Here is a 115,343-nt window from a genome sequence, read left to right on the forward strand (position 1 = left end):
ATGAAAAAGATACAAGTACTTGCCCTCCTGTTTGCTGCTTCGCTTGCCAGCACCGCGTGCACCGATTTTCTGGAAGAAAAGCCGCTGGATTTTGTTACGCCCGACCAGGTAACCGACGTCAACTTTATTGCCAATGGGGCACTCAATACGCTGGCGTCTGGCTCCATGTTCCGCTACGGCCCGTTTCCGAACCTGTGGGACTACGACTCAGACGATGCGACGGGGCCTAGCTGGGCCTTCGGCGACGTGGGTGCCGGCAACTACCAGTCCTATTGGGGTATCGACTACGGCTGGAATGGCCCCTATACGTTGATTCACCGCTGCAACTTCGGTATCTCACGCGTTAACGCTATAGCGACAGAAGACGAGGCCGTGAAAAAGAACGCGCTCGGGCAACTGTATTTCCTGCGCGGTTGGGCGTATTTTATGCTCGTGCGTGGCTACGGTGCCGTGCCGTTATTTGAAAAGGCCGTGACCGAGGGCGCCGAGCCACAACAGCCTCGCACACCGGTGAAGGATGTATACGCCTTCATTATCGATAACCTGAAGCTGGCAGAAGCCAACCTAAAATCGACCAAGGATGCCGGCTACGAGCCAGGCCGCCCCAGCAAGGGTGCTGCCAGCAGCTTATTGGCAAAGGTATACCTCACCATGGCATCGGGTGCTCTACCCGGCGGCCAAGTCACGGTGATGGGCGGGAAAGCCTTTCAGCTAGTAGATGGTGAAAAAGTACTGCTGAATCCGCAGCCCATCACGCACAACAAAGCAGTTGTAGCGGGCTTAGAAGGCCTAAACGCAGCCGAGTACTTCAAGCTGGCCCGCGATAAAGCGCAGGAAGTGATGAACAGCGGCGAGTACTACCTGTTTCCGTCGCATGCCGAGGTGTGGACGGTGGGCAACCGTAACCGGGGCGAGCATATCTGGTCGGTGCAAAGCCTCTCCGAAAACCCAGATTTCGGCAACGAGATTTCCTTGTTCCGTCGCGGCCGCCTCGACCCCACGAAGGCCGACCAGCTGGAAGGCGGCTGGATTGGTACATCTTACCAATGGTACCACAACTTTGAGGAGAAAGACCAGCGCATCACCGACGGGGTGCTGCACCGCTGGAAAATGTGGAGCAACACGCAGTTTCACTATTACCCGCTAAGCGACAGCTCTGTAGTGGAGGGGGTGGACTCCAGCCCGGCTGCCGAGGCTAAACGCACCAAGTATGGCTACCAGCCCACCGACGTATCGGGTCTGGATGATGGCCGGATTGCCCGCCTGCGCAAGTTTGAGGCGGTGTCTAAAAACAACATCACCTTGGGTGACTTCCACTTCCCGCTGCTGCGCTACCCCGATGTGCTCTTAATTTTTGCAGAAGCCGACAACGAAGTGAACAGCGGCCCAACTGCCGCCGCAAGGGACGCCGTTAATCAGATTCGTCGGCGCAATAGTGCCACGGAGGTAGGCAGCCTTAATCAGCAGCAGTTCCGCTCGTTTGTGCTGGAAGAGCGCCGCCGTGAGCTAGCCTTGGAAGGCGACCGGCGCTGGGATTTGCTGCGCTGGGGCATCTACCTACCTGTGATGAATGCCATTGATATTGACGAGAACAACGTGATTAAGCGCCGGCAGCCGAAGCACTTGCTGTACCCGATTCCGATTTCGGAGGTCAACTCCAACAAGCTCATCGGCGGCAACAACCCCGGCTGGTAGGCATTGGGCAGGCGACTTCCGCAGCGCTGGTTGGTGCTGCGGAAGCTGCCTGCGGGTCACACTTCATCCTTCTCACACAACACAATGAACTCTTATACTTCTCTTAGCAAAGCAGGCTCTTTTGGTTTGCTGGCTGCTTTGCTAGCTTTTTCCTCCTGCGAAAAGGAGGACGACAATGTGTGCGGTGGCACGCCAACCGTTAGTCAGGTAAGTACGCCTACCGACCGCACCGCAACCCTGGCTTCAGGTAACCTGGCCGATTGGGTTATTATTCAGGGTAGTAACTTCTGCAACGTCCAGAAAGTGCTGTTCAACGATGTGGAAGCCGACCTGAAAGACGCCTACATTACCTCCTCAGAAATTACGCTACGCGTCCCGCGGGCAATACCCAAAGATGTCAGTAACAAAGTAACCGTCACAACGGGTGCGGGCTCTGCCGAAACCCAATACACGGTAGCTATTCCGGCACTGGTCATAACGGGCATGAGCAACGAGTACACGCCTGCGGGGCAACGGATGGCGATTGTCGGGAAAAACTTCGACCTCTATGGCGTAACGACTGAGCAAGGCAAGCTTACGTGGGCAGGTGCTCCCGTTGCCATCACCCGGGCCACCTCCGATTCGGTGTACTTTATGGTGCCTACCTCCGCCACCAAAGGCGCTACCGTGAAAGTGGTGGATGCCAACGGGATAGAACGCTCCGTACCCGGACAATATTTGGACGACCGCAACATCCTGTTTGGGTATGATACAGGCGGCAGCCTATGGGGCGGCGAAGATTACATTACGGATGCTGCTTCGCCGGGTCCTATCAACGGCAAATACCTGCGCGTTAATAAAGCAATTGGCGCCTGGGAATGGACCGAGTTTACGGCCAACAATCTCGTTGTTTCCAATGATATAGTAGCTAACCCAGGCAACTATGTGCTCAAGTTTGAGGTGAATACCTTAAAGCCTTTCAACAACAACGTTATCAAATTCCTGATTGACGGTAATGCTGGCGACGTGAATACTTACCAGTGGAAACCCGTGGTGCCATTTAATACCCGTGGCAAGTGGAGCACGATGTCTATCAAGCTGAGCGACATTATCAACACGCCCTTAGCGCCTTCTAAAGCGCAGCACGAATTCAAATTCCTGTTTCACGGCGATGGTGCGCTGAACGCGGATATATCCTTCGACAACTTCCGGATAGTACTGAAGGACTAAAGTCAGACGGCGTAAATCGACTTCCTACCCTCTTCATCTACCCAAAGCTGCACCATCGTTTTACAACTGTATACTGGTCTAGTAAAACCAGACGGCCTGAGGCCTGTAGCACGTTGGCTTTGCAGATAACACAATCGCATACAACCTTTTAATGAAAAAAACAGCACTCTTTCTCCTTGGCCTGGCTTTCTCTTTTCCAGGATTTGGTCAGGGCAACAACTACGTACAGAACTACACTAAATACGAAGGACTCGCTCTGACTCCGCCCATGGGCTGGAACAGTTGGAACAAGTTTGCCTGCAACGTAGACGAGAAAATGATCAAAGAAATGGCCGACGCTATGGTCTCTTCTGGTATGAAGGACGCCGGCTACACTTACATCAACATCGACGACTGCTGGCACGGCGAGCGGGATGCGCAGGGCTTCATCCACCCCAACAAAGACCGTTTCCCTTCCGGCATGAAGGCTCTGGCCGACTACGTGCACAGCAAGGGCTTAAAGCTAGGTATCTACTCCGATGCGGGCTCCCAGACCTGCGGAGGTAGGCCCGGCAGCCGGGGCTTCGAGTTTCAGGATGCCCAGCAGTACGCCAGTTGGGGAGTTGACTACCTGAAGTATGACTGGTGCAACACGGAGGGCCTAAAGGCTGAAGGCGCCTACAAAACCATTACGGCGGCGCTGCGCAAAGCTGGTCGGCCGATGGTGCTCAGCATCTGCGAGTGGGGCAACGACACGCCCTGGACCTGGGGCCAGACGGTAGGACACCTGTGGCGCACCACCGGCGACATCTACAACTGCTTCGACTGCATCGAGGACCATGGCACATGGAAATCGTTTGGCGTCATGGCTATTCTCGACAAGCAGGAGGGACTGCGGCAGTACGCTGGCCCCGGCCACTGGAACGACCCCGATATGCTGGAGGTAGGCAACGGCATGCCTGCAAACGAGGACCGGGCGCACTTTACGATGTGGTCGATGCTGGCCTCGCCGCTCATTACGGGCAACGATTTGCGCAAGATGAGCAAGGAAACCACCGACATCCTCACCAACCGGGAGGTGCTTGCCGTAAACCAAGACAAGCTAGGGATACAAGGTTTCAAGTATGCCAGCAAAGACAGCGTGGAAACCTGGCTGAAGCCTTTGGCAAATGGAAAGTGGGCTGTTACGTTTCTCAACCGCAGCCGCAAGCCTCAGCCCGTTCGCTTCGACTGGAAAGCCACGCCCGTCACCGACGACCTATCAAAGCAGGAACTGAATGCGGCGAAGACTACCTACAAAGTCCGCAACCTGTGGATGAAAAAGGATGTGGGTACCACCAAGAAAGCCTTTACCGCCACCGTGCCCGCCCACGACGTGGTATTGTTGATGCTAACGCAATAGTCAGTGCATGAGTGGATTGTAGAAAAAGCAGCCAGCGACTTCGCCGGGCTGCTTTTTCTGCTTCCATCCCTGCTCTTGACTACTTGACTCACGAATAATCAACCAAAACAACATAAAACAGATAGCATGGTGCGCAAGTATTTACCCGCTAGTCCGCGTATTTGGAAAGTATTACTGACAACCAACTTGCTACTACTAGGCACCGCCGCGCAAAAAGCGGCCGCCCAAGTGGAATTGGCTCCCTGGGGCAATCTTACCGGCATTCGTACCGATGGGCAGCTACTAGAGGTTGAGACGAGCCTACGCCTCGTGAAAACGGATGGCCACGTAACCGAAACCGGCAAGGAGCGCCAACGCCCCAAGTACACGCGGGATGGTACCCGGCAACTCGTCACCACCCAGCTAGACAGCCTCGATTTCGTGGAGACTGTGCAGGATGCTGGGCCGGGCAAGGCCCGCGTGCAGGTACAACTCACGGCCCGCAACAGCATGCCCAACAGCAGCGGTGTGTACTTTAGCGTGCAGCCTCCCGTTGCTGCCTACCCAGCCAGCAGCACGGTAGAGGTACGGGATGCCAATGGCACGGTGCTAACGAAGGGCACGCTCGGCAGCCTCAAGCTACCAAGCAGCCCCGCCAGCAGCATTCGCCTGACGGCTCCTACCCGGCAGCTCACCATTACCTTCGGCGAGCCAATGCCTGTAGAATTGAAGCAGGAACAAGACAAGGAAGGGCCGCACTATCGGTTCTACCTGCCCTTGCTAACGGGGAGCGTACAGCGGGGCCAAACGGCGCAAAAAACCTTCACCGTTCAAGCCACTGGCAGTATCGACCGGGCCCCTGTTAAGCTAACGCTGAACCCGGCGCAACCCGGCCGCCCGTTTGCCGGCTTCGGGGGAAATTTTCGCTTGCAGAACCCCAAAACCGACCCGCAGGTAATCGACTACTCGCTGCAAAACATGCGTGTGGCTTGGGGCCGGGTAGAGATGCCCTGGCAGCTGTGGCAGCCCGCCCAAGACCAAGACCCCACGGCCGCGGCCCGGCAGGGCAAGCTGGATCCGCACGTGCGCGAGTCGATGGAAATGGCACAGAAGCTCAGCAAGCGAAATATTCCTATTATTCTCTCGGCTTGGTCGGCGCCGGCTTGGGCTGTGGTGGGCACGCCGGCTAAGGGCAGTGGCCCTGGGCCAGATGGTAAGTGGGGCAACCCGCTCGACCCAAACCACTTGCAGGCCAGCTATAAGTCTATTGCCGACTACATTCAGTACCTCAAGGACCAGTACGGCGTGGACGTGGCGCTGTTTTCCTTCAACGAATCGGACCTCGGTATCAACATCCGCCAGACTGGTCAGGAACACGCCCAGCTCATCAAGGGGCTAGGTGCCTACTTTGCTAGCCGGGGCCTGAAAACCAAGCTGTTGCTAGGCGACAACTCCGACGCCAACAGCTACGAGTTTATGACGCCTGCCTTGCAGGACGCCAGCACGCACCCCTACATCGGGGCCGTGTCGTTTCACTCGTGGCGGGGCTGGGAAACCAAAACCCTGCAAAAGTGGTCGGCCGCTGCCGAGCAGCTCCGCCTCCCGCTGATTGTGGGCGAGGGTAGCATCGACGCGCAGGCCTGGGGCTACCCCGGCATCTTCCTGGAGCCGACCTACGCGCTGGAGGAAATTAGCCTGTATATGCGGCTGCTGAGCGTGTGCCAGCCGCTTACCATTTTACAGTGGCAGCTCACGGCTGATTACTCGCCCATGGCGGGGGGCGGCATCTTCGGTGACAACACGCCTCTGCGGCCTACCCAGCGGTTCTGGAACCTGAAGCAATTTGCGGCCACGCCCGAAAACGTAATGACCCTACCCATCACCGCCGACCGGCCCAATATAGCCGCTGCCGCACTAGGCAACAGCCAGAAAGGCACGTATGCGGTGCACCTCGTCAACAACGGCGCTACCCGCCGCGTGACGCTCACGGGCGTGCCCGCTACGGTGAAAAAGCTGCGTGTTTATACCACCGATAAAGCGCGCTCCATGCAGGAGGGCAAGCCCATCACCGTGAGTAAAGGCACGGCGCAGTTCACGCTGGATACTGGCTCTTACACTACCTTGATGACTGATTAGGTTCTGTGTAAATCAACTAAATAGAACATCATGCTGAGCTTGTCGAAGCATATCTACCGCGAGCGGACTGGTTACTCACGGTAGAGATGCTTCGACAAGCTTAGCATGACAGTACAAATACATGTTTATCAAAAAAGATATGCCCTTACTACCTAGGCTGCTGCTGTTGCTGAACATGATGCTTCTAACTCCGCCGTTGGTTGCGCAGCATCTCACCGATAGCATTCGGCTGAACCAAGTGGGGTTCTACCCAGCTGCGCCCAAAGTAGCCGTGGTAGTAGGGGCGGCGGCTGGTCCGTTTTACGTCACCACGCCCGACCGGGCCACTATAGTTTTTACCGGGCAGCTAGGCGAGCTGCGCACGGCAGAATCAGCCGAACAGCAAACGCGAGTCGCTGATTTTTCGGCGCTTACCCGGTCGGGTACGTTTGTGGTCTTGGTGCCGAAAGTTGGCTATTCCTACTCGTTTCGCATTCAGCCTAAGGTGCACGAAGGCGTAGCACAGGCTGCGCTGAAGGGTTACTACTACCAACGAACCGCGACGCCACTACCAACCGCCTATGCGGGCCAGTGGAACCGCCCCGCCGGCCATCCCGACACGCGGGTGCTGGTGCACACCTCGGCGGCCAGCGCCGCGCGTCCGGCTGGTACGGTGTTGTCATCGCCGCGCGGCTGGTACGATGCGGGGGATTACAACAAGTACATCGTGAACTCGGGCATTACGATGGGCACGCTGCTGTCGTTGTACGAGGAGTTTCCGGCCTATTGCACCCAGCTCAAAGCCAACATTCCTGAGAGCCGAAACGCCCTACCCGACGTGCTGGACGAAGCCCTTTGGAACCTACGCTGGATGCTGACCATGCAGGACCCCAACGACGGCGGCGTGTACCACAAGCTGACCAACGCCTCATTTGATGGCATGGTGATGCCCGACCAAGTGACTACCCCGCGCTATGTAGTGCAGAAAAGCACAGCCGCCACGCTCGACTTTGCCGCCGTGCTGGCCCAGGCTAGCCGCGTGCTGCGCCGGTTCGATCGGCAGCTGCCGGGGCTGGCCGACTCCTGTTTGCGGGCATCGCGACAGGCGTGGGACTGGGCGCAGGTGCATCCGGCCGTGCTCTACCAGCAGGACGAGATGAACAAGCAGTTTCAGCCGCCCATTGTGACGGGTGCCTACGGCGATGATTCTGTGAAGGACGAATTTATATGGGCGGCGGCCGAGCTATACATCACTACCAAAGAGGACCGCTACTACTCGGCTGTGCCGCTGTTTCCCGATGAGCACGTGCTCCTACCCACCTGGAATCAGGTACGGACGTTGGCCTACTACTCATTGGTGCGCAACAAGGCTACCCTTACGCCCGTTGCCCGCCCAGCTATGCCTAAGCTGGAAGCCCGCCTGCGTACCGCCGCTGATGCGTTGCAGCAGAACTACACGGCCCAGGCGTACCAAACGGTGATGGGCAAAACGGCTACCGATTACAGTTGGGGCGGGAGTGCCACAGCAGCTAATCAGGGAATCCTTCTTATCCAGGCGTACCGCGTCACCAACAACCCGCAGTACTTGCAAGCGGCGCTATCCAACCTCGACTACCTGTTGGGTCGCAATGCCACCGGTTACAGCTTTCTCACGGGCAGTGGGACTAAGTCGCCGCAGCACCCGCACCACCGGCCCTCGGAAGCCGATGGCATAGCCGCACCGGTGCCGGGCTTGTTGGTAGGCGGCCCCAACCCGGGCCGCCAGGACGGCTGCGCCTACCCCTCCGCGCTGCCTGCCCTAGCCTACTCCGATACCGTGTGCTCCTACGCTTCCAACGAAATTGCTATTAACTGGAATGCACCCCTGGTCTACCTGGCGGCGGCGTTGGAAGCGTTGCAAACTAAACTGAAGCCCCAGACGAAGTAATTCTTAGAGCTAATTGCAGTACTAAAAACGGTCCTGCTACGCTTGTCGTAGCAGGACCGTTTTTAGTACTGCAATTAGCTTCTTCGTTAGGCAGAGGCTTTCGGTTACAGCACTTCGGGGCGAGTGGGCGCTTTGTCCGTTTTCAGCTTTAGCGTGGCCGTTTTCAAGCCTTTTGCAGTGGCCGTGAGCGTAATTGCACCAGACTCTTTTGTCGTCTGAATCAGCACTTGGGCTAAGCCATTAAACGCCTTCCGTTTCCAGGGGGCCGCCGGCGTGAACACCTGAATGGTGCCGGGGTTGGTATTCACCACATCCCAGTCGTGTTCCTTGGTCAGGGGAGTTGCTACTATCTCAAGGGTGTTCCGGCCCGGCTTCAGTAGGGATAAGGGTAGGCGAAATACGTCACCTTCCGCGCTCTGCTTCAAGTCTTTCGCTATTTCCTGGCCATTGATATAAATGTGTTGCGATTGGCCAATGCTATTATAGAAGAACGTGACCTGCGCATCAGCAAAAGTGGTTGGCAACTCGAAGCTGCCTTGGTGACGGTAGGCGGGAGCCAGTTTTTTATAGTCGCGCTGCACGAAAGCGGGCTGCCAAGCAGCGGGCTGGTTGTGCATCCTGGCCGCTACGCCTTCTGCTACACTAGACACGGCCGCTTCTTGTAGTTTTTGGATAGCCACCATCTGGATGGTCTCCACAAATTTCTCCTTTTCCAGGGAGGTAGGATTGCCATTGCCAACACCGATAATTTTGGCTGGGCCAGTAACGGAAAAAGTCATTTCCTCGGCGGCGGTTGGCACGGTGAGGCCGTGTCGGTCGGCGAGGGCCACTGTGACTACAGCCAAGTCCTCGCCGTCGGCCTTAAGCGTCGTTTTGTGGGAAGTGAGCTGTATAGCAGCGGCTTGGCTTGTTGTTTTCACAACCTCCGTCAACGTTTGCCGGCCATTTTTGTAGCCGTGCGCTTCCAGCGTACCTGGCGCGTAGTTGACCTTCCAGGCTACATGGGAGTTCAGGGGAACAGCTTTTTTGCCCAGGCTTTTCTTGTTTAAGAATAGCTCCACTTCATCGCAATTGCTGTAGGCCCACACGTCTATAGGCTGCCCCTCGCGGCCTGGCCAATTCCAGTGTGGTAGCAGGTGCAGAGTGGGCTGCTGGCTCCACCACGACCGGAGGTAGTAAACGTTGTCTTTCGGAAAGCCGCACACGTCCATCATGCCAAAGTAGGACGTAACCGACGGCCACTGGTAGGGCGTAGATTCGCCCCGATAATCGAAGCCCGTCCAAATGAACATGCCGGCCAGGTAGGGCCGCTCGGCGTAGAAGCGCCATCCTTCCTCAATGCTGTAGAAGGAGGGCCGGGGCTTTTGGTCGTAGGCGGCTTGGTAGTGCTGCTGCGGGTCGGTTACATACACGCCGCGGGTGGCAAACGTAGAGCCTTCCTCTGTGCCCATGCCGGGCTGATTGGGAAACTGCCGGTGGTGCGCATCAATGTCGCCGTTGCCTAAGTAGTTGTAACCCATCACTTCCAGTACATCCGAAATGCCACTCCGAAAGCCCCCGCTGACACCAGCCGTACAAAGCCGCGTTGAGTCGAGGCTATGCACGTAGGCCTGCATGGTAGTGGCAATGCGCGCCCCCATGATGCTGTTTTCGATGCCCCACTCCTCGTTGCCAATTGACCAGCTGATGATGCTCGGGTGGTTGCGGTCGCGCACGATCATGTCGTGCAAGTCTTCCTGCATCTGGTAGTTGGTGCCCATCAGGCGGTTTTCGTCAATCACCAGCATGCCAAGCTGGTCGCACGCGGCCAGCAGCTCCGGGGTAGGGGGGTGGTGCGAGCAGCGGTAGGCGTTCGAGCCCATGGCTTTCAGGGCCCTAATGCGGAAGTACTGCAACTCATCGGGTAGGGCCGTGCCCACTCCGGCGTGGTCCTGGTGGTTGTTGGTGCCCTTCAGCTTCACTGGCTTGCCATTCAGGAAAAAGCCCTCCTTGGCATCAAACCGAATGGTTCGAATACCAAAGGGCGTGTCGTAGCGGTCTACCGCTTGGTTGCCCACGAGAATAGTTGTGCGCAGTGTATATAGGTAAGGCGATTCCAGGTTCCATAGGGTGGCATTGGCTACTGGCAACGTCAGCGTAATTTCTTGCTGCTGAAAGGGTAGTAAGGCTACCCTGTCTTGCTTTCCGGTGGCTACTACGCGTCCTTGGGCGTCGAGGATGGTTTGCGTAACAGCGCAGGTTTGGGTTTGCTTGCTCTCGTTTAGAAGGTTGGCGCGGGCCGTGACGGTGGCGGCCGTAGCGGCTACTTTGGTTGTTACCCACGTGCCGTTGGGGGCTACGTGCACGGGGTTGGTTTTCGTGAGCCATACGTGCCGGTAAATACCTGCCCCTTCGTAATACCACCCTTCGGGCATCGTGGCATCTACCCGCACCGCCACCACGTTGCTGCCGCCGTAGTTGAGGTAGTCCGTGATGTCGTACCGAAAGCTGTTGTAGCCGCTAGGCTCGTTGCCGAGGTAGTGGCCGTTCACCCATACCTTGAAGTTGCGGTACACGCCATCAAACTCCAGGCTAAGCTGGCGCCCTAGGTCCCCGGCCGGGATGCGAAACGTCTTGCGATACCACCCCACGCTGGTAGCAGGAAAGTTGCGGCCAATGGCCTTGTAGCCGTGGCTGGCCTGGGCGGTGCTATCGAACGGCAACTCCACGGCCCAATCGTGCGGTAAGTTGAGCTGGCGCCAGGCCCGATCGTCAAACGTCTGACTAGCTGCGCCGTCGCCGTAACCGGCCTTGGCGAAGTAGGAAAAGTAGCTAGTGCCGTTGGTGAAATCCTGGTTGGTATCGAAGGGATGTCCCAAAGCAAAGCGCCAGTTTGCATCCATCAAATACCGCTCTCTTCCCAGTTCAGAAGGTATTTGTGCGGAAGCGAAGTGCGCCCAGCACAGCAAGTACACAAAGAAGAGTTGCCGGGAAAGTATAGGATGAATTGTCATAGAAAACGGAGGATACAATTAAGTGAAGACGTTGCTAAAATGGCTTTGCCTAAGCAGGGCCATGCGACGTATCTGATCAGCAATAGCCTAGATTAGACTGCATCCACTGGGGCCGGCACAGGCTCCGCAACCAGGTAGGCAGCGCCAAACACACCCGCGCTGTCGCCGAGGAGCGGCTTAACTACCGGGGCCTCAAACTGATGGTCAAAAATGTGTTGCTGCACGTTGGCGATGCCGGCTTCGTAGAGGCAATCGATATTGCCTACCCCGCCGCCAATCACAATCACATCGGGGTCGAGCAGGTTGATGACGTTGCTGAGCGCGAGGCCGAAAAAATGGGCGAGGCGCTCCATGGTTTGGGTCGCCACGGCATCGTGGCCGTGGGCGGCGCGTTCAACTATTTCCGGGAGGGTGCGCGGCTGGTCGCTGTGGCGGGCGTAGTACCGCTCCAGGGCTGGGCCTGCCAAAATGCTCTCGTTGCAGCCCGTTTTGCCGCAGAAGCAAGGGTCGCCTTCCGCCGCATCTAGGTAGTTGTGGCCCCACTCGCCGGCAATGCCGTGGTAGCCCCCCAGGATTTGCCCGTTCACAACTAAGCCGCCGCCTACCCCCGTGCCGAGGATAATGCCGAACACTACCTTGGCGTCGGGGAATTGCTGCTTCACCACACCCAGCTGGGTTTCGGCCAGGGCAAAGCAGTTGGCATCGTTGGCCATAACTACGCGCATGCCCAGTAGCTGTTCCAGGTCGGCGCGCACGGGTTGGCCGTTGAGCACCGTCGCGTTACAGTTCTTCATCAACCCCGACTTCGGGATGGTGGTGCCCGGCGTGCCGATGCCTACTTGGTCGGCGCGGTAGCCGGCCGCGGCTTCCAGGTGGTCCACCAATTGGGCTACCTGGCCTAGGATATGGGCGTAGCCGTGGGCTACCCCAGTAGGCACGCGGTGCCGAAACAAGACCTCAGGTTCTTGGGCTGACTTCAGGATGACTCCTTCTATTTTGGTACCGCCCAGGTCGATACCCCATAGGTTGTGTTGTTGGTTGAACTGTGTCACGTAGGTAGTAAATGCTAGTTGTAGAGCCGCCGGAAAACCGCCGTTTCTTACAGTTGAAAAAAAGAAGAGACCCGTGCTGTTTACCAGCCTAAGCTGCTCTTTAGGTAGGCAGTGAGCTCAGCCGCAATTAATTGGTGCTCAGCTGTGCTAGGATGACTGTCGCAGCCGCTGGTATAGCTGCGCGAAAAGAAGAATTTATGCACGGCTGCATCGCCGCCCGCGTTAACTTGGGCAACCACGCTCGTCAGGTAGCGCTGCAACACGGCTGTGAGTCGAGCGTCGGCCATAGGGCTGGTGAGGCACACTACCTGCGCCTTTGGGTAATGCCGACGTAGCTTCTGAAGGAACGACAGGTAGTTGCGGCAGAACGCAGTCGAGTCCTGCACGCCGTCGTTCTGGCCCAGGCACACAGTCACCACGTCGGGCTGGTAGCGGCTGAAGTCCCACGGCAGCAGGTTCTCGCGCGTGTTGATTTTGTCGTATACCTGGGGCATGACGTAGGGCAGGTCGCAGCAGCTATGCATCAGACCAATGCCCGACACAGCCGTGAGTTGCCACTCGGCGCCCAAGGCGCGGGCAGTAGTAGGGCCATAGGCCTGGTAGGCGTTGTGCTGATCTTCCCAGTTCCCTTTGCCACACGGCACCGACGATTCATCACTACTAGCCCCGCAGGTAATGGAATTGCCAATGAATTCGATGCGCCGCGTGGGGCGGGCCACCGGAGGCAGCAGCTTGGCGCAACGCAACCCCACAAACTCCAGGTAGCCGATGTTCGATTCGGTGTTTTTGCACACGGTGAGCGTATGCACCTTGCCGGGCAGGTTTTCGGCTACCGTCACCGTGTTTTCCTTCCCCGTGAGGAGTAGGCGTTTCGGCTTGCCGTCCACCACCACCTCTAGGTAGTTGTGCTTGCCCCACAGCATTTCGTCGTTGACGACTACCGCGCAAGACGGTCCCGAAAACCGAGCCGTGAAATAGGTCCCTGGCGCCCAGCAACGAGGCTTTTTAACGTCGCTGAAATCGATGCGCCCGGTGTACTGAATATACTGGTTGTCGGCGGGGTAGAAGGTAGTAGGCTTCGGCTTCGCTACGACCAAAGTTGGCAGTGACAGCGCCAGAAGCAGCACGGAGGGGAAAGCGTATTTCATGCAAGAAGAAAGAGAAAACATAGTACTTAAGGCTTACTAGCCGTGCCCGTTGGCGCATCGGTCCGGAAAGGCACGGCGGGCAAGCCCTCGCGGTTGTAAAGGTTGCCAAGCGGGTTGTTGGCCCAGCTATAACGCACGGCCACCGGGGTAGGTACGGCAGCGCAGGTTAGCACCACCTCGTTCGAGCCAGCTAGGGTAGCCGCGGCCCAGTGAAACTGCCCATCGGCGCCGGCCACAGCAAAACCACTGAGCGTCGTCGTGCCACTTTTCAGCATCAGGCCCGAGCCCGTATTGCCAAACGTCAGGCGTACTTGGTTGCCATTCACGCGCATGCGTTGGAAGGTAGGGCCCGCGGCTACTACCTTCTTGTCGCCATAGGCAACCTGGCGCGCTACCAAGGCCAGGCGGTGGCCCACGTCCTGCTTGTTGGCGGGGTGGATGTCGTCGGGGTCGCCTAGGTCGATGGCCACGGCCATGCCCGTGCGGGGTAGGGCCAAGGCAAGCGCCTGGGCTTCGCGCACCTCGGCCCAATCAGAAGGGCCGGGGAGGGGTAGGGTCTTGGTGAAGTTGGCGAGCTGCACAAACAAGAAAGGCAGCTCGGCTCCCCAACGGGCGCGCCAATCGCGGATAAGGGCCGGAAACAGCGTGCGGTACTGCGCGCCCCGGCCGGTATTGCTTTCGCCCTGGTACCAGATAACGCCTTTCAGCGCGTAAGGCTGCAAGGGTGCAATCATGCCATTGTAGAGCACCGTAGACGTGTTCTGGGCGTCTTTTTCTAAGGTAGCAGGGCGAGCAGGACGCTGCGCTAAAGCAGCCACCGGGGCCTGAAAATCGGGCAATTGTTGCAGGGCTTCGGCGCTCACCCAGGCTTCGGCCGGTGTGCCACCCCAAGGGCTGCTGATTATCCCGATGGGCACGTGGTAGCGCTGGTACAAGTCGCGGGCAAAAAAGTACGCCACGGCCGAAAAGCTGCCGGCTGTGGCGGGGCTGCACACCTGCCAGTTGTAGCCTTCGTTCTCGGCTTGGGGTTGATAGGCCACCACTTTCTGCACCGTAAACTGCCGAATCTGCGGAAAGTCGGCCATGGCTACTTCCTGCTCAGCGTTCAGGATAAGCGGGTAGGCACCGGGCGCAGGCGCGTTTTTGTCGCGTAGCGGCAGCTCCATGTTCGACTGACCCGAGGCCAGCCACACGTCGCCTACCAGCACATCGTCTACCGTAAGGGTGTTCTGCCCTTTGATGGTAATTGTGTACGGCCCACCGGCCGGCGTGGCGGGTAGGGCCACCTGCCACCGCCCCGCCGCATTGGGGGTAGCTTGGTAGCTGCGCCCCCGGAACGTCACCGCCACCTGCTCGCCGGGCGCGGCCCACCCCCACACGGGCACCGGCACGTCGCGCTGTACCACCATGTGGTTGCCGACCAACGCCGGCAAGCGCACTGTGGCCTGGGCCACTAAACTAGTGCCCAGGCTAGCAGGTAGCAATAGCATCAATAGTTTTTTAGAGTTGCTGAGACACATAAAAAGGAAAGGCAAACAATTGGGCAATAACGTGATATAGCCGTGGTAGAAGCAGTCGAGGAGGCCGGCTGCTGGCCGGCTCCTAGCAGCGCGGCAATCATCATAAGTGGCGCCGCACGGCGGCTACATACGTTCAATAAGCGGCGCTGGTAGGACCAGCATCAGGAAAGAGCATTCAGAGGAGAAGAGGTTCGGGTTGGATGCACCGCGTGCGCGTCCCGCGTTCTTAGAAGGCGTCAGCTAAAGTGCGAACTATTAGTCGTTTGCGTAACTCAGCGAGCGAGGTAGCACCTTCACCCTTGAAAGTCAACGTCTTGGTTTGGCCGGGCAGCAAGTCGAAATAGTTGTCCTCGAAAAAGCCGTCGCCCTGGCTTAGCGACAACCACACTTCGCGGGCCAGCGCTTTGCTCCTGAGCGTTACCTGGTAGGTGCTGTCGGTGGTTTGCTTCCAAGTGGCGGCGATGTTGGCCTTGGGCAACGTCATTTCCTTGGGTAGGGCGAAGTAGTGCGTGTTGGTGGAGAGCGTCTGATTGCCGGCCGTCAACTCACAGCTTAGCACCACGCGCTTGGGGTCGTGGCCTTTCAGCAGTTTAGCTTTCGGAATATCGAGGTATACCTGGCTAGCCAGCGGGGCTACTTGCACGGAGGTGGCCTGCTTATACAGCACCTTGCCGTTAAGATCGAGTAGGCGCACTTGCAGGCTGGCTGGCGTTGCCGTCGTGCGGTCCGATACCACATATACACGCACGTTGTCGCCCTCTTCGTGGGGGCTCACTAGCACCGGCTCATAAAAACGCTTGGCGTAGTATTGCAGCGCTTTCCAGCGGCCGTAGTAGTCGATAGACGACCACGAGGCCACGCCCCAGCAGTCGTCGAGCTGCCAGTACATCGAGCCCATAGTGCGGGGGCGACTGCGACGCAGGTGTTCAGCGCTTAGTTTAATCGCCTGAGCTTGCAGTACTTGGCTTACATACAAAAAGGAGGCGAAGTCCTTCGGCTCTTTGTAGTCGCGCAGCAGGTACTCCTTCAGGCGCGGGTTGCCTACGGCGCTGCGCTGGTGCTCCTTCATCACGGGGGAGGCAATGTCGTGGTCGGCGGGCACAGTGAACTGCTCCACCGATTTCAGCTCCGGGAACGACTGGAAGCCGTACTCGCTCATAAAGCGCGGCACCTGCTTTTCGTAGTCCGAGATGGGGGCAGTGCCGCCCCACACGTCCCAGTAGTGCATGTCGCCGTTGGTTTGCGAACCAGCCATGTCCTCAAACTCGGCCGAGGGGCTCGACGATAGGTAGGGGCGGCTAGGGTCCTCGGTCTTCAGCACCGTCGGAATCAGGTCGCGGTAGAGCTTGAGGTAGTTGCTCCACACTTCCAGCTTGTGCGAACCCATTTTCTCGGGCACGCCCCACTGCTGCCAGGCCACTTCATTTTCGTTGTTGCCTACCCAGATGGCAATGCTCGGGTGGTCGCGCAGGCGGCGCACCTGGTAGGTGACTTCCTCGCGCACGTTGTTGTTAAACGCGTCGTCGCCGGGGTAGAAGGAGCAGGCAAATAGAAAATCCTGCCACACCAGCAAGCCCATCTCGTCGCAGGTGTCGTAGAAATACTGGTTCTCGTAGATGCCGCCGCCCCACACGCGCACCATGTTCATGTTGCTGTCTTTGGCAGCTTTCAGCAGCTTATGGTAGCGCTGGTTGGTCACGCGCGTCTGGAAAATGTCAGCCGGAATCCAGTTCACCCCTTTGGCGAAAATTGGAATGCCATTCACCACAAACTCAAAGGATTTGCCGTAGGCGTCCTTCTCGCGGCGCAGCTCCACGGTGCGTAAGCCAATGCGGGTGCGCGCGTCGTCGAGGGGCTTGCCGTTTTGCAGCAACAGCGCTTTAAAAGAATAAAGCGGCTGAGCGCCGTAGCCAGTTGGGTACCAGAGCTGTGGGCTAGGCAGGCGCAGGTCGGCCGTTACGTCGTGGCGGTTGGGCTGCAAGGTGACGGCCTGCTCTACCCGGGGGCCGGGCTTGCCGTCGGGGCCAGTCGTTTCGACCACCAAGGTAGCCGGACCGCTAGCAGCGGCGGCGCCCTCGTATGTCATAACCAAGTTAAGCTGTGCAGTCTGCGCACTCAACTGACGCTGCACCACGTGAAAATCGGTGATTTTAGCCGCGTCCCAGGCTTCGAGCTGCACCGGCTGCCAGATGCCGGAAGTAACAAACCGAGGGCCCCAGTCCCACCCGTAGTGGTAGGGAGCTTTGCGGGTATAGGGGCTCAGCACCGGGCCTTTCTCGCCCACAATGCCCATGGCTTGCTCGTCGTTGATGGCAAACAGGTTGTAACCGTATTTCTTGGGTAGGTCGGCTACTTCCTTCAGGGGGGAGCGGAGGTGCACCAGCAAGCGGTTGGCACCGGCCTTTAACTGGGGCTTAGCCTCAGCGCGCCACTCCCGAAACATGTTGTCGGTGTGCAGAATAGCCTGGCCGTTCAGCGTGACGTCGGCATAGGTGTCGAGGCCTTTGAACACCAGCTCCAGGTGCTGCCGCTGAAGCATGGCTGGTGTCACCTCAAACGTCGTTTCGTAGTCCCAGTCGGTATGGCCGATCCACTGGAGCTTCATTTCGTTGTCGCGGTACAGAGGGTCCTCTATCTGCTTGGTAGCCAGTAGGTCGGTGTGTACGCACCCGGGCACCGTGGCCGGTGCCCAGTTGTCTTTGCCTACTTGGCGAAAGCGCCAGCCCGTGAGAATGGGTTGAATGGTTTTGCTGCTTGCTGCACTAGCAGCAGCAGCGGTTTGCTGCGCTGCAACTGGGGTAGTAGGCAGCAGCGCAAGTAGGCCTGCAAGACCTAGAAAAAGGGTAGAAAAATGACGCACAAATGAAAAAAAAGAGAAGCTGGGTGGAAGGAGAACAGGCCGAACGCTCACTAGGCGTTGGGGCTTACAAACAGCCGCATTTCATAGCCACTGTAGATGTGACTATGAAATGCGGCCGGTTGCAAAACGGACAGCGTTCCGGCGCCTAGCTTAGTAGCCAGGATTTTGCGTTACGCCCCAGGTTTCAGAATCCTGCAACGGAATAGGCAGCAGGGGAATGGGATTCACCACATTCGTTGTGATGCTGCGGGTGCGGGCGCGGGCAGCCACTTCGTTTGGCAGCACAGAGAAATACCGGCCTGTGCGCACCAAATCCCAGAAACGCAACGACTCTTCGGCAAACTCTACTCGGCGCTCGTGCCAGATGGCGTTCAGCAGGGCTTGGCCTGATAAGCCAGCTGCCAGGTCGGGTAGGGCGCCAGCGGGGGTGTTGGCCGGCGCGTAGGTAGTGGTTCCTACGGTAGTACCGGGGGGCTGCGTAGCGGCGCGGGCGCGCTGCCGCACTTGGTTAACGAGTGCCACCGCTTCGCCACTTCTGCCGAGCTGAGCCGCAGCTTCAGCTTTCATCAGCAGGATGTCGGAGTAGCGCATCTTGCGAATGTTCTGCGGGCCCGACTGGTTCACGGCGGGTGGTAGGATAGCCACTTTGCGGCTCAGGTAGCCGGTAGCATTTTCCGAAAGGTCGATGCGGTTGAGCACGCCCAGCACCACGTCGCCATCTTTGATAATGGTGATGGGTAGGCGGGGGTCGTTGGTCTCAAACTCGTTCACCAAGTTCTGGGTCGGGTTGTTGAAGCCGTAGCCGAAGGTTTTGCGGTTGTTCTGGAATACGTTGTTGGTGGTACCCGTCATGATAGGCCCGTAGCCATCATTGGAAGTCGCAAACTGAATCTCGAAGAGCGACTCGCTGCTGTTCTCCCCAACCGTTTGATGAATGGCGGCATAGTTGGCCAACAAGCTATACTCGTTGGAAGTGATGATGCCGTTGGTCAGGTCGTATACCTGCTGCCACGTGTGGTTATTGCCGTTGTCCGTGCCAAGTTGGTACATGATGGCGCGCGCCAGGTAGCCGTTAGCGGCTCCTTTGGTTGCCCGCCCAACGTCGGCCGAGGAGTAGCCACTTTTCGCGGGGAGCAGGGCAGCAGCAGCCACCAGGTCTTTTTCCAGAAAAGCATAGGTTTCGGCAATCGTGCTGCGCCGAACGCTGCTCGTATTGGTAGGTAGCACGGCCTGCTCAAACAGGGGCACCCCTCCAAACGACTTCACGAGGTTGAAGTAGAAATACGCCCGCAGGAATAAGGCTTCCCCTTTCAAGCGTGCTTTCAGCGCCGGGTCAATCGTGCCCGCATCAATGTTGTTGATTACCGTATTAGCCCGCGCAATACCCGTAAAGCTATGCACCCACAGCGTGTTAATAGGGGAGTTGGCCGGCGTCATGGTCCAGGTCTTTAGCTCGGTTAGAGGCGTAAAGTCGCTGGGTGTGCTGCCTTTTTCCGCGTCATCGGTCATGATGTCGCCAAACATCCACTCGTAGGTTTGCCCCACGTATTCGCCTACCCCAAACTTGGGGCCCTGGTCCCAGGAGGCGACATCGTAGATGCCGTTCACGGCTTGTATGGCGTTGGTTGCGTCGTTGAACAGGTTGCCTTGGGTAAGCGTCCCTAGGGGTTCTTTATCCAGAAAGTTCTGGCAGCTAGGTGCCAATCCTAAGATGGCCACGAAGGCGAGGAGGCGGGCTGTAGAAGAAGTTCTCATTGGAAGTAGCGGATGGGAATAGCGTTAGAACTGCACGTTGAGGCCTAGGCGGTAAGTCCGCGGCTGCGGATAGTTGCCGTAGTCGACGCCGTACGCCAAGGGGTTGTTGTAGTAGCCGGTGGCCGAAATTTCGGGATCCAGCCCGCGGTACTTGGTGATGGTAAACACGTTGTCTACCGACGCAAACACCCGGAAGCCACTAATTTTGAATTGGTCTAGTACCGTTCTTGGCAGCGAGTAGCCCAGCTCCATATTGCGGGCACGCAGGAAACTGGCATTCTCCACGTGGCGGCTGCTGAATCGGTCGTTATAACCACCGCCGTTGTTGGTGTCGTTCGATGTCACGCGGGGCTGGTCGCTGTTGGGGTTGCTCGGGGTCCAGCGGTCCATGCGGTCAGCATAGAAGTTGGTCCAGATGCCGGAGAAGATGCTCGACTTGCTGAGGTTGAACGCGCCAGCATTCACGGCTTCGGCACCTTGCACACCGTACAGCAGAATCTTGAAATCGAAGTTGCTGTACGACAGGTTTAAGGAAGCACCATAGGTGAAGCTTGGCGTGGCACTGCCCAGATAGGTATTATCGGTGGCATCGATTTCACCATCGCCGTTGATGTCACGGTAGCGCACGTCGCCGGGCTGCGCGCCGGGTTGGATGGGGGCACCTGCCGCGTTCCGGTAGCTGTCCACTTCTTCCTGTGTGCGGAAAATACCATCGGCTTTCAGGCCGTAGAAGTAAGCAACTTCGCGCCCTACATCGGTGCGGGTGGTGTTACCGATTTGCGAAATCACGTTGCCGCTGGCAATGGGGTTGGCCCCGCCCAAGTCGGTAATCACGTTGTTGATCTTGGTGAAATTCACGCCCGCATTGTACTGGAGCTTCCCAATCTCATTGCGGTAGTTCAGAGCCAGCTCCAAGCCACGGTTGCGTAGCGTACCCACGTTGGCGGTAGCCGGGGCCTGACCTACGTAGTCGGGTACGGGTAGCAGAGCAATCATGTCCTTGGTCTTCCGCTCGAATATGTCACCTGTAAAGGTCAGTCGGTTGTCCAGGAAAGCAGCATCAACGCCCACGTCGAACGTAACAGCAGTTTCCCACTTCAAATCAGGGTTGTTGAGCGTGGCCACAGCCAAGCCTGGCGCCCGCGTCTGGTCTACCCCAAACACGTAGTTCTGGTTGTTAACGGCCGTGGAAGCATAACCGTAATTAGGGGCAGCGTTTTGGTTGCCCACAGCTCCGTAGCTGGCCCGCAGCTTAAGCTGCGAAATGGCGGTGGCATCCTTCAGGAAAGCCTCGTTCGAGATGTTCCAGGCAGCACCCAGCGACGGGAAAACGCCCGTACGTTGCGAGCCCAGGAAACGCGATGTTTGGTCGAAGCGCAGGGTACCGGTCAAGAGGTAACGGTCGCGGAAATTATAATTAGCGCGTCCAAAATACGAGAGCAGGCTCGCATCGGAAGGGTTAGGCGTGATCAGGGTGAAGTTGGCGCTACGAGCGGCCGTTAGGTATTGCAGCGAGGCACTGGCCGGCACATCAAAACCCCGGATGCCGATGCCTTCGAAGGTGTTGCGCTGAGACTCTTGGCCCAACGTGGCTGTAAAGCTGCTATTGTCAGCAAAAGTCTTCGTGTAGTTGAAGTAGTTCGACCACACCCAGCTTACACTGGCCAATCGTGTCTCCGACAACGCGCTTTGGTTGCGTTGGTCGTTGGGACCCAGGAAGTACTGGGGCTGATAGGCCTTTGCTTGGGTGTTATTGTACGTGATACCGAATGTAGACCGAAAGTTCAAGCCTTTCAAAAGGCTCACGTCGAGGTAAGCACTGGAAAACAGGGTGTTGTTCCTGGTTTTGTTGAACTTCTGCTCGTCCAGGTAACGCCCTAGGTTTGGCGTGAAGCTCGTGATGGTGTTGTAGGAATAGCTGCCATCCGCATTGTAGGGCGAGGTGATGGGGTTTGCCTGGATGGCGTTCTGCAGCACGGTGCTATAGAACGGGTTGCCAGTGCCATCGCCCGCGCCCGTCTGGTTGGCGTGCGTAAACGTTGCCGACACGCCCGCTTTCAGAAACTTGGTGAGCGTTGCGTCGTCATTAAACCGCACCACGTACTTCTTGAGCCCCGACTGCTTGACGATGCCATCCTGCTGGAAGTAGTTGCCGCTGATGAGGTAGCGGTTTTGCTCCGTACCGCCCGACGCCGATAGGCTGTAGTTGGCAATCAGCCCCTTCTGGGTCACAAAGTCTTGGTAGTCGAAGCTCGAGTTGCCCTGCAAGCCGCTATTCAGAATGGCCCGATAGTCGGCCGGGATAGGGGCGTTAGCGTTGGCGTATGCCTCTGTCACCAACGTGGCATACTCCTGGCCACTAGCCAATGGCAGCGTGCGCCGTATCTGCTGAAAGCCAGTGTAGGCAAACGCATTGAATTGAGTTTGGCCGGCCTTCCCGTGCTTGGTCGTGATAATCACCACACCGTTTGCCCCGCGTGAGCCATAAATAGCCGTCGCGGAGGCATCTTTCAGAATTTCTGTCGACTCGATATCCGTCGGCAGCAGGAAGCTGATGTCGCTGGTTTGCACGCCGTCTACCACGTACAGCGGGTCGCTGTTGTTGATAGTGCCTACCCCCCGTACCCGGATGCGAGTACCCGAGCCTGGCTGTCCGCTATTAGACGTAATATCTACGCCGGCTACGCGGCCCTGCAAGGCCTGCACGGGGTCAGAGGTGGCTACCTGCGTGAGTTGAGCCCCCGTTACGCTGGCTACCGAACCCGTCAGGTCGCTTTTGCGCGCCGTACCGTACCCTACTACCACTACATCATTCAGTGTCTGCGCATCAGCCGATAGCGTAATACGGAAGTTGGTTTGCGTGCCAATAGGTATTTCCTGGGTTTTAGACCCCACCGAGCTCACTACTAGCGTAGTAGCGCCGGTCGGTAGCCCTAGCTGAAAACTGCCATCGGCACCAGCCGTGACCCCAGTGGTAGTGCCTTTCACCAAGATGGTTGTTCCTGGCAAAGGCTCGCCCTGAGTGTCGGTCACAACGCCCTGCACAACTCGCTGTTGCGCAAAGGCTGCTGTGGTGCTGCAAAGCACTACAGCTATAGTCTGTAAAGAGGCCCTCATTAGGTGATAAATTAAGTGGGAAGTAGAGTGTCAAATGTGCAGTGATTTTTTACTTAATGTATAATGATATTTTATCATTTTTTTGTATTAAAAAACTAAACATTATGGTAACAAAGCTATTTAATAGCGTAAATTATTGATTTTAAGAGCTATATTGTTTATATTTGATTAGCGTTGGTTTGTATATATTTATGATGTTAGTTTTCATTTAGTAACCTACTGTTTTCTTTACAAGTAGGGAGTAGGCGTGCGTATTCATCTATGCGATATCTTTTTGCAAGCTCAATGTACAAGGGGGGTAGCTGAACCCTAGGCAGTGTTTAGCATTCTAGAATGTATAGTCCCAGGGAGCGATAGTGTATTTTCTGGGCTGGACTTTCGCACGCATCTATGGAACAAGTACTCACGGCAGCGCCCGCTTGAGCGGCGGCCATACAGCACGCTATCCAACACGGCCAGGAAAGCCTACAAAGTGTAGCCACGCGCTACAGCATCAACCCGAGAACGGTGGTCAAGTGGCGTAATCGCCCCACGGTCCAAGACGCGCAGATGGGCCCCGAACCGTCTTCGACGATGCTGAGCGCCGAACAGGAGACCATTGCCGGGCACACGCTGCGGCCGCTGGACGATTGCCTCTACGCGCTACAGGCTACAATTCCGCGCCTTTCCTGCTCAGCGTTGCACCGTTGTTTCCAACGCCACGGCATCAGCCGATTGCCTTTGAGCGAGGATGGATGTATCTCTTTGCGGCCATGGACCGCACTAGTAAGGTAGTCTTTGCCGCGTTGCATCCCCGCCAAACGCGTCGTGGCGGCTGACTGCGCTGGGTACTAGACAAGCTGCCGTACAAAGTGCATACGGTCCCGACCGATAACGGCGTGCAGTTCACGTCGCAAGCGCATCAGTTCCTGCCCAGCTGCCACAACTTTGACCGTGTCTGCCGCGAATATGGCCTGGAGCATCGCCTCCCGAAGCCAGTTCACCTCTGGAGCAATGGCCAAGTCGAGCGCATGAATCGCACAATTTAGGAAGCGGCTGTGCTGCACTACCACTACCAAACCACGGGCGAGCTCAACGAACACTTACAAGCCTTTTTACTATTTTTACTAGCCTACAACCACGCCTAGCGCCACAAGACTATGTGCGGGCTAACGGCGCACTAATTTGTCTGCGCCCAGTGGCAAAAGAACCCAACTATTTTTACCTGAGACCTGACCCACCTCACCCTGGGACTATACAACTAGGGCTACTCCTAGTTGCCGCTTAGGCGCATAACTCAGAATTTTCTCAGATTATAGGCAATCGCCGCCAGCAGCATGGACTTGTGTGCGCCCGCCTGACCCCGCACCTAGATGCGCCGCCAGCTATAGTGCTGGAGCAAGCTACCAAATACCGGTTCTAGTGTTCGTTATCGCACCTGACTCATGTATTGGCCTTAGCGGCTGCGCTGCTGGTGCCATGCTCGACGGTAAGCGGCATCAAAGGCTGAGCGGACCAACAGAGCAGGAGTACATCATTTTGGTCCTGCCCGGAAACAGTCTAGCGCCTAGCTACGCTAGCTGTAGGTCAGCTCTAGTTGAATAGGTTGAATTCGGTAACTTGGCCGCATGCGAAAACCTGAGAGCCTCCCCGAATTCTACCAACATCACTTCAAGGAGTTGCCCGTTTCCAGGCCCGTAGAAAGAGGGCAGGTGAATGTGTTCCGGCTGGAGGACGTGCTGGCCCCCAGCGCCGAGCCGGTGCCCTACAGCCGGCGAGATTTTTATAAGATCACGCTCATCCGGGGCCGCAACTTGTACCATTACGCCGACAAGAGCCTGGCCATAACGGGGCCGACACTGTTGTTTTTCAACCCTCAGGTGCCCTACACCTGGCAACCTTTGTCGGAGGAGACGACCGGCTTTTTCTGCATTTTCCGCGAAGAATTCTTCCAGGGCTGGGGCAACCCGACGCTCACCGAGCTGCCGCTGTTTCAGCCCGGCAGCACCCCCGCGTACCCGCTCACGCCCGCGCAGGACGAAGAGGTGAGTGCGCTCTACGGCAAGATGCTGACGGAACTCCACTCCGATTACCCCCTCAAATACGCGCTGTTACGCAGCTACGCGTCGGAGCTGATCCACTATGCGCTGAAGTTACGGCCTACTGACGCCCGCTACCAGCATCCCGATGCCAAGTCCCGCCTGGCAGCCGTGTTTCTGGAGCTCTTGGAGCGCCAGTTTCCCATCGAGTCACCTCGTCACCGCTTTGCCCTGCGCTCGGCCAGCGACTTTGCCCGGCACCTGGCCGTGCACGTCAACCACCTGAACCGCTGCGTGCGCGACACCACCGGCAAAACCACCACCGCGCACATCGCCGAGCGCCTGGCCGGCGAAGCCCAGGCCCTGCTGCGCCACACCGACTGGAACATTGCCGAAATCGGCTACAGCCTGGGCTTCGACGAACCGGCCAACTTCACCTACTTCTTCAAGAAGCAAACAGGCGTGGCTCCTTCTGCTGTGCGCTGGGTTTGAATTGCATAAGTATCGGCTTGATTTCCATAAGTGCTAGCCTGGGGGGGGGGCGACCTTTGTGGTCGTTACACACGCAACCCCCAGTCCCCTTATCACGCATGGAACATCAAGTAAACGCTCAACAAGTATGGTTTATTACCGGCGCCTCCAAAGGCTTTGGCTTAGAGCTGGTGAAGCAACTGCTCCAGCAGGGCCATCAAGTAGCCGCTACTTCCCGCGACGTAGCCCAGCTACGGGCCGTGGTGGGCACAGACGCGGCTAGCTTCCTGCCGCTGGCCGTCGACCTGACCACGGAAGCCAGCGTGCGCCACGCCATTGCAGCAGCAGTACAACAGTTCGGTCGCCTGGATGTAGTGGTCAACAATGCCGGCTATGGCCAACTAGGTAGCCTGGAGGAAGTAAGCGACGTCGAGGCGCGCGAAAACTTCGACGTCAACGTGTTCGGCACGCTCAACGTCATCCGCCAGGCCATGCCCTATTTGCGGCAGCAGCAACGCGGCCACCTCATCAACTTCTCCTCCATTGCCGGTATTCAGGGCGGCTTCCCCGGCTGGGGCGTATACTGCGCCACCAAGTTCGCCGTCGAAGGCTTGTCCGAAGCACTGGCCGCGGAGGTCGCCCCGTTCGGGGTGAAGGTGACGGTGGTAGCGCCGGGCTACTTCCGCACCAACTTCCTGCAGTCTGGCTCTTTGAAACTGGCTTCCGACCAACTAGTAGATTACCAGCTCGTGCGCGATAATGAGGCCTACCACAACCAGGTGCGGCAAGCCAACTCCCAACTTGGGGACCCGGCCAAAGGGGCCGCCGCCCTGATTCAGCTGGCGGCCGCGCCTAACCCGCCGCTGCACCTGCTGCTCGGAGCAGACGCGTATGACATGGCCGAGGCCAAAATCCAGCACCTGGAGGACGAGATGGCCCACTGGAAGGACCGGTCGCTGGCCACCGCCGCCGAGTCGGCCGACGCGTAACCCTTCCCAGCAACGCCCCCTGGACTGGCCCGGTACTGTGAGGCCAGTCCAGGAGGGCTTCTCGTCCGAGCGAGCCAGTGAGCAGTGGAGGAAATCGGGCGTGTATCATTACTTGAACGTCGGTTGGTAAAAGAGTACCCGTTTGGCCTTGGTTCAACGGCTGATCCGGCTCTTCGCTCAACCCGACGCGCGCGTTGCCAAACGCAAATCGCTGTGCTCAGTTGATCGGTTGCACCCCAGCCAGGCGGGCTCCCACCGGGCCCAGGTGCGTGTCGTGAAAGCCGGTGGCATATTTGAGGCCGTAGCCCAACAGCCGGTCGAAGGCGCTATGCAGGAGCAGCACGGTGCCCGCAAGCAGCAACAGGGAGGAGCCCAGCCACCAGCCGCTCACGCCCACCGCTATGGCCAGGGCTTTGTGATGGGCCAGGTTGTAGCAGCGGGCTCCTACCCGCGGTCCGGCTAGGTAGCCCAGCATGCTCAAGTCTGGCAGCAAAAAAGTAGCGGGCAGCACCCACCAAGCGTAGGGCAGGTGAGCAAAGACCAGTACGGCCAGCAGCAGTTGGGCCAGTTCTTCGAGTTTGAGTAATTTTTTCACGAGGCAGTGGGGAAGTAGAGGAGAAAAAGAATACTCAAAGGTCCGCCTTCCTACCCCCCGCCGACGATAACAATCGCTAAGAAAAACCGCCGCTCCCGTTAGTGCCCGCGCGCCACTCGCGCCCGAATTCGGCTCATGGAGACAGCGGTGATGCCCAGGTAGTTGGCCACCAGGTGCTGGGGGATGCGCTCCAGGATCTTCGTCTTGCCACTGGCCAGCAACGCTCGGTAGCGCTCCTCGGGGGAGAGCAGCAGGTGCTCGACCAGGCGTGCATCCGTACCCAGCAGATGATACTCGGCCAGCAAGCGGCCGAAGCGCTCATACACGGGGCGCTCCTCATAGAGCCGGTGCAAGACGGCATAGTCAAAGACGACGAGCTCGGTGTCGACCAGGGCCTGAATGCTGAGCTGACTCGGTTGCCCGGTCAGGCAGCCGGCATAGTCGCCGAGCAGGTGGTTTTCGAAGAAGAAGTAGGTGGTGCGCTCCTCCCCGTTGGGGCGGGGGTAGTAGAGGCGGCAGGTGCCGCGGAGCAGCAAGGCCAGCACGGGCCGGTGCTCGCCGGCCTGCAGGAAATGCTCGCCGCGGGCGAGGTGCTGTACGCGCAGCGCCTGGGCCAGCGGCTGCCAATCGTTATCGGTCAACTCGGGCACGAAGCGGAGCAGGTAGGCGCGGAGCGGGTGCATAGGAGCGAGGGGGTAACAGGCCGTTTCGTTCGCCCGTGAAGATACGAACACCCCATTAGGTCTCTTCTTCCACAAAAGTTACATACTAAGGACGCTGCTGCTTAGTACGTTACCGTGCAAGCGTTCTTTTTTATGTATAAGGGAGGCGTACAACGGCGATATGAAGGTCGAGCCATACGCTGTTGCCTAATGGCCTACTGTCTATAGGCTGTGGGTGGAGGAGTACTACAAATAAGCAGTTTCACCGATACTTCTAGCATAAACGCGCATTGATAATTGAACGCTCCATCGTTAGGAAAGGGCGAATACAGCACTAGGACGACTGGCGCGAACAAAGCCACCACTATAGAAAACACGATGGTTAGCTCACCAAATCCACCCCACCTAGTTTAGCACTAGTTGACTAACCGTGCCATATGCTGTTGGGCAAACCCACAAGCAGTTGTCATGCCTTTGCCACCAATGCCCGTTGCAATATGAATGCGCGGATCGGGGGAAACCTGAAAAATTTCGGCTGATTTACTCTGGGCGTAGTAGCCGTTCCAGACGCGCTGAATGCGCCAATCGGGTAGGGTGATGATACGTTGGGCTTCGCTGAGCATCAGTTGATTGAGCGAATCAGTATTATTAAAATCCAGCCTACTACCATCCGCCACAGGTGCATACTCGTGCGTGTCGCCGATGATGATGGAGCCGTCCACAGCTTGTTTGAATAGGATATGAATGCCCCATTGGCGCAGGTCAGCATCTATCTCCTCCGCTTGAAGCGCTGCGAACGATGGGCAGGAATGGAAAGCATGGTAGCGCCGAATGGATAACCCTGTGAGCACTGAGCCGGGCAATTGCACCTGCGGGAGCGGGTAGGTAGCTAGCATTTGCAGCTTGCATAGTTGCAGGTCGCTTTGGGCAAACAGGTCCGGAAACAGCCACTGAAAATCCCGACCGTTACAGACCAGCACCTGGGTTGCTTGGTAGCGCTGACCACGCGCATCTACTACCTCCGCGGCGGCGCTGCCCGCCGTTACGTCTTGCACGGGCGTACCGGGGCGGTAGTCGAGTTGCCACCGGGCTACTAGGTAGGCCAGCAGGCGGTGGATCATCTGGTCGGGCTCGGCAGTGACTTCCTGCTCGAACAGCAAGCCGCCTACACAGTAACTAGCCTGCACAGCAGGTAGGCGCTGTTGGCATTGCGCTGGCGTGAGCAACTGCGAAGGGTAGCCTATTTCTCGGTAGCGGGCGTGCTTTTCTTCCAGCACCTGCATTTCCAACGGGGTAGAGGCCAGGTAAAGCGCGCCTGAGGGTCGAATGGAAATGTCGTATTCTGCCTGAATGGCTTTGTACGTGTCCTGGCTCACGCGGGCGTAGTCGAACCATTCCCCCTCGGCCATACCTGAAGGGATAATCTGGCCGAAGTTGCGCACCGTTGCGGCCATAGGACGGTTATCCTTTTCCAATAGCAATACCCTCAGACCGCGTTGCAGGGCAAAATAGGCGTGAAATGCGCCTAGTACCCCTGCGCCTACCACAATCAGATCATACGACTTTTCCATAGTGCTTGCGCTCATAAGAGAGCAGGCACAAACGTAAGATTAGTTAACTAATATGAAACATATAAACCGTTATGAGTTTGTTATATTTCATAACAGCGAATGGGGCACTAGATCAATCCGTGTGGCGCAGCAGGTACACTTTGAATAGCCGGGCCGGCTGGTCAGAGGTATTGCGAACGGAATGAGCCAGTAGGCCGTCGAAGTACAACGTGTCGCCGGGCGACACGGCTACTTCACCTTCTTTAAACCCGTACTGTACGGTGCCCTCCAGTACATATATAAGCTCTAGCGCATTAGTAGATAGCGGCTTGCGATATGTATTTGGATTGATAATGACTTCGTTAACGCGCAAGCTATAGTTAGCCAAGTCCTGAGAAAGCAGGTAGCGGTAGAGCAATCCTTTGGAATCGTCGCGGGTTTCGGGTCGTCCTTCCCCGGCCCGCACGAGCAGGTAGGGCGCGGCGGTTTCGCCGTTGATATTTTTTACCAGTACCGATACGTCAACTTCCAGCGAGTTAGCAATTTCGATGAGCACGGAAAGAGAAGGTACCGTTCGGAAGTTTTCGATTTTGGACAGCAGGCCGGCCGACAGATTGCTACGCTTAGCCAGTTCGCGCAGACTCATCTTTTTCGCTTTGCGCAGTTCCAGAATCCGGACTCCAATCAAACTCAGTTTGTCATGCTTCATGCGGACAAGTTCGGAATTCAAAATATAATATACGCTTGATATTGCCAGAACCTCCTGCCCCTATAGAACGGTATATTTGTTTCATATTTGTAAACAATACTGTTGTTCTATGAAAACTGTACAACTTGTCGTGCTGGATATGGCTGGTACCACCGTCCGCGACCAACACGAGGTAGAAGCCTGCTTTGCCCAAGCTGCCACAGCTACCGGATTGCAGGCCTCCGCCGAGCGTATCTTGGCCGTGCAGGGTCAGGCCAAACGGTTTGTGTTCGAGCTACTGTGGCGGGAGCAACTAGGCGCACATGCCGATGCTGCCTTACACACGCAACGAGTAGACCACTCCTACCAGGTATTTCGGGAGCTGCTAGAGGCACACTACCGCACCGCCGAGGTAGTACCAACTGAAGGCTGCTTGGAACTGCTGGCGTTTCTGCGTAAAAGTGGTGTCCGAATTGCCCTCACCACCGGCTTCTACCGCGAGGTAACAAACCTCATCCTGCGCCGCTTGCGCTGGGACATTGGCCTTGATGCCCACTACCAGGGCAATGCCCAATCCCTCATCGACTTATCGATTGCCAGCGACGAGGTTGCCGAAGGCCGTCCCGCCCCGCTGATGATTCAACAAGCAATGCACACGTTCGGCATCACGGACCCGCAGCACGTGTACAACGTTGGCGACACCCCTTCGGACTTGGAATCGGGCCGGCGCGCTGGGTGCGCCGGGAGCTTCGGCCTCACGAATGGGACGCATACCCACGCCCAGTTAGCCGCTTGTCAGAATGACGGGTTGTTTGCGTCATTGGTGGAGTTTCAGCGACACTTGGAGACAGAACTGGCCAGAAGTTGACATAGCACGTGATACGAAGCGCCACCTCGCTACCGCTTGAAGGCGTTCTGCCGGTCACGAAGCGGCGCTTCGGGCTACTATCAATCTGCTTGTGCCTTTGGTCCTGGCTTCTCGTTGGTCAGCCAGCGGTTTACGGTGTTGTGCTCACCTTCCAGCACAATTTTATAGAATTCCGCTGGATACTGCTTGCGGCTGACACTCAACGACTGCCGAGCCAGTGGCACAGTACCGAGCAAGGTGTAACGGTCTTGGCCGCCCGTTTGGAAGTCGTTAGTGGCAGTCAGCCACACCTTCACCTTTTCCGTTTTCGGCCCCAATGCCTTCCACGTAATGCGCAGACTATCGCCCGCTATTTGCACTTGCGGCTGGGCCAGCGAAACGGGGCCAAGAAGCGGCACGCCGTCCAGCTCCCGTTGCGTAGTTTGGGGTAGGGACAACTGCATAAACCGGCTGATGGTAGGCAGAATATCTACGATGGCGACGGGCTCTGGCTGCTGGGCATAAGCATTGACGTTCTTCGTGCTAACGACCACCCAAGTGGCCCGCTCCCGCGCCGACTGCCCGCCGTGGTTGCGGCCGGTTTGGGGGTCGCGGCCATGGTCGGTAGTGAGTACCAGCAGCCAGTCTTCCTTGTACTTTTTCTGGCGGGTCTGCACGGCGTCCCACAGGCGCCCTACCTGCGCATCAAGGTAGGCAATGGCCTGCTGCTGTTGCTCACTGTCGCCGTGGCGGTGGCCCATATCATCCGTGTATTCTAAGTACACCCACGACAAATCGGGACCCTTGGCAGTCAAGGTTTTAACAGCTTCCTCCACTACCCGCTCGTCTATGGCGTGAATGTACTGGCTCTGCTTGTCGTGGGGGTAGGCGATGGTGTCCAGCTCGTAGCCGTCGGCGCGGTAGTCAACACGCAGGTTGCCGGTGGCTGGTAGGCCTTCGCCTACCAGCTTGGTGCGGTTGTCGAGCCAGGTGGAGAAGATGGCGGTTTTCTTCGTGGGCTGCTGGTCTTTCAGCAGACGAAAAATGGTTTTATACTGATAATTAGGCGCTTTAATGCTGTTGCCCCACACATTGTGCTTGTAGCCCCAGGTGCCCGTGAGCAGGTTGTTGTAGCCGGGCGCTGAAATGGTAGGCGTCTCGGTGTAGGTGCCTTGGTCGCCGCCCACGTGGGCGCGCAGGTAGGTGCCGGCGGCTATAACTTTGCGAATGTTCGGCACCGAGGCCTTTTCGATAACGTCGGCCGGAATGCCATCGGCAATGATGAACACTACTTTGGGGCTGCGCTGCTGGGCAGTTGCAACGTGTGTGAGTAGCGCAGCACACACAAATAGAAGACTCTTTTTCATGGTATTAGCAAGCGGTGCTTACAGCGTTACTTCCGAGAACCACTCCCCGCAACGCTTCCCACGGGCTTGCCCGTGGCGGGGGTAGGGGCGTAGTTCAGGCCTAGTAGCTGGGCCAAGGTAGCCGCTACTTGGTTTTGGTAAAGCTGCCCGGTGCGGGCTTCGCCCGAGGCTGGTGTGTCGGGGCCAAGAGCAGCCATCCAGATCTGATCGGCACCGGGGATGTCGGCTCCGTGGCTGCGCCACTTCTCGGCGGCGGCGGCGCCGCGGCCGTGGTCGGTGGTGATAAGCAGGGTGGTTTTGCCTTTATACTGCGGGTCGCTTTGCAAGTAGTCCCACAGTTGGCGCAGGAACTCATCAGTGTAGTGGGCAGCGTGCAGGTAGGCGCCGTATTCGCCGGCGTGGGCAAACTCGTCGGTGTCGCCGAAGCCGATGTAGAGCACCCGCGGCTTTTTGCGCTTCAGGTAGGCCTGAGCGTATTGGTCGGTGAACGAGTCGAGGCGCTCGGTACCGAACGGACTGGGCGTGGTCGGCAGCATCTCGTTCAGCAGCAGCTCCTGGGGCGAAAGGCCGGGGCCGGGCACAGGCTCCATGCCGGCATTCACGGGTAGGCCGCTGCGCTTGGCATTGAGGATGGCCGGGTACACGTCCCAAGACCCAAAGGCCGCTACCTGGCCGCGAAAGGCCGGCTGCTGGTTCAGCCACTCCAGCACCGACACATTGGGATTGGGCAGCGGGTCGTTGCTGTGGATGCGGGCGTTGTCGGCGGCACCGGTCAGGATTTCGTTGTAACCAGGGTAGGAAAACCACTGGTTGTTGGTCACATTCACCAGGCTGCCAGCGTCGCGGTTGCCGTGGAGCTGGCCCTGCTTGGCAACGGTTCCCCACAGAAAAGGCATCAGCGCTTGGCGTCGCTGCACGGCTGTACCTTGCCCAAACTCCTTGCGCAGAGCCGCCTGGTCGGCGTAATAGTGCTTGCTCTGGCGGAACAGGCTGGTATCAGCCCCACCGAAAACTTCCTGCCAGCGCATGCCGTCCAGGGTCACCAACACCACGTTTTCGGTGCGGTGCTTAGGTGTTTGGGCGTTGGCAGCGGTCAGGCTGAGGCTCAGTAGCAGCGGGAGAAAGAAGTGAGTGCGGTGCATGATAGGCAGGAGTAGGGTGTCGTGAAGAAAAAAAGCCCGCCATGCTGAACAAAGTCGACGCATGACGGGCTAGCTAGGTAGTAATTATTTCAGCAGGTACATCGCGCCGTTGATGTCGTCGTTGCCACCGTACTGGCTGGTTAGTGCTGCCTGGTAGTTGTCGGTATTGGCCGTTTGCTCGGAGGTAGGGTAGCGAAAGCGCAGCGCAATGCGGCCGCTGTTGCCGGTGCCAGGGCCGGTAGAGAAGGCCGGTACGCCGGTACGGCGGTAGGTGTAGTAGCCTTCCAGGCCCGAGTGGCGGAACAAAGCCAGGTACTTCTGCTGCAAAATCTTGGTGAGGCCGTCGACCCCGGCTGCGTACTGCACGCTGGGCTGGGCGTAGTAGGTGGCGTAGTTCACGGGCACCACGTAGGTGTCGTAGTTGCTAAGCACTTTCACGTCAGTGGCGCCGGGGCGATAGAAATAGGCCGTGTAGGTGCCGCTAGTAGGTAGGTCGTAGGAGGCCATGGATGCCTGAATGCCCGCCGTGTAGTAGCTCTCGGCGTTGCCACTGGCCCAACCCCGATTGATACCTTCGGCGATGTTGAAGCATAGCTCGGGGTAGCCCAATTGGATACTAGGCTCGCCGGTGAGGGTGCGGAAGTAGCGGTAGCGGTTCAGGAAAGAATAGCGCCCCTGGCCGGCGTTGTTGTACATCACACCCATATCAAGGCCAGGGTCAGCACCCACGAACGACGCAAAATCGGTTGGGCTCTGCTTGAGGTTATCGACGTAGTAGCGGGCGGGCTCGCAGGTGGCGTACACGCGCGGGTCGTGCAGTTGCGTGAGTAGGCCTACGTAGGTGGCAGCCATGTTCTTGCGCGAGCCATCCTGACCAAAGTTGCGGTTGTTGTTGGGGTAGAAGTTGTTGGTGGCCTCTACGTAGGTGTACTGCAAGTTGTCGGCGTTGCTGGCCATGAGCGGGTACTTGGCGGGGTTGCCCACAATGGCCGCAAACTGCCCGGCAATGTTAAGGTCAGCGTCGCCGTTTTTCTTGCTCAGCTCTACTAGCAAGCGCACCCGCAGGGTGTTCACGGTGCGCTGCCACTTGCGCAGGTCGCCGCCGTGGTAGATGTCGCCGCTCACTGTGGTGGTGCCACCCTCAATGAGTGCCCCGAGGTCGGTGTTAGCGGTTTCCAACCACTTGAAGGCCTGCACAAACACGGCTTTCTGCGGGTCGTAGGCGGGTGTCAGGTTTTCGCTGCCCAGCAGGGCCTGGCTCTGGGGCACGTCGCCCATTTGCAGGCTCATGCGGGTGAATAGGTAGGCCCGGAAGAAGTTACCCAGTGCGGCATAGGGGTTCACGGCCGGCGAACCCACCGCCAGGGCCTGCTGCTCCATCAGGTCCACGTTTTTGAGGGTAGTATAGTAGGCGGTGCCGCTACCAAAATCGTAGCGGTTGTTGCCGTAGTAGTCGTAGTTGTGCAGGTAGTACTGGCCCCACACCTCGTACTGGCTGTTGGGGGCTTCATACACGTTGTTGAGCACGCCCGTGAGCAGTAGCGCCGCGGGCACGGCGTTGGGCTTGTTCTCGTTGATAGTCAGCTCGTCGAGCGTCTTATCGCAGCTCGTAGCACCGAGAGTTAGCAGCCCCAGCAGCGCCGCAGTTTGGATGATCTTTTTCATGGTAGCAGAGCCGGGGATGTTAGAAGGTAGCGTTCAAGTTCAGGCCGTAGCTGCGCACGGTAGGCGACTGCAAGCCCGTGGAGCCAGTGGCGTAGTTGTACTGGTCGAGGTCGATGTCCTTGAAGCGCTTGTCGCCGTAGAAATACAGCAGATTGCGACCGATAAGCGACACCGAAACCCGCTGGATGAACGAATCACCGAGCAGCGTGCGCGGCAGGTCGTAGCTGACGGTGACTTCGCGCAGCTTGCCGAACGTCTTGCTCATCAGGCTCGCCTCATCCACGCCATAGTAGCGACTCACGTAGTCCTGCACGAAAACCTTGGTGGTGTTGGGAGCAAATTGCAGGGCTTCGCCGTTGAGGATGGCCCCCGTGCGCGAGTCGTAGTTGATGCGCGCTTCGTTGGCTATGACCACGCCTTCGCCCACGTAGCTGCCCGTGTAGCCTTGCACGCCATACTGCTGCCAGTCTTGGTAGCGGGCGTCGCCGAGGGCGCCTTCGGCGGTGAGGGCGTTGCGGCCGCCGCGCATCGTTTGGCGGAACATGTAGTCGGTGGTCACGCCGCCCACCGCGCCGTCAAATTGAAAGGCCAGGCTTAGCGACTTGTAATGCAGCTTGTTGTAGAGGCTCCAGTTAAACTTGTTGTTCATGTAGCCCAGTTGCTGGGCCACGGGGTTAGCCAGGGGCTTGCCGCCCGCATCGTTCACAATTTGCCCATCGGGCGAGCGCACAAATGCACTGGTGCGCAGGATGTCGGTACGGTCGCCTACCTGGTAAAAGGTGTTGTAGAACTCCTGGCCGGCCGGCAGCTCCAGGTAGGTTTCCCGGAAGGTCGACCAGTTGGCTAGCACGTCCCACCCGAAGTTGGTGGTTTGCACGGGCGTCCCAGTCACGCTCACTTCGTAGCCTGTTTTCTTGGTTTTCAGAGCGTTTACGTACTGCGTCGTAAAGCCCGTGGCTGTCGATACGGGGTTAGGTAGCACCCGCGGCCCGTCGATGTACTGAAACGCCGTGGCGCTCAATCCTAAGCGGTTGCCTAAGAATTTGATGTCAAAGCCCTGCTCGAAGTTCACACGGGTTGTGGTCTTCAGGTTCTGGGCCAGCAGGTTGTCGGTGCCGTAGCCCGCCGTTTGGTTGTTGTAAGGCTTGCTGGTCGAGTAGGGCGAGGTCAGGGAGTAGTCGGGGCCATTGTAGGGCGAAGTGTACACGTTGCCGTAGTCCAGCGGGTTGGCAAAGAGCGAGTTGCTGGCATCGCTGCCGAACACCGTGATGGAGTTGAACGGCGCCGGCCCGATGGTAGGCGACGTGGCATCGGCCCGCACGTTGGCAAAGGAGCCGCGCAGCTTCAGGAAGGAAATGGCATTTGGCAGCCCACCGATGTAGTCAGAAAGCACCGTGGCCACCGACACGCTGGGGTAGTAGTAGGTAGTAGGCGTCTGGAAAGCCGACGATTTATCGACGCGGCCCGTGGTCGAGATGGTAGCATAGCGGCCCAGCGAAGCATCGAGCGAGTAGTAGGCGCTCAGCACCCGCATCTGCGAGTTGAAGCTCGTGCTTTGCACCGGGTTCAGCGAGTTGCTGAACGCGTACACTTCCGGCACGTTGAGGTAGTCGGTCGACGCCCAGTTGGAGTTGTAGGTGAAATTGCGAACGTTGCCACCCAACAGACCGCTGATGTTGAAGAACTTCTGGTTTCCTAGGTCGTAGTTGAAGTTCAGGAAGCCCTCCGTGTTGTTGTCGAACAGGTTGCGGCGGTCTTCGCGGTAGTCGCCCTGGTTGCCCTCGCGGCCGTAGGGGTGCGCCGAAAACGGCATCTTTTCGGTGCGCAGCAAATTGTAGGTACTGATTTGAGTGCGCAGCGTGGCGCTCAGGTGCTCGTCAATTTTGAAGTTGCCGGTGAGGTAGGCGTAGGTATCGTTTTTATAGTGCCCGCGCGTCCATTTCTTCACCATCAGCCAGGGATTGTGGTAGCGCTGGTACTCGGCAAACACCGATTGCACGCCTACCTGCCCCGGCTGCCAAATGCCTCGGATGTCGGGCGCGTTCACGTCCCAGTCGGCCCCAGTCCAGATGCCCACGTTGTAGAGCAGGCTGTTAGGGCCGTAGTCTATGTCGGGGAAGTTGTCGGTAAACTGGCGGTTGAAGTTGACGTTGGCTTCCAGCTTGATGCGCGGGCTAGGGTTAAAACCACCGTACAAGTTGAAGTTGACGATGTTGAGCCCGTTGTTGGGGATGTAGCTGTTCTGCGTTTGCTGCGACACCGAAAAGCGTGTGGTGTACGTGTCGCCGGTGGCGCTTAGGGCCACGCTGTTGTTGGTTTGGAAGCCCGTGCGCAGAAAGTTCTTGAGGTTGTCTTTGCCCCGCGCTACCCAAGGCGTACCCTGCCGCACCCCGTTCACGATGGGTGAATCATACTGCGGAATCAGTTGCCCCGCAAAGTAGGGGCCCCACACGTCGTAGTCGCCATCCACGCCGCCAGGGGCGCCGCCCTTGCCATTCACAAACTCGTAGCGCGTGCCTCCACCCGGCCCGTAGGAGTCTTGCAGGCGCGGAAACGCCAGAAAGCCCGACTGGATAACGTTGCTGCTGTTCAGCTCTACTGTAAAGCCTTTCTTGTTTTTGTTGCCTTTTTTGGTGGTAATCAGAATAGCACCGTTCTGCGCGCGGTTGCCATACAGGGCCGCCGCCGCGGGGCCTTTCAGCACGGTATAGGTTTCAATATCGTCGGGGCTGATGTTCCAGGTATCGGTATTAATGGGAAAGCCATCGACCACGTACAGCGACACCGTATTACCCCGAATGGCTACGTTGGGCGCCCGCAGCAGCTCGGCCGACGGGCCTACTGATAAGCCTGCTACCTTGCCCACTAAACCCGAAATTGGGTTGGGGTCGCGGGCTCGCACGAGGTCCTCGCCGTTCACTTCCTGCACCGCATAGCCAATCTTGCGGGTTTCCTTCTTCACGCCCAAAGCCGTTACCACCACTTCGTCCAGCGCTTTGGTATCGGTAGGGAGCGTCACGGTAATGTTCTGCTCGGTGCCCACGGTCACGTCTTGCGGCACCGAGCCCACGAAGCGAAACTGGAGCACGTCGCCAGGGGCAGCGTCGAGGGTGAAACGGCCGTCGCTGCCGGTGGTGGTGCCGCGGGTAGTGCCTTTCAGCAGTACGCTCACGCCGGGTAGGGGCTCCTTGTGCTCATCGGTCACGGTGCCGCCAATGGTGCCCTGCGCCCGTAGCAGGGTAGGCACCAACAGCAAGAGCAGGACCACGAGGATCTGCTGGTAAAGAGTTTTCATAAGAGGGTTTTGGAGGTGAGGAGTCGGGTAGAAAGCAGCCTAGAGCGCTTAGGAAGACAGCATCTCGGACTGGTAGCGTAGGTGGCGCAAGGCCATGTCTTTCAAGCGATTCAGGTCGCCCACAGGTAGGTGTTCCTGCTTGGCTTGGTCGTCCCACTGCCGCATTCGGATGATGATATCCGCGTCGGCGTCCTGTTCGAAGGCTGCCGCCTCGGCGGCCGTCATGGGGCCACCCTGGAAGCCTAGCGTAGCTTGGCTGGCGGGAGAAAGCTGCCGCAGGTACTCGGGGTAGCGGTAAGTGAGGTAGCGCTTGGCCAGCACATGGCTTTCTACCAGCCGGGCCACACGCTCGGCAAAGCCGCAGCCCCGCAGATAATCGGCACCCAGCTTTTCGTGGTTCACAGCCCCGAAGCCATTCATGGACTCGGTGTGCTGCTCCTGCTGGGCGCATAGGTGGCCTAGGTCGTGGAAAAATGCGGCCAGCACTACCTCATCGTCGTAACCCTCGGCTTCGGCCAGTAGGGCGGCCTGCCACATGTGCTCCAGCTGCGACACCGGCTCACCGATGTAGTCATCGTCACCAAATTGATAGTACAGGGCAAACAGGTGTTCTACCGTTGCCGCCGGGTTTTCAGGAGCCATCATAGCAGGTAGGGAGAAGATGGGCAGTAAGTAGGTCTGCCAGGTAGCCTAATGAAAGCAGGCAGGAAAATACCGAGGCCACGCAAGCAAAGGCGCAGCAAGAGAAATACCCTCGTTACGAGCTGAAAATGAGGTAAATGAAAAGATGAAGCTCGTGCTAACAGCTCAGCCTAGTCCTATTTCTTGAAGGCAAAGTTCAACCTCGGCAGTCGGAAAAAAGTCACCAATTAGTCACTAAATTGTTAACTAATTGTGTGCAATAGTTTCTTATAAGGCAACACTTTTTCACTGACTAACTATGCCGCGTGGCGCTCCTGTGTGCGGTAAAAAACTAGGGCTGCTCCAGCGGAAGCCGCTGCCACTACTGCCAGCGCCAAGAAGGCGTAGCTCCAGCCATAATACTCGGCCAGTGCACCCGTAAGCCACAAGGCTCCTGTGCCTCCTACGTACCCCACTGCATCTACCAAACCCGACGCCGTTGCCGCGCCTTGGCGTCCGCCTACATCCAGCGACATAGCGCCAGCCAAGAAAGAGTAAGGACCTAGTAGTAATAGCCCTGCTAGTGAAAGCAGAACTAAGGGTAGCAAGCTGTTAGTAGTAGGCTGGGCCATGGCCAGCAACACGGGTAGGAGCAACACGCAGGCCCCGCCGATGAGAGGTCCCCGTTGGCCCCGTAGCCAGCGGTCAGAAGCGTAGCCGGCTCCTAGAATGGAGAGCATACCGCAAAGCGAATACAGCGCACTGTACTGCGAGGCAGCGCCCTCCGAAAAGTGTGCCGCCTCTACCAAGTACAGCGGCAACCAGAAGCTCAAGGATTCGCGCAGGGCCGTCAGGCCGAAGGATAGCACCAGCATGAGCAGGAAGGACTTGCTGCGAAAATAGGGCCGCAGCAAAGCAGCCAGGGAAGCCGGTTCAGTAGGGGTAGCACCAGAAGCCGTGAATACATTCACGGGGCTGGCTGGTGGCGCGGGTACGCCTACGCTTTCTGGGCTACTAGGCAGGCGATACCAATTGATGAGCGCCACCGCTGCCAAAATAGCAGCGGCCACCATAAATAATCCACGCCAACTCAACCCGGCTGCCAGCAGCTGACCCAACAGTAGCTTCGCTACGATGTCGCCTACTAAGTAGCTTAAGCTCAGCAGAGCCATGATTCGACCGTAGGAATGGTAAGAAAACCAATTGGCCGTAGTCTTCACCAACCCGGCCCACCCCATGGACTGTACCAACCGATTGACGGCCCACGCCCCGAAGAATACGGCCACGCCTTGCCCCAGACCAAATACCACCGTAGCCACCACGGCCCCAATCATGCCTAGTAAGAAGACCTTCTTGCCGCCCAAAAAGTCGCCCAGCACACCGTTTACTACCTTGCCTCCCGCATAAAACAGAACGCCTACCGACGCAATTTGGCCCAGTACTTCCTTGTCAAGCCCCTGCCCACCAAACTCTCGAATGAGCAGCGGGGCAACAATAGCCAGGTTGGAGCGGCACAGGTAGTACGCGCTGTAGCCCACAAACAGGTGAAGAGCCGTGCGACGTTGCCACTGCTGCAGGGAGGTATGAGGAAGGGTAGCAAGCATGGCCGAAGGAGAAGGTCAGGATGCAGCCAGCACCACCGCAGTTAACCCGGTGGCTCGTACACTTCCTTACCGTTACAGTCGGTAAACTTGCCAGTTTCAGCACAAAAGGGCGTTGCCTGTAAATTGCTTATTTGTTAACAAATTATGTTAAAAAGTATATTATAAGTAAACAGTGAAGCACTGTTTACAGGAGGTAAAAACAACTCATACAATTATTCGAAGGCTATTCCTCGTGGTTTACGATGTGCCTAAAACAAAATAAGCAGGACTTGCAGTAGACAACGAATCATATTTTACCACTACTAGAGCCCGGTTCGACACAGCTATTTCTGTCATCCTAATACGCTACTTACTGGTCTAAAGTAGCAAGCAAGCGCACGTCGTTTCAGACGAAACAAAGCCGTCAGAAACAAAAGCAACCCAAGCCAAAGAGCAAGCGCTCAAAAAACGATCTGTTGTCAGAAAACACACGCAACGCTATTCGAAGGGAGTTCCCGCTGCCGGTTCGATAAGCGTAGCTCAACTGCTTTCTTGCGCACCGTAGATCGCATGAAAGCGGAAAGTGGTGCAGCGCAATCCAGATAAAGGGCAATTAGTGTATGATAGATAGATTTTGAGGCGTCCCTGCGTTGCGTGGTTTCCCAGGGCTGCTTTCCTGACGTAACAATTTCTTGATGTGGACAGTACGGCCTCCACCCTCTGCGCTCCGTTGGATACGCGACTACCCCTCACCTCCCGTAGCTGCCCCCTATGCCTACATCTGTTCTATCCATTAGCCTACTGGCCGTCAGCGGGCTCGTCCTTTTCTTATATGCCGTGAGCCGCTTAGCGCTGGCCCTACGGCACGTGGCTGGTGAGCGGGTCAAGCACTACCTCGACCGCTTTACCAAGACGGTGCCCATGGCCATTCTAACCGGCACAGTGGTGACCACCCTGCTCGACTCCTCCTCCGTGGTCATCATCTTGGCCATTGCCCTGGTGAGCGCCGGGGCCCTTCCGTTCCGCAATTCGTTAGGCGTTGTGCTCGGGGCGAACATTGGCACAACCATTTCCAGCCAACTATTCGCCTTTGATTTGGGCCAGTATGCGGCGGTAGTCATGCTGCCCGGTTTACTGCTATTGTCGCTGAGCAAGAAACGTCAGGGCCGCACCATAGGCCGGGCCCTGTTCTGTTTCGGCTTGCTGTTTTTTAGCTTATTTCTGATTGGCGAAGCAGCCGCCCCGCTCAAGGAGTATGACGGGGTGCAGGCATGGCTGCTGAAATTGGAGCATCCTGTGCGCGGGGCGGGCGCAGGGGCGCTGGTAACACTCGTGATTCAGTCCTCATCGGCTACGTTGGGCATGGTCATTAAGCTAGCCGGCAAGGGCCTGCTTTCCTTGCCCGCGGGTATTGCCGTCATGCTTGGAGCCGAGCTAGGCACTTGCTCTGATACCCTGCTGGCTACCATTGGCCGGGGGCGGGCGGCGCTAAAAACCGGCCTGTTTCACCTGGGCTTCAATCTGCTCTCCATTGGTGCGGGGCTGTTGCTCATTGCGCCGTTTACAGCCCTGGTACTGCGGGTGGCGGGGCACGCCGATGTCGCCCGCCAGATTGCGCACGCGCACGTGTTGTTCAACGTAGCGGGCGTACTGGTATTTGCTCCGCTGGTGCCACTGTGCCAACGCTTGCTGGACGGATGGCTGCCTGACGAAACAGCATCACTGCCCACGGCGCTAGCCCCATCGGCGTAAGCTAGCGCTGTAAGTAGCATTGGGGCTGACCTAGCCGCGCATCGCAACGCGCTAGACGGTGGGCTATCAGCGGCGCCGTTCACGCGCAACGCTGGGAGCGCCTCGGCCCTGCTGGGGGCCACTCGCATGACCGGCGCGTTGGCCTCCGTGGGCGTGAGCGTGCTCAGTAACCACACCGCCGTGCCCATGGTCGGGATTATGGCGGGCACCTCGGCGCTGGCCCTACTGCTGCTACTCGTTGGCCGCCGACAGATTACCGAGCAGGTAGCAGTGCCGGTCGGCCAGCTCGCCGAGCCAGTCCACTAGCCATTGCTGTTCGTCCCCGTTTAGGCAATATGGGGGGACCATCCAGCTGTTAGTACTGCGGGCTGACCCGATTGGCTGCTTACTTATATACAACTTGCTGCGCATCAGACAAGGAGTTGATAAAATCAACTAGGGCTTGCCGCTCCGCTGGGCTGAGATTCAACCGGTCTTCGGCTAGGGTTTGGGTAGGCACGGATAGGCCCAGACCGGCCCCACCCCCCTGGTCATAGAAGTCGATTACCTGCTCCAGGGTCTGATACACGCCGTTGTGCATGTAGGGCGCGGTGAGGGCCGCATTGCGGACGGTAGGCGTTTTGAACGCGTGCTTCTGGTGCGCAATGCCATAGAGCAGAAACTTGCCGGGGTCGGCATCCAACATCGGAGACTGGGCATCGGCAGTGGCTGGTACACCCAGTACTTCGCTTTCCGTTTTTTCGTAGAGGGGCGGCACTGCCCCGTTGAACAGCGGCATATAGTGGCAGGTGCCGCACTGCGCTTTGCCCATAAAGAGGTTGAAGCCGAGCACCTCCGAAGCGTTGAGCGCAGTGGTGTCGCCCCGCATGTACTGGTCGAAGCGGCTGTTCAGGCGGACCAGCGACCGGACGTAGGCCGCTACGGCACGCCGGATGTTGCGCTCCGACACGGGTTGTTTTTCAGTGGCAAACGCCTGCGCGAACAGCTTTGCATACGCGCCTTTCTTGCGTAGCAAGGTAGGGGCCTCGCTTAGGTGGCCACCCATCTCGGCCTTGTTGGATATAACAGCGTGCACTTGATCTTCCAGGAAATGCACCCGGCTGTCGTAGAACTGATCGGGCTGCAAGGCTGCGTTGAGCAGCGTGGGCGTGTTGCGCTCTAACCCCGCATCTGCCAGCAACGAGCGGTTCACTTTCAGGCCATCGGTGTAGGCTCGCTCGGGTGCGTGGCAACTGACACACGAGCGGCCCGCACTACCCGAAAGCAGCGGTTCCTTGAACAGGGCTGCGCCTAATTTTAGGACGGCCGGCGTGGGCGTGGCCGCGTCTGCGGGGGCGAAAAAGGAAGCGTCGAATGCATCGGCCACGAAGTAGCCAGCCGCATCTGCCCGCACTGCGCGCTTCGCTGCCACAAATGGGATGTGCAGCTGCGCTTGTACTTGCCGAAGCGTTGCCAGCGCCGGGTTGAAATAGCGCACGAAGAACCGGGCGCGGTCGAAGCGGTTGAAATCCTGCGCAGGAGCGGCAACGGCGGCTTCACAATGGGCCAGTTGTGTGGTTAGCGCGGCCGGCACGTCGAACATGGCCAGTACGTCGCGGCTGGCTTTCAAAGTCGCGGCGGCTTCGGGTAGCGAGGCGTGCGCTACGGGAGAGTCGAAGCCGGATACGCCCTTGGCCGCCAGCCGGTAGAGGTTGAGCCGCACGGCATCAAACACCTCCGCATCGGTAAAGGCCAGGTAGGAAGCCTGCTGCTCTAAGTGGCGCACCTGGTAGAGCAGATTATCGATTTCCTGGTATACCAACTCGCGGTTGGCGCGGGTGTCGGGGGCTGCGTATATGTACTCTTCCAACACCTGAAACCCCGAGGGGGGAACGACCTCTCCCGGTTCGCCGGGTTCGGTTTCGGGTAGGGGCGCACCATTGATGCGCGAGGCGGCATGGGGGTAATAGTATTCGATGGCAAACTCCAGCTGTTTGTACTCCTGCCGGCAAGCGGCAAACTGGGCGCGCAACGTTACTGCATCTGCCTGTGGGGCCATTTGCTGAAAAGCGGTCAGGGCAGTATGTAGCTGACGCAGATGGGTGGTGTAGTGTTCCTTCACCTGCTCAGTCGGACTTTTGTGCAAGATGGCAAACGAGAACAACCCTGCCGCTACCAGCAGCAGCAGCGGACGGGCAACCGCCCGAAACCAAGAAAAACGAATACTCATTGAAAATAGAGGGTAGCATCCGGCAGCGCGGCTACGGCCTGCCGGCGGGCTTCCGGGGTGAAGGCGTTGTTCTTGACAATGACCGTTTTCAGCTTTTTGAGCTTGCGCACCGAGCGGGGTAGGGCCGTCAGCTGGTTGTCATTGGCAATCAGGATTTCCAGGTTCTGGAGCCGGCCCAGGTGTTTAGGAAGAGCGGTGAGCTGGTTACCGGAAACAATCAGCACTTTCAAGGCTTGGCAGCCTCCTAGGCTCGCTGGGAGCTGTTCCAGCTGGTTGTTCGACACGTTCAACTCCTCTAGCTTCCCCAGCGCCCCCAACTGGCTGGGCAGGCGCTGGAGCTTGTTGTCGTTCAGATACACGTAGCGAAGACTGCCCAGCTTGCGCATCGATTCCGGCAAGAAAAGCAGCTGGTTGTTGGACACGTCCACGTATTCCAACGCCGCCAGCTCGCCCAACTGGTCGGGCAGGGAGGTGAAGTTGTTGTAGCCACCCACGAGAAAACGCAGGCTGTCCAAGCCGCCAATGCTAGGTGGCAGTTCCGTGAGGTTGTTCTGGTCTATTTGCAGTTGTTGCAGCCGGTGCAGCTGACCAATGGTCGTCGGCAACGTCAGGAGACTGTTTTTATTCAAGAACAATACCCGCAAACTGTCGAGTTGGGTGAGGGCTTCGGGCAACTGGCGCAAGTGGTTTTCGTGCGCGTACAAGCGTTGCAAATGAGGAAGTTGGCCTACACTGGCCGGCAGGAGCTCCAGGCTCTGGCCACGCACATTCAGTTCCCGAACGCAGCCCGGACGGCTCAGCGCATCCGGAAGTGTAAAAGCGGTAGGGGTAACGCACTGCGCCAAACACGTGTTGCCCTGCAAGACTTGCAGGGCAACACTGAGTAGAAGCGAAACGAAAATATGGGCTACCCTCACTGCTTGATGAAGGGACGGGTAATGGTGGTAGTAGCCGTCTTGATAACTAGATAGTACTGTTCGCTGTCCAGCATACTAACCGGTAGCTTGAGGGTATTTACACCCTTCGTAAGCTCCACAGACTGCTCCAACACGGGCTTCCCTACCCGATTCATCACCTGGAGCGTGGCTGTCTCTTTTCGGGAGTTGGTTATTTGCACGTTTATTTCTGTGCCGCTAACCGGGTTCGGATACACATCCATCACTACCTCCTGCTCGAAAGCCTTCTGTTTCTTGGCTTTTCCAAGCACCTCTTTGCGCGCAATGACCAGGGCCGTGGACTTGTTGAATACTACCTCTTGACCAGCAGCGTCAACCATCACCTCCGTGTTGTTAGCGCTAGGGCGCTGCATAGAGATAAACATAAACTGCTCATCGGGTGACAAGGTCATGCCCGTGGGCTCGCAGCCGGCGGGGGTAACGGCAAACAGTTCAACGGCGGGAGTAGCCGGGGTGTGCGACGCCCGAATCAGCCACACGTGGTTGCGGCCGCCATCCTGCAGCACATACAGATTGCCCTTCGAGTCGAAGGTCAGGTTGTCGTTGCCGGTACGCCACAATTCCGACACCTCGCCGGAACCGTAGTTGATGGTGTAGGCTTGGTTGGGATTTGTAGGCGTGTTGCCCGCGAAAATCTCGAAATCACTAACGGTAGTGCCTTCGTTGCCTGAATCGGTGAAGCGGTAGATCGTACCGGGACCTTTCGCCGTGAAGTAAATTTGGTGAGTTACTGGGTTGATTTCGAGGTCTTCCACGCCGTTGAAGCTGGTGGCTCCCAATGCCCGCGCTAAGTCCGTAGTATTGCTGCACTCGGCAGGTGTGCTGTTCGGCACTTGCAACCACGTGCCGGTAGTAGCCGTCCCAATTTTACCACTAAGTTTCAGTACGTAAAGCGTACCATTAGCTAATTGGCCGGCTTGGTCGCTCACGTATTTGTACACGAAGCTATTTGTCGAGCCGTGGTCGGCGCCTTCGTATACCGTGCGCTGGTCGGGGGCTACCACGATGTTTTCGTGCTTAATCCGGCCCATGCGCCAGAGCTTATCGGGCGTACCGTCGCCGTCGTGGTCCTTTACCGAGTGGGTAGCCGGGTCTATTTCCACGTTCCAGCCAAAGTCGAGGTAGCCGTCGCCGTTGCTATCGGTAGGGGCAGTCGGCGTATTTTCTTCGCACGTAACCACGGTGCGCCACGGGGTAACACCCCCCGAACAGTTGTTGTAGGTGCCCACCACTGGGCCAAAGTCAACGGCATTTTTCGCCGTTACATCCCAAAGTTGCTTCCCTTGATTGAAGTCCAGGTTCAGCATGCTCACGCCCGAGGTAGCCGTCGAGGAACCTTCGTGGTTGATGGACAAGTAGCCTTGGGCGTTATGATCCTGGCCAAAAGCGCTGTTTCCTTTGTTGTCGGATTTACCGCTGTAGATAGGCACGTACCCCGTGAAGTCAAAGGCTTCCTTGATCACGCCATCGGCGGCTTGCGAGTAGGGAGAGCCCGCTTGTACCAGCATTTGGAAAGTATGCGTGGCCGGGATGCGCAGTATCTGCTGCTGCGTGGAGGGCTCAACGGATGTAAACTGACTGATATCGGTGCTGCCTTTTTTGGCAGCGTTGCCCTGGGCTACGGCTTGTCCGCTGCCAAGTAAGGCGGCCAAAAGAAAAGTAGATGTGTGTTTCATAGGTGCGTTCTAGGTCGTTGAATTGAGGCCGCAAATACAAAACGTACTGTTTCTTCTGGTTTATAGCTAGATTACCGTTGTGTGAATTAATGGAGTTGCCCGAGCTTGAGGTGGTTGGGTAAATCTAGACAGAATAGGGCCTTATCTTTCGAATGTCATGAAAGACAGCCCTCAACCAGCCAAACGCCGCTGCTACGATGCGGCCTTTCGCGCCGAAGCGTTGCGCTTGGCTAGCGAAAGCCGCTTGACGCAAGCTGCTGCGCGCGCCTTGAACCTTCACAACCTATAAATTGTCGTATGAGGTGGTCTAGTGAAAACAGACAGTGGCAAGTCTTACCTTCCAGTGCCTATGTCGACCAAAGTGCTTTCCAGCGGCCCGCCGCTGACCCGCAAAAAATATACGCCCGCTTTCAAAGCCGAGTGCGTGCGCCAAGTAGCCGCTGGCGCTCGGCAGACCGACGTGGCCCGGGCCCAAGGTCTGTCGCCCGCGCTCCTTGGCCGCTGGCAGCGTCAAGCGTTAGCCGAAGCTGTGCCTAGTAGCGCGGAGCGCGACGAGATTAGGCGCTTGCGCGCCGAACTCAAGCGCGTGGAGCAAGAGCGCGATATTTTAAAAAAGTCGTGACCATCTTTGCGCAACCGCCTCAACTATGAGCCGTTACCACTTTATCGAACAGGTGGCGGCTATCGAGCCGGTGCAGGTGCTTTGCCGCGTACTACACGTCAGCCCTGCCGGCTACTACCAGTGGCGGAGGCGAGCAGTGCGCCCAACGCCCGACTGGGAGCCGGCGGCCACCGCCGCCTTTTCGCGCCATGCCCAGCGCTATGGCACTCACCGCTTGCGGGCCGAATTGCGCGCCGAAGGGCACGCTGTCGGACGCTATGCCCTGCGCAGTTGGCTGCGTCGCCACGGCTTGCGGGCGCTGAGTACGCGGCCGCAACGCCCACGCACCACCGTGGCTGACCCCGCGGCAATCGTGGCCGAAAACCTGTTGCTCGGTCAACCCGCGCCCACCGCGCCCAATCAGGTGTGGGTCGGCGATATTACGTACCTGCCCCTAGTCGGTGGGCGCTGGTGTTATCTGGCCACGTGGCGCGATACCTGTTCGCGGCGTGTGGTCGGCTGGCACCTGGGCCAGCACATGCCCACCGAGCTGGTGCTCACGGCCCTGGAGCAAGCCCTGACGCTACGTCAGCCGGCTCCCGGCCTGATTGTCCACGCCGACCGCGGCAGCCAATACACCAGTTCGGCGTGCCGAGCGCGCATCGAAAAAGCCCACGCACTGGCCAGCTATAGCCGACCGGGCAACCCCTATGATAACGCGCAGGCCGAGCCGGGTGGAGCACGCTCAAAACGGAACTGCTGCCCCGTGGCGGCGCATTTGCCAGCCTCGAAGAGGCCCGTCTAGAGGTAGCCTACTACCTCGATACCTACTTCAACCTGGACCGGCGCCACTCCGCCCTGGGCTACCGCTCGCCCCATCAATTCGAACGCGACTTTCAAATCAGCCTATCTTAGCGCACTGTCCGTTTTTACTGGACCATCCCACGATATGGTGGTAGACTTTTTCCGCACCCAGGGCGCCGAGTACGAGTTGCGTGCGCAGCTCTGCACTGACCTGCAGGCCATGCCCGTGGAAGATGCTTCCATCGACTGGCCCCAGGACCAGAGCCCCTACCAGGCACTAGGCAAAATCGTGCTGCCGGCGCAGGATGCGTATAGCCCCGCCCGCCGTGTATTCGCCGATGATGTGCTGTCGTTCAACCCCTTCCACTGCCTGCCCGAGCACCTGCCGCTGGGCTCCATCAACCGCGTCCGCATCAAAGCCTACGAAAGCTCCGCCGCCTACCGCCACCACCTGAACGCCCAGCCTCGCCGCGAACCGCAGGATATTAATGAGCTGCCAGACTAAGCAGCTCGGCGAATCATCTAATGCTCTCTACACTATCGCAAAGACATCTACTTTTGTCTAAGACCTCATCCGCCGAATTATGAACGGCATGTACCTCACCCATATATCCTACACTTCATCAGCTATCACTCCATGTACAAAGCAGTCATCATTACAAGCACTTTATTAGCTAGCCTTGTCACCACCGCTACCGCCCAAACACAATCTGATGCAGCCACCGTCCCTATTGGGGTGAGTCGCCACCGCGTGCCAGTAGGTAGTGTGCCCCCTGAGAAGCGTGCCGAGGATATGACCTCTTTGTTACAAGGGCAGTTGAGCCTAAACCCAGAGGAGACGAAGAAGGTGTACGCCGTCACGCTTCGTTACGCTCAAGCGATCCAGGCAATCGGGTCAAAATATGAAAAGCAAGGATTGACTACCTACCAAACATCAAAGCAAGACGCAGCAGAGCTTAAAGCCAATTATGAAACGGAACTCAAAGCTGTCTTGACGTCCAAACAATACGAGCGGCATCAGATGATTGAGGAGCGCTTTCGCAAGGTCCTGGAGCAAAGCGGCCTCGATTAATGGTAAGTTGGAGTGCGTGAAGCAGAGATATAACTACACAAACACCATCATAACTATCATGCTACTATTCCTGGGTGACTTAGGCGGCGCAGAAGTGATGCTGCTGAGCCTGATTGTATTCGGCCTGCCCTTTGCGCTGCTATTCTGGTGGCTAGTGCGACCGAAGAAGCCACCCGTTCACGTCCATCAAAACGGCGGTTCGGTAGCAGACGAATTACAAAAGCTCCAGACACTACACGCGCAGGGCGTGTTGACCGAAGCGGAATTTCAAACGCAGAAACGCCGGCTATTGCACTAGCTGTCCTGACGAGAAGAATTGATACAAATAGTTATAGCGCAACAAGAAGCCGACCTACTCACGCCCGAAGAGGAAGAGCAATTGCGTGAGTTGCTCCCAGTACGCATCGCATCCGGCGTTCCTGCTACCTGATTCTTACCCCGCTGATTTTTTCAACAACGCTACAGTTACTCTTTCTAAACAATGAGCCGCCTTGCCCTACTAACGCCGATACTCTTCCTGGCTGCCTGCCAAGGCACACCCACTATGCCCGATACGGCCAGCACCGTTGTGCCCGCACCCACTCAGCCCGGGCAGGTCAACGAAGCGCCCACTACACCCGCACCAGCGCAGTCCGAGTATATAGAGGCGCATATGATCACGGTCAATGGAAAACCCCATCAGGAACTGACGACCCGGCAGCTAGAGCGGCAGTTCGGGCGCCCGGATAGCATCGCCACAGGTGCCGTGGAATGTGGTGGGGTGCTCGATAATCTGAACAAACCCGATAGTGAAGCTGGTGATATCTGGTACTATGGCAACACGATGTACGAAGTGAGCGGTGGCCAAGCGATTCTCCTCAGTTTCGATGTCACGACCGGCAAGTTCCACGGCAAGGTAGGGCAACTCAGACTCAATGAGAAGACAACCCTGGAGGATGTGCGGCGCTTCTTCCCCGAGTCCGCCAAAGAAGCGGATGTACCTAGCTCGGGGCGGCCAGGGGAAGAGATGAGCGTACCTTTCTTTTATAAGGGCACGCCCACAGATGCCTCCTTGAGCCTGCTATTCAAGAAGGGACGCTTGCAAAAAGTAGAGTTTTTCTTTCCCTGCTAATGATCAAGAACTCCTGCGTACCCCTGGTGGTATGGAGAAGTTTCTGAGTGAGAACTTGCATAACGTTAGTCGACCAACACCCCGCAAAAAAGGAAAACCAAAGTCCACAGATGATCCGACCTAGTTACTAGTAATTGTAGTCAGGAAGCGTCTTGCTAGCTTACCTTTGCCTTGCTATGCACCACCAGGAAGTTGCGCCGCCGCCCGCCTTACAGGATCTGATCCACTGCTTCTGGTATGACCGGTTCGACTTCGGCCCGCAACCAGTGCAGTTTGACGTCCCCCCGGATGGCTACGCGGAAATCATTTTCTATGTGGGCAGCCCCTGCCGCCTAGCTACGCCCACCGGCTGGCAGCCCCTGCCCTCCCCGTTTCTGCTGGGGCTGCTTCCGCACCCGGCGCAGCTGACCACGAAAGACCGGTTCGAGATCATTGGCATCCGGTGTTTCCCCTGGACCGTCTTTGACCTGCTGGGCTTGCCACCCGCCCCCGGCAATGTGCTCCTCGGGGAGCATCCGATTGCCCAGTTGCAAGTCCCGTTGACGCAGTACCTCCAGGCTGGAAACGTCGCGGCAGCCTTGGCCGAGGCCGCCCGGTATTTCGGACAGCCCCGGTCGCCGCTGGAAGGTGAGCGCCTGCTCGGCAAAGCGGGCCAGGCGATGCGGGACGCCACGGGTACGCTGCCCGTCCACCAGGTCGCGGCCGCGGCGCATGCCACGGTGCGGACCCTGGAACGAACCTTCAAGCAAGCCGCCGCCCACACGGTGAAAGACGTGTCCTCGTTGCTCCGCTTCGAGCAGGTACGGAATTGTTTACTCCTGTATCCCACGACGAATATTGCGCGCTTGGCGTACGCGCTGGGCTACACCGACCAATCCCACTTGAGCCGGGAGTTCAAACGCTATAGCGGCACCACCCCTGCCGCCTTCGCGCGAAAAGCCCTGAACAGAGGGGCAACAATTAGACCCGATTGCAGCGCGTTCATTGAACCCTAATCCCCGTGCAGCCCGTCACATACAGCCTGTTTTCTGTATGAAAGAAGTCGCGCGAGGGAGTGCGGGTGCCGGGTAGTGAGTTTACCGCTGGAAGCGTTGCTGGAAGGAAAAGGCCTCGTGGTGCATGGCCAGCTCATTCTGGCTTGTGACCCGTTGAGCCTCCCGGGCGTAGCAAAGCATCTGCTGCTCGTAGTCGTGGATGGCGTCCTGCAGGCTGCAGAAAGAGCCGCTGGTAAGATTAGCCGCTAACAGCCGCGCATCTTGCAGGCCACTGTTTACGCCGACACCGGCAAAGGGCGGCATCACGTGGGCCGCGTCGCCGATCAGGGTGAGGGGCAAGGGGCGTTGTGCGTGCCAGGCAAGATCCAAGGGGAGTTTGCGGGCGGGCAAGCCAACGAACGTGGTCGTGGCGTGAAACAACTGCTGATAAACGGCAGCCTGCCGGGCGAATAGTGCGGCCAAGAATGCACGACTCGTCGAGGGCGTTGAGAAATCCAAGCCGTTGTCCCGCAGCCAGCTCGCCGGCCGCCGGAAGCTAACGCCGTAGCTCAGCGCCCCGGCGTTGTCCGGGTTCGCCACGAGCGTAAGCCCGTTGCCGGCAAACATGAGGATGTTGTGCTGACAAAGGCGGTAGAAGTCGGGGCAGGTGCGGGCCGGCTCCGCTACTTCGCCCTGCAGGATGAACGTACCCGTGTAGGCGACTTCCGCATCGGTGACGTATTGCCGGGCCCGCGATCTGCCCCCATTGGCCCCGATCACCACATCGGCCGTGACCGGAGGGCGGCCAGCGAAGTGCAGGTGCCAGGCGCCCTGCGCCGGCTCCAGGTGGGTAAACTGGTGGTCCCACCGTACGGTGCCAGCCGCTAGACTGTCCAGTAGCAGGGTGCGCAGCGCGTTGCGGTTGATTTCTGGAGTGGTCGTGTTCGGCGGGGTCGTCAGCAGTACTTGGCCCTGGCCATCCACGAGCGTCCGGCCCATGGGCTTTGCCAGCTCGAAGAAGCGGGCCAGCAAGCCCGCTTCTTGTAGGGCACGCTGACCGGTGTCCTCATGCAAATCCAGCGTGCCGCCCCACACGCGGGCCTGGGGTGTGGCATCCCGTTCGTATACGGTGACGTGTACGCCCTGCTGTTGGAGCAGGCGGGCCATGGTGAGGCCCACCGGGCCAGCTCCGAGGATGGCTACTTGTCGGTTATGCAGCAACATAGCTTGTCTTGACGTGAGGTAATTTTCATGCTGCAAAGTTGCTGGGCTGCCACCGCCTAATCTTGTACAAATGCGACAAAATGGGGGTGCTTCCTTTCCCCGAATAGCTGCCTTTGAAGAGTCGGCGGTTTGGGCAAAGAAACAGCGGTGGCTGTTGCTATAATAAGGCCTTCTAATGCAAGAGGGAACGACCAACATGTTCGCCTTGATACGGGCTACGTTGAACAGGCAGAGCACGAGACGGCTAGTACAGTAGATACGACGGCAATGCGCCCCGTCACTTCCTCCTCAATTACCAAACATTCCCGTAAGCGTGGGCTGAAAGACGAAGTACCGAAGCCCACAGCTGATCTATCTTAGCTATACACTGGAAAGGTCTTCATGAAGGGGCCTTCTGGTTTGCAAAACACCTTCTCGCTGGCTCGTGAGCGAAATCAACCAAAACAGTATAATCGCCGCCTTCCCACCTTGTACTTCCGCTCATTTCTATTGAATACCAAGGAGCAGAATCATTGCCCTAGGCGGAGGAAAAAAGCAACTTTCTGCTGTTCAGCTACATATTTTTTTATGGCATTATTGGCAGATACTTTTGGCTTTTCTAGCACACTATTTGTCGAGCTTCCGCTTGTCCGCTAACGTCGGCGCGACGCTTCCCTTTTCTATGTTTTCCCTGTTCTGGGCCAGCTTGCTGACCCTGCCAACTACAGTTGGTCCCATCCCGCGTGCCCTACAACTGCCGCTCCCTGACCCCCGCTTCTACTACACGTTGGGTGCCCTCACTGGCCCAGCCACGGCCCCTACCCGCACACTGTGGGTCAAGCCGACGCAGGGTAATCATCCCACTCACTCGGTTACGCTGTCCGGGCCAGCCGCGCTGGACCCCGCCCAGGAGGTCGTCGTGCGCGACGTGAACTTTGACGGGCACCCGGACCTGATGCTGACGCGTGCGCGCGGCCTGGTTAATCAGCAGTACGACTATTGGCTTTACGAAGCCTCTACCCAGCGCTTTGTGCACAATACGCCCCTGAGCAACACGCTTGGCGGCTACCAGGTCACGTTTGACGCGGCCACGCAGCACGTGGTGACGGCCGCGCGCTTTTCGTGCTGCGAGCACCAAACCCGCACCTATGCGTTCAATCCCACGGGTACGTTGACCCTCGTGGCGACCCGGACGGAGAACGTAACGGCCCAACCCAAGTCCCCCCCCACACGCACGGCTTTTTTTCTCGTTGCCTTTCAACTGTATGTCCCCCCTCCGTTTCCTACCCGTACTGCTGCTGAGTGGTACCCTGCTGGGCTGCCACTCCCTGCCCACCACCGTCTCCGAGCCGCTGCTTACCCGTACCTGGCGCATGACCAGCCTGACCGAGCAGGTGGGCCAGGCCCCCGCCACTAACCTGTTCCAGGCGTCCGAGCCGTGTTGGAAAGACAACCTTTACCAGTTTCAGCCCCAAGGTGCCTATACCCTACTAGAAGGCGCGACGCCGTGCAACGCGCAGGACCCGGCCAGCCGTTCGGGCCGCTGGGAACTCACGCCTGGTACGCAGTACTTCCGGGCCACCATCGTGTACGGGCCGCCATCTGCAGGCGCTGAAACACGCCTGCAGGGGCGCATCGAATCGCTCACCGCTCATCAGCTCGTGCTGACCCAAATAGACACGCTACAGGGCGTTATCACGCGCACCCGCACGACCCTGCAGGCCCAGTAGCCAACTAGGCCGAGCCTCCTTTGTATTCCTTTGCCTCTCTTCTTTTTACCTCATTTCCTGCCTCCGCTTACGAAGCGCACTACCATGACAAGCAAACAGATTGTCTTCCTTTTAACCCTTGGTTTATTCACTGCGTCGAGCGCCACCAGCGTTGCCCAGACAGCATGCCAGACAACGCCTACTTCGGTACGTGTCGCTGCGGCCCCCTTGGCACAGGCGCTGACCGATCTTTCCCGCCAGACGGGTTGCCTCGTGCAGTACGATCCGCAACTGGTGCAGTCCTATCGTGGCCGGGCCGTAGAGGGTCGGTTGACCACGGCTGACGCCTTGGTGCAACTCGTGAAAGGCACGGGCCTGGAAGTGCACACCGACAAGGATAAATTCAGTGTGAATCAAGCCGATCAGCACGCTATTGGAGACAAAGCCGCTACGCTGCAGGCCCAACTGGGACAAGCCATGCAAACCAAGAAACTACCCCAGAATAAGACGACTGCCCTGCATATCGAGCTAGGCGCGGTCAGAACCTCGGTGGTTGAGTTTGCAAAAAAGCAGGGCTTTGTCAGCGCGGCGGAGAAAGCTAGCTATCAGCGCACCTTTACCAAGGTAGAACAGCTGCTCGCCAGCGTAAAATAGAAGTTAAGCCTACCTCAGAGATAATCACAGCCAACCAGAAAGCCCCTCATAGGAGGGGCTTTCTGGTTTTACACCACCGCAAGCTTCTGCGTATTATGCGCAGCCTTCCCTGCCCAAACAGTAGTCGACAGCAGCGCGAGTAGGAAAGGACAAGAGCCTCCGGTGACACACGTCATACACGAAAACCTAGTTAGCAGTCTAATTGAACTGGTTGCTTCTCAAGTCGCAAACGTTTCGTTCATCATTACAGACAAGTATTCGCCTATATTCGTGTACTCCGTATTTCGCGCTGCTGTTTATACGTATTTCGCTGCCTGATATAAGGTTTTTTTTGGCCGGCCTTCTCCGTACTCCTACCATGAGTATTCCCGCAGAGGAAGCGCAACGACGCCAGGCCCTTGCCTGGGCGACCACGCTGACAAGCAATACACCGCTCGAACCACAGGCCTATGAACGGCGCTTATTGGAGATGTACTGGATCATCACGCACCTGCAGACTCATCAGTACAATTTAGTAAGCCCGCGACTTCCGATTACCGATCCGCACCTACTCACCCTACTCGGTGCTTTCAGCCAACTATAGTGGCGCTGACAGCTGGTTACTCTCTCTCTCTTTATCCTTTTCAACTTATACCGGCAGTTACACGCGCCCTACGCTCATGCTACAGCTCATATTTGATACCTACCCGCTCTCGATGAGCTACGATTTTGATAATATGTGGCTATCGGTCGAGTGGCGTGGTCACCAGGAACCCGGAACGATACAAGCCGACTGCGAATTGATTCTACATTACCTCATGGAACATGACGGGCACAAGCTGCTCTGTGACGGCAGTGATGCGCGCGATGGCTGGGATGGCATCGAGCGGTGGGTCGGCCAGCAGTATTTTCCCCGGCTGGCGCAAGCCGGGGTGCAGGCCGTCGCGTGGATCAACCCCACCGACTTGGTGTCCAAGGCAGAAATCTTAACTATTGTCCGCTACGCGACCACGCCCTATGTTTCGGTGTTTGACTGCGGGGCCCAGGCCTGTGACTGGCTGCGCCAAACACACTTGGCAGCGTATGAGTAACGCATTACTACGTAAAGGCAGATATAGCAACCCCGAAGTTCCCGCGCTACGCGTCCGGATTCGCGGCTAGCGAGCTAGGCTATCGGATTGCCAAACGTTTTGATGCATAATTGCGTTTGTTGGTATACCTTTGCACCACAACAAAAAAATGGCAGGCAGCCACACGGGCCACCTGCCACCTTCTTTACGGCTCTAGCAAGTAGCTAACCACTGCCTTTGCCGCTCCTGTTACCGCTGCTTTACACAGCTCTAGCAGGACGCGAAACAAACCGAGCTTCTCGGTCTCTTTCGCTTTCGTACGCACCTTACGTTCCATTGCGATTGGATTTAGGTGTTACCGCACCTACTTCCTGAAACCCCGGTTGTTCCACCAGCCGGGGTTTCGTCTTTTCCAAGACTACCGTGTTGGCGAGGTGTTTACCGTACGTTGCCCCAAAGATAGCGACTGCGCCCCGTAGTGGGGTTAGGTACTCGTCGGCTGTTTCTGCGAACTTGACGCGCATGCCTGACCCTCGTAAACCACCTTTTGCTAATCCTGCTTTGCCAGTTCATTACGCGTTGGCGTTGGAAGCCACGGCTTGTGCCGAGCGCGTACTACTCTTGTTTGAGCAGGCGTACCCCGATGATCAGCGTCCCCGTGAGGCGTTAACTACGTTGCGGGCGTGGGTAGCAGGACAGTCCAGCATGCTGGACTGCCGAAAGGCCGCGTTTGGCGCGCACGCGGCGGCACGCGCCGCGGCGCAACCAGCCGCCGTCGCCGCTGCTTGCGCCGCGGGCCAAGCGGCAGCCGTCGCCCACATGTATACCCATGCGCCGCATGTGGTTGCTTATGCTGCCAAAGCTCTTGCAGTAGCAGCCTAGAATTTACTCGCGCTACTTTGACATGCTATTGTTCAGGCAACCAAACTATGGATGAACTGAAGAGCAAGTAAATAGAAAAGTCCACCCGCATACGGGGTTTTCCTTGTCCCCTTATGTCACAAACCTATTCTGTGACAACCAAAAGTAGCATGGGAACCACGGGAAGATGAATCATATAATGGAAATACAACTGAATATCTACAAGATATCATATTCATAGTATTCATTATAACATACTTGCCTTTATACGGCAAAACTACAGGATGGAGGGATAATACACGAGCAGTACGTGGAGCGAAGTCACAAAAACTAGTAGAAGTTCCTGGTTGAAGGTGCAGGATCAGTATACATTGAGATGTCCTTTCCATCCCTCCGATAAAGCGGAGAGACCCGATTCCGTTGAAGTGGTATCTACTACTGCCATGTAGTAGCCCTGACGTTGCGGCAACCGCTTCTAGCGCTTCGCGCAAACGAACCAACCCTGCGGCCTAATAAAGCGCAGGTCCACAAGGCTCTATTTACCCACCAAACTCCCATCCTATGCAACCGAACCATGCACCCTCCCTCCCCCAGCTTCAGGCCTCGCCGACCGGACTACAACAGATGCTGCGCCGGAGTATCCTGCCGGCCGTGCTCCTAAGCCTGCTCGCGGGCTGCCAAGAGAAGGCATTCACGGAAGATTCTGCCACCGGAATAGCCCCTACCCAGGTCAGTGCGCTGGCCGTCGTTCCCAAAAGCGAAGCCCTGCTGGCGTTAACCAGCTACGACAACAAGTACTATAACCAGTACGGCACGTATGGCCCTACCTTCAAGGCGAACTACTGGTTTGATCTGGCCAAGACCCGGCGGATGGACTTCTGGACCCAGGCCGAGGCCATCGAAACCGTCATCGACGCCTACAATGTCAACCCGACGACCGAGTACAAAAACAAAATCCAGTACCTCTACAACGGCATGCGCGATGCCCACGGCCTGCTGTGGAGCAGCAACGAGTTCAACGACGACATCATCTGGGGCTCTCTGATGTGCATCCGCGCCTACGAGATCTGGAACGACGGGGGCATGCTGGATATGGCCCGGCAGAACTTTGACCTGGTGTGGGCCCGCGGCTGGGACACCACGCTGGGCGGGGGCCTGTGGTGGAAAACCGACAAGCTCTCCAAAAACACCTGCGTGAATGCGCCGGCCGTGATTTGCGCCATGCGCCTCTACAAAGCCACCGGCGATGTGAGCTACCGCGATAAGGCGAAGATGATCATGGATTGGATGACACCACGGTTTTACGTGGCTGCCACAGGAGAAGTGAAAGGGGCGGTGAACAAAGCCGGACAAATCACGGAGGGCGCTTTGCTGTATACCCAAGGCACCTTCATTGGGGCCGCCAATGAATTGCGCCCTTACTATAGCAGCCCCGACTACCGGGGGATGGGATTACAAGCGATGAATTATGCCCGCACCAGCTTATCGAAATCACCCGGCGGCATTCTGCAGGATGAAGACGCCGTGCTGGACATTCAGGGGGGCAAGTCCATCTTCGCGCGGTGGGCCTGCATCTTCGTGAAAGACACCGGCACCGCCTCCACGTATGGCCCGTGGCTAGACCTAAATGCTAGCCAGGCGTGGTCGATCCGCAACTCAAACGGATTGATGTGGAATCTGTGGAGCACGCGCACCTCCGACACGGACAACCTGAACTCGTGGCGCACGAACGGCGGCGTGTCCATGATGCTCAATCTCTACCGCTTCCGCTAGGATGCGAAGCAGGGTCTAGCTAATTGAGACAAAGGTTATAGTCAAACAAAGGGAGCCGCATCACTTGGTGTGGCTCCCTTTGTTTGACTGTAACGACAACCTGCGCCACGCAACAAGAGAAGCGGTAACCCACAGGACTCTACTAGCCAGTGACACGGATCTTCCACTACCGATGCGCAACAATCGGCAGCTTGCCCTTCACCCAAAACACCCCGTCCAGCACCAGGTCCATCCCGGTTTCCTTTTGCACCTCGACGAGCTGATTGCGCAGCGCGACAGAGCGCAATCCAATGCGCTGGCGGCGCGCATCAGACAAGGCTACCTCCTTCGTGGTCAATGGATTAAGATAGCCGTAGGAGACTTGCTGCCCGTCGGACTTGATGACCACGTACCAGTCTTCAATGACGGCGTAATCCGCGGGTGCCAGTTCCCCGCGGCGTACAGCTTGCAACAGGTCGGGCTGCAAGTGGGGGTAGAGCGTGTCCCGCTGCGCGTAGGTAGTGGAGATAGAGTTGTGGTGACTTAGGATGCGCTGCATGCTCGTGCGGTTGCCAATGAGCTTCTCTCCTGGGTAGCCATACACTTGAAGGATTTGTGCTATGCGGGTTACTCGCCGTTCTGAATGAGGTACAAACTGCTGGGTAAGGAATCGTTCTTTTGCTCGCTTGCTGAGCTGTAAGAGGTTGCGGAACGCCAGCTGTTGGTCTCTCCTAGCCATAGCCAGTACCTCCGCGCGCAGGGGCTGCTGTAACGTGTGCTCGTAGCTACTCCGTAAAGTAGCATAGTCCCGCTGCACAGCATTCCACGCTGGCCCCGTGCGCAACGGTTTGAGAAAACGGTGTTTTCGGATGTCTGATAGTTTCCACCCGCCTAGAACGCCGCGGCGCAACCAGTGGTAAGCTTTGTGCTTATCCCCTACATACAGCGCGAGTTGAGTAGTGACCTGACAGTCGCGCAAGAACACGTAGTCGTAGGCGTTGAGCACCTGTTCAAACCCAGCTAAGGCCGCACGGTAGTGGTGCTGGGCTAAGAGTTCTTCAGCCTGAATCATTCGCTGGTGATACACCAAGTAATCTGGCGGCGGCTGTGCCTTCCCAACACGAAGTCCTACCAACAGCGCCAACATCACAAGGAGAATAGAAGACTTCATACCAAAAGAGAAGTGTAGCGTGCGTCACCACTTGTTAAACTACCTATCCGAGGCACACCTCACAGTAAACACCTAAGCGGTAATGAAGTGAGTTAAAAAAAGCCTGAATAGTTGCCTCGCCATTTGGCTATGTAGAATGATCGTATGAATCACCCGGCCACTACATGTGTAGCGTTATAGCGCATAATAGAAAGCCTCGCACACGCGGGTTTTCTTTGTCTATCATATCCAGAAGTAATGCATTCTGCTTACTATGCGCGGTCTTTTCGCCTCTACTGCTCTTACTTCTTTCTGCTTTTATCTTCTTCAGCATGTGGCAGCACCTCTTTGAAGTCCTGTGGTTTACGTTGGCTTACCCTGTGTCGCTGCTACTGGCCGTCTTTATTGGCTATGTAGTCGCGGAGTACAACTACCGCCGCCGCGGCTTCCAGTGGAAGCCTTCTGGCATTGAAAGCGCGCTAATTACCATCTTCGGCCTGCTGCTCTCTTTCACATTGCTCTCTTCCAACAACTCGCTTAAGGAACGTACCACGTTCATTCACCAATCGTCGGATGCCGTGACGGAACTCTACCGGGAGAGCCAACTGCTCCCCCCGGCTGAGCGCGTCGCCATTCGCTCGTTTTTGCTACAGTTTCTGTCGCTGGAACTGCGCGCGCACCGCCCAGGCCGGACACAGGTCCCCGAACACTCCCGTCAGCTTGCCGCGTTGTACCGCCAGTCGTGGCAACGGTTCCGGGGCTCCATGGCAGCTACTTCCACCGAGGCAGTGGCTGTACGCCGGCTACTGCCGGCCTTCAACAGTCTGAGTTCGGCTACCTCCCGGCTGCATTACGCCAATCAAGAGCGTACGCCGTATCCGATCATCGTGCTGCTGATCATTTCCTCCTGGGCCATCGGGGTTTTGGTTGGGTTCACGAACAACGCGCAGGAGAGTCGCCATTACTTTGTCCCGGTTCTTTTTGTCATCATCTCTTCGTTAACGATTCAAGCGATTCGAGATTTAGATAACCCCTCACTCGGCTTTATCCGTCCAAACTATACGAACTTAAGCGACTTGCACCAGCTGCTCCGACAGGAACAAGTGATGGATACAGTGTCTCCATGAAGCAACATCTCACCTCCTTTTCCTACCCAATACCCATCCCCGCTCAGGGCCGCGCCGGGCGTGCTCCTGGTCCCGCTCCAAGGTCCGCGCCGCGCCCGTGCGCGTGGTGTTGTTCGCGTAGCTTTCTTCCAGCTGCGCCCCCGGCGAGCGCCGCACCGCATCCAGCACGCGGCTGATGCCCTCAATGGTCTTCTAGGAAAAGAAATAGCTGACCTGCTGCTCGGACAGCGTTTCCCGGCTCCACACGTTGGCGCCGGCCTTTTCCAACACTTCTTCGATGCAGTCCGCCTGCCCAGCGTCGCGGGCCTGAATTACGGCGTGCAGCGCCGCAGGATTCTGGGCCAACTTCTCCCGGCGCTGCTGCTCCTGCTCCGCCTGGGTGCGCTCAATGGCTTGCTGCACTTGCGATAGGAGCTCCTGCCCGTTTGGTCGTAGCGCCGTTAGCGGGAATTCCACGGCCGTTGCCGGGTGACGCACCCCCAAGGTCTGATCTGGCTGCTGATAGAGCACATACCCGTCTTGCTGCAACGCTTTCTCCACCTGGCCGGCTTCCGTCACTGGCCCGCGCAGCACCTGCCCAGCCAGCTGCTCGGCGCGCTGACGCTGGCGCTCCTGCAACTGGTTGACCTGCTCCATAAGACCCGGCGATAACGCTTCCCCGCGGGCCATGCGCACGACCAGCTGCGTGAAGTGCGTACTCTTCTGCGCCAGCTGTTGCTGTTTGTCAGCCAGCTCTTTTTCTTTTTGCGCTAGTAGCATCTTGGTCTGCTCGTGCTGGGCCTTACTGGTGGCCAACTGTTTTTCCAGCACCCGCGCCCGATCCTGGCCAGCGTGTTGGCCGTAGCGATAGTCGCTACCTCCGCCAGCCTAGTATTGGCCTGCTCCAACTGCTGGGCGGCTTGGTGGTTGAGTCGCTCCAACTCGCGTTGCAGGTGCACCCCACTGTCGACGTACCATGCTTTCTTGGTTACCTCTAGTAGCGTATGCACGATGGGGATCAGCACGTGGGCCAACTCCCGCTGCGTGGTTTTCTGCGCCCCGTAGTAGCGGCGCACGTCCTCGTGAATAGCCGTGCTGTATATCACTCCTCGTTGCAACCCGTAGGGCGCCATGGCCTGCGCATACTCGGTTTGCAGCTGCCGTAGCGCCGTTGGATTGAACAGATCCCGAGCCGACAGGCGCACGGCGGCCCCGACCTTTTTGTACGCTTCCCCCGAATCGAGCGCCAGTTGTGAGTAGAGAAAGGCGTAACGTTCCCTACCTGACGACTGAGAAATGAAAAAAGGACGATTCAGCGAAGCCCAGATTGTGGCCATTCTGCAACAGCAAGCCAGTGGGCAGACCGTGGCCCAGATTGCGCGCGAGCACGGGTTGAGCGAGGCCACATTTTATGCCTGGAAAAGCAAATACGCCGGGGCCAGCGTCGCGGAACTCACCCGGCTCAAGCACCTGGAAGAGGAGAATCGCAAGCTCAAGCAGATGTTCGCCGACCTAAGTCTAGAGAATCAAGCTATTGAGATCCTGCGAAAAAAGTAAGTAGCCCTGCGGCGCGGCGCCAGGCAGCGCAGGGCTTAGTGAGCAAGGGCTGGAGCCAGCGGCGAGCGTGTGCGCTGCTGGGGCTTTCCCGTGGTAGCTATCACCCGGTGGCGCACGGACGCAACGACGAGTCGGTGCAGCAGGCCCTGCGAGCGTTAAGTGGGCGGTCAACCATAAACGCACGCTACGCATCTACCGGGTCCTAGCCCTCAACCTACCTCGGCGCCTGAACAAAGCGCGTGCCCGCCCGCGTGCAGCAACCCTTGGCGGTGCCCGAGGCAGCTAACGTGTGCTGGTCGCTCGACTTTACGAGTGATGTGTTGACCGATGGCCGTCGGTTCCGGACGCTAAGTGTGCTCGACGACTACAACCGCGAGCTGCTGGGTGTGGAAATTGACTTCTCTTTGCCCGCCAGTCGCGTCGTACAGGTGCTGACGCGCCTAGTTGAGTGCTATGGCCGCCCCGCGCGGCTGCGCACCGATAATGGTCCTGAATTTATTAGCGCCAAATTGAGCGAGTGGTGTGAGCAGCAGGGTATTACCCTGCACTGGATCCAGCCGGGCAAACCGACGCAGAATGCCTACATCGAACGCTTCAACGGCTCGTTCCGCCGCGAGTTGCTCGACGCCCACCTGTTTCGCTCGCTGGCTCACGTGCGCCAACTCGTGGACGAGTGGCGGCATGACTATAACACCCAACGGCCCCACCAGGCCCTGAATTTTATGACCCTACTCGAATTTAAACAAGCGGCTTAACCTCTACGAACCACTGGCTTATCGAACGGGAAAGCGTACAGGTATGCGTACACAAGCTTTTATGAACGAGTAATAGGCGTTCAGAACACATACAAAAAAGCGCCTCCAAAAACCGCGTTTTCGGGGGCGTTGAGGCAGTCGCTAAAACCGTTCAGAAAAGAACTGTGGCTGTTGCAGAACGCGTATCCCTACTCCTTACCTAGTTCGTAGAGAGTAGATGCAAGGCAAGAAGCTGTTTCTCGACAAAGAAGTTACTCGCTTTCGGCTCTCCGAGCGGGTGCCACAGCATAATCTGTGCCGCCGACTGGCCGAGCTCGTGGATTGGTCGTTCCTCTACGACGAAACCCAGGCACTCTACAGCCGCACCGGGCAGCCTTCGTTGTACCCGGTCGTGTTCTTCGAGTTGGTGTTAGTGAGCCGGCTGGAGAACCCAGTCAGTGACCGCCGCCTCGTCGAGCACTGTGCCTTGCGGCTCGATATCCTGTACTTTCTGGGCTACGAAGTGGACGAGGCGTTGCCGTAGCACTCGACCGTGAGCCGCACCCGGCAGATCTTCCCCGCGGCCGTGTTTGAGTGCCTGTTCGACCACGTCTTTGCCCAGTGCGTGGCCGCCAGGCTGGTCACGGGCCACACCCAAGCGGTGGACTCGGCGTTCGTTAAAGCCAATGCCTCCTTAGATGGCCTAGCGAAAAGCTGCCCGCTGAAGCCTCCTCGCCCACCTTACACGTGTCTGGTGAGCCGATACCTGACGTAGCGGTCGCTTAGCCCGCGGCCCTTATTTCCAGCCCCGCGCGTCAGCTGCAGCGCGTCGTCACCACGCATGCCCGCTACCTGCGCAAGGACAGCGGCCCTTTGGGGCGCAGTCGTCCCCAGGCGCGGCTGTTGAGCAACAAAACCCACTATAGCCCGGCCGACCCCGAGGCCCGCATCTCGACCAAACCGGGCAAGGCCCGCGCCCTGAACTACCTGTGCAGCATGGCCGTGGACGACGGCACCGGCGTGATTAGTCACATGCAAGCCGACTTCGCCGATTAACGAGACAGTGTGCTGCTGGAAAGCATCGTCGAGCCGTTGCACCAGCGCCTACTCACCCATCACATGCCGGTCCAAGAAGTAGTTGCGGACACCAATTACTCGAATGGCATCAACTACGCCCTACTCGAAGGCCGAGGCATCACGCCCTGAATTCCGGTTTTTGAGAAATACAAACCCGAAATCGCCGGCTTTACCTACCATGTGGAAGCGGACTGCTTCACTTGCTTAGCTGGCAAGGCGCTGTCATTCAATGGTTTTTACATGAGCCAGGAGGGTAGGTTATCCAAGGTATATCCAGCACTACGGCCTGCGACGCGTAAACACGCGGGGCCGCGGCAGTGCCCACAAAACGATGCTGCGGACTGCCATCGCCTTCAACCTAAAGAAGCTGCTCAAGCACCAGCCCCAGCGGCAGGCAAGCTTGGCCATGGCCCAACCTAAACCACCCGTTCGGCAGCAGATTTTGCTCTTTTGGCGGAAGCGCCGCCGGTAGTATCCACTGGAGACAGGAAGCAGAGGCAGGCCCGGAGTTCTACAACAGCCATAACTCTTTTCTGAACGAATAATAGGTATGTGCACAATGACAATGGGCAACTATTTCAGGACATGATGAGCGACCCAGTAGATAAGCTGCGCAAACTCTGCTACACTGGTTTACTTCCAGTCCGGCAAAAAGGCGTTAGCAAATAGGCGCACGCGATTCTGGCGTGACAGGTCTATAGTCCATATTTCGGGCGGACTCAGGTTGTCGTTGGCCCTATTCACGAAGATAACTTTGCTACCATCGGGCGAGAAGCGTGGGGCTACATCATTAGTGCCCGCTGGCTTGCCCACGAGTGTACTAGTCGTTGCACCAGAAAGGTCCACTATGCCCGTACCATCCAGATTTTGCAGGAAGAGGTGCGCATCTAGCTGCCGGCCGTTTACATCATTTAGGCCAGCTACATCATGCGAATACAACAGTTGCCGGCCGTCCAGGCTGAAGGAAGGAGAATCGACGCGGCCTGGCAGATTGCTGACCAGTAACGTGGGGTTTGAACCATCGGCGTTCAGTAGATAGATTTCAGAATCAAAAACGTTGGAACCAATCGTTTGTACCAGTAGCCGATTGCCTTGGGCGGTCCAGTCGCACTCGCGGAAGTGGCGGCCGGCGGGCGCCGTGGCCAGCAATGTCAGGCCGGTTCCATCGCGGTTGATACGGTAGAGCTGATCGTAGTGGGCGTACACAAGTTGCGCACCATCAGGCGACCAGCGGTAGCCGATGCCAGGATTGGAATAGCCCTCCACCGCGAGGGTTGTGATGCGCCGCGCATTGGTGCCATCCCGATCCATCGTGTACAGCTGAAACTGCCCAGTCGCATTCGACGTGTAGGCAATCCGGTCGCGGTTAGGACTCAGTTGGGGCGCCGTTTCGATAAATGGTGAGGTCGTCAGGCGGTAGCCAGCACCGGCCACATCTGCCGCGTAAATATCCGTATTGCCGTTCTCCTCCCGTACGTACAAGTAGCGGTGTTCGGGTAGGGCAGCGGTCTGAAAACTCCACACTGGGCCGCGTACGGTTGCGCCGGCTTGGTCGCGCACAGTCACTTGCCAGAAGTAAATGGTGTTGAATTTCAGGTTGGAGACCGTTACGCTCGTATCGCGGGAGTTACTCAGCAGCTGCCGCCGAGTGGTGGAAGTGCTTTCGTAGAGTATCACGTCGCTACGCAGCGAATCGCTCTGACCATCGGGGTCGGTTACCCGCCAACGCAATGTCAGTGTTATAGGAGCTACGTTGGTCGCCTCATCGGCCGGACTAGGAAGCGTAGGCGCATTGGGCGGACGATTAGCGCTGTTGGCGCGTTCCAGTACCACTGTGACAGCCGTTGGTGCCGCCTCTGCAATAGTCACGGCCAGGTCTTGCGGGCTGTACTCGGCTTTGCGAATCGAGAGCGTATACTTTCCCGTGGTCAGAGCAGGCAGTGTAAACTTGCCTTGCGCGTCGGTGAGGAAGGAAGAGGTAGCCGGATTCGTAGTCACCACCGCATTGACCACTGGCGTGTTGTTCCGACTTTCCAGGACTACTCCTTCTAAGGAGCCATAGCGCGCTGGCTCCACCGTGGTCGACTCACAGGCTATTAGCAGCTGACTAATGAAACCTATTACTAGCCATACGCCTACGGCCCGAAAGAAGCTAAACATAGAAAAGGTAAATCTGGGCAGAGACTACTCCACCGTACGAGGCGCACGGCCACAAAAAGTTAGAATGAAAGTTAGCAGGAGTAGTGTAAACCTGCTCATCAGGGACGATACGCAGCCTGGCCTTGCTGAATACTGATCTTCATTCCATTGCCCACCATCTGCACCTGATAGCCGGGCGGCGCCTGAGCCCCGCTTTCTACCTGCTTCAGTTGGTTGTCCAACCCCTGCTGTAGCACTGCATACCGACGCCCATCAACCGTAAGTTGTTGGTCTACCACGTTGCGCGCCCCCTGCTGTACGATTTCAGAACGCGTGTGCTGACCGGAGATGGTACTGTTCACCACGTTGTCAACTCCGACCTGGGAGATCAGGGTTACGTTGCTGCTTCCTACCTGCACAATGTGCGCCGCATTGCCGGCACCTTGTTGCGTGAGTTGGGTCACGTTGAGCAAGCTGGTGGGTGCGGCGGCTCTTTGGAACACGCTTCGCTCAGTAACCAGTTGCTCCAAAAGCTGCTGCTCGGCATTTAAGGACGTATTACGCACTTCCTGCGCCCAGCCTTGCTGCACGGTTGCCAACAGAACTAGTATCGTCAGTAAACCTACTGCACTTATTTTCATAGTCTTACAAAAATGTCGCCTCTGCCAACAGTTAAGTTGTGAGTTATCAGTAAATCAAGTAATCTGATGTTAACAACTTACAACTTAACTGTTGCATGGAAGCCGTGTTATCGTTTAGCGCTAGCAGTCAGTTGGCCTACCGGTTCTGGCGCACCACCGACACGTTGTTGGTGCCCGACTGATACACCTCGTTGCGGTTGCCCGACAAGCCCTGGTAGGTACTGGCGGAGTTGTTCTCCCCGCTCTGCTGTTGCCGGGCGTAGTTGGAAGCGCCGCTCTGCTGGATCAGGAACTGGTTGTCTACCCCACCCTCATCCAGCTGGATGGCCTGATGGCCCGTGCCCTCTTGCAGGATGCGCATGCGGGCCACATCGGCGCACCCAGCGCCCGCCTGCGTTTGCGTCGCTGTGTTGCCTGAGCCGATCTGCTCAATTATGGCCTCGTTCAAGCTATTGGTCTGGGTTTGGCTGGCTTTATTGCCATTGCCTTGCTGCGTGATCTGTGCCGTCAGGTCGCCGAAAGTACGTTCTTGTTTCTGCGCGGCTTGGTTGCTGTTGCCATTCTGAAGAATGGTAGCTGTAACCGTGGTATACACTATATTTTGTACCTGAGTAGCACTATTATCGTTGCCATTTTGGGTAGTGATGGCAGTTGAGTAGCCCGTGTTCTGCTGTTGAGTAGCGGTATTACGTTTGCCTGATTGAGTGATAGAAGCCTGGCTGCCGCCAACCTGCGTTTGCGTCGCCCGATTGTTGTTACCCGACTGGGTAGCAGCAGATCTGCCAGTACTGAGATAGAAGGCCTCTTGCGTCTGCTCCACTACATTACTATTCCCTGTCTGGGTGGCAGACACACTGCCGCCCTGACCATATTGCGTCTGCATGAGCATGTTGTCACTTCCATTTTGATTGGCAGTGGCTTCATTGTAGCCAAACGTTTGTATTTGGCTTGCCTGGTTCCGGGTGCCGGTTTGGCTGATGCCGCCAGTATTACCACCAAATTTGCCTTCGCTTTGCTCCTGAGTAGCGCGGTTGCTGCTACCTAGTTGCGTGATAGTACCCGTGTTACCACCCTCTTGCGTTTGGCTGGCATAGTTAAAATCCCCTCCGGCTTGCGTCACACTAGCCCTACCTTCACCATAGTAGGTTTGCTGATACTGGATAACCGTATTATAATTTCCAGTCTGCGTCGCCCCTACCGAAGAGCCAGGGAAGCCTGACTGTTGCTGCTTGGCGTTGTTGCCCGTTCCCGTCTGCGATAAGCTAACGAGGTTATTGAAGCTACCATTTTGCTGCTGCGTAGCTATGTTACTGGTTCCTACCTGGGTAAGCGTTACGCGGGACACATTAGTAGAATTCGTTTGTGCCTGCGTGGCTTGGTTATAGTGAGGTGGTCCAGTTACGCTGGACAGTTTAGGGCGTTAGCTTGAAGTAGTTGTTGGTGAGTAAGATAGGGCGTCTGGTAGTCGATGCTGGAGTGCAGGCGCTCGTGATTATAATAGTCAAAATAGTCGGCGACGCTGCGTTGGGCGTCCGACAGGTCGGCAAAAACGGGTCGTTCGCGCAGTTCGAGTACCTCCGTTTTGAGGCGGGACCACAGGCTTTCGGCCTGCGCATTATCGTAACAATCGCCACGGCGGCTCTGCGAGCGCACGGCTCCGTGGTCGTGCAGCAGTTGCCGGTAGGCGTTACCGCAGTACTGCCCACCCCGATCCGAGTGCACGAGCAGGCCCGGCGTCGGTGGCTGCGCCCATAAAGCCCGTTGCAAGGCGGTGGTAATCAGTTCTTCGGGCATGGTGGCTCCGACTTGCCAGCCGACCACCTGTTTGCTGGTCATATCCTGGTACGCGCACAAGTAGGCCCACTCGCCGTTAGCCAGCGGCAGATAGGTGATGTCACTGACCCACACGCGGTTCGCGTGGGTCGGCTTGGGCTGGTCGAGCAGGCGGTTGGGGGCGCAGCGCAGCCCGTGGGTCGAATCGGTCGTGCGCGGGGTGTAGGCCTTGGGCTGCAAGGCGTGGAGGCCCTGCCGACGCATCGCTGCGCGCAGGCGCTGACGACCTACGTGATGGCCCTTTTGGCGCAAGGCTACCTGCAGCCGACGGGTACCGTAGCGGCGTTTATGCACGCCAAACACTTTGACCAGCGCCGTTTCCCAAACGGGCGCTTCCTGCTTTACAGCTTGTCTTTGCGCGTGGTGCCAGGCGTAATACCCACTGACCACCACGCCCAACACGTGGCACAGCAGGCGCACGGGGTAATGCTCGCGTTGCGCCTCAATAAAGCGGTAGTGGCTCATTGGTCTGGGGTCTGCGAAAAGATGGCAATGGCTTTTTTTAAAATATCCAGCTCTTGCGCCTGCCGGCGCGCCAAGGCCCGCAGCTGGCGCAATTCGGCTGCCGTGGCCGGGTCTAGTTCTGCCCCGCGGGCGGCTGCTATGGGGGTGAGCGCCTCTTTCTGCCACTTGTAGAGCAGCTTGGGACTGATGTTCAAGGCGCGCGCGGCGGCCTGCGTCGAGCGGCTTTCGCCAGCTAAGCGCAAGGCTTCGGCACGGAAGGCGGCATCATAACGCCGACGTTTGGCAGGTTGGGGGCTGGCTTTCATGACATGGGAAAGATAAGACCCTATTCTGTCCAGATTTATCCGACCACCTCATAGCTACCTGCTTGCGACAGGGTAGCTTGATTCTCAATGCCATTCACACTTTGGCTACCCGTGTTATAGGTGCCGTTTTGTATAAAGCTCGCTTGGTTATTTTCACCATTCACACTTTGGCTACCCGTGTTATAGGTACCAGTTTGCGAGAGATTCGTCGGGTTGTTGGTACCATTCACGCCCTGGCTAATCGAATTATTGCTACCCATTTGCGCGAGGGTCGCTTGGTTGGCGACACCTGCTATCGTCTGCGTGCTGCGGTTGCTGGTGCCGTTCTGCGTGGCTCCTACTGTATTACCATCTCCCGTAACCGTGGCCTGCGCCGCGTTGTACTGGCCCGTCTGCACCAGGCTCACCGAGTTGTCGGCACCGGTGGTACTTGACTGGTGCGTGTTGTTCTGCGCCCTGGCTGTGCCCGCTGTCAGCAGCGCGGCGGCCAAAAAGGTAAGTTTTTGCATGGGAGTAGAAAGAATAAAAGGGTGAAAATGAAAAGGAAGTTTTCCGCCGAAGCAGCCCGCTTATCTTTTAGGAGGATGAAAATAGAAGGTCAGGGTAGCCCGCACGCCCCAGTAGAAATCATTGTAGCGTCCCAGCGGCAGCTGATCCAGCTGGTCGGAGAAGTAATAGTGCGTATCAATGCCCAAGCCCAGTCCAACCTGGTCGGTAAGCAGCGCTTCCACTCCCGCCCCGCCTACTACGTGCGGCAACAGGGCGGTGCTGCGTCGGGGGGTGCGCACGGTAAGGCCGCCGCCGCCGAACACGTAGGGAGTAAATTGCTCGCGGGGAAACAGCCGGTACTGCCCGCACAATTCGGCGTAGGTGAATCGTTGATGGAAGTAGTCGCCTGCTCCCAAAGCAAATTGCCCAACGTGCAGCGCCGCACCCCACCGACCCACCGAAGCTCCCTGGTAGAGCAGCGAAACCGCGCCGCCGCCTTGCACCTGCGGACGACTTAGGTCGCCGCTGTAACGCACCACGGCCCCGCTTCCTGCTACTCCCCACACGCCCCGCCGGTCGTGCTGCTCGCGTCCCAGCAAATCAATCTGCTGATTCGCCGCTTTTTCCTGGTAGTACTGCGTAATACCCGGCCCGGTGCTGTCGGCTGAAGAACGCGGACTCCATAGCCCGTCGTGTATGCCTTCATACACCAGCGCCTGCACCGATTTTTCAATGGCATCCTTCACCGCTATTTCAGTGGGCTCGTTGTACGAAAACCCCGTTTCCGCCTCCAGCAGCCGCTGAAACTTCACGAACCGGAACAGACTGGCGCCTACTTGCTGGGAAAGAATCGTGCGGGTAGTATACACAGTCTTGAGAATCTCCCCAGTGCTGGTGCTAATTGCCCGCAGGTAGACCGTAACCCGATCCTGCCGGTATTGCCCGGAGGCACCCGCCCCAAAGTAACGTAGGCCTGCCCCGCCGGTCAGCACGTTGGCATCGTAAGAGATGATGCCCCCTTCCAGAATCACGCCCGCAAACAGCAGCGAGGGTAGCACGGGCTGTGGTTTGCCTGTGAGCTGCGAATACTCGGCCCGGCTGGACCGGATAATCTTGCGCTCATTAAGCAGATTGCCCAGGTTTTCGCGCTCAATGGCGTTGAACCACCGTGACTCTTCTAGCGCCCGCAAGAGAATACTCGTGGCGCCTTGCGTAACGGCTGTCGAAAAGCCATTGCCGTTGTCTGTGGGCTTGTACTGCCCGGTCTGGTCCCGAAACTTGTAGACGGCTACCACCAGGCGCTCCTTGGGCGCGGGCAGCTGCTGCAACAGGCTGTTGCCTTGCAACTCCGCCCCGAGACGGGCCCGCTCTTCCCCCAGCGGTTGATGAAAGTACGCAGCACAACCACTCAGGGCGAGTAGCCATACAGCTGCAATACAACGATAAAACCCAGCAGCTACCCTCATTGTACAGCCACTAACTTATAAAGCTGGAATAGTAATCGTTGTCTGATTACCTGTACTCGTATCCAGAATGTTGATGGAAAAGCCACCTCCATTCGGGTTGATGCCAATCTGGTAGGTGCCCACGGTATAGTTGCCGGGTTTCAGCGGATCGGTGCCCGCGCCAAACTGGTTGCCAACGAGGCGCTGGGCCAGCTGCCCCAAGATTTGTTGATTTAGACTTTGCTGAAACTGCTGCAGCGGATCTAACGGCGTGTAGGCCTGCGGCGCGGCGGGGTCCTTCAGCGAGTTCTGGGCCTGCGCCGAGCTTTGCAGCCATTGATAATTGAATGTATCGCCGCCAAACGCCGGATTGATGGGTCTGTACACCATATCCTGGGCTGCCGCCTGCTGGCTGGCTATGGTTACTATGCTTCCAATCAAGAATGCTTTCAGTATAACTAGCTTCATACTATAGAATGAGTAGCATAAGAAGGATTTAAATGCCTAATACACCTCGGTACCAGGGTCGTCGGCTGCTTTTTCCAATTGCTGACTGACGTTATGGGCAGTCACCAAGTGTGCTATGGTCAAGCCAAGTGCATAGGTCACTGCCTCTTCCATCGCTTCGTAGTTAGGCAATAAAGGCATCTCGACTATCATGTCGTCATTGGCCTCAATGGAAATAAGGGCGCTTATTCCTCTGTTGGGCCTTTCCCGCACAACGACGGTGTACGCTCCCAACGATGCTGGCACATCCCACTGCGCGTAAAAGAGGCTATAGAAGTCGTGCCCTATCTTAGTTAACGTTTGGTCGATAACCAGTCCTTCGATTTCTAGTACCGTTTGTGTGGCCATCTGATCCGGGTTGGCAGAGGTCGTGTGCAGCAGCATGCGCAACGCCTCCTCTACTTTAGACGCCGGGAGTGTACCAGCGGGCACGTTGGGTGAAGCAGACTTCTGTTTTGCAGCTGGGGCGGGTGAGGGCGCCGTTTGAGCGTACCCCCTACTGCTTTGGAGCAGACCTAATAGTACCACTAGGCATAGGCAATAGAATGGCCTGCTTTGTTGCCTTAAACTACACCACCACATAATCAAGTAAAAGATTAACTAACAACGAGTAGGATAAAGAATTGCCACCTTGATCTGGTAAATATAAATTATAATATCTGTATATGATATAAATATTTAATAGAATTATCATAAAATACAATCATCCTTCTGTAAAGCCAAATACGATACGACATTGTGGGGGAAGAGTGTGCAGAGCACACCTGCCTATTCTCTTACCCGAGGATTAGTGGTATCAGCACTCCATGATTACTGCCTCCTACCTTGCGCTGCTTTTGCCTCTGCATGGCAAATGGTCGCCTCCCGTATGTACTATAGGTATGCAATTTCAAGAAGTAAACGCTCATTAAAAACGAAATAAGCGCCAGCTAGTGTGTCAGCTAATCCCATAGTGAACCCTTACCTCTTCGTGCTATATAGCACTGGAATCAGCGTCCAGGTCTATTTAGGACAGTTTTTGTATTACTTATTCAGATTAACGTCAGCTAGCGTGAACCCTTTAGCACGTACTCGGTCCCCACCCCGGTCGTCCCTGATCTTAGCAGGAAGCCGAGACGTTCCAACTCATTCAGAAAGCGCGTGGCGGTGGATTTGCTCACGTCCACGAGCTGCTGCACCGCCGAATTAAATGGCTCCTGAAGCCTGAACCGACAGCATAATGGTAACCAATTGGTTGCGCAGGCCCTCTGCCTGCAAGGAGGCTTCCATATACTTGAAAAACTTGACGGTGCAGCCGCCCGCCTCGAAGCGGTAGCGCGGCAGCGCATGGCGACGGCATTCGGCTATCATTTTGAGCGTGCCGCGGCCCCACGATTCAATGTAGCCCGCCCGAAACAGCGTATTGGCTAGGTCCGGGTTGAGCGGCCGCGAAGGATGCTTGCGGGTAAGGTTTTCGATGGTCCAGTGCTCAGGCAGGTGGCCATCGTTCCAGAAGATCACCCGGTCGTCGTACACGCTGATCTGCACCGGCGCGCCGCCGCTGTAATCCTTATGCGCCAAGGCGTTCAGCAGGGCCTCTTGCGGAAACAGGAACTCCTCCCGCCGGTGGACGCCCTCATAGGTGATACCGGCAGCCAAGTACTTGGTCAGCAGCAGGTCCAACCCTTTTTCAATCTGGTCAAATAGGGGGGCGTGCACTTCGTCCTGGTAGGCGTAGGTCATCATCCGTGGCGAAGCGGCCAATTTTTAGATACACCCTCGTCACAAACCGCTCCGGAGTAGGGGGAAATAGCAAAATGGCGGCCCGCTTCAAGTAGTCTCCTTCCAACAAATGCAGATTTTCCAGCAGCACGTATTCTGGTGAGCCGGTCGGCCCGGCCCCAACGGCACGGCCCGCCTCTACCAAATCACCCACGACTACCTGCGCAACACCAAAGGGCTCACCAACCTCATCTGGGTGTGGAACGTGCAGGATTTCAGCTACCTAGCTTCGGGCCTGGCCAACTACAACCCTGGCAGCAGCTATTGGGACATGCTGAGCCTGGATATGTATTATACGGATGGTCAGGGGTATACCACGGCCAAGTACAACGCCATGCTGAATGCAGCCGGCGGCAAGCCCATTGCCATCTGCGAATGCGAAGTGCTACCCTCCCCGAGTCTACTGGCGTCGCAACCAAAGTGGAGCTTCTTTATGGGTTGGTCGGAGTTGGTATTTGAGAAGAACTCGAATGCCACTATTCAGAACACGTTCTGGGCCAACAATGTGCTCGTGCGCGATGAAATGCCGGGCAGGGGGGCAGCGAGCAGCATCAGAACACTGGTTAGGCCCACAAACCACCCGGCAAAAAGCGTTGGGGACGCGGCGAAGTAGCATAAGGCGATTCCAGCTGCCCCGGTCCCCAGTGAGCAAAGCAGCCACGCGGGCGTCGCCGCTCTATTCCAACTCAGCCTAGGAGATTGGGCCACTAGTGTGCAGAATCCAGTGGCCCACAACAGAAAAGCGCTCAGCCAGTACAACGGTCCAACATAGGCCGTCACCGAGCCCAACGCCACCGAGAGGAACGTGAGGGTCCAAAGAAGGGCCAGCAGGCGTTTGCGAGTCATAACGGAAAGATAATGGCGCAAGCTCTAAACACCAGGAATCAACCCAGTATTTGGCGGTGGTGGTGGTCTACGAGGTGGTGCATCGTCGGTTATGCTCATCAATGACGAGTTGAATGCGCACGTGATGCATGGCCAGCGAGCGGCTGAATGAGCAGGACTTACGCACGAGCACGGCGCAGCGCTGGCGCAACGAGCAATTGATCGACTCGACAATGCTGGTCTGCCCGCTGCCTTTGGCGTGGGCCCGGTGGGCGGCCTTGGGTAGCACGCGCCGGTAGGCTTCCCAGGCGTCGGTATGGTACCAGGTGCTGCGGCGGTAGGGAGCGGGTAGCGCCCGCCACAGGCGTCGGGCCGTGGTGACCCCACGCCCGCCCAGCACCCAGGCCACGATGCGTCGTGAATGGCGCTCGACGGCCAGCCAAAGCCACTTTCTGCGCCGTTTGCGCCCCACAAACGTCCACATCTCATCTAACTCCAACTCTTTCAGGCGTGGTGGCAGCGGGCAACTAGGTGGGCTAGTCTGCGCTTTTTTTTGCCAGTTTGGCTACGTTCCGTTCATGCGGGCCATGCCCGTGGCCTGCACAATAGCGCGTTGCGAGACCCGCTCGACGAGCAGCTTCTCGACCTGGGCATACTGGGCGGCTTTGCGCGGAGCCGCCGGCTCAAATACCGCCTGATGGCAGCAGACAAGGCATAAGTATTTGGCTTTGCCATTACTATGCCCATTCTTGCGAATGGCCGTGCTCCCGCACTTGCCACAGGAAAGAATAATCTGGATCATTCCTCAAAATACAAAAACCACTCTTTAGACCACCGCCAAGTTTTTAATACAATCTGGCGTGCTGCGCAACGACGGCGACCTGCGCCGACGCGTATGGCGCCGTATTGGGGTTTAATGCATTCTATGTTTCGTGTAACAAAAAAGCCCTCTGGCACTACGTCAGAGGCATTCTTTCTTTCTGAGCTCAGGCTATTCAATGAACAGCTGACGGCCCGTGCCGGTCACTGCTAGCCAGTAGGTTCCCGGGGGTATGGTTAGGGGCAACTGGAGCGTGGCTGTCGCCAGCACCCGGCGGTACACCACTTGGCCGATGCTGTTAACGATGCGCACCTCGTGGTGCAGCAGGCGGGAGTGGTTGTTTGTAGGGTGAGGTAATGGCTGGCTGGGTTGGGAAATACCTGGAGCGCTGAGGCAGCTATTCGCGGAGCGGTGGCACTCGTAACCACGGAGGCCAGGGCGCGGGCGGCGTTTACGCGGCCAAACCCGTAGTACTGGTCCCAGACGGCAACATCTTCGCTGGGCGGACCAATCTGGTCATCAGCGGTTGATTGCAGTGTGGTTTTTATCTGCGCGGGCGTCAGTTGGGGCCGGATGGTCAGCAGCAGCGAGGCGAGGCCGGCCACGTGCGGCGTGGCCTGCGAAGTGCCGCTCCAGTAGCTGTTGTAATCGGTGTTGGAAGTGTGGCTCAGACCGTAGATGTAGTTGCCGGGCGCCACCACTGAAAGGTGGGCCCCATAGTTGCTACCGCTGGTGGCGCTCCAGAAAAAAGGACTCGTGCGGGCGTCGTTGGGGTTGGTAGAGCCCACGGCGATGACGCCCATCATGGCGGCCGGGTAATAGGGAGTATTGCTGTTGGTGTTCATGTTGCAGGCCACCACCACCACGCCTTGCTGGTTGGCAAAGGCGATGGCATCCTGTAGGAACTGCGAGAACGAAAGGCCGCTTATCGACATGTTGATGACGCGGGCCCCGTTGTTCACGGCGTAGAAGATGCTACTGATCCACCAGGAATAAAAGCCATCTTTCTGAGCATCGAGGCCTTTGCAAATCAGTAGTTTGCAGTCCCAGTTAACCCCCGCGTAGCACAGTGAATTATTGCCCGAAGCCCCAACGATGCCCGCGATGTTGGTGCCATGGCCTTGGTCATCGGTGGTATTGCTGGTGTTGGATACAAAATTCCAGCCCTGCACATCGTCAATGTAGCCATTGAGGTCGTCGTCAATATTATTGCCGGGAATTTCCCGACGATTGCGCCAGATGCGACGGTCAAGTTTGGGGTGGTCCAGCTTGCAGCCGGTTTCGATGATGGCCACCGTCACGGAGGAGTCGCCACGGGTGATGGCCCACCCGCCCTCCATGCGGATGTCCGCCCCGGGCCGGGGAGAGCGCAAAGAAATCCGTGTTTTTTAGGTTCCATTGACGGCTATATAGGGCGTCGGTCGGTACGACGCCCTATATAGCCACCACCCTGCCCGGCCGCGTCTAACTCCACGTAGCGGAACAGGTTGGTCTGCTCATACTCTTTAACCGCTTGCTCACCATTGGTGCCCGCGGGCAGAGTGATAAGGTACAGGGCCGGCGCCGCAACGGCCGCCCCCCGGCTCTGGAGGCGCCCCCGATTCAGGGCCTGCACCTGCACCGCTCCGTGGCGGCGGTTCAGCTGTTCGAAAGTCTGCTTTTTGGCCGTGGCCGAGGAGGCGGCCGCTGCGGGCGCAAGGTCGTCGATGAGCCGCACGATAAGGCGCGGCGCCGGCGCCATTCCCTGACTATGAGCACCAACTCCCATGGTCAGCAACAGGGCAAGCGTGGTAAACACCTTTTTCAATAGAGAAGAAGCAAAGGGAGTAATAGGAAGGAGTAAGACGCCTAAAAAAGTACTTCACGAATACAATAAGAACCGATTAGTACGGGGTCGTGTCATAGTGAAGTTTAGTAGCGATAAGGCCGGGTTATCGAGCCTTATACCGGCAGATGCTCGAACGGTCTCTTCCTCTAATTTTTCTTTTTCGAGGGAAAATCTTGGGCGCGCATTAGAATGCCGTCAGCAGGGCGGCCGGAGCGTCGAAAGGCTGCGGTGTCTTGCACGGCCGATACTGACGCCGTGCGTGGTGGCGTGGTGGCCCGTTTGGGGGGAGGGACTCCTTTCCCCGGGCGGGCGTTCGGTGCAGGCGTTGGCGTTGTTTGGGCGGCAGCAGGACCGTAGAAGGCTGCTAGCGTTACACCCAGCAGGAAGAGGGGGTTGAATTTCATGAACAAGGGGGAGGTGAGAGGGTGAAGATGCTGATTATTAGATGTATGGACGTTCAGGCAACCGGTGATTTTACTAAAGGTTATAAGCCCACTAGATCAGGATGAGTCACCTGCCCAACCCCAGCCAAGTAAGTAGCAATGCCAACGACGCAGCCAAGTTGCGCGAGGTGCTGGCTGGCTAGGACATACCGTAAGTTGTTTCGTGAAAAAGCCGTATTAGTGACCTACTCCACCACCAGCCGAAGAGTATGTGTCGCCACGGCAGTGGCCGTCCGCACAAAATATAGACCCGGTCGCAAGCCTGTTAGCGAGAGGTGAGCAGTCGTTGCCGTACGGAGCAAGCGTCCCTGCGTATCGAAGACCTGCAGGGCGACCTTCCCCAAAGGGAGGCCCAATACCTGTACTTGGTCGCGCGCCGGGTTAGGCGCCAGTTGCCAAGGACCAGGACGACGGCCCGCACGGCTACTAAGCGTAACGCCCCCCGTCGGAACATTCACCGGGGAAGGGTTGGCAATCGGCTGCGCGAGTTGCCCACTCCGGTTCAGGCCCCACGCCCAGAGCTGATCATCCGTGCGAATCGCCAGCATAAAGTCCCGCCCGATGGCGAGCTCGCGCCAACTTGCGCCAGTAGCTACCTGCACTGGCGTGTATTGGGTCTGGGTGGTGCCATTGCCTAGTTGTCCCCACTCGTTGAGCCCCCAGGTCCACAGCGAACCATCCCCGCGCAGCGCAGCCGATACATAACCCGCGGCGCTCACCTCTTGCCAAGTAGTGACGGTACCAAGTTGTCGGGGCGTGGCTTGCGTGCCCCACGTGGGATTCCCTAATTGCCCCCAACTATTACTCCCCCAGGTCCACAACGTACCATCCGTGCGCACGGCCAGACTGTGCTCCCCACCGGCCGCGATGCTGCGCCAGGTGGTGGTAGTCCCAATGGATACTGGCTGCGGCTGGCTGGTCCGCGTACCGTCCCCGAGTTGAGCACTACTGTTATCGCCCCAGGCCCACAGCGTGCCGTCCGTGCGCAACGCTAGCGTGTGGCGCTGCCCCGCGGCCACGCTGCGCCAAGTGGTGGCCGTACCGACTTGCGTCACGGGGCTATCCGTCGAGCCGGCTGTACCCAATTGCCCCTGGTTGTTGCTGCCCCAGGTCCACAGCGTACCATCGGTGCGGATCGCCGCCACATGGTGATTACCTGCACTAACCTGCTGCCACGTCGTAGCCGTTCCCACTTGCACGGGAACGAGCGCGCCAGCCCCGCGGCCAGTACCCAATTCCCCCTGGTCATTACTTCCCCAGGCCCAGAGAGTGCCATCGGAGCGGATGGCCAGCGTGGTAGTATTGCCGGCACTCAGGCTCTGCCACGTGGCTGCGCTGATTTGCACCGGGGTATCGTGCCCGCGGGTGGTGCCGTCTCCCAACTGCCCCTGCTCATTGCTGCCCCAGGACCACAATGTGCCGTCGGAGCGAATCGCGACGGTATGCGCGACGCCCGTGGTCACATGCCGCCACAGGCTGGGAGGCGCCACGAGAACGGGGGTAAGCTGCAACCCCGCATTGTTGCCCAGCTGGCCGTACGAGTTATCGCCCCAGGCCCAGAAGCCCCCGTTGTTTTGCACGGCAACAGTGTAGTCTGCGCCCGCCGCTACCGCGTTCCACCCCGTGGCGTTGCTGACCTGCCCGGGCTGCCGGCGCGGGGTTGTCGTGCCATCGCCAAGTTGACCATACGTGTTATCCCCCCAACTCCACAGCGTCCCGTCCGTGCGCAGGGCCACCGAGTGTTGCTGACCGGCGCTCACCTGTTGCCAGGTCGTCGCGGACCCCACCTGCTGTGGGGTCGTCTGTCGGAGAGTGTTGCCCGTGCCTAGTTCGCCAGCAGCGTTGCGGCCCCAACTCCAAAGCGTACCATCCGTGCGCACGGCGAGCGAATGCTGGCCCCCGGCGGCGATGCGCTGCCAGGTGGTGGCAGTGCCGACCTGTGCGGGCTCCCAGTATGGGCTCCCAGTGGTACCCAACCCTACTTGCCCTTCCGCGTTGGCGCCCCAACTCCACAGCGTCCCGTCCGTGCGCAAAGCCAGTGTATGGGCACCGCCGGCCGCCACGCTGCGCCAGGTCGTCGCCGTGCCAATTTGCCTGGGCGCTGCCAGCGGCCTGGTCGTACTCTCGACGCCTACTTGTCCCTGATCATTTCTCCCCCAGCCCCACAGCGTTCCATCGCTGCGTAGGGCGACTGCATGGTCCGCCCCAGCTGTTATGCTTTGCCACGTATCGGTACCGATCTGTACGGGTATCGTCTGACTATACGTCCCGTCATCTGTGCCCCGCTGCCCGGAGTCATTGCGCCCCCAGGCCCAGAGCGTACCATCCGTGCGCACGGCGACAGTGAAGCCATCCCCTACGGCAACCGCCTGCCAGTTGCCCGCCGCTCCCACTTGCGTCGGGGTACTCTGATTGGTGAACGTACCGTGCCCTAATTGCCCATACGTATTGTCTCCCCAGGTCCAAAGCGTCCCGTCCGCGTGTATAGAGGCCGTATGGGCATCACTGGCCGCAACCTGTTGGGCCTGCGTGGTGCTGACAACGAGACAAAAGCTGAGTAAGAGTCCCCAAAAAAAGCGGAAGAAAGTCATACCAAAGAAGAAAGAAATACGATGAAGATAGAGATAGAAAAATGGGATGGGTGGAGTGTAGTAAATATACAACCACTACCATATTACAATTATTGTGTAGCTGGTTAAGCGAGCTCCTAAAGCGTCGGAGTGAGGGTTTCTACGCCAAGCAGGATACGGTACCTTTGATCTGGGCTAAAAGGGTAAAATTGAGGTGGTCGAGTAAATCTGGACAGAATAGGTTTTACTCTTTCGAACGCCATGAAAGTCAGCCCCCCACCCGCCAAGTGTCGGCGCTATGACGTCGCCTTCCGCGCCGAAGCGTTGCGCCTAGCCAGCGAAAGCCGCTCGACTCAGGCGGCTGCCCGTGCGCTCAACATCAGCCCGAAGTTGCTCTTATAAATGGCAGAAACAGGCACTCACGCCGGTCGCGGCTGCCCAGGGCGCGGAGTTGGACCCGGCCACGGCGGCTGAGGTAGGCCGCCAACCGGCGGCAGGCGCAGGAGTTAGAAATTTTAAAAAAGCCATTGCCATCGGAATGCTGTAGCCGCATTATCGCAGACACCGGACCAATGAGCCGTTACCCTTTCATCGACGCGCAGCGAGATCACTACCCCGTGCGGCTGCTCTGCTAGCTAGCGGCAGTGCCGGCCTGTTGCTGCTACGCTTGGCAACAAGCTCAGCAGCAACAGGCCGGCACTGCGTGAGCCGGCGTGGGAAACGGCGCTGGTGAAGGCGTTTGGGGTGCATAAGCGCTGCTATGGTACACGTCGGCTGCGTGTCGAACTGCGCCGCAAGGGCTATCACGTGGGGCGGCAGCGGCTCCGCACGGTCATGCGCCGCCGGGGCTTGCACGCGCTGCAACCCAAGGCCTTTACCCCGCGCACCACGGACTCAACCCACGGGCTGCGCTGCGCGCCCAACTGGCTGCTCCACCAGCCCAAGCCGACGCAAGCCAATCAGGTCTGAGTCAGTGACATCACGTATCTACCGCTGACCAACGGCGAGTGGGAGCTGACATGCTCGAGAAACTGATTACCATGGCTTTGCAGCGGGCTTCTGGGAGCAACCGCCTACCCCGGGCCTGCTCGTGCACTCCGACCGCGGTGGGCAGTATTGCGGCAATGTCTATCGGCAACTGCTGCACGACCACCAGACCGTGCGCTCGCAGAGCCGGCGCGGCGACTGTTACGATAATGCCCAGGCCGAAAGCCTGTGGTCACGCCTCAAAACCGAAGTGCTCGAAGTCCGCGAGCGGCCCGTTTTTGCTGATCTAGCGGACGCCCAACGCAGCGTCGCCGACTATTTTGATTACTATAATCACGAGCGCCGGCACTCCCGTATCGATTACCAGACGATGTATCACAGTCATCAACAGTTGACTACACTTAGTACTCTAAACTGTCCAGCGTAATCGGACCACCTCAAATACAATCCCAGCAATAACAATAAGCCAGTTTAAATTCGTTGCTATTCTCAGACCTGTCCAGGAAACAGTAGTATGCTAATCAAGCTTTCTCAGAAGCTTGATTAGCTGGCGAATAGTCCGGTTCTGGTTTTTGTCTATTTTTATGGGAAGAAACTATCTGCGGCTCTATTCTCCCTGACAAGAACACGCCGTATGTCGACTTCATGACGTACCGGACGGAATCCCTGACCTCGTGTGGGACCAATAAGGCACGCCGGGCCGCCTTGGTTTTCCAGTAGCTTTTTGATACGTTGCTCCGCTTATACTTATCTGTTTGTTCCGACTATCCCTTGTTTCCTTATTCGATCCTACGGCCGTTGCTCCTGCTGCCGTTCTGGGCAAGTAGTGCCTGTCAGGCCCCATCCTACCGTTACCAGCCCTCTCTCAAGCCGGCAGCGCTTATTCCCGCCGGATCCCAATACGTTACGTATTACTTGGAAACGCAATGGCGTACCGTTTCTGCGCCGGCAGGGACAAGCGGCGGTACCGTTAGCCTCGCTGCAGGAAGGCACCAACCGGATTCAAGTGGAAGTTGTAGATACGACGGCGCTGACCCGGCAGAATCAGCACTTACGGCAGCACCTATATGTGGTCGACTGGACCATCACGGGCGTACAGGTGAAAGCAACGCAGCATGACTACCAGGTCAAAGTTTATCCCAACCCCGTGCGGGAGTTCATCACTCTACACACTGCCCACCAGTGCCCAGGTGGATTTTAGCCTCTATGATGTGAGCGGGCGGAAGGTAAAGACCGTGGTTCGGCAGACTCAAGCGGCCAGGCAGTATCAATATCAGCTCACTGCGCAAGAAGCGCACTTGCGTCGGCCTGGCCTGTATGTGGTCGTCCTGGAGTTAGACGGACACCGCATCAGCCAAAAAGTCCTGCGGTAATAGCCGTCTTCTGTTCTTTGGTAAACTTACAAGAGAGCAATCGAGTCGTTTTGGGGTGGTCTAGTGAAAACGGACAGTGCGCTAAGATATGCTGATTTGAAAGTCGCATTCGAATTGGTGCGGGGAGCGGTAGCCCAGGGCAGAGTGGCGGCGGTCCAGGTTGAAGTAGGTGTCGAGGTAGTAGGCGACCTCTAAATGGGCTTCTTCAAGGCTCGCAAACGCGCCGCCATAGGGTAGCAATTCGGTTTTAAGCGTGCTCCAACCGGCCTCGGCCTGGGCGTTATCATACGGGTTGCCCGGCCGGCTATAGCTGGCCAGTGCCTGGGCTTTGTCGATGCGCGCCCGGCAAGCTGAACTGGTATATTGACTACCACGGTCGGTGTGGATAATGAGGCCCGGAGCCGGCTGGCGTAGTGTTAGGGCTTGCTCCAGTGCCCTGAGTACCAGTTCGGTGGGCATCTGCTGGTCCAGGTGCCAGCCCACCACGCGCCGCGAACAGGCATCGCGCCACGTGGCCAAATAGCACCAGCGCCCGCCCACCAATGGCAGGTACGTAATGTCCCCGACCCACACCTGATTGGGCGCGGTGGGCGCGGGCTGGCCCAGGAGTAGGTTTTCGGCCACAACGGCCGCGGGGTCGGCTACGGTGGTACGCGGGCGTTGCGGACGGGTGCTCAGCGCCTGCAAGCCACAGCGACGTAGCCAGCTGCGCAACGCGTAGCGCCCGATGGTGTGTCCTTCCGCCCGCAGACGCCGGGTGCCATAGCGCTGGGCATGGCGTGAAAAGGCGGCGGTAGCCGCCGGCTCCCAAGTGGGCGTCGGGCGCGCTGCCCGGCTCCGCCACTGATAATAGCCAGCGGCACTGACTTCCAGCACGCGGCAGAGCACCTGCACCGGGTCGGTAGCCATAGCCTGCTCAATAAACTGGTAACGGCTCATGGTTGAGGTGGTTGCGCAAAGATGGTCACGACTTTTTTTAAAATGTCGCGCTCCTGTTCCACGCGTTTGAGCTCGGCACGCAAGCGCTTTATCTCGTCCCGTTCCGCACTACTTGGTACGGCCTCGGCTAACGCCTGACGCTGCCAGCGGCCGAGTAAGGCCGGCGACAGGCCCTGGGCGCGGGCCACATCGGTTTACCGGGCTCCGGCGGCTACCTAGCGCACGCACTCGGCTTCAAAGGCCGGCGTATAGTTCTTGCGGGTTAGCGGCGAGCCGCTTGGAAGGGTTTTGTCGGGCATGAGCAGTGGAAGATAAGACTTCGAACTGCCTGTTTTTACTCGACCACCTCACCATCAATTCGAATGCGACTTCCAAACCAGCTTATTTTAGCGCATTGTCCGTTTCTACTGGACCACCCCAAAATATGGCTTCGATTTGCTCGTAGCTCCTCCTAGCCAACGAGAGCTGGGTACAGAATATGACAAGGCACTAAATATTTTAAGAGACACTACCGCTCCTGTTCGAATCCTTGAGGAAGGAGACGACTTAGTTGATTATTCAGAGAATGCTGCTCATTATTTAGTTAGCAGTTCATCTGATTGAGGTATTTAAAAGCTGTTGAGTAATCTGCTACTACTTTACTGTAATGGGCTCTTTCATTACAGTAGCAGGAAGTAAACTTACTGTCTCATTAGGCTGGTGGAGTGGCGATTTCCTGTCGTAGCAGTAGTCGGCGGACAGCAGTAGCATCAAACCTTTTACCCCGGCGCGTGCAATACTCTCCGCTGTTTAGTTCCTGCGCAATTTGTTGGAGAGTATGACCCTGTTGGCGCAGGAGCACAGCTAAGCGTGTGGCCTGCCGATTCTCCTTGTTTTCCCGGGCATTTCGCTCTCGCACCTGCTGGCCTTGCCGGATGGCAGTGGCCGTCAAGTTAGCGGGCTGACCGAGGGCAATACCGCGCGCCTTAAGAGCTGCAAGGGCTTCTTTGGTACGTTTACTAATCAATTCCCGCTCGTGCTGGGCCAACACGGCAAAGATGCCGACCGTGAGCGTATTAGCGTCGGGCATATCGCAGCAGACAAAATCTACTCCGGAGTCGCGCAAGGCGAAGATGAAGCCCGCGTTGCGGGAGAGGCGGTCGAGCTTGGCAATGAGTAGGGTTGCGCTAGTACTTCGGGCGTGAGCAATAGCAGCCAGCAACTGGGGACGCTGGTTTTTCTTGCCACTTTCCACTTCCGTATAGTGCGTGAGTACGTGAGCGGGTGGTCGAACATACTGTGCGACTGCGTGCTGCTGGGCTTCTAGACCCAGTCCGGAGGTACCTTGTTTCGTGGTGCTAACCCTATAATAAGCAATATACTGGGGCATGAGGCGAAGATAAACCAAAGTTGTCATTTTATAAACGCCCATTTGTAAAATGACAATTGCTTCCTCGTTTCCTTTCAATCCGTAGCATAGGTATATGTACTATTAACATTTATAGTATATAAAAGTACAAATTTATTCACTAATATACTGTGATGTACTATTTAATATTCAGGCAACGACTAAGCTAGTTTGCGCATCTCATTGGTATTCTTTGCCTAAAGAATTTATACTAAGGCCAATTCAATATTTCAAATCCAAAGCTCTCAAATATCAGCCGCTGCGCTTGTACCAACAGTCGGGTTGACCGGCGGCCACGGCCATCCACCGCCAACGCTGCTCAACCACATTCAGCCAAGTCACAGACGCCCGCGGACCGACTCCTGCCAACGGCGCCAGGTTGCCCAGTTTTAGCCCGCAAACGGCGGGTGCCGTAGCCCGCCAACTGCCACGCAAACTATTTGTACATAGCCACTTGCTAAGCCAGTTATACCGGCCTCTGTCGTCGCTGCGACGCATAGTATAGTACGCTCTTGGCCCTACGCACAGCACCTACCAGAGCTGGCGTACGCGTACGTGCGACCGGCGCTGAGCTATGTACTGATAAGTGCTCACCGGGTGGCTGGCTGAGCCTGCGCCTACAGCAGGCAACTGACCAAGGCTTTTTTTAAAATATCTAACTTCTGCTCGGCTCGTCTGAGCTAGGCGCGCAACTGCCGCGCTTCCGGGTCCCGAACTACTTCCATACTGCTCACTTCGGCCACGAGCTGCGCCTGCTGTCAGCGGTAGAGCCGTTTGGGGTTGATACCCAACTGCTGGGCGGCCCGGCTCTCCACGGCTAAGTGTAGCGCCGCAAATTTATATACTATCCCCTTAATTACTATTATTGTTGTCTTATTACCCAATCTTTACCTTCCTGATCTTTGCGTAGTACAAATCCTTGGCTTAAATAAACTCGCTGTAAATGCTCTTCGAATGTAGCGTCAGGAGTCTTCTTTTTTTTGACAAGGGTTTGGTACACTGGCTCTAATTCACTCACCCGAAAGCGTACTGATTCTTCCTTTTCCAAAACCGCTACTTGACGTAATTTCTTGCGCTCTTGAGCCTGTTGGTATTCTGTAACTAAGTGACATTTCGTAATAGCGGTAAAAACGGCTCCTGCTAGGCTCTTTACTTTACCCAGCCGGTGTTTTTCACGCTGCGCCTTCACCACAAAAGTCACATATTCGGATTTTATTGAGCCTTGTTCTACTAGCTTCACAATGGTAGCCAAGCTGCTAGGTGCCAATCCTACTTGATGCAGTATCTCTTGCCAGCCAGAAGGCGACGCCGACAACGGTTCCACTAGCAAAGGCATCTGTTTAAAAATGAAACGAATCTGGAACACGCTTTTGCCTTGCCGAATTAGTTCATACTCAAACGGTAGATCTGTTTGGCTCAGTTCGATCTGTGCCTTATCCAAAACTCGAAGCCTAAACAGAGGGAATTGCTTGTATTGACCATCTAGGTTTAACAAACTCTTCAGTTCCTCTACACTTATCACGCGATTACCAAATGTGGAGTATTCTTTCAAAAGCCAGTAAATCCGGTACGAGTGGGGACTCTTCAGCTTGAGTAACTGCACTACCTGGGCTTTAGTGAAATTGCGGTGCAGTTGCAGTAGATACGGCATCACTTCATCGTTGAAGCGTACCCGCAATGCTCCTTCCTCGCCACGGTATTTGGCATAGGCCATCAACGGAATCTTATCGAAGTCGGGTGAGTTGCGACGCTCTTTACGTTGGGCCAAGGTAGGACGCTCAATATGCAAAATGCGACTTACTAATTGGTCGCACATGCTGGCTACCTGCTGATAGTCCTTGCTACTAGGCCGACGCCCCGACAAAGCCACAATTTCGGTGAGCGGAATACACATTTCCCGAAACTCACTGTCGTCGCGCCCGATACGGGAAAGCATAGCCATAAATAGGCGCATTTCCACAGTGCTAAGATCAAAGCGAGCATTTACCAGCGCATTGTGCTGAACTACAATTTTGCCGCTAGGCTCCTCAGAAGGGGTAGAGTCGAACAGAACTGTTTGCATCGTCAAGCACTAAGTAAGAGAGCGAAAGATGCAAAACGTTTACATCTATTACAACTCTTATTACCTGTAATAGATACAGAATGTATTGGTGCGCTTATTTTCACCCACCAGTCGTGCTTTATTTTCACCCACCAGTCGTGCTTTTGTAATACCAACTCCCATCCATCCTTGCCTTATCTAGCTCTTTTCGTGCTTTTGTAATAGGCTGTCGTGCTTTTGTAATAGGCTGTCGTGGTTTTTGTAATAGATTGTCGTGGTTTCTGTAATAGATGCTGCGTGGTTTTTGTAATAGGTTGTCGTGGTTTTTGTAATAGGTTGTCGTGGTTTTTGTAATAGATGATGCGTGTAAGACATTGCCTAACAAACAGTTGTGGATACTGTAAACCTTATAAACCTTATAAAATAAGGAACAACCTCTTTAAAAGGTGAAAGAGGTCGTTTTTTTAATTGAAAAGGATAACCCATGCAAAATCAGTTAGCAAGCCGCTGTTGACGCTAGCAAAGGCTTAGGTTTGTTGCGCCGCGCGGTCGTCGTGGTTTTTGTAATAAGTGCTCCTTAGATATCAATCAGGGCCATAAAGATATAAGATAAGCATTCAACTGATTAATAGTGATTTATGCTTTATAAATGCCACTTATAGGTCTTCGCCAAGACGTTAAGTATTACAAAAACCACGACGATAACCTTCTCCCCTACCCTCTTGATTACAGTTAGATACATGCATCTATTACAAAAACCACGACAGATGTTCTCTAACCTCACGATTATTGTGGATTGCCATAATCTAGCTGTCTTGCAACAGGTTTTGTCGTGGTTTTTGTAATAGGTATTACATAGTTCAACTTGGTGGCAGACCATGACGTGCAACTTGGTCTATGGTGCGTCAGCGTCGCAGCTTTTTCAGGTTCAGGCGGTGCTTTTCTTCCTCCGGCAACGTTCGGTTGGCTTCCGGTAGGTTATCCAGATAATCACTCAGCGCTTTATCAGTAGCCTTCTTAATCATGAACCCAGGCTTCCAAAACTCCGCTTGCTTTAGGCGCAGAAAGGTGGTTTTGCGAATCAACGTGGTGAAGGATACCTCCATCATCTCGTCATCTTCTGTTGAGGGTAAGGGCACAGAGGTAGGTGCTGTCGTAATTGGCGTCTTCATTTGAGTAGATTGCGCCGTGCCAGCCGCAGGTGGCAGTTGTAATCCATACAGCAAAGCATCTGTTTGTTGTAGGGGAGCTGGCGACTGTAGATTACGTCCAAAATCAGGTTTCTGCTTTTTCATAGCCGGGTCAGGATTTCAGCGGTAAGGTTTTCGTAATCGGTAGCGCCATTGCTGTCGGGTGCCCAGGAATGAATACTTTCCTTTTGAATCTGAGCTTCCGCCAACGCTACATTTTCGCGGATTGTTGTCTGCATAACTAGTTGGCCTAAGACTGCATCTTCCTTCATTAGGCGCACAATGTCATGGTGTAGTTTGCGCCGATAAGTAGGCGAGTACTTCGTAAAAAACACCCCCCCTACCTTCAGGTTGGGATTGAAGTGTTTCCGTACGCGGGCACAGGCATCAAGCAAAGTAGTGAGGCCCTCGAAGCCGTAGTACTCCGGCTGACTAGGAATAAACACTGCTTGACTGGCCACCAACGCCGCGTAAGTCAAGGCCGAAAGGCTGGGTGGTGTGTCTAGTAGGCAGAAATCGAACTGGTCGGCCAAGGGCTCTAGGGCCTCCCGCAGCAACATCTCGTAGCCTAGTTGAGTGGCAATAAGCTTTTCCAGGTAGTGTAGATGTGGAGTGGCATTAACTAGCCATAGGTTTGATTCTACTGTGCGCATTACCTCTGCCAGCGTCTTCTCGCCTTGCAACACCTGACCCACGTGCGCTTGCGCTTCACCATTGTATGGAAAGGACATGGTTAGGTTGCACTGCGCATCACAGTCAATCAGTAAGACTTTCTTTCCCGTACGCGCCAAGGTTTGCCCCACATTCAAATTAGATGTGGTTTTGCCAACGCCGCCCTTATGGTTAGCAAATGTGATGGTATACATGTTGCCTCTTTGTTAAATGTCTACAATGATACATATTATGATAATCAATGTCACTATAGTAATTACTATAATTATAACGATTACTGTAATAATGTTGATTATCATAATGATAATAATTTCTTTATTTTTAGAAATAACATATTAAAAATATAAAAGTAGATACATCTAAATCAGGTGAAAGGGTTAAGAATCATTGCTTTATGTAACTATCATAATTATGACAATTATGATAGTTACATAAAGCAATGATTCTTAACCCTTTATTTTCTACAAAGTTGCTACAGGTGTTTCGTCTTCATCATTCTCATAATTATGAGAATGATGAAGACGAAACACCTGTAGCAACTCACGCTGATTTGGGATATATCCTCTGTAAGCTGGCTTTGTATCACTTGTTGGATTGCCTACTACCAGCTATTCTTATACAGGCGGTGATGTATTATATAGAGCTTCCAACCCGGAGTGTCACGCGAGAACACACTTGTACGCTTCCCCGAATCGAGCGCCAGTTGTGAGTAGAGAAAGGCGTAACGTTGACCTCCTCCCATTTACTCGACCGCTTGAAAGTGGAGTATTAGGCGTTCTGAAGCTCGACCGTAACAGCGGCTACCATTACCTGATCGGGCGTTACATTCTGCAGCGAACTGTGGGGCCGGAAGCTATTGTATTCCTGCCGCCACTGCTCGATCTTTTCCTGGGCATCGGTCAGCGATAGAAACCAATGTACATTCAAACATTCATCCCGGAAGCTACCATTGAACGACTCAATATAGGGGTTAGCAGTGGGTTTTCCTGGGCGCGAGAAGTCCAGCGTGACCTGCTGCTCATAGGCCCAGCGGTCCAGCGCCTTGTTGATAAACTCACTACCGTTGTCGACCTGGATGCGCTCAGGCACGAGGCCTAGCTGCTGGTGTAGGCGTTGCATCACAACGACGACATCTTCACCTTTCAACGACTGGCCGACGTGGCGAGCACGGGTTGAGCGAGGCCACATTTTATGCCTGGAAAAGCAAATACGCCGGGGCCAGCGTCGCGGAACTCACCCGGCTCAAGCACCTGGAAGAGGAGAATCGCAAGCTCAAGCAGATGTTCGCCGACCTAAGTCTAGAGAATCAAGCTATTGAGATCCTGCGAAAAAAGTAAGTAGCCCTGCGGCGCGGCGCCAGGCAGCGCAGGGCTTAGTGAGCAAGGGCTGGAGCCAGCGGCGAGCGTGTGCGCTGCTGGGGCTTTCCCGTGGTAGCTATCACCCGGTGGCGCACGGACGCAACGACGAGTCGGTGCAGCAGGCCCTGCGAGCGTTAAGTGGGCGGTCAACCATAAACGCACGCTACGCATCTACCGGGTCCTAGCCCTCAACCTACCTCGGCGCCTGAACAAAGCGCGTGCCCGCCCGCGTGCAGCAACCCTTGGCGGTGCCCGAGGCAGCTAACGTGTGCTGGTCGCTCGACTTTACGAGTGATGTGTTGACCGATGGCCGTCGGTTCCGGACGCTAAGTGTGCTCGACGACTACAACCGCGAGCTGCTGGGTGTGGAAATTGACTTCTCTTTGCCCGCCAGTCGCGTCGTACAGGTGCTGACGCGCCTAGTTGAGTGCTATGGCCGCCCCGCGCGGCTGCGCACCGATAATGGTCCTGAATTTATTAGCGCCAAATTGAGCGAGTGGTGTGAGCAGCAGGGTATTACCCTGCACTGGATCCAGCCGGGCAAACCGACGCAGAATGCCTACATCGAACGCTTCAACGGCTCGTTCCGCCGCGAGTTGCTCGACGCCCACCTGTTTCGCTCGCTGGCTCACGTGCGCCAACTCGTGGACGAGTGGCGGCATGACTATAACACCCAACGGCCCCACCAGGCCCTGAATTTTATGACCCTACTCGAATTTAAACAAGCGGCTTAACCTCTACGAACCACTGGCTTATCGAACGGGAAAGCGTACAACACCTAATGAGCCTGCCCCACTACCTGCGCCAGCGGCCGGTCCCAGAGCTGCGCCATGCGCGCGTTGGCAAACTCGATGATGTGCGTGGGGCCTTGCAGCAGGCTAATGGCCACAGGCGCTTGCTCAAACACGCCATACAGCGTCGCTTGCTGGGCTTCGGCGGCAGCACGGGCGGCCTGCTCGCGGGCCTAGGTAGCGCGCAAGGCTTCCTCGGCGTGGCTGCAGTCCTCGTCCTGGGTGTCGGAGAAGATGACGAGCAACCCGTCGCCGAGGCGCTGGGCCGTGACGCGGAAGTAGGCATCGAAGCCATCGGCCTGGTAGTAGAACTGGAACTGCCCCGCTTCCTGGCCCAGCCAGCTGCGGCGGTGGTGGGAAACTGCTGGCGGTAGCGGATGCCGGGCTGGGCCGGTAGCCGGGCCATGCGCTGGGCGGCCGGGTTGAGGTAAGCCAGCGTCAGGTCGATGAGCGTGCCGTTGGCATCGACCACGGACGTGTTGTAGATGACCCCCAGCAGCAGCAAGTCCAGCAGGGTGGAGAAGAGGGCGGGGTCTGCCGGCAGCAAAAAGGAGCATCTGCCATACAAGCCGGGGACCGATAAGCTACGAAAGTAGCGAGTAAGGTTCGGCTAATGGTCCACGCGTAGCTTCTTTTTTTCGCTTCGGTGTCCTTAGTCTTTTTCAATGTAGGATTCGGCTAGCAGCCCTCCTCGTACATGAACGAGGCTCTTGTAGGCACCGGCAGGAATGCGCCGTACACGCAGAAGGGTAGGACGCGAGGAGCTCGTAGGGGCGGAGGCGTGCACGAAGCGTTTACTCTAGACGGAGTCAATAAGGTATAGTGGCTGTTGCAGAAGCTGCCATCCAGTTCATGGCTACGCGCGTAGCAGGAGCATGCAAGGCTAGAAGTAGTTCACGGACAGAGACGCGCTTTCGGTTGTCTGAGCGCGTACCTCTACATGGTTTCTACCGCCGCCTAGCGGACCTGGTTGACTGTGGTTTTCTCTATAAAGAGACAGAACCGCTTTACAGCCATACGGATCAACCCTCGCTCGATCCGGTCGTCGTCTTCGAGCTCGTGTTGGTCGGCCGACTGGAGAATCTGGTCAGCAACCGACGGCAGACCCGACCGGGCCGCATCCCGGCAAATCGTCAAGGCGTCGCCTTGAATCTCCCTGTAGTCACAGGGCTGCACCTCGGCAGGATTGTGGCCTACTACAGTACCAAGCGGTACGCCCCACAGCGCTTTCACTTCGGGTGTAATCTTGCCACCGGGCCGTTAGGTGCTACGCAGAGCACGCCTCAGGGCATAGCAGTTAGCAGTCCCTTAACCGCTGCTCCATCGCCTACCCCCCAACGGTAGTAGGCTCAGGTACGCAGCTACAGGTTTGCGGCGATTATACTGCTTAACATACATAAAATAGGAACTGCTTCTCCATACTTTGTTGATTGACTACTACGTAAAAACCGCCGACGCATTTGAGGAGAATACGGAGGAAGAATTGGTATTCACCACCTTGTCTTGCGTTAGATCCTCTCCCAAATTTACAGCTGCACAATACAGGTATCTAACTCGTTAGTATAATGGTAGTTGAGTGAACGTATTGCGGCGGTGATTATCTACGAAACATTAGTAGAAGACGTATGCTACTGAACGCTATACAGTTTAGTTCTGGGGGAGCCTGTGTTCTGAGTTATGATGAATCCTCGCACTGGCTGTATGCCAAGTGGAGCGGTCTAATTGGTCACACTGAGGCGTTGCAGGGAGCCATTGGGTACTTGGACAAAGTATCGAATCATCGGAGTGCTTTTCTACTCAATAACAATCTAGCCCTACAAGGCCCTTGGTTCAACTCCGTAGAGTGGCTTGAACGCACATGGCTACCACAGGCTCAGAAACTGGGTTTGCGCTATATCGCGCACGTTGTGCAAGCCAATAGTGGGTATGATATTCTCACCCTTACGAGCTCTACGCATATGAGTGATTTGCTTGAATTGCAACTCTTCCATGATGTAACGGAAGCTCAAGATTGGCTACGCAGTTGTCAGCAATTGGCTGCAGCGCCAAACAGGGCTTCCACCTCCACCCACCGGCAAAATAAATAACAGCTGAGGGTAAGCGGCACCTTACTGAAGACAGTAGCGGTGTACCTATCGCCTGTTTGATGCGGGAATAGCTGTAGACTGTATTGGGGTGAATGGCTCTGTATTTCCGAGCATCCTTACCTAACGGTATTGCGAGACTCAATAACCCAAACAGCGTATGCCGGGCTGCGCGTTGTTGGTTTGTCCGAAGGCATCGTTTCTGCCTGATCTACCTTATTCCTACTGGTTATGCTACCACGCGTTTCCTCCTTAATTCCGCCCTGTGAGCCGGCCCGGCTACAGGCATTGCAGCCTTACAGAAGCTTGAGAGTGGCTCCGGATGCGGTTTTTAGTGCGTTAGCCGATTTAGTCTCTCGTCTCTTCGATGTACCACTGGTCTTGCTTACCCTTGTGGATGAAGAGCACACTAGCATCAAAGCGAGCTATGGCGTAACGCAGCACACGATTCCGCGGCAGCAGAGTTTGTGCGCGCTAACCATTCTACAGGATACCATCCTCATTGTGGAAGACTTAGACCAAGAGCCCGCTACATTACTGGATTTTGCGTTTGTCCGTTCCCTACATATGCGTTTCTACGCAGGATACCCTTTACCAACCTCTGCTGGCTATAACATTGGCGCGCTTTGTCTGCTAGACTCTCATCCCCGAACCCTCAGTTCGCCGGAGCAACACCGTCTGCAACTGCTGGCCCGTCTGACCAGCCAACTTCTGGAACTGCGGCTTCACCTGCAACAGCGTCAGCCAGTGCCTTCGCCGGACTGGACCTCTCTCTACGATGCCCTTCATACGGCCCTGCTCCAATTAGACGAATCAGACGCACAACTGCGCCACGTCCATACTGCTGGCTGGGCCGCGTCGCTTTATCAGCATAAGATTCAGCAGCGAGCAGATACCATCGTATACACTCTACAACGACAAATTACGGCCTTACAGGCTAGATTACTATCGTAGCTTACCTGCTAAGTGGTGTAGTCAAACATCCACTTGCCCACGAGGTGACACACGTAAGCCAATGACATACGAAGGAAAGTATCGAGCAGCGCAAGGCGAAACGAGCTAGGCTGCCTTCCTAAATTCAGTGCAGGATAAAATGCTTGTTCCCGCACTACTCGTCGATTTCCATCGGTTGTAGTCATCTAGCACGTTCAGGGTGCGAAATCCTCACCATTGGTAAGAACAGCACTTGTAAAGTCAAGCGGCCAACTCATGTTTGCCGCCCAGGGGCCATACAGTCTATGTGCTGTTGTGCGCCTCGGATACCGAAGCAAAAGCCGAACTGGCCAGCAGCAATTCCTCCTTCACGCGCGACCATCGACTCTCGGTCTAGACATTATCATCGTACTCGCTTTTTCGACTCATACCATGCACGAGGTGTCGGTTCGTGAGCAAGCGCCGGTATGCTTTGCCGCAATACTGCCCGCTCCGCTATGAGCCCGGCTGCCGAATCAGTAGTGCCCGACGTACGGCACTCACCACCCGTTCTTCGGGCATGATCTCCAGCTCCTGCCAGCTCACAACGCGTTTGGTTACATATCCTGAAAGGCGACTAGATAGACCCACGAACCGTTTTGCAGCAGCAAGTAAGTACTATCCCCTGGCCAGCAGCTGTTGGGGTCGGCCGAACAGCTAGTTTGCCGCTACCCGTAGCCCCTGCTCACTGCAGGTGGTGCGCGGCATAAAGGCGCGCGGTTGCACAGCCACCAACTCGAATCGGCGTAGTGTCTGCCAGATGCGATGACGATCCACCTGGGTGCCCCCTATGCCCGCAACTAGGCCTGCAAATGCTGTGCCCTTGAGCTCCTGCTTGATATTACCGCTACGGTAGTAGCACTAGCCTTTGTAGCTAATCGGATATGGGTACGCCTCCACGACAATTTCCAGATAGCTCCGTAAGGAAGTTTGATTACGCTGGACAGTTTAGGGTGCTAAGTGTAGTCAACTGTTGATGACTGTGATACATCGTCTGGTAATCGATACGGGAGTGCCGGCGCTCGTGATTATAGTAATCAAAATAGTCGGCGACGCTGCGTTGGGCGTCCGCTAGATCAGCAAAAACGGGCCGCTCGCGGACTTCGAGCACTTCGGTTTTGAGGCGTGACCACAGGCTTTCGGCCTGGGCATTATCGTAACAGTCGCCGCGCCGGCTCTGCGAGCGCACGGTCTGGTGGTCGTGCAGCAGTTGCCGATAGACATTGCCGCAATACTGCCCACCGCGGTCGGAGTGCACGAGCAGGCCCGGGGTAGGCGGTTGCTCCCAGAAGCCCGCTGCAAAGCCATGGTAATCAGTTTCTCGAGCATGTCAGCTCCCACTCGCCGTTGGTCAGCGGTAGATACGTGATGTCACTGACTCAGACCTGATTGGCTTGCGTCGGCTTGGGCTGGTGGAGCAGCCAGTTGGGCGCGCAGCGCAGCCCGTGGGTTGAGTCCGTGGTGCGCGGGGTAAAGGCCTTGGGTTGCAGCGCGTGCAAGCCCCGGCGGCGCATGACCGTGCGGAGCCGCTGCCGCCCCACGTGATAGCCCTTGCGGCGCAGTTCGACACGCAGCCGACGTGTACCATAGCAGCGCTTATGCACCCCAAACGCCTTCACCAGCGCCGTTTCCCACGCCGGCTCACGCAGTGCCGGCCTGTTGCTGCTGAGCTTGTTGCCAAGCGTAGCAGCAACAGGCCGGCACTGCCGCTAGCTAGCAGAGCAGCCGCACGGGGTAGTGATCTCGCTGCGCGTCGATGAAAGGGTAACGGCTCATTGGTCCGGTGTCTGCGATAATGCGGCTACAGCATTCCGATGGCAATGGCTTTTTTAAAATTTCTAACTCCTGCGCCTGCCGCCGGTTGGCGGCCTACCTCAGCCGCCGTGGCCGGGTCCAACTCCGCGCCCTGGGCAGCCGCGACCGGCGTGAGTGCCTGTTTCTGCCATTTAATAAGAGCAACTTCGGGCTGATGTTGAGCGCACGGGCAGCCGCCTGAGTCGAGCGGCTTTCGCTGGCTAGGCGCAACGCTTCGGCGCGGAAGGCGACGTCATAGCGCCGACACTTGGCGGGTGGGGGGCTGACTTTCATGGCGTTCGAAAGAGTAAAACCTATTCTGTCCAGATTTACTCGACCACCTCATCTTGGCTATCCATGTTTGGAGGCAGTGCGTGCTCAATAAAGCTACTTCCTTCCCGTTCCTCTTTCTGGACGTATGTATGAGCTTGTCGTTTACAGCTAAGCCCTTTTGACAAGCTCTACTTTCGCGGAATTCCAAAGGAATCTCTGTAATTGGCCTGATCCATATATTGCGATAGTAAGCTTCTGCTGCTTCAGACTGGAGTTGAATTTTGCCATCTACAAGCGGGCTCCAAGAGCCATCTAGCTTCCATTCTCGGGAGTCTTCTAACACCATTACAACCTCCCCGTTCACAACATGAATGCTTTTTTGACCTAAACAGATTAGTTCAATGGTGTTCCATTGCCCTAATGGTTTTTCTCTATTTTGTCTTCGACGGCAGCGGCCGCCATTTGGCTGATTCAGACCGAACAATTTTGACGGAGCCGTTGGCTCATAAATCCAACCACTCTCCCCTTCTATATTTTTAAAAATGGCATTTATAGTCATGCTAGGCCCCAACCCGAAATAATCTCCTATATCGGCTTCCTGAATCTGTAGTTCATGCGACAGCATCCACACGTTCCAAAAGGCGCCCTGATTACCTTTCGCATGGTATAAAATGCCACTGTCCCGTTTGTCGTTCAAGCGAGGTTCGTACTTGCGAGTACCCCATTTGAATTCTGCTTTAAAATGATAATTGCTGAATTCCAGTTTAGTGCTTAACCCACCGTAAATTTCTCCAGAAATATGCAGCACCGGGAGGCCATTTTCTGAGATTACCTGAAATACATTTAAAGGGTCCTGGTTCAGGCCAATTGGTGTACCTGTTACGCCATCGCCTTTGGGGTAACCGGGCAGATTAACGCTGTAATGTGGCACTCCGATGAACTTGTTCCAGTGGGTTAGATGCTGATCTAGCAAATTCGTCCATAAATACGTTGGCTTTGGGTCTGGAGGAGTCTCTCTTTGGGAATCCCCCATAGCATAGCGTATACCGCCCAAGAGATGCTGTAAAAATAGTGGTTCCTGATAGCTTTCGTCTGTATGACCACCAGCTGTATAAAATGACCGCCCGCCTTGATATGTATGATACCAGGTGATTGGATGAGTATCTCCATGAATGCCACCAGAGTAGCTTTGTTCATCCAGCGTTGCTAGTACCCGAATGTCAGGATTTAGATCTTTAAAATTATACCATTCATCCGTCCGTTGCCAGGTATCGGGAAGAAAAGCAGTTGCTTCATGATTTTTGTCTGATACGTGCAGGGTAGCGAGCTGAATAGCAGGGTGTCCGTTGAAATAAGCGCCTACTAATCCGTTATACCATGGCCAGTCATATTCTGTGTCGGTAGCCGCATGGATACCAACAAAGCCATTCCCGTCTTTTATGTAGTGTTCGAACGCCTGTTGTTGCGCATCGTTCAGTACATCTCCGGTGGTGCTTAAAAATATTACCGCCTTGTATTGCGCTAGATTGAGTTGGTTAAAGCTTGCCCCTACCTTAGTCGTATCGACGTGTATGTTATTTTCGGCACCTAGCTTTTGCAAGGCTGTAATAGCTACCGGAATCGAAGAATGAAAGAAGCCAGCCGTCTTATAAAAGACCAAAATCTTTGGTTTGGGTCTAGGCTCACTGGGATTGTCTTTCTTGTTAGAGGCACAACTGCAAAAAGTAAAAACTGCAAAAAGCAAAAAACAAGAACGTAGAGCTACACTCATGACTGTTGCGTTTAAAAGTTTAACTCCGCCTTATAAGGAGATTCAGAGTGCAAAGCAACGTTGCGACATAAGATATAGCGTACGTGATCTGGTCACTAAAGTATCTCTTTACAGGAATTGTAATTACATCCCAATTTTCTCTCCTTCAACTAGCCCCCTCACTTTACCCTGTAGGAAAATCTCCGCTAATGCAGTATAACACAGTAGACGGATAAGTAACTTGGAGTGCAAACGCTGACGCAGGTTCTCTAAATGGGGAAGAGCGAAGATGGGCAATATTATCCTTTACTTTGATGCAAACCGTATCCCTTTCTCTGCTTTGGTAGAATTTAAGACCCTCTCCATCGTGGTGCCGATGTATAATGAGCACCGCTCTATCCACCTTATCTTAGATGTACTGCGCGAGGTGGACTTGATCCAAGGCATCCGCAAGGAGATTATTGTCGTGGATGATTGTTCGACCGATCAGTCTGCGGCGCGGGTCGAGGCATATGCCCACCAATACCCTGCTCTGGAATTGCGTCTGTTCAAGCACCAATCTAACCAAGGGAAGGGCGCGGCCCTGCACACTGGCATCCGCGAAGCAACCGGCGATTATGTTATTATTCAGGATGCCGACCTGGAGTACGATCCGCAGGAGTACAATCTGCTGCTCACACCAGTGCTACGGGGGTTTGCTGATGTAGTATATGGATCGCGCTTTATGGGAGGTAATCCACACCGCATTCTGTTCTTCTGGCATAGCATCGGCAACAACCTCCTCACGTTCCTGTCGAACATATGTGCGGACCTGAATCTGACCGATATGGAAACATGCTACAAGCTGTTCCGGCGCGACATCATTCAGGGTCTACAACTGGAAGAAAAGCGCTTTGGATTCGAACCGGAAGTGACGGCCAAGGTAGCGCGGGTGCCTGGGGTGCGTATTTATGAAGTTGGCATTAGCTACTATGGTCGCACGTACGCCGAAGGCAAGAAGATTGGCTGGCGCGATGGGGTCCGGGCCATTTACTGCATTCTGAAGTATGGTTTACTGAAGCGCTAAACCTCTTGAAGCAGGGATTCGGCTGCGTTATGCTCAGGCCCGCACTTGGATGAGCGAAAGTGCGGGCTGACCTTATTGGTAAAGCGTTTATGACCTTGCGTCTACCTTCTACGAGCAGCGTACCTCTGCAACAACCAAAGGAGTTTTCGCGCCTCTTTGATTGTTTATTGTGTCTAATACACGGACCAAGTGCGACTTCGATACCAGCCTTTCAACCAATCCATTGCTGTATGTGTATCGCTCCGGTTGCTAATACAAGGCCTTATCGCCGCACTTACCAAGTCACTCCATAACGGTTGCTGCCAAATTATAATGCCTTCAGGCTATTTTCATACAAAAACATTTTTTCATTAGCCACTTCTACACTGTCAATAATTTTATACTTGTTATTTCTTGCGCCTAGCACCATCAAAACTTTAGATGATTCGCTATTTAATTTGTTATCAATCTCTGAAGCGCTTAAAAAATAAAATTTACCAAGTTTTTTGAAGTTATCCCATCCGTATTTATTTATTTCTTTATCGGATATTTGAAAATATTCTGGCTTTATCGAGCAATAAGTAGCTACAAAAATATAATCCTGCCCATCGCCGTTATCTTCTTGAATAAATATTTTATTATATTTATTCTGATAAATATTAACTTTCTTGCATATCTCTACAAAGGTATGCCGCATTCCAACATTTCTTAGTTCTTCAGAAGAAATATATTTATTAATAAAATAATAGCTATTTAAAGTAATTAGGGTAGTAAAAAAAATCAAATACGCACTCTTAAGCACTGGTGTATTGATGTAGTTATAAATGAAAACTATGCCTGCTGCTGTTATTAATGGTGCCAGTACAATTAAACAGGAAGCACGTAGCGCGTTCGGATTTTCTTGCGTTAAAGCACTAGGTATTATAGCTATAATTAATATACTATAGAAATACATAGGGCTTATCACTTGTTTTTTATCTATGATTTTGTAAATAAAAAACAAGCCTATATAAAAGAAGATAAACTCGAGCATTAGTAACCTAGCTACAGTAAAATAATTATAATTACCAAACTCAAAAAATAGAAAGTTAGGTGATATATTAGAAAGTATATTTTTGAATATACTGTTTATGTAATCAAAAGAGAAGGAGAACTTCATCATGCTTCCCTCAGCCCTAGAAAAGAACTGCTTCGGCATGGTGAGTGCAGCAATAATCTGAGGACTAGCGCCGACTAGACAGCTAATTGCAAAAGCTACACCCTTCTCCAAGGCTTTATTAGCGTGCCGAAATAAATCATAAAAGACAAGAAGTGTAAATAAGAAAAAAATAAGTTTACTAGATTGGTACGTGCTAGTTCCAAGGCCTATGCACACTCCTAACAGGAGCAAGCTTTTAATATTATAATCTTTGTCTTTAACTCTTTGCCATAGGTAGCATGTACTAATTAAAAAGAATGAAGGTAATAGAGTTCCTTCTGACGCTATTCGAGAAAACAATATATGCCATGGAGAAAGTACAATGAGAAGTAAAGCAAAAAAAGCAAACAATTTTCCTCCCATTTTTTTGGCAACTAAGTAAAGTATAATTAGAGAAAAACAGCCTAATATGACTGATACTAATCTACCAGAAGCAACCGAAAATCCGAAAAGACTAATAATTATAGCACTCAACCAAGCGTACATTGGAGGACGATAGTCTAACGTCCCAAATCCTCTCAGAATTAGCGGGTATTTCTGACCCCACCGGTCGGCTCCAGTCTCTGCAATGGAATAACCATCGTATATATTAGAAAGCTCATCATGATGTGCGGATAATGGATAGTTTTCTAGCTGTAGGAATCTGAGCAGAAAGCCGACTAGGAGTATAAAAAATAATCCAATCGGCAAAATGTTGATAAATCTACTTCGAATACTTACTTGCATATTTTACAGAGAAATTTGGTTTTGCTTACAAATATAGCTGCCTTAAGAAAAATAAATACTATTTGACATACATTTCATGTCTAGATGTCGCTAAATAATTGAAAAACCCCAGACTCACTGATAAGATTTAAGAGAAACTAAGGCCGTGTTGGGTAATTGGATAAGACGATAAATAAAAACGAGTCAGTAAGTTGCGTAGGGAGTTCTTAGGCTCTGCTTTACTTTATGGTTGACAGCTATTAACCTCTACCTAACTCGCCATGGCAATTTATTGGTTCGTTGCTGCCTTTGCAACGCCGACAGTGCGTGTGTTTGCGTCACGCTGCCGACACGGTGCTCTACGTGTACCGCACCTGGTTTACATGCCTTATAATTTTAGCTAATCAGGCGTTTCCTTTGGAAAATCAGCCCAAACCAGACCCTATAGGAGTGAACCGTCTAGCAAGGTACGCCTTGCCGGCCACAGCCGTTAGGTAGGCGGAAGTGGGGCTACCTACGTTTTTTGCTGGCCCCACCTTGTTGACCTATTCGGTTCGTTCAGCGATGCTGTCTACAGCAGGGCTATTGACTAACAGGTACAGGTCGACCCGGGCTAAACGAGGGAATGGCTTGCTGAAAAGGTGGCTTCTGCTTAATCGTCAGGGCGAGTTCGACGTATAGGGAAAAGCAGGTAGATACCTGCTCAATTGACATATGGGCAATCAAGTCAAGGACAATAGCCAACTCGTCGTGGCTGTTGCAGAACTCGGCACCCGTTCAAACTGGCTATGCTTTGCGTGGCGCTTTCGTGAGATTATGCCGGGCGCGCAGCCAGTAGCGTGACCCAGCGGCTGATGCGGACGAGAGCAGGGGCACTGCCACCACCATTGCCACTTGCTGCTGGGGCTGAGCACGGAGCAGCTTTTTCAGATTATAGGCAACGGCGGCTAGGAGCATAGACTTATGAGCGCCGGCTTGCCCCCGCACGTTGATGCGGCGCAGACCGTAGTGATGGAGTAAGCTGCCAAACACGGGTTCGACCGTGCGTTGTTGGACGCGGCGCATGCGGCCTACCGCCTTGGTGGCTGCGCTGGCGCTGCCACCAAGGCGGTAGGCCGCATCAAAGGCCGAGCGCACGAGTTGCTTATAATCGGCGTAGGGTGCGCAATTCGCTTTGAAGGCACACTGTTGACAGTCCTGGTACGCCGCCTAGTAATGCTTGACCCAGCCGCCGTCGGCCTTGGTGCTGTACTTGCGAAAGGGCAGCAGCTGGTCCGCTTGACACCGGTACTCATCTACGGCGGCATGATAGGTAAATCCAGCAGCTTCCGGTTTGTAGTGCCCAAAAACGGGGATCCACGGCGTGACACCCTGGTGTTCGAGCCACGCATAGTTGAAGCCGTTGGAGTAGCCCGTATCGGCCACCAGGTCGCGCAGGTGCATCTCATGGGCCTGCAAGCGGTGCTGCAGGTGCTGCACCAGGCCGGGCAAGTGCAAGCTGTCGCGGGAGTCCGCTACGTCGGCTTGTACATGGCTGATGATGCCCGTAGCGGTATCCACGGCTAGACTGCACAGGTAGTTCAAGGCGCGCGCTTTGCCAGGCTTGATGGAGATGCGGGCTTCTGGATCGGTGGGGCTGTAGTGCGTCTTGTTGCTCAGCAAGCGCGCCTTGGGATGGTGCGCACCCAAGGCGCCGCTGGGCTGCTGCTGCCGTTTGGCTTTGCGCGCGGCTTCGTAGCGAAGTTGATGGGCGGGCGCCGAGAAAACAGCCGCGGCCGGCGGGGCGAGAACCGGTTCGTGGCCGACGACCGTCAAGGGTGGCACCAGCGCGGACACGGCCTTCTTTTCGCACACGCTATCGAGGGACGCATTCGCTTTCACGGGCGTCGAGTCCACGACTTGCATGTCGCCTGCGACCAAGCCCTGCTGCACGCAGAGGCGAAAGACCCGGTCGAAGAGCTGCTCGAACAGCGCCGCCGGGTAGAGCTGGCGCGTGCGGCTCACGGTGGAGTGCCAGGGCAGGGCTTCGTTGAGCTCGTAGCCCAGAAAATAGAGCAGGTCCAAGCGTAGGGCACAGTGTTCCAGCAGGCGGCGGTCACTGGTGATGTTTTCCAAGTGACCTACTAAGACGAGCTTGAAAAACACCACGGGATCGAGCGAGGGCTGGCCCGTGTGACTATATAGGTCGTGGGTGGCCTCATAGAGGAATGCTAGATCCAGTAGCTCGTCGAGCCGCCGGTAGAGATTATGCGCGGGCACCCGCTCGGAGAGGCGGAACTGGCTGACGACTTGATCGGTAAACGGCTTCTTGCCTTGCATTCTCTCTCTACGAAAAGACTTAGTAACAGGCTGTCACTTCTGCAACAGCCACCGTCGTTTAACCTTTGTACTAAACTTTTAACCAAGGCCAACTATCTAAGGGTTGTATTCGGTTAAAGAAATTAGTTGGCTGGAGTAGTGGATAGGACCAGAAGGCAGCATATTCGTAACAATAGAAGTGAGTGAGTGAGTGAGTGAGTGCTCGCGTTGTCGTCAGCCCACCTTCGGTACATTGAAATAGCTAAACAGTTATTCATAGCGTCTGTTAGACCAACTTTGGGTTGCTCGCGGCTAACGCCGCGCTCCAATTTGGCCAGTTAGTTAGCCTGTAGACCACTTATGCCATGGCTGCGCCTAAGTGGAGTGTCTACAGGCTGATGAAGTGGATTGATGGTCCGTACAAGGATCATTTAGCGAGCAGTTCAGGTGGTTGAACTTTCAGGTGGTTGAACTTATAGATCACGAGCATATAGATCACGAGCATATTGACAACGTATAACTGAGTCGATGGGCCCGCTCTTGCAGTGAGTTTTTGGGAGAGGGTATTTTTCCAGCACGATATCGGCGGTCAATTGATAAATGCAGTGGCTAATATTGAGTACTCACGCGAGCACCGTTGATTTTTAGGCAGGTGTCTTATGAAGCCATGGTGGCAAAGATGCGCGAACATAGTTTCGTGAGATAAAGCGACACAACAGCCTAGGCGATAGTTTAGGGGGCTTTTCGATGGAGTCGGCTTGTCGCGGAAAACCTTCCTATCGCGGGAGGATAAGACATAAGTGCAAATGGCCCACCAGGGCAACTTTTCCTTAGCTTTACCGCCCTGCCTTATTCTATTGTATGTCTATCCTATTCAACAGCCAAGCCCGCGCCACGGCCACCCGCTCCCTGACCCAACTCAACACGCTCACCAAGTATCCGTCCATTCTCACGCTGCACGCCCTCGGCGAGCGGGGCCGCCTCACCACCGACTTCACCACGCCCGCCCTGTTCGCCCAGTCTCTCACAGCCACCAAAAAAATCGACGGCACCAACACCCGCCTGCTGGTCTTTGCTGACGGCTCCTACGTGGTCGGCTCCCGCGAGAACCTACTTACTGTCAGCGACGACCTGTTGTTCGACCCCGCCGTGGGCATTGTCGACGGCTTACGCCGTCTGGTGTTTCCCCAATTCGTCGACGAGTACGGCCACCTGCCCCGGTTCGTGTACACACCGCCGCCGGTCAGCCCGCGCCGCTCACTGTGCTGTTCGGCGAGTTCTACGGCGGCAAGGTCACAGGTAACTCCAAGTACTACGGCCCGCCCACGCAGGTCGGCTTCCGCGTCTTCGACGTGGCAGCGTTTTCTGATGCCGACGCCCTAGCCACCCAGCTACAGGCCGACATTCGCGACCTGTCCACGTGGCGCGAGACCGAAACCCCCACCGGCTTGCGCTACGGCCAGCACTTCCTCCCCGAAACCGCCCTGGCTGCGTACCTAGCCCAGGTGGGCCTGCCTGCCGTGCCCCCGCTGCCCACCTTTACCGCCTCGGCCGACGAGGCCACCCACGAAAGCGTGCTGGACTGGCTGCGCCAGCACCTTCCCCACACCCAGGCTGCCCTACCGGGCCACACCGAACCCGGCCGCGCCGAAGGCGTCATCCTGCGCACCGCCGACCGCTCGGCCATCGTCAAAGTCCGCTTCGAGGACTACGAGCGCACTCTCAACCAGCGCGGTAAGAAGTAAGCTTGATTCATTGATAAATAGCCGCCCCGCTGTTTCTCTCATCACCGGCGAGAGAAACAGCGGGGCGGCGTTCATCGACTGATTTCTACCAGTTATAATGCCCTGAGCTGATTTACACGGCCGCCGGAGTAAAAGCTCTAACTTCATGGTGCGTCACCATCCCAGCATTCTACTGGTACACGTACACATGCGTCAGCTGCGGTTCTCCCTGTCCATTCTCGCACACGGTCCTGACCAATTGCTGTTCGCCGTTGTAGTACAAGCGGCGCCGATTTAGTACGTCGCCGTGGGCCGTGACAGTTTCTCCTCGCTCTACTTGACCGTTGCGGTTCTGGTAGCGAATGAATGTATACTCTGGTCCATCTTGTTGCTCCTCAGGTTTTGCATGTGTAGGGTTGCCATCGGCATCATACCAGGTGCGGGTGAAGCCGTAACCGGCCGGAAAATACGTGTAGCGCTCTACCCAAATCAGCCGCTGCCCGTCGTAGGAATAATAAGTCTGTACCCGGTCCAGGCTGTCATAGACCCAGGTGTACCGGTTCTGACGGGAGAAATGTAGCGCGGGTGCGTCGTAGCTCACTCGTCGTCCCTTCGCGTCCTAAGCGTACTGAATGCTGCTGGTTTTTTCCCAGGTGCGGTGTTGCTCATAGTCCGCCTCTCCTACAATGCATCCGTCGCGGCCGCCGATGCCTTTGTCTACGTCTTGCCGCAAGCGTCGCTCATAGGTAAAATGCTCCTGCCGCACCAAACGCCTCTGCTGGTCGTGGTAGTACAGGGTCTTAGCTTGGTCTCCTTTTTTATAGGTAGAATAGGTAAAGACACGTGCCACAAGCATCGTATCCTGGTACTGGTAGCGTGTCGTTCCGTCCACGCAATTATCCCTACACGTTTCCTGGTAGTTGGTGGCGCGTTCCTGAAGCACCTGCCCGCTGGGGCTGAGTGTGCGCACGAGCACCAGCTGCCGCGCCGCGCTGTCAGTCCCCGCAAACTGGTATACCTCGCACCGGGCACCATCGGTTACGGGCATAGAAACGCTAGCAGGAGAAGGCTTCGGCATTGCTTTCGAACCAATCGACACTAGCCGAAAGACAAGCGCACATACGACTAGTAAGACGAGCAGTGCGGCGAACAGACGCATGGTGGAGTAGCTGGAATTAACAGACAAGAAATAGAGTAGCCGACAGTTATACGTCCTTCCCTAGACGCGCCTGCTCCTCCCGCACCAGCTGTTGCAGCTCCGCTTCCGAGGGCAAATTCACCCGGTATTTACTCACGAACAGTTGCTCCGACAATCCCGTGGTAGCGTAGCGCACCAGCGTATCGTTCTTCTGCGCGCACAGAATCAGGCCCACCGGCGGGTTGTCGCCCTCCGTCATTTCATTTTCGCGGTAGTAGTTCAGGTACACGTTCATCTGCCCGGCGTCGGCGTGGCTGAAGGCCCCAATCTTCAGGTCGACCAGCACGTGACATTTCAGGATGCGGTGGTAAAACACTAGGTCGATGTAGTAGTGCTCGTTGTCAAAGGTGATGCGCTTCTGCCGGGCCTCGAAGCAAAAGCCCCGCCCCAGCTCCACCAGAAAGGTCTGCAGGTGCTCGATGATGGCCGTTTCCAGATCTTGTTCGCTGTAGCTGGCCCGCTCTTCCAGCCCCAGGAACTCCAGCACGTAAGGGTTCTTCACCACGTCGGCTACCTGTAGTGGCTGCGCGCCGGCGTGGCCTGCCAGCACCGTGGCCTTGTCCGTCGACAGCCCCGTGCGCTCGTAGAGCATGGTGCCCACGGCCCGCTTCAACTCCCGCACCGACCAGCTGTTCTTCACCGCCTGCAACTCGTAAAAAGCCCGCTGCAGCGGGTCCGTCAGCGGCAGCAACTCCAGGAAGTGCGAAAAGCTCAGCCGACGCAGCAGCAGCTCCGGTGCCACGCCGGGTAGGGGCGCCTCAGCCGGGGAGAAGGCTGGTAGCGCAGGCAAATTCAACCCTGACAATTCTCTCGACGCTGTTGAGAGAATTGTCGGGTAGGTTCGATAAAAGTCGACGCACCGGTACAGTTGCTGCGTCGATAATCCCCGTACCTGCTTCACTTGCTGCGCCAGTTCCGGCATCAGCCGGGCGCCGTAGGTGGCCCGGTCTTCGCCGTGCTGCTCATATTCAGCAATGTAGTAGCCGATGAGCCAGTTGCGCACCGTCAACCAATAGTTGATCTGTCGCGCCGCCGCTCGTTGCGTTTGCTCGTGCAGGTGTGTAATGCGCCCAGCCAGTCCGGAAAACGTTGCTTCTGCCATGGCGCCCAAGATACGCGGCCCGCCGCGGTTCTGCGCAACGTATCCGATACGGAAGAGGCTGGCCCCACATCTGGAGCTACTAGGCGAGGTAGGGAAAACGGCTGAGTAAGCCACTATGCGCTTATGACAAGGCATAAGTCACGCAAGAAGGCTTTCCACCTTCAATTCTTCTTTGCTCCTTTGCCTTGCCGTAATTGCGTTGTACCTACTCCGCCGTATCCTTCCAACGTATTCCCTTCTCCTGCAATGGGCCTTGATATTCACCTGCAAGCCAACCACCAAGAAGAGTCAGACGCAGACGAACTGGATTTATTCGACCAGCATAGCCTGAGCCGAACCTTCTGCAACCTGATGTGTCGCCGCAATGTCGTGGAGGGTGAACCCGAGCTTGACCAAATCGGCCGATTAACAGGGATAGACATTACTCCCTTGTACGACATGGAGAACTACCCTTGTGATAAATCATTGGAAATGCAACTAGCCTTGGCCGAAAATGACGAGGAACGAGAAGAAATTCTGCAACAAGCCGAAACAGACAAAGCGCAGCTTGACGGCAACTTAGCAGTGGTAACATCTCTCATCGACCAGCTGCTTACAAAGCTCCCCCAACTGGAAGATCTACCGAGCCGGCTGAATGATCATGGCTATGATACGCTCCGCGACATAAGCTATTTCGCTGATTTCGCTCAGGATCCAGGCGACGGGTATCTCGACAACAACTTCGGCCAGGACCTGCGCAATTTCCGGCGCTTCCTGACGCGCGCGCAGCAGCAAGGCAGCACGACCGTGTACTTTATGTACGGCTAAGCGGCGGCCCGAAAAGCCAACCGAAGGCACGTGTTGCCCATATCTTCTCTACCCTTCGCCTCATGGATTTACGGCCCCTTTACGAAACGCTGCAGCAGCGGCGGCGTCCCGAAGACATTGCCGACCTACTATTGCCCTTGCTGCAAGACCGCCTGACGCCGACGCAGCTGGCTACGTTGCGCCGAGCGGCCAGTCATTCCGTCCGGCAAAGCGTCTGGCAGTACACATCCCTGCTGGAAACCTTTCGCACACCCGTCGGGGCCACGCAGCAAGTGCAGCAGTCGGCCGTCTTGTTTGGCGTGCCGCTTCCTGCTGCGCAGCGCTACGACTCGGCCGACGAGGTAGCCGCCTTCCTGCGACAGATCAACCCGCTCATCGGCAAGCAGTACCAGGCAAACAACTACCGTACCGACCGCCTCGACCGGGCCGCCCGCACGGCGGCCGGCCTGGACCTTTCCAAACGGCGCTACAACAAGCTTTTTCGCTCGGTGCGGCATTTGGAGGAGAAATTACAGCGCATGCTGCGGGAGTGGCGCAAGCTAGAGCTGGAACAAGTAGCCAAGCACGGGTTGGTCCACGACCTATCCTATGAAGTCTTTGCTCGCGACCTGGATAGCGCCGCCTTCATCGCCTACTACACAGCCCGCTGCAACTTGCGCAGCGAATTTACCATCGACGGGCAGCAGCGGCCCTACGACGAGGTAGCCGACATGCTGTTTCAGCGCTGTGCGGGTACTGCCCCTTCCACCGTGGCACGCTGGTTGGGCGCGGCCGCGCAGCCCGCCAGCCCCACGGCCAACTGGTGGGCCATAGCCCACGTGTACCCCGCTCCCCACGTCTTGGCCCAGCTTTCCAGCGAGCAGCAGGGCCAGCTACTCGGCCGTTGGACCACCTTCCTGCAGGAGGCCGCTACGTATTTACGGGACGTCTGGGCCCGCAACACCTTTGCCCGGCAGACCATGATTGTGAAGCGGGGCGACGACTCCTCCACGTGGAATGCCGCCGCGGGTGCCTGGAACAAGGCCCGCGACAACTGGATTAACCTGCTCTACGCCCTCGGCATGGAGTTCGTGCTCGAGGAGCTGTGCTTCGGCAAGGCGCTGCGCCTGATGGCCGCCGATGTGGCCGCCTGGCACCGCAGCGCCGGCCAGGGGCTGGACCCCAACACGCAGGTCTGGGCCGCGTTGCCGCTGCCGTGGGAGGTGTTTGCTGGCACCGCTACCTGCACCCGCGCACAAGTGGCCGCCGCGTGTCAGCAAGCGGGCCTCGACCCGGAAAAGTCCGGTTGGCTCGCCCCCCGGCCGCATGGCGTAGTAAAGTTTCGACCGACCCCGGAACTGGTGCACGGCGTACGCATTTCCAATCCGTATCTTGCCACCGTCTTAAAGCGGCACCGCTATTTCTCGGGCAAGGCGGCGTGGCCCCTCCACCCCGAGTAGAACGAACGGAATACGCTAGCAGGATGAGGTAGTTCAGTGGAAGAACGTCCGGCTCTACCCGGTTGGTCGCAGGTTCGAGTCCTGCCCTCATCCCAACTCTGGTATAGCTCAGTGGAAGAGCGCCCGGCTCTGGTACCGGGTGGCCGCAGGTTCGAGCCCTGCTATCAGAGCAGACCCAAACGGCAGTAGTTGCCGATCGTTTGAAGACAACTACTTGGGTTTACGCCACCACCAACGTCCGCTGTCGCATTACTTGGCTATGTACCGAGTTGGTGAAGGTGAGCGGCACCATTAGTCCCGCTGCCCAGTGAGAAGGTCATTGGCCTCGGTTAAAAGGTTGGTACAGCAGTTAAGTGAGCGGCTCCCAACTGCGTGCGTTACAAGCTGAAATTCTGCATTCAGCGGTTTTTAGGTCGGTTTGTTCAGGTAGCCCCCCCCTGTTTTGGACGTACAAGACAGCCAGGGCATGGTTCAGAACTGTTGTACAGTCTATTTCTTATAAGGCATTCCTTCCCGTTTTCCAAGTCCTACCTTCCGGTATGCACCCGCTTCTCCAGCACATGGCGCAGTTCACAACCCTCTCGCCGCCGCTCGCCGCCGCGGTGTGCCAGCGGGCGCACCACCACCACTTTCAGAAGGGGGAACTGCTCCACGCGGCCGATACAGTATGCCGCCGCACCTACTGGATCCAGCAGGGCCTGGTGCGCATCTACTTCAACAAGGATGGCCGGCTCGTGACCGATGGCTTTGCGGCCGAAAACCAGTGGATGACTTCCGCCTACAGCTTTATGCGCGGCGTGCCGGATGCGTACGCTATTGCGGCCATTGAGCCGACGCAGGCGTATTCCCTGTCCTTGGAGGACCTCCTAGACCTGTTCGACCGGTTTCACGAAATGGAACGCTTCGGGCGCGTCCTCATGAGTGCGCAGTTCCTGGAGCAGTCGGAACGGCTGAACTCGTTGCGTTTCACTTCTCCGGCCGAAAAGTATCAGCACTTCTGCGCCCACTACCGGCCCATTCTAGCCCGCCTGCCGCTGGGCATGATTGCCTCCTACCTGGGCATCACCCCGGAAACGCTCAGCCGGGTTCGCGCCAAGGGGTAGGGGGCACCACCGAGAGCCAAGGGACCGGCTAGGCGATAACCGGCGACCAGCTCGGCCTTTTTTGATTGTAATCAAGTGGCGGGGGCAGACCAAGCAGCACCTTTGCCTAATGGATCTTCTTCGTTTCGTCGGAAGGCGCTGGTCGGCTGGGCTCTGTGTGCTCGTACCGCTTTGCACCCTGGAATACCTGCTGGGGGAATATCCCGGCCGGGGGGCGCTGCTTGCCTGGCTGACCCCGCTGCTGTGGCTCGTCTTCTTGCACCCGCTGCGCCCCCTGGTGGGCTACGCGGTCGGGGTCCTGAGCCTGACGCTCGTCTACAGTACGCAGCACACAATCAATGTATTGACGGGACCCGCCTTTCACGTGACCAACCTGGTCTTCGCCGCCACCTACCTGCTGCCGTTTCTGCTGCGGCGGACCCTGGCCCCCCGCGTCCCCCCCGCGGTCCGCTGGCTGCTGCTGCCCCTGGCGGCCGTCAGCGTGGAGTACGGCTTGGCGCTGGGACCCAATGGGACCTGGGGCTCGGTGGGCTACTCGCAGGGCAACCGCTACTTGCTACAGCTGACGGCCTGGACGGGTATTTACGGCGTGACGTTTGTGCTGTACGCCACGGCCAGCCTGCTGTTCGAGGCCGTGCAGCGCTGGCGCTTGGGCCAGCGCGGCGGCGGGCCGGTGGCGCGGACGCTCGGGTTGCTGCTGCTCTGCTTCGGGGAAGGATGGCTGCGGGTGCACCAGCAAGTGCCCGCGCGGGCGCAGGTGCGGGTGTTGGGTCTCACCTTTCAGGATGCGCGCTCGTGGCCTTGGTTTCAGGACGTAGTGCGAGGCCGACACCAGACGCTAGCGCGCGACAGCACACGGCTACGGCACAAAGCCGCCGCCGCGCACCGCTACTACTTGGCCCAGACCCGCGCGTACGCGCAGCGCTACCGGCCGCAGTGGGTGATCTGGCATGAGGCCGCCGTGCTCGTCTATCGGCCCGACTCAGCGGCCTTTGCGGCGCGCAATGCCCACTTTGCCGCGGCCAACGGCCTTTATCTGGGCGTGACCTACTATCTGGTAGAGCGGGGCTTTCCGGTCCGCCCCGGACGAAACCACTTGACCATCTTTTCCCCGCAGGGTCAGGTGGTCTACGACTATGTGAAGAACAAGCCCGTGGCAGGCATGGAGCCGGCCGTTGCCGCGCAGCAGACGCCGACTGTATTTCAGGTAGACTCCGTGGTTTACTCCGGCGCCATCTGCGCCGATTTCGATTACCCCGGCCTGATCCGCCAGGCAGGTGCCGCCAACATCATGTTTGCCCCGGCGGCCGACTGGCCCGGCATTCGGGACCTGCACGCGCGCATGGCCGCCGCGCGAGCGGTGGAAAACGGCTTTGCCCTGTTTCGCATCGCGGGCCAGGGAAAAAGTAGCCTGACGACGGCGTACGGCGAAGAAGTGCACAGCCAGTACCACTTGGCCCCCGAGGTTAAAGCCTTAGTAGTCACCGTGCCGGTGCAACAGGTGTGGACCTTCTATCGGGCGTGGGGGGACGTATTTGCTTGGCTGTGTCTAGGCAGCCTACTCGGAATAATTGTGGTGGGCGTTGGCTTCCGCCGAGACACTTTTCCTGCTAGACGTCGTTAGCGGCGGCTTGGCATCCGTAGCGGCCGCGGTTCGGGTACTGCGGCGCAGCGTGGCTGTACCAGCGCTAGTATTAGTTGTCTAGAGGCGATAGGGAAGCTGCTAGCAGGTATCTCGGGTGGAGCAAGATCTACTTGAGGCAACGCTTGACTTTTGGCAGCGCTTTTCGCGTAGGGGCCCGCGTGCGTAGCGGTGCGGAGTCTAGCAATTGGAAATGCTGACGCCGTGCCACAGGAAGCATGCGAGCAACTCAGTGCGCAAAAAAGGGTATTGAAAAACGGCCCAGAAAAGTAACTTTTCTGGGCCGTTTTGGCTGTTGCCGGAAGTGCGCAAGAAACGGTAGGTTGGCGAAAGGAGCATCAGGCACTGTGTCGATAAGTGGACACGGTGTTCATTCATGGACACCGTGGAAGTAGGGTAAACTTAGTTAAGTTCGAGTAAGATATTGTCTAGCAATAGGTTGCAAATAAGGTATGATACTTGGCCCTATTTCAGGCAGATAGCGGCTGACTGTCCAAACTCGGACAGGACAGCGCGTTATTTATTACTTAGTCCATTTCCCTTTTTTTACATGCCTTTTTACGATTCTCATTCCAAGCTAGCTTCTCGGACTTGGTCAGCCAGCAGACTGGCTGCTTTTTTAGTAGTGCTTCTGCTCGGGCTAGGCCTGGGTAGCGGCTGTTGGGCCCAGGCGCCGGCGCCTAAAATCCAAGTGCTCGCCATTGGCTTCGACCACTTAAGTCAACTCTACACGAAGCAGGCAGCGCAGTCCGATGTATTCAGTCCAAAGAAACAAGCGGAACTCGCCCAACTCCGGACGCGATTAGCTAGGTTTAAGCCGGACCTGATTCTGGTAGAAGCCGAACCCCGAGAGCAACCGCACCTCGACAGTCTCTACGCGCCCTATCGACAAGGCATACTGCCCTTAACCGCCGTGCCCTACGGGCGCAGTGAGATCTACCAAGTCGGCTTTGCCCTAGCCAAGGCTTTGCACCTGCCCGCGCCACGCGGTATCAACTACTATGTTAGCACGTCCCAAAGTCTGCTGCGCAGCGGGCACAATATAGCCTTGTTCCAGCACGATTTGCAGGCCCTGCAAACCACGGCGCGCCCGCTCAAACGCTTAGTGCAGCACGACAGCTTATCGGTCTACGACTACATTGCTTTGATGAACCAGCCGAAAATGCTTGCCCTCAGCCATCGGGCCGTGTACAACACGCCGGCCTACGTGACCGATGGTGCCTTCTCCAGCGCGAACCCGCCCGACGTGAGCCAGGTAGATACTGCCTACATCGGTGTGCAGTACATCAGTTTGTTTTACAACCGGAATTTAAAAATCTATGCCAACCTATTACGCGTGCAGCAACAGACGCACGCGCAACGCCTCTTGGTCATCTACGGCCAGAACCATATCGCCGTGTTGGAAGAGTTGTTGCGGGTAAATCCTGCGTACCAGGTAGTGCCGGCCACCAAATATTTAAAGACGTCGGCCACTCGGTTATTAAAACCTATGCGGTAGAGCGTCCCACTATTCTTCCGTTTTTCGGTGAGAGATAATGGTGCGTTAGTAGTCCTGACGGGAGGTTGTCACTGTTGGTAAATGGGGCTCGTTAGAGCCCTCCTTTCTACGGGATGGGTATACTTTCGGCTTCCATAGGTGCTGCAATGGTTCGGTACTGGCGTGGGCTGCGGCTGGCGTCAAGTACCCGCAGCTCATGTGAGGCCGCAGGTGGTTGTAGTTACGGTACTGGCTTCAACTGTCCGTTGCGCTTCTTCAAAGGTGTTGCATACCCAGTTCAAGCGGAAGTCAATTTTCAAGATGTCGTTGACTAGCTCGGCAATGGCATTCTCGTACGGATCTCCGTTTTCCGTCATACTAATGTTAATGCCGGCTTGTCGCAACTTTTGCACGTAGTGGAAGCTGCAGTACTGGCTTCCCCGATCCGAGTGATGGATGAGCTCTTGGCTGATCTCACCGTGGCTCAGCGCCATGTCCAAGGCCTTGGCGGACCCTTCTGCCGTCAGGAGAGGATGCAGGCAATACCCCATGATCATTTTGGAATAGGCATCTGTGATCAAGGATAGATAGGCGAAGCCTAATCCAATGCATAGATAGGTAATATCCTGACCCATACTTGGCTAGGCGCTGTGATGGGCTTATTCCGCAACAGGTTGGGGTATTTCCGCAGGCTGTGCAGTGAATTCGTTGTCTTGGGGACTTTAGGCCATGCTCGTGCAAGAGTTGATGTAGTTTGTCCACCCCATTTTAATTCCGCTTTCCACTAAGGGCTCTTGCAGCAACACGTGCAGCTTACGTGTGCCCAGGCCCGGTATTTCGCGCCGTAACGCCAGTACCAGGTTAAGCACCAAGAGCGACTGACCACGCGCCCGCTGCAGATACTGCTCTTTGCGGTAGAAGGCTTGTCGGCTCACACCAAACAGTCGGCACAGGCACCCGACGCTCACCTGTGCTATTTCATTGCTTTTCAGCCGTGAGACCGTTTGGTGCCAGACTTTTTTCGGATCGGGACCTTCAGTTCTTGTTCACCCACTTCGATTATCGTGTTGAGCGCGAGCATGAGCAGATTAGCTTCCTGCAGCAACTGCGTCAGCTACTGATTGCGCTGTTGTAGCGCATGGACGTCCTGTTTCTGAGTGCGTTTCATCGCAGGCGCAACGAACAAGCCCGTCTGGATCTTGCGTTGATACTGACTCACCCAGTTGCGCAGCGTGTAGCTGTTATGAATGTCCAGGTCCACCATGACATGGCGGGGATCTTCCCCGCCGATAAGGATGCGGAACGCCGCCGCTTCTTTCAGTTGCTCGCTGTACTGGAACCGGTGAAGCAGGTCGCGAATGTGGTCTTGCATAGAACAGTTTTTAAGGTGAAAAACTGTCAACGTATTTCCGGACAAGACAGAACCCGACTATCTTTACACAAGACCCGACCCACTTCACGCTGGGACTATACATCTAGAATAAGACAAATTCATTTAGCACTAAATAAAGATGCGGGTGCCGGAATAATTTTCCCTAAACTCAGTAGGTGTACAGCCTTTCTTCTTCTTGAACGTGCGATTGAAGTTGGAAATATTGTGAAAACCGCACTTATACGCTACCTCTGCAACGTTATGCGTTGTGTCGATGAGCATGCGCGAGGCGTGCCCAAG

The 115,343-nt window shown here is 56.4% G+C and carries 104 protein-coding genes, 2 tRNA genes and 7 pseudogenes (1 of these 113 running past the window's edge); 51 read left to right on the top strand and 62 right to left on the bottom strand.

What is annotated here, in order from left to right:
* The 5 genes from F1C16_RS22185 (at window position 1) to F1C16_RS22205 (ending at window position 8,306) form a co-directional block, all read left to right on the top strand.
* Window positions 1-1,695, top strand: a complete 1,695-nt coding sequence (locus tag F1C16_RS22185; RefSeq protein ID WP_185284786.1) for a RagB/SusD family nutrient uptake outer membrane protein — start codon at window positions 1-3, stop codon at window positions 1,693-1,695.
* An 84-nt stretch (window positions 1,696-1,779) separates the two neighbouring features.
* Window positions 1,780-2,904, top strand: coding sequence for a glycan-binding surface protein (locus tag F1C16_RS22190; RefSeq protein WP_185284787.1), 1,125 nt, complete (start codon window positions 1,780-1,782; stop codon window positions 2,902-2,904).
* 151 nt (window positions 2,905-3,055) lie between these two features.
* The gene (locus F1C16_RS22195; protein ID WP_185284788.1) at window positions 3,056-4,285 is read left to right on the top strand and encodes a glycoside hydrolase family 27 protein; all 1,230 of its coding nucleotides are present in this window, start codon (window positions 3,056-3,058) and stop codon (window positions 4,283-4,285) included.
* A 186-nt stretch (window positions 4,286-4,471) separates the two neighbouring features.
* Window positions 4,472-6,400 carry a hypothetical protein gene (locus F1C16_RS22200; protein ID WP_185284789.1) on the top strand — a complete coding sequence of 643 codons (1,929 nt, stop codon included), beginning with the start codon at window positions 4,472-4,474 and terminating at the stop codon, window positions 6,398-6,400.
* A gap of 139 nt (window positions 6,401-6,539) precedes the next feature.
* Window positions 6,540-8,306: a glycoside hydrolase family 9 protein gene (locus F1C16_RS22205; RefSeq protein ID WP_185284790.1), complete on the top strand. Its 1,767-nt coding sequence runs from the start codon at window positions 6,540-6,542 to the stop codon at window positions 8,304-8,306.
* Between the two features lie 104 nt (window positions 8,307-8,410).
* Here F1C16_RS22205 and galA read toward each other — a convergent pair whose 3' ends face one another.
* From galA to F1C16_RS22240, 7 genes are all read right to left on the bottom strand, one after another.
* On the bottom strand, window positions 8,411-11,188 hold the full coding sequence (gene galA / locus F1C16_RS22210) for a beta-galactosidase GalA (protein WP_258049207.1): 2,778 nt from the start codon (window positions 11,186-11,188) through the stop codon (window positions 8,411-8,413).
* Window positions 11,189-11,391: 203 nt separating this feature from the next.
* The gene (locus F1C16_RS22215; protein ID WP_185284792.1) at window positions 11,392-12,351 is read right to left on the bottom strand and encodes an ROK family protein; all 960 of its coding nucleotides are present in this window, start codon (window positions 12,349-12,351) and stop codon (window positions 11,392-11,394) included.
* Window positions 12,352-12,431: 80 nt separating this feature from the next.
* On the bottom strand, window positions 12,432-13,499 hold the full coding sequence (locus F1C16_RS22220) for an SGNH/GDSL hydrolase family protein (protein ID WP_185284793.1): 1,068 nt from the start codon (window positions 13,497-13,499) through the stop codon (window positions 12,432-12,434).
* Between the two features lie 26 nt (window positions 13,500-13,525).
* Window positions 13,526-14,989, bottom strand: a complete 1,464-nt coding sequence (locus F1C16_RS22225; protein WP_258049208.1) for a sialate O-acetylesterase — start codon at window positions 14,987-14,989, stop codon at window positions 13,526-13,528.
* Between the two features lie 256 nt (window positions 14,990-15,245).
* Window positions 15,246-17,879, bottom strand: a complete 2,634-nt coding sequence (locus F1C16_RS22230; RefSeq protein WP_185284795.1) for a glycoside hydrolase family 2 protein — start codon at window positions 17,877-17,879, stop codon at window positions 15,246-15,248.
* 150 nt (window positions 17,880-18,029) lie between these two features.
* Window positions 18,030-19,634 (bottom strand): RagB/SusD family nutrient uptake outer membrane protein, encoded by a 1,605-nt coding sequence (locus tag F1C16_RS22235; protein ID WP_185284796.1) that lies wholly within the window; start codon window positions 19,632-19,634, stop codon window positions 18,030-18,032.
* 24 nt (window positions 19,635-19,658) lie between these two features.
* Window positions 19,659-22,751 (bottom strand): TonB-dependent receptor, encoded by a 3,093-nt coding sequence (locus F1C16_RS22240; protein ID WP_185284797.1) that lies wholly within the window; start codon window positions 22,749-22,751, stop codon window positions 19,659-19,661.
* A gap of 386 nt (window positions 22,752-23,137) precedes the next feature.
* On the opposite strand from F1C16_RS22240, the pseudogene F1C16_RS22245 reads away from it, so the two are divergent.
* The 3 genes and pseudogenes from F1C16_RS22245 to F1C16_RS22255 form a co-directional block, all read left to right on the top strand.
* A pseudogene (locus tag F1C16_RS22245) lies at window positions 23,138-23,911 on the top strand (IS481 family transposase); the annotation flags it as partial.
* A 447-nt stretch (window positions 23,912-24,358) separates the two neighbouring features.
* On the top strand, window positions 24,359-25,261 hold the full coding sequence (locus F1C16_RS22250) for an AraC family transcriptional regulator (RefSeq protein WP_185284798.1): 903 nt from the start codon (window positions 24,359-24,361) through the stop codon (window positions 25,259-25,261).
* Between the two features lie 98 nt (window positions 25,262-25,359).
* Window positions 25,360-26,229, top strand: a complete 870-nt coding sequence (locus F1C16_RS22255; protein WP_185284799.1) for an oxidoreductase — start codon at window positions 25,360-25,362, stop codon at window positions 26,227-26,229.
* A gap of 217 nt (window positions 26,230-26,446) precedes the next feature.
* Here F1C16_RS22255 and F1C16_RS22260 read toward each other — a convergent pair whose 3' ends face one another.
* The 4 genes from F1C16_RS22260 to F1C16_RS22275 form a co-directional block, all read right to left on the bottom strand.
* Window positions 26,447-26,824: a DUF4260 domain-containing protein gene (locus F1C16_RS22260; protein ID WP_185284800.1), complete on the bottom strand. Its 378-nt coding sequence runs from the start codon at window positions 26,822-26,824 to the stop codon at window positions 26,447-26,449.
* 98 nt (window positions 26,825-26,922) lie between these two features.
* Window positions 26,923-27,582 (bottom strand): Crp/Fnr family transcriptional regulator, encoded by a 660-nt coding sequence (locus F1C16_RS22265; RefSeq protein WP_258049209.1) that lies wholly within the window; start codon window positions 27,580-27,582, stop codon window positions 26,923-26,925.
* A gap of 320 nt (window positions 27,583-27,902) precedes the next feature.
* The gene (locus F1C16_RS22270; RefSeq protein ID WP_258049210.1) at window positions 27,903-29,072 is read right to left on the bottom strand and encodes a TIGR03364 family FAD-dependent oxidoreductase; all 1,170 of its coding nucleotides are present in this window, start codon (window positions 29,070-29,072) and stop codon (window positions 27,903-27,905) included.
* A gap of 97 nt (window positions 29,073-29,169) precedes the next feature.
* The gene (locus tag F1C16_RS22275; protein ID WP_185284801.1) at window positions 29,170-29,745 is read right to left on the bottom strand and encodes an XRE family transcriptional regulator; all 576 of its coding nucleotides are present in this window, start codon (window positions 29,743-29,745) and stop codon (window positions 29,170-29,172) included.
* 109 nt (window positions 29,746-29,854) lie between these two features.
* On the opposite strand from F1C16_RS22275, the gene F1C16_RS22280 reads away from it, so the two are divergent.
* Window positions 29,855-30,592, top strand: a complete 738-nt coding sequence (locus F1C16_RS22280; protein WP_185284802.1) for an HAD family hydrolase — start codon at window positions 29,855-29,857, stop codon at window positions 30,590-30,592.
* Between the two features lie 80 nt (window positions 30,593-30,672).
* Here the strand turns inward: F1C16_RS22280 and F1C16_RS22285 are convergent, their stop codons facing one another.
* From F1C16_RS22285 to F1C16_RS22310, 6 genes are all read right to left on the bottom strand, one after another.
* Complete coding sequence (locus F1C16_RS22285) at window positions 30,673-31,938, bottom strand: alkaline phosphatase family protein (RefSeq protein WP_185284803.1); 1,266 nt, start codon at window positions 31,936-31,938, stop codon at window positions 30,673-30,675.
* A gap of 26 nt (window positions 31,939-31,964) precedes the next feature.
* On the bottom strand, window positions 31,965-33,080 hold the full coding sequence (locus F1C16_RS22290; RefSeq protein WP_185284804.1) for a sulfatase-like hydrolase/transferase: 1,116 nt from the start codon (window positions 33,078-33,080) through the stop codon (window positions 31,965-31,967).
* 84 nt (window positions 33,081-33,164) lie between these two features.
* Window positions 33,165-34,745: a SusD/RagB family nutrient-binding outer membrane lipoprotein gene (locus F1C16_RS22295; protein WP_185284805.1), complete on the bottom strand. Its 1,581-nt coding sequence runs from the start codon at window positions 34,743-34,745 to the stop codon at window positions 33,165-33,167.
* Between the two features lie 19 nt (window positions 34,746-34,764).
* Window positions 34,765-38,040, bottom strand: coding sequence for a SusC/RagA family TonB-linked outer membrane protein (locus F1C16_RS22300; RefSeq protein ID WP_185284806.1), 3,276 nt, complete (start codon window positions 38,038-38,040; stop codon window positions 34,765-34,767).
* 48 nt (window positions 38,041-38,088) lie between these two features.
* The gene (locus F1C16_RS22305; RefSeq protein ID WP_258049211.1) at window positions 38,089-38,685 is read right to left on the bottom strand and encodes a phosphonate degradation HD-domain oxygenase; all 597 of its coding nucleotides are present in this window, start codon (window positions 38,683-38,685) and stop codon (window positions 38,089-38,091) included.
* Window positions 38,686-38,978: 293 nt separating this feature from the next.
* A complete protein-coding gene (locus F1C16_RS22310; protein ID WP_185284807.1) occupies window positions 38,979-40,265 on the bottom strand; it encodes an MFS transporter in 1,287 nt (428 codons plus the stop codon).
* A gap of 750 nt (window positions 40,266-41,015) precedes the next feature.
* Between F1C16_RS22310 and F1C16_RS22315 the strand changes: the two genes are divergently transcribed.
* Both F1C16_RS22315 and F1C16_RS22320 read left to right on the top strand, forming a co-directional pair.
* Complete coding sequence (locus F1C16_RS22315) at window positions 41,016-41,996, top strand: Na/Pi cotransporter family protein (protein WP_185284808.1); 981 nt, start codon at window positions 41,016-41,018, stop codon at window positions 41,994-41,996.
* A 126-nt stretch (window positions 41,997-42,122) separates the two neighbouring features.
* Complete coding sequence (locus tag F1C16_RS22320) at window positions 42,123-42,302, top strand: hypothetical protein (RefSeq protein ID WP_185284809.1); 180 nt, start codon at window positions 42,123-42,125, stop codon at window positions 42,300-42,302.
* Between the two features lie 79 nt (window positions 42,303-42,381).
* On the opposite strand, the gene F1C16_RS22325 is transcribed toward F1C16_RS22320, so the two are convergent.
* From F1C16_RS22325 to F1C16_RS22335, 3 genes are all read right to left on the bottom strand, one after another.
* Window positions 42,382-44,205, bottom strand: coding sequence for a cytochrome-c peroxidase (locus tag F1C16_RS22325; RefSeq protein ID WP_185284810.1), 1,824 nt, complete (start codon window positions 44,203-44,205; stop codon window positions 42,382-42,384).
* Window positions 44,202-44,918: a leucine-rich repeat domain-containing protein gene (locus F1C16_RS22330; RefSeq protein ID WP_185284811.1), complete on the bottom strand. Its 717-nt coding sequence runs from the start codon at window positions 44,916-44,918 to the stop codon at window positions 44,202-44,204. Before F1C16_RS22330 ends, F1C16_RS22325 begins: the two co-directional genes overlap by 4 nt.
* Before the next feature lie 200 nt (window positions 44,919-45,118).
* Entirely contained in the window at window positions 45,119-46,813 is a 1,695-nt protein-coding gene (locus F1C16_RS22335; protein WP_185284812.1) for an alkaline phosphatase PhoX, read from the bottom strand.
* A 373-nt stretch (window positions 46,814-47,186) separates the two neighbouring features.
* On the opposite strand from F1C16_RS22335, the gene F1C16_RS22340 reads away from it, so the two are divergent.
* From F1C16_RS22340 to F1C16_RS22375, 8 genes and pseudogenes are all read left to right on the top strand, one after another.
* A complete protein-coding gene (locus F1C16_RS22340) occupies window positions 47,187-47,459 on the top strand; it encodes a transposase (RefSeq protein WP_185284813.1) in 273 nt (90 codons plus the stop codon).
* Window positions 47,460-47,484: 25 nt separating this feature from the next.
* Window positions 47,485-48,243: an IS3 family transposase gene (locus tag F1C16_RS22345; RefSeq protein ID WP_185284814.1), complete on the top strand. Its 759-nt coding sequence runs from the start codon at window positions 47,485-47,487 to the stop codon at window positions 48,241-48,243.
* On the top strand, window positions 48,198-48,353 hold the full coding sequence (locus tag F1C16_RS23450; RefSeq protein ID WP_374940620.1) for an IS3 family transposase: 156 nt from the start codon (window positions 48,198-48,200) through the stop codon (window positions 48,351-48,353). Before F1C16_RS22345 ends, F1C16_RS23450 begins: the two co-directional genes overlap by 46 nt.
* Before the next feature lie 31 nt (window positions 48,354-48,384).
* Window positions 48,385-48,747, top strand: a pseudogene (locus F1C16_RS22355) (catalase); the annotation flags it as partial.
* A gap of 132 nt (window positions 48,748-48,879) precedes the next feature.
* Entirely contained in the window at window positions 48,880-49,314 is a 435-nt protein-coding gene (locus tag F1C16_RS22360) for a hypothetical protein (protein WP_185284816.1), read from the top strand.
* Window positions 49,315-49,372: 58 nt separating this feature from the next.
* The gene (locus F1C16_RS22365; RefSeq protein ID WP_185284817.1) at window positions 49,373-49,612 is read left to right on the top strand and encodes an SHOCT domain-containing protein; all 240 of its coding nucleotides are present in this window, start codon (window positions 49,373-49,375) and stop codon (window positions 49,610-49,612) included.
* Window positions 49,613-49,795: 183 nt separating this feature from the next.
* Window positions 49,796-50,425 carry a hypothetical protein gene (locus tag F1C16_RS22370; protein ID WP_185284818.1) on the top strand — a complete coding sequence of 210 codons (630 nt, stop codon included), beginning with the start codon at window positions 49,796-49,798 and terminating at the stop codon, window positions 50,423-50,425.
* 176 nt (window positions 50,426-50,601) lie between these two features.
* Complete coding sequence (locus F1C16_RS22375; protein ID WP_185284819.1) at window positions 50,602-51,420, top strand: helix-turn-helix domain-containing protein; 819 nt, start codon at window positions 50,602-50,604, stop codon at window positions 51,418-51,420.
* Between the two features lie 81 nt (window positions 51,421-51,501).
* Here the strand turns inward: F1C16_RS22375 and F1C16_RS22380 are convergent, their stop codons facing one another.
* Window positions 51,502-52,623 carry an NAD(P)/FAD-dependent oxidoreductase gene (locus tag F1C16_RS22380; protein ID WP_185284820.1) on the bottom strand — a complete coding sequence of 374 codons (1,122 nt, stop codon included), beginning with the start codon at window positions 52,621-52,623 and terminating at the stop codon, window positions 51,502-51,504.
* 661 nt (window positions 52,624-53,284) lie between these two features.
* On the opposite strand from F1C16_RS22380, the gene F1C16_RS22385 reads away from it, so the two are divergent.
* The 6 genes from F1C16_RS22385 to F1C16_RS22410 all read left to right on the top strand — a co-directional run bounded on the left by F1C16_RS22385 (window position 53,285) and on the right by F1C16_RS22410 (window position 58,648).
* Entirely contained in the window at window positions 53,285-54,019 is a 735-nt protein-coding gene (locus F1C16_RS22385; protein WP_185284821.1) for a hypothetical protein, read from the top strand.
* The gene (locus F1C16_RS22390) at window positions 53,976-54,332 is read left to right on the top strand and encodes a hypothetical protein (protein WP_185284822.1); all 357 of its coding nucleotides are present in this window, start codon (window positions 53,976-53,978) and stop codon (window positions 54,330-54,332) included. Before F1C16_RS22385 ends, F1C16_RS22390 begins: the two co-directional genes overlap by 44 nt.
* Before the next feature lie 207 nt (window positions 54,333-54,539).
* A complete protein-coding gene (locus F1C16_RS22395) occupies window positions 54,540-54,965 on the top strand; it encodes an STN domain-containing protein (RefSeq protein WP_185284823.1) in 426 nt (141 codons plus the stop codon).
* A 695-nt stretch (window positions 54,966-55,660) separates the two neighbouring features.
* A complete protein-coding gene (locus F1C16_RS22400; RefSeq protein ID WP_185284824.1) occupies window positions 55,661-56,035 on the top strand; it encodes a hypothetical protein in 375 nt (124 codons plus the stop codon).
* 540 nt (window positions 56,036-56,575) lie between these two features.
* A complete protein-coding gene (locus tag F1C16_RS22405; protein WP_185284825.1) occupies window positions 56,576-56,896 on the top strand; it encodes a putative immunity protein in 321 nt (106 codons plus the stop codon).
* A 540-nt stretch (window positions 56,897-57,436) separates the two neighbouring features.
* Complete coding sequence (locus tag F1C16_RS22410; protein ID WP_185284826.1) at window positions 57,437-58,648, top strand: glycoside hydrolase family 76 protein; 1,212 nt, start codon at window positions 57,437-57,439, stop codon at window positions 58,646-58,648.
* Window positions 58,649-58,814: 166 nt separating this feature from the next.
* On the opposite strand, the gene F1C16_RS22415 is transcribed toward F1C16_RS22410, so the two are convergent.
* Window positions 58,815-59,798, bottom strand: a complete 984-nt coding sequence (locus F1C16_RS22415) for a hypothetical protein (RefSeq protein ID WP_185284827.1) — start codon at window positions 59,796-59,798, stop codon at window positions 58,815-58,817.
* 311 nt (window positions 59,799-60,109) lie between these two features.
* Here F1C16_RS22415 and F1C16_RS22420 point away from each other — a divergent pair, with 311 nt between their 5' ends.
* Complete coding sequence (locus tag F1C16_RS22420) at window positions 60,110-60,904, top strand: hypothetical protein (protein ID WP_185284828.1); 795 nt, start codon at window positions 60,110-60,112, stop codon at window positions 60,902-60,904.
* A 192-nt stretch (window positions 60,905-61,096) separates the two neighbouring features.
* On the opposite strand, the gene F1C16_RS22425 is transcribed toward F1C16_RS22420, so the two are convergent.
* Window positions 61,097-61,699 carry a hypothetical protein gene (locus tag F1C16_RS22425; protein WP_185284829.1) on the bottom strand — a complete coding sequence of 201 codons (603 nt, stop codon included), beginning with the start codon at window positions 61,697-61,699 and terminating at the stop codon, window positions 61,097-61,099.
* Entirely contained in the window at window positions 61,654-62,220 is a 567-nt protein-coding gene (locus tag F1C16_RS22430; RefSeq protein WP_185284830.1) for a hypothetical protein, read from the bottom strand. The genes F1C16_RS22425 and F1C16_RS22430 overlap by 46 nt, the downstream gene beginning before the upstream one ends.
* Between F1C16_RS22430 and F1C16_RS22435 the strand changes: the two are divergent.
* The 5 genes and pseudogenes from F1C16_RS22435 (at window position 62,180) to F1C16_RS22455 (ending at window position 64,380) form a co-directional block, all read left to right on the top strand.
* Window positions 62,180-63,195, top strand: a pseudogene (locus F1C16_RS22435) (IS3 family transposase). The gene F1C16_RS22430 and the pseudogene F1C16_RS22435 sit on opposite strands and share 41 nt — an antisense overlap.
* 217 nt (window positions 63,196-63,412) lie before the next feature.
* A complete protein-coding gene (locus F1C16_RS22440) occupies window positions 63,413-63,718 on the top strand; it encodes a transposase (protein ID WP_185284735.1) in 306 nt (101 codons plus the stop codon).
* Window positions 63,719-63,727: 9 nt separating this feature from the next.
* Window positions 63,728-63,949, top strand: a complete 222-nt coding sequence (locus tag F1C16_RS22445) for a hypothetical protein (RefSeq protein ID WP_185284736.1) — start codon at window positions 63,728-63,730, stop codon at window positions 63,947-63,949.
* A 128-nt stretch (window positions 63,950-64,077) separates the two neighbouring features.
* Window positions 64,078-64,230, top strand: a complete 153-nt coding sequence (locus tag F1C16_RS22450; protein WP_185284737.1) for a hypothetical protein — start codon at window positions 64,078-64,080, stop codon at window positions 64,228-64,230.
* A gap of 9 nt (window positions 64,231-64,239) precedes the next feature.
* The gene (locus tag F1C16_RS22455) at window positions 64,240-64,380 is read left to right on the top strand and encodes a hypothetical protein (protein WP_185284738.1); all 141 of its coding nucleotides are present in this window, start codon (window positions 64,240-64,242) and stop codon (window positions 64,378-64,380) included.
* A 504-nt stretch (window positions 64,381-64,884) separates the two neighbouring features.
* Here F1C16_RS22455 and F1C16_RS22460 read toward each other — a convergent pair.
* The 10 genes from F1C16_RS22460 to F1C16_RS22505 form a co-directional block, all read right to left on the bottom strand.
* Window positions 64,885-66,411, bottom strand: coding sequence for a carboxypeptidase regulatory-like domain-containing protein (locus tag F1C16_RS22460; RefSeq protein WP_185284739.1), 1,527 nt, complete (start codon window positions 66,409-66,411; stop codon window positions 64,885-64,887).
* Window positions 66,412-66,509: 98 nt separating this feature from the next.
* Window positions 66,510-67,031 carry a hypothetical protein gene (locus F1C16_RS22465; RefSeq protein WP_185284740.1) on the bottom strand — a complete coding sequence of 174 codons (522 nt, stop codon included), beginning with the start codon at window positions 67,029-67,031 and terminating at the stop codon, window positions 66,510-66,512.
* A 136-nt stretch (window positions 67,032-67,167) separates the two neighbouring features.
* Entirely contained in the window at window positions 67,168-68,376 is a 1,209-nt protein-coding gene (locus F1C16_RS22470) for a hypothetical protein (RefSeq protein ID WP_185284741.1), read from the bottom strand.
* A 53-nt stretch (window positions 68,377-68,429) separates the two neighbouring features.
* Window positions 68,430-69,329 (bottom strand): IS3 family transposase, encoded by a 900-nt coding sequence (locus F1C16_RS22475; protein WP_185284650.1) that lies wholly within the window; start codon window positions 69,327-69,329, stop codon window positions 68,430-68,432.
* On the bottom strand, window positions 69,326-69,634 hold the full coding sequence (locus F1C16_RS22480; RefSeq protein WP_185284638.1) for a transposase: 309 nt from the start codon (window positions 69,632-69,634) through the stop codon (window positions 69,326-69,328). Before F1C16_RS22480 ends, F1C16_RS22475 begins: the two co-directional genes overlap by 4 nt.
* 35 nt (window positions 69,635-69,669) lie before the next feature.
* Window positions 69,670-70,143: a hypothetical protein gene (locus F1C16_RS22485; RefSeq protein ID WP_185284742.1), complete on the bottom strand. Its 474-nt coding sequence runs from the start codon at window positions 70,141-70,143 to the stop codon at window positions 69,670-69,672.
* Between the two features lie 60 nt (window positions 70,144-70,203).
* Window positions 70,204-71,589, bottom strand: coding sequence for a CsgG/HfaB family protein (locus F1C16_RS22490; protein WP_185284743.1), 1,386 nt, complete (start codon window positions 71,587-71,589; stop codon window positions 70,204-70,206).
* 15 nt (window positions 71,590-71,604) lie between these two features.
* Entirely contained in the window at window positions 71,605-72,036 is a 432-nt protein-coding gene (locus F1C16_RS22495) for a curli production assembly/transport component CsgF (protein ID WP_185284744.1), read from the bottom strand.
* Between the two features lie 36 nt (window positions 72,037-72,072).
* Window positions 72,073-72,603, bottom strand: coding sequence for a CsgE family curli-type amyloid fiber assembly protein (locus F1C16_RS22500; protein ID WP_185284745.1), 531 nt, complete (start codon window positions 72,601-72,603; stop codon window positions 72,073-72,075).
* 657 nt (window positions 72,604-73,260) lie between these two features.
* Entirely contained in the window at window positions 73,261-73,818 is a 558-nt protein-coding gene (locus F1C16_RS22505) for an ATP-binding protein (RefSeq protein WP_258049203.1), read from the bottom strand.
* A 154-nt stretch (window positions 73,819-73,972) separates the two neighbouring features.
* Between F1C16_RS22505 and F1C16_RS22510 the strand changes: the two are divergent.
* A pseudogene (locus F1C16_RS22510) lies at window positions 73,973-74,449 on the top strand (glycosyl hydrolase); the annotation flags it as partial.
* Between the two features lie 300 nt (window positions 74,450-74,749).
* Here the strand turns inward: F1C16_RS22510 and F1C16_RS22515 are convergent.
* The 6 genes from F1C16_RS22515 to F1C16_RS22540 form a co-directional block, all read right to left on the bottom strand.
* Window positions 74,750-75,160 carry an IS1 family transposase gene (locus F1C16_RS22515; protein ID WP_185284746.1) on the bottom strand — a complete coding sequence of 137 codons (411 nt, stop codon included), beginning with the start codon at window positions 75,158-75,160 and terminating at the stop codon, window positions 74,750-74,752.
* 66 nt (window positions 75,161-75,226) lie between these two features.
* Window positions 75,227-75,463, bottom strand: coding sequence for a hypothetical protein (locus F1C16_RS22520; RefSeq protein ID WP_185284747.1), 237 nt, complete (start codon window positions 75,461-75,463; stop codon window positions 75,227-75,229).
* 254 nt (window positions 75,464-75,717) lie between these two features.
* Window positions 75,718-76,854: a S8 family peptidase gene (locus F1C16_RS22525; RefSeq protein ID WP_185284748.1), complete on the bottom strand. Its 1,137-nt coding sequence runs from the start codon at window positions 76,852-76,854 to the stop codon at window positions 75,718-75,720.
* 32 nt (window positions 76,855-76,886) lie between these two features.
* Window positions 76,887-77,279: a hypothetical protein gene (locus F1C16_RS22530; RefSeq protein ID WP_185284749.1), complete on the bottom strand. Its 393-nt coding sequence runs from the start codon at window positions 77,277-77,279 to the stop codon at window positions 76,887-76,889.
* Window positions 77,280-77,455: 176 nt separating this feature from the next.
* A complete protein-coding gene (locus F1C16_RS22535; RefSeq protein ID WP_185284750.1) occupies window positions 77,456-77,713 on the bottom strand; it encodes a hypothetical protein in 258 nt (85 codons plus the stop codon).
* A 224-nt stretch (window positions 77,714-77,937) separates the two neighbouring features.
* The gene (locus tag F1C16_RS22540; protein WP_185284751.1) at window positions 77,938-80,343 is read right to left on the bottom strand and encodes a T9SS type A sorting domain-containing protein; all 2,406 of its coding nucleotides are present in this window, start codon (window positions 80,341-80,343) and stop codon (window positions 77,938-77,940) included.
* A 240-nt stretch (window positions 80,344-80,583) separates the two neighbouring features.
* Here F1C16_RS22540 and F1C16_RS22545 point away from each other — a divergent pair, with 240 nt between their 5' ends.
* The 5 genes from F1C16_RS22545 to F1C16_RS23460 all read left to right on the top strand — a co-directional run bounded on the left by F1C16_RS22545 (window position 80,584) and on the right by F1C16_RS23460 (window position 82,682).
* Window positions 80,584-80,724, top strand: coding sequence for a hypothetical protein (locus F1C16_RS22545; protein ID WP_185284752.1), 141 nt, complete (start codon window positions 80,584-80,586; stop codon window positions 80,722-80,724).
* A 342-nt stretch (window positions 80,725-81,066) separates the two neighbouring features.
* Complete coding sequence (locus F1C16_RS23455; protein ID WP_374940621.1) at window positions 81,067-81,291, top strand: IS3 family transposase; 225 nt, start codon at window positions 81,067-81,069, stop codon at window positions 81,289-81,291.
* Window positions 81,292-81,412: 121 nt separating this feature from the next.
* On the top strand, window positions 81,413-81,736 hold the full coding sequence (locus tag F1C16_RS22555; protein ID WP_185284754.1) for an integrase core domain-containing protein: 324 nt from the start codon (window positions 81,413-81,415) through the stop codon (window positions 81,734-81,736).
* 579 nt (window positions 81,737-82,315) lie between these two features.
* Complete coding sequence (locus F1C16_RS22560) at window positions 82,316-82,510, top strand: hypothetical protein (protein WP_185284838.1); 195 nt, start codon at window positions 82,316-82,318, stop codon at window positions 82,508-82,510.
* The gene (locus F1C16_RS23460) at window positions 82,425-82,682 is read left to right on the top strand and encodes a T9SS type A sorting domain-containing protein (protein ID WP_185284755.1); all 258 of its coding nucleotides are present in this window, start codon (window positions 82,425-82,427) and stop codon (window positions 82,680-82,682) included. The genes F1C16_RS22560 and F1C16_RS23460 overlap by 86 nt, the downstream gene beginning before the upstream one ends.
* Window positions 82,683-82,763: 81 nt before the next feature.
* On the opposite strand, the pseudogene F1C16_RS22570 reads toward F1C16_RS23460, so the two are convergent.
* The 7 genes and pseudogenes from F1C16_RS22570 to F1C16_RS22600 all read right to left on the bottom strand — a co-directional run.
* Window positions 82,764-83,651 (bottom strand): annotated as a pseudogene (locus F1C16_RS22570) (IS3 family transposase); the annotation flags it as partial.
* Complete coding sequence (locus F1C16_RS23465; protein ID WP_185284756.1) at window positions 83,618-83,809, bottom strand: hypothetical protein; 192 nt, start codon at window positions 83,807-83,809, stop codon at window positions 83,618-83,620. The pseudogene F1C16_RS22570 and the gene F1C16_RS23465, both read right to left, overlap by 34 nt.
* Window positions 83,810-84,312: 503 nt before the next feature.
* On the bottom strand, window positions 84,313-84,990 hold the full coding sequence (locus tag F1C16_RS22580; protein ID WP_185284757.1) for a recombinase family protein: 678 nt from the start codon (window positions 84,988-84,990) through the stop codon (window positions 84,313-84,315).
* Window positions 84,991-85,870: 880 nt separating this feature from the next.
* Window positions 85,871-87,070 (bottom strand): replication initiation protein, encoded by a 1,200-nt coding sequence (locus tag F1C16_RS22585; protein ID WP_185284758.1) that lies wholly within the window; start codon window positions 87,068-87,070, stop codon window positions 85,871-85,873.
* An 884-nt stretch (window positions 87,071-87,954) separates the two neighbouring features.
* Complete coding sequence (locus tag F1C16_RS22590) at window positions 87,955-88,344, bottom strand: hypothetical protein (RefSeq protein ID WP_185284759.1); 390 nt, start codon at window positions 88,342-88,344, stop codon at window positions 87,955-87,957.
* Complete coding sequence (locus F1C16_RS22595) at window positions 88,341-89,105, bottom strand: ParA family protein (RefSeq protein WP_185284760.1); 765 nt, start codon at window positions 89,103-89,105, stop codon at window positions 88,341-88,343. The genes F1C16_RS22590 and F1C16_RS22595 overlap by 4 nt, the downstream gene beginning before the upstream one ends.
* A 574-nt stretch (window positions 89,106-89,679) precedes the next feature.
* Window positions 89,680-90,078, bottom strand: a pseudogene (locus F1C16_RS22600) (transposase); the annotation flags it as partial.
* 5 nt (window positions 90,079-90,083) lie between these two features.
* On the opposite strand from F1C16_RS22600, the gene F1C16_RS23470 reads away from it, so the two are divergent.
* A complete protein-coding gene (locus tag F1C16_RS23470; RefSeq protein WP_185284761.1) occupies window positions 90,084-90,248 on the top strand; it encodes a transposase in 165 nt (54 codons plus the stop codon).
* Between the two features lie 239 nt (window positions 90,249-90,487).
* On the top strand, window positions 90,488-91,003 hold the full coding sequence (locus F1C16_RS22610) for an IS3 family transposase (protein ID WP_185284762.1): 516 nt from the start codon (window positions 90,488-90,490) through the stop codon (window positions 91,001-91,003).
* A 44-nt stretch (window positions 91,004-91,047) separates the two neighbouring features.
* Here the strand turns inward: F1C16_RS22610 and F1C16_RS23190 are convergent, their stop codons facing one another.
* Together F1C16_RS23190 and F1C16_RS22615 are read right to left on the bottom strand one after the other, a co-directional pair.
* Window positions 91,048-91,176: a hypothetical protein gene (locus tag F1C16_RS23190; protein WP_258049204.1), complete on the bottom strand. Its 129-nt coding sequence runs from the start codon at window positions 91,174-91,176 to the stop codon at window positions 91,048-91,050.
* A gap of 57 nt (window positions 91,177-91,233) precedes the next feature.
* Window positions 91,234-91,617, bottom strand: coding sequence for a hypothetical protein (locus F1C16_RS22615; RefSeq protein ID WP_185284763.1), 384 nt, complete (start codon window positions 91,615-91,617; stop codon window positions 91,234-91,236).
* 1,758 nt (window positions 91,618-93,375) lie between these two features.
* On the opposite strand from F1C16_RS22615, the gene F1C16_RS22620 reads away from it, so the two are divergent.
* Window positions 93,376-94,098, top strand: coding sequence for a GAF domain-containing protein (locus F1C16_RS22620; protein ID WP_374940619.1), 723 nt, complete (start codon window positions 93,376-93,378; stop codon window positions 94,096-94,098).
* 952 nt (window positions 94,099-95,050) lie between these two features.
* On the opposite strand, the gene F1C16_RS22625 is transcribed toward F1C16_RS22620, so the two are convergent.
* Complete coding sequence (locus F1C16_RS22625; protein WP_185284754.1) at window positions 95,051-95,374, bottom strand: integrase core domain-containing protein; 324 nt, start codon at window positions 95,372-95,374, stop codon at window positions 95,051-95,053.
* Window positions 95,375-95,495: 121 nt separating this feature from the next.
* The gene (locus tag F1C16_RS23475; RefSeq protein ID WP_185284753.1) at window positions 95,496-95,735 is read right to left on the bottom strand and encodes an IS3 family transposase; all 240 of its coding nucleotides are present in this window, start codon (window positions 95,733-95,735) and stop codon (window positions 95,496-95,498) included.
* Between the two features lie 176 nt (window positions 95,736-95,911).
* Here F1C16_RS23475 and F1C16_RS22635 point away from each other — a divergent pair, with 176 nt between their 5' ends.
* Complete coding sequence (locus F1C16_RS22635) at window positions 95,912-96,112, top strand: hypothetical protein (RefSeq protein ID WP_185284765.1); 201 nt, start codon at window positions 95,912-95,914, stop codon at window positions 96,110-96,112.
* 51 nt (window positions 96,113-96,163) lie between these two features.
* On the opposite strand, the gene F1C16_RS22640 is transcribed toward F1C16_RS22635, so the two are convergent.
* Window positions 96,164-97,954, bottom strand: a complete 1,791-nt coding sequence (locus F1C16_RS22640) for a ThuA domain-containing protein (protein WP_185284766.1) — start codon at window positions 97,952-97,954, stop codon at window positions 96,164-96,166.
* 319 nt (window positions 97,955-98,273) lie between these two features.
* Here F1C16_RS22640 and F1C16_RS22645 point away from each other — a divergent pair, with 319 nt between their 5' ends.
* Window positions 98,274-98,999, top strand: a complete 726-nt coding sequence (locus F1C16_RS22645; protein WP_258049205.1) for a glycosyltransferase family 2 protein — start codon at window positions 98,274-98,276, stop codon at window positions 98,997-98,999.
* 307 nt (window positions 99,000-99,306) lie between these two features.
* On the opposite strand, the gene F1C16_RS22650 is transcribed toward F1C16_RS22645, so the two are convergent.
* The 3 genes and pseudogenes from F1C16_RS22650 to F1C16_RS22660 all read right to left on the bottom strand — a co-directional run bounded on the left by F1C16_RS22650 (window position 99,307) and on the right by F1C16_RS22660 (window position 103,200).
* The gene (locus F1C16_RS22650; RefSeq protein WP_185284768.1) at window positions 99,307-100,902 is read right to left on the bottom strand and encodes a glycosyltransferase family 39 protein; all 1,596 of its coding nucleotides are present in this window, start codon (window positions 100,900-100,902) and stop codon (window positions 99,307-99,309) included.
* Between the two features lie 765 nt (window positions 100,903-101,667).
* Window positions 101,668-102,069, bottom strand: a pseudogene (locus F1C16_RS22655) (transposase); the annotation flags it as partial.
* Between the two features lie 21 nt (window positions 102,070-102,090).
* Window positions 102,091-103,200: a transposase gene (locus F1C16_RS22660; protein ID WP_185284769.1), complete on the bottom strand. Its 1,110-nt coding sequence runs from the start codon at window positions 103,198-103,200 to the stop codon at window positions 102,091-102,093.
* Between the two features lie 840 nt (window positions 103,201-104,040).
* Here F1C16_RS22660 and F1C16_RS22885 point away from each other — a divergent pair.
* Window positions 104,041-104,562 (top strand): hypothetical protein, encoded by a 522-nt coding sequence (locus tag F1C16_RS22885; protein ID WP_219733568.1) that lies wholly within the window; start codon window positions 104,041-104,043, stop codon window positions 104,560-104,562.
* The gene (locus F1C16_RS22665) at window positions 104,445-104,924 is read left to right on the top strand and encodes an RNA ligase family protein (protein ID WP_374940622.1); all 480 of its coding nucleotides are present in this window, start codon (window positions 104,445-104,447) and stop codon (window positions 104,922-104,924) included. Before F1C16_RS22885 ends, F1C16_RS22665 begins: the two co-directional genes overlap by 118 nt.
* Window positions 104,925-105,093: 169 nt before the next feature.
* On the opposite strand, the gene F1C16_RS22670 is transcribed toward F1C16_RS22665, so the two are convergent.
* The 3 genes from F1C16_RS22670 to F1C16_RS22680 all read right to left on the bottom strand — a co-directional run bounded on the left by F1C16_RS22670 (window position 105,094) and on the right by F1C16_RS22680 (window position 107,203).
* Window positions 105,094-105,504 (bottom strand): hypothetical protein, encoded by a 411-nt coding sequence (locus F1C16_RS22670; protein ID WP_185284771.1) that lies wholly within the window; start codon window positions 105,502-105,504, stop codon window positions 105,094-105,096.
* A gap of 18 nt (window positions 105,505-105,522) precedes the next feature.
* Complete coding sequence (locus F1C16_RS22675; protein WP_185284772.1) at window positions 105,523-105,951, bottom strand: hypothetical protein; 429 nt, start codon at window positions 105,949-105,951, stop codon at window positions 105,523-105,525.
* Window positions 105,952-106,108: 157 nt separating this feature from the next.
* Entirely contained in the window at window positions 106,109-107,203 is a 1,095-nt protein-coding gene (locus F1C16_RS22680) for a YhcG family protein (RefSeq protein WP_185284773.1), read from the bottom strand.
* A 246-nt stretch (window positions 107,204-107,449) separates the two neighbouring features.
* Between F1C16_RS22680 and F1C16_RS22685 the strand changes: the two genes are divergently transcribed.
* The 7 genes from F1C16_RS22685 to F1C16_RS22715 all read left to right on the top strand — a co-directional run bounded on the left by F1C16_RS22685 (window position 107,450) and on the right by F1C16_RS22715 (window position 113,692).
* On the top strand, window positions 107,450-108,010 hold the full coding sequence (locus tag F1C16_RS22685) for a hypothetical protein (RefSeq protein WP_185284774.1): 561 nt from the start codon (window positions 107,450-107,452) through the stop codon (window positions 108,008-108,010).
* A gap of 62 nt (window positions 108,011-108,072) precedes the next feature.
* The gene (locus F1C16_RS22690) at window positions 108,073-109,449 is read left to right on the top strand and encodes a hypothetical protein (protein ID WP_185284775.1); all 1,377 of its coding nucleotides are present in this window, start codon (window positions 108,073-108,075) and stop codon (window positions 109,447-109,449) included.
* A 22-nt stretch (window positions 109,450-109,471) separates the two neighbouring features.
* Window positions 109,472-109,542 (top strand) — tRNA-OTHER (locus F1C16_RS22695).
* A 4-nt stretch (window positions 109,543-109,546) separates the two neighbouring features.
* Window positions 109,547-109,619, top strand: a tRNA-Gln gene (locus F1C16_RS22700).
* Window positions 109,620-109,988: 369 nt separating this feature from the next.
* Window positions 109,989-110,552 carry a Crp/Fnr family transcriptional regulator gene (locus tag F1C16_RS22705; protein WP_185284776.1) on the top strand — a complete coding sequence of 188 codons (564 nt, stop codon included), beginning with the start codon at window positions 109,989-109,991 and terminating at the stop codon, window positions 110,550-110,552.
* A 157-nt stretch (window positions 110,553-110,709) separates the two neighbouring features.
* Window positions 110,710-112,176, top strand: a complete 1,467-nt coding sequence (locus tag F1C16_RS22710) for a hypothetical protein (RefSeq protein WP_185284777.1) — start codon at window positions 110,710-110,712, stop codon at window positions 112,174-112,176.
* 643 nt (window positions 112,177-112,819) lie between these two features.
* On the top strand, window positions 112,820-113,692 hold the full coding sequence (locus F1C16_RS22715; protein WP_258049206.1) for a DUF5694 domain-containing protein: 873 nt from the start codon (window positions 112,820-112,822) through the stop codon (window positions 113,690-113,692).
* A gap of 194 nt (window positions 113,693-113,886) precedes the next feature.
* On the opposite strand, the gene F1C16_RS22720 is transcribed toward F1C16_RS22715, so the two are convergent.
* From F1C16_RS22720 to F1C16_RS22735, 4 genes are all read right to left on the bottom strand, one after another.
* Window positions 113,887-114,306: a DDE-type integrase/transposase/recombinase gene (locus F1C16_RS22720; RefSeq protein ID WP_185284778.1), complete on the bottom strand. Its 420-nt coding sequence runs from the start codon at window positions 114,304-114,306 to the stop codon at window positions 113,887-113,889.
* A gap of 87 nt (window positions 114,307-114,393) precedes the next feature.
* A complete protein-coding gene (locus tag F1C16_RS22725; RefSeq protein WP_185284779.1) occupies window positions 114,394-114,606 on the bottom strand; it encodes a hypothetical protein in 213 nt (70 codons plus the stop codon).
* 179 nt (window positions 114,607-114,785) lie between these two features.
* Complete coding sequence (locus F1C16_RS22730) at window positions 114,786-115,043, bottom strand: hypothetical protein (protein ID WP_185284780.1); 258 nt, start codon at window positions 115,041-115,043, stop codon at window positions 114,786-114,788.
* 129 nt (window positions 115,044-115,172) lie between these two features.
* Window positions 115,173-115,343 carry the end of an AraC family transcriptional regulator gene (locus tag F1C16_RS22735; RefSeq protein WP_185284781.1) on the bottom strand. Its footprint extends 705 nt past the window's final position, so 171 of the gene's 876 nt are visible here — the last part of the coding sequence; the start codon falls outside the window, past its right edge — the gene reads right to left on this strand; it ends in the stop codon at window positions 115,173-115,175.

The organism is Hymenobacter sp. NBH84 (assembly GCF_014217645.1).
Lineage (GTDB): Bacteria > Bacteroidota > Bacteroidia > Cytophagales > Hymenobacteraceae > Hymenobacter > Hymenobacter profundi.

Bases quoted from the DNA above. Each gene is read 5' to 3' on its own strand.
- F1C16_RS22185 (WP_185284786.1), top strand. From the start codon at position 1: ATGAAAAAGATACAAGTACTTGCCCTCCTGTTTGCTGCTTCGCTTGCC.
- F1C16_RS22190 (WP_185284787.1), top strand. From the start codon at position 1,780: ATGAACTCTTATACTTCTCTTAGCAAAGCAGGCTCTTTTGGTTTGCTG.
- F1C16_RS22195 (WP_185284788.1), top strand. From the start codon at position 3,056: ATGAAAAAAACAGCACTCTTTCTCCTTGGCCTGGCTTTCTCTTTTCCA.
- F1C16_RS22205 (WP_185284790.1), top strand. From the start codon at position 6,540: ATGCCCTTACTACCTAGGCTGCTGCTGTTGCTGAACATGATGCTTCTA.
- galA (WP_258049207.1), bottom strand. From the start codon at position 11,188: ATGGATGCAAACTGGCGCTTTGCTTTGGGACATCCCTTCGATACCAAC.
- F1C16_RS22220 (WP_185284793.1), bottom strand. From the start codon at position 13,499: ATGAAATACGCTTTCCCCTCCGTGCTGCTTCTGGCGCTGTCACTGCCA.
- F1C16_RS22225 (WP_258049208.1), bottom strand. From the start codon at position 14,989: ATGCTATTGCTACCTGCTAGCCTGGGCACTAGTTTAGTGGCCCAGGCC.
- F1C16_RS22235 (WP_185284796.1), bottom strand. From the start codon at position 19,634: ATGAGAACTTCTTCTACAGCCCGCCTCCTCGCCTTCGTGGCCATCTTA.
- F1C16_RS22240 (WP_185284797.1), bottom strand. From the start codon at position 22,751: ATGAGGGCCTCTTTACAGACTATAGCTGTAGTGCTTTGCAGCACCACA.
- F1C16_RS22250 (WP_185284798.1), top strand. From the start codon at position 24,359: ATGCGAAAACCTGAGAGCCTCCCCGAATTCTACCAACATCACTTCAAG.
- F1C16_RS22255 (WP_185284799.1), top strand. From the start codon at position 25,360: ATGGAACATCAAGTAAACGCTCAACAAGTATGGTTTATTACCGGCGCC.
- F1C16_RS22270 (WP_258049210.1), bottom strand. From the start codon at position 29,072: ATGAGCGCAAGCACTATGGAAAAGTCGTATGATCTGATTGTGGTAGGC.
- F1C16_RS22275 (WP_185284801.1), bottom strand. From the start codon at position 29,745: ATGAAGCATGACAAACTGAGTTTGATTGGAGTCCGGATTCTGGAACTG.
- F1C16_RS22280 (WP_185284802.1), top strand. From the start codon at position 29,855: ATGAAAACTGTACAACTTGTCGTGCTGGATATGGCTGGTACCACCGTC.
- F1C16_RS22285 (WP_185284803.1), bottom strand. From the start codon at position 31,938: ATGAAAAAGAGTCTTCTATTTGTGTGTGCTGCGCTACTCACACACGTT.
- F1C16_RS22290 (WP_185284804.1), bottom strand. From the start codon at position 33,080: ATGCACCGCACTCACTTCTTTCTCCCGCTGCTACTGAGCCTCAGCCTG.
- F1C16_RS22295 (WP_185284805.1), bottom strand. From the start codon at position 34,745: ATGAAAAAGATCATCCAAACTGCGGCGCTGCTGGGGCTGCTAACTCTC.
- F1C16_RS22300 (WP_185284806.1), bottom strand. From the start codon at position 38,040: ATGAAAACTCTTTACCAGCAGATCCTCGTGGTCCTGCTCTTGCTGTTG.
- F1C16_RS22305 (WP_258049211.1), bottom strand. From the start codon at position 38,685: ATGATGGCTCCTGAAAACCCGGCGGCAACGGTAGAACACCTGTTTGCC.
- F1C16_RS22310 (WP_185284807.1), bottom strand. From the start codon at position 40,265: ATGCTTGCTACCCTTCCTCATACCTCCCTGCAGCAGTGGCAACGTCGC.
- F1C16_RS22315 (WP_185284808.1), top strand. From the start codon at position 41,016: ATGCCTACATCTGTTCTATCCATTAGCCTACTGGCCGTCAGCGGGCTC.
- F1C16_RS22320 (WP_185284809.1), top strand. From the start codon at position 42,123: ATGACCGGCGCGTTGGCCTCCGTGGGCGTGAGCGTGCTCAGTAACCAC.
- F1C16_RS22325 (WP_185284810.1), bottom strand. From the start codon at position 44,205: ATGAGTATTCGTTTTTCTTGGTTTCGGGCGGTTGCCCGTCCGCTGCTG.
- F1C16_RS22340 (WP_185284813.1), top strand. From the start codon at position 47,187: ATGTCGACCAAAGTGCTTTCCAGCGGCCCGCCGCTGACCCGCAAAAAA.
- F1C16_RS22345 (WP_185284814.1), top strand. From the start codon at position 47,485: ATGAGCCGTTACCACTTTATCGAACAGGTGGCGGCTATCGAGCCGGTG.
- F1C16_RS22360 (WP_185284816.1), top strand. From the start codon at position 48,880: ATGTACAAAGCAGTCATCATTACAAGCACTTTATTAGCTAGCCTTGTC.
- F1C16_RS22365 (WP_185284817.1), top strand. From the start codon at position 49,373: ATGCTACTATTCCTGGGTGACTTAGGCGGCGCAGAAGTGATGCTGCTG.
- F1C16_RS22370 (WP_185284818.1), top strand. From the start codon at position 49,796: ATGAGCCGCCTTGCCCTACTAACGCCGATACTCTTCCTGGCTGCCTGC.
- F1C16_RS22375 (WP_185284819.1), top strand. From the start codon at position 50,602: ATGCACCACCAGGAAGTTGCGCCGCCGCCCGCCTTACAGGATCTGATC.
- F1C16_RS22380 (WP_185284820.1), bottom strand. From the start codon at position 52,623: ATGTTGCTGCATAACCGACAAGTAGCCATCCTCGGAGCTGGCCCGGTG.
- F1C16_RS22385 (WP_185284821.1), top strand. From the start codon at position 53,285: ATGTTTTCCCTGTTCTGGGCCAGCTTGCTGACCCTGCCAACTACAGTT.
- F1C16_RS22390 (WP_185284822.1), top strand. From the start codon at position 53,976: ATGACCAGCCTGACCGAGCAGGTGGGCCAGGCCCCCGCCACTAACCTG.
- F1C16_RS22400 (WP_185284824.1), top strand. From the start codon at position 55,661: ATGAGCTACGATTTTGATAATATGTGGCTATCGGTCGAGTGGCGTGGT.
- F1C16_RS22410 (WP_185284826.1), top strand. From the start codon at position 57,437: ATGCAACCGAACCATGCACCCTCCCTCCCCCAGCTTCAGGCCTCGCCG.
- F1C16_RS22415 (WP_185284827.1), bottom strand. From the start codon at position 59,798: ATGAAGTCTTCTATTCTCCTTGTGATGTTGGCGCTGTTGGTAGGACTT.
- F1C16_RS22420 (WP_185284828.1), top strand. From the start codon at position 60,110: ATGTGGCAGCACCTCTTTGAAGTCCTGTGGTTTACGTTGGCTTACCCT.
- F1C16_RS22430 (WP_185284830.1), bottom strand. From the start codon at position 62,220: ATGGCCACAATCTGGGCTTCGCTGAATCGTCCTTTTTTCATTTCTCAG.
- F1C16_RS22440 (WP_185284735.1), top strand. From the start codon at position 63,413: ATGCAAGGCAAGAAGCTGTTTCTCGACAAAGAAGTTACTCGCTTTCGG.
- F1C16_RS22460 (WP_185284739.1), bottom strand. From the start codon at position 66,411: ATGTTTAGCTTCTTTCGGGCCGTAGGCGTATGGCTAGTAATAGGTTTC.
- F1C16_RS22465 (WP_185284740.1), bottom strand. From the start codon at position 67,031: ATGAAAATAAGTGCAGTAGGTTTACTGACGATACTAGTTCTGTTGGCA.
- F1C16_RS22475 (WP_185284650.1), bottom strand. From the start codon at position 69,329: ATGAGCCACTACCGCTTTATTGAGGCGCAACGCGAGCATTACCCCGTG.
- F1C16_RS22480 (WP_185284638.1), bottom strand. From the start codon at position 69,634: ATGAAAGCCAGCCCCCAACCTGCCAAACGTCGGCGTTATGATGCCGCC.
- F1C16_RS22485 (WP_185284742.1), bottom strand. From the start codon at position 70,143: ATGCAAAAACTTACCTTTTTGGCCGCCGCGCTGCTGACAGCGGGCACA.
- F1C16_RS22490 (WP_185284743.1), bottom strand. From the start codon at position 71,589: ATGAGGGTAGCTGCTGGGTTTTATCGTTGTATTGCAGCTGTATGGCTA.
- F1C16_RS22495 (WP_185284744.1), bottom strand. From the start codon at position 72,036: ATGAAGCTAGTTATACTGAAAGCATTCTTGATTGGAAGCATAGTAACC.
- F1C16_RS22520 (WP_185284747.1), bottom strand. From the start codon at position 75,463: ATGATCCAGATTATTCTTTCCTGTGGCAAGTGCGGGAGCACGGCCATT.
- F1C16_RS22535 (WP_185284750.1), bottom strand. From the start codon at position 77,713: ATGAAATTCAACCCCCTCTTCCTGCTGGGTGTAACGCTAGCAGCCTTC.
- F1C16_RS22540 (WP_185284751.1), bottom strand. From the start codon at position 80,343: ATGACTTTCTTCCGCTTTTTTTGGGGACTCTTACTCAGCTTTTGTCTC.
- F1C16_RS22545 (WP_185284752.1), top strand. From the start codon at position 80,584: ATGAAAGTCAGCCCCCCACCCGCCAAGTGTCGGCGCTATGACGTCGCC.
- F1C16_RS23460 (WP_185284755.1), top strand. From the start codon at position 82,425: ATGACTACCAGGTCAAAGTTTATCCCAACCCCGTGCGGGAGTTCATCA.
- F1C16_RS22580 (WP_185284757.1), bottom strand. From the start codon at position 84,990: ATGCCCCAGTATATTGCTTATTATAGGGTTAGCACCACGAAACAAGGT.
- F1C16_RS22585 (WP_185284758.1), bottom strand. From the start codon at position 87,070: ATGCAAACAGTTCTGTTCGACTCTACCCCTTCTGAGGAGCCTAGCGGC.
- F1C16_RS22590 (WP_185284759.1), bottom strand. From the start codon at position 88,344: ATGAAAAAGCAGAAACCTGATTTTGGACGTAATCTACAGTCGCCAGCT.
- F1C16_RS22595 (WP_185284760.1), bottom strand. From the start codon at position 89,105: ATGTATACCATCACATTTGCTAACCATAAGGGCGGCGTTGGCAAAACC.
- F1C16_RS22615 (WP_185284763.1), bottom strand. From the start codon at position 91,617: ATGCTCCTTTTTGCTGCCGGCAGACCCCGCCCTCTTCTCCACCCTGCT.
- F1C16_RS22620 (WP_374940619.1), top strand. From the start codon at position 93,376: ATGCTACCACGCGTTTCCTCCTTAATTCCGCCCTGTGAGCCGGCCCGG.
- F1C16_RS22635 (WP_185284765.1), top strand. From the start codon at position 95,912: ATGCGGCTACAGCATTCCGATGGCAATGGCTTTTTTAAAATTTCTAAC.
- F1C16_RS22640 (WP_185284766.1), bottom strand. From the start codon at position 97,954: ATGAGTGTAGCTCTACGTTCTTGTTTTTTGCTTTTTGCAGTTTTTACT.
- F1C16_RS22650 (WP_185284768.1), bottom strand. From the start codon at position 100,902: ATGCAAGTAAGTATTCGAAGTAGATTTATCAACATTTTGCCGATTGGA.
- F1C16_RS22660 (WP_185284769.1), bottom strand. From the start codon at position 103,200: ATGCAAGGCAAGAAGCCGTTTACCGATCAAGTCGTCAGCCAGTTCCGC.
- F1C16_RS22885 (WP_219733568.1), top strand. From the start codon at position 104,041: ATGTCTATCCTATTCAACAGCCAAGCCCGCGCCACGGCCACCCGCTCC.
- F1C16_RS22675 (WP_185284772.1), bottom strand. From the start codon at position 105,951: ATGCCCGTAACCGATGGTGCCCGGTGCGAGGTATACCAGTTTGCGGGG.
- F1C16_RS22680 (WP_185284773.1), bottom strand. From the start codon at position 107,203: ATGGCAGAAGCAACGTTTTCCGGACTGGCTGGGCGCATTACACACCTG.
- F1C16_RS22685 (WP_185284774.1), top strand. From the start codon at position 107,450: ATGGGCCTTGATATTCACCTGCAAGCCAACCACCAAGAAGAGTCAGAC.
- F1C16_RS22690 (WP_185284775.1), top strand. From the start codon at position 108,073: ATGGATTTACGGCCCCTTTACGAAACGCTGCAGCAGCGGCGGCGTCCC.
- F1C16_RS22705 (WP_185284776.1), top strand. From the start codon at position 109,989: ATGCACCCGCTTCTCCAGCACATGGCGCAGTTCACAACCCTCTCGCCG.
- F1C16_RS22720 (WP_185284778.1), bottom strand. From the start codon at position 114,306: ATGGGTCAGGATATTACCTATCTATGCATTGGATTAGGCTTCGCCTAT.
- F1C16_RS22730 (WP_185284780.1), bottom strand. From the start codon at position 115,043: ATGCAAGACCACATTCGCGACCTGCTTCACCGGTTCCAGTACAGCGAG.